Here is a 105,649-nt window from a genome sequence, read left to right on the forward strand (position 1 = left end):
TATTAGTAGCCGTTCTAGAAGGCACATTATATAACAACACAGGCAAAGGTGTTTGATCATTAATTGCCTTATAATGCTGATAAATCCCCTCTTGGCTAGGTCTGTTATACATGGGGACAACTGAAAGAACTGCATCAAAATCTGATGTGTTTACTTCGTTAAGTTCTGAAATAACTGCTGACGTATTATTTCCGCCGACTCCTATCACCAATGGGAGTCTTTTATTATTAGTTTTGACAATATGAGCGATTAAACTCTTTTTTTCATCCTTGGTCAGAGTCACTGACTCTGCCGTTGTTCCTAAAACGACAAGATATTCTACACCTCCTTTTATACAAAAATCAACCAATGATGTTACCCCTTGATAATCGATTGAACCGTCACTATTAAATGGAGTAGCCAATGCTACACCTGTTCCCCTGAGAAAATTACTCATATTATATAATCTGTAAAATTTTTAAGTATTTTTTTAATTCTGATATAAAAAGATTAGTGTCATTAGTAGATGCGCCGATAATTAAATCATTAATTCTATTATCCACTTCTGCAAAACCTACTTTTAATTTTGCTTTTGATGCAGCTGCCACATAATCAAGGCCTAATTTACTTTCTGAATAAAAATTGATTAAAATATCAAAATCAGTATCAATAAAATTGTTTAAAGAGCTACTCTTTACTTTACCATTGACACCAAAGCTTTTAAAATTATAATAGGCAGCATCTTTATCATCAGAAATTTCTTTTTGATCATCTTTATACCCCATTACAATAAGGCGATCAGATTTTACACCCAATTCATTAGCCAACTTAATAACGGATAGTATATTAATGGATTTTGTAGCATCAATAAGAACCGCCAAACTACTAATGCTAGAAACTTCTTTAGCCTTAGATTTTCTTGCTTTTATGTGATATTCAATGCTTTTTTTTACACTATTTCTTTTTAGGCCTTTTGCAATCATTCATAAAAAAGATTAAGTCACAAATGTAACTATTTTACTTTTTAAAAGCATACCGTACGTACGAAGAAAAATAAAACGAAGAGAATTCATGCATAAAATTATTTCCTAAACACCCCAAGAATACATTAAGTATCTCATGACAAATTAAAACACACTAAAACCATATATAAAAATGACATCAATTAGAAAATATTTCTAAAAATTATAAAAAAAATACCTAACATATTTTCTGCATACAATTTCTAAATCTCATGAAAGTCTCTTCAACTTTGTTTCTATAAAAAAGCCAGCAAAAAGATAATAGCCCAGAGCGTCACTAACATTAATAAGCACGATGAATAATTTATCATAGTAGTATAATTCATTAATAATAAAAACTGCATTCGCAAATAGTACGCAATAGGCTACAATAAATAAATACACTGTTTTTTCATATCTATCAGCTGCATAAATAAAGAAAGAAATAACAACAAACAGAAAAAGACTTACCAAAACTAAAACAAACAAACCTATTGAAAATACCATTTTGGGCAACACAACATCTACAATAAAAAAAATGAGATACCCTATCAAAACAATACTAATTATTACAGGAGGGGATTTAGACACACCAGATTTTATATCTTTTATCGTTATAAAATCTTTTAATAAAAATATATTAATTATATAAAATAAGATCAAGCCTATCGAAACAGGCATATAGTACTTCACAAAATTAATATATGCTAGAACATCAGTAACCAGCATAATACACATACTAATAGGAATCCAAAAATTGACATCTCTTGAATAGTTACAATAAATAGCAATAATAGACAAAGGAATAATGGGCTTTACAAAAGCTAACACTGATGAATCACAAAAAAAAGCAACGCAAATAACTACAAAACAGCATAAATAGAAAAGAATATATGTAAAACTTGTTTTAAGCACAAAAACGTATCTCAGACTAACCCTAATTAATAAAAATCGATCACCTTTATAATTACATATTTATGTGATCTGTCAATATTTCATATTTATATACTATTCAACTGGTAAAAACAACTCCTGAATAGTTAATTAAAATCAATTATTCTAGAATTCTTTTAACTTCAAAACAGTCGAGCTAGATATTTTAAACTGAACCAAAAAGAAAATAGCCAAAAACTGATAAAGTGAATTCATTACTCTAAACTCTACAGAAGAAATATAGAACGCGTCTAGTGCATAACATGAATCACTGATGAAAAAATTCAATATCGCAATTAAAAACCATAAAGACTTTGTAGACCTTACATTTACATAATGAAGAACAGCACCAATAAGTAAAAAATACAATACCAAGGTATAAATTGCACCATAGATTAAAAGATCTCCCAAACCATATCGTACTTCATCATAAAATGTATACACTATAAATGTCCATCCTACAAAAAAGATAATCAGATATATGATATCGGTATTACTAAAATCTATGGGTCTAAAAATTTTAAACAAAAAATAAAACAATATCGAATAACAAACAGAATTACAAATCAATACGTATAGAAAACTATCTTCAATACCTGTCAACAAGAATATATCTACTAAAAAACTAAGAAATAAAACTACTAAAAAAGGAATATCAACACGTTTTGTACTAAACCAATACAGCATAAAGAATAAGGGCATTGTAGCAGGTTTTGCATAGAACTCTAACTCTGGCAACTGAATTGCTTTACTTGCAACACAAAGTCCGCCTGTGATTAATAACAATATCTTTATGAGTACTTTTATTTTCATATAAACGTATCTAAAAATTCATCTTCTCCAACAATTTGAATATCTAATTTATTTGCCTTATCCAATTTACTAGGCCCCATATTTTTTCCAGCAATAATATACGAGGTTTTTGAAGAAATAGAACTAGATATTTTACCCCCATTGTCTTCGATTGTTTTTTTCAATTCGGTACGAGAAACTCTTTCAAAAACTCCCGAAACCACAAATGTCTGTCCTTTTAGAGCATCTGTCTGATTTGCTAACTTTTCTGCAGAAATTTCTAATTGTACCCCGTATTGTTTCAATCTTCTCACTAGAATTTTATTTTCTTCGGCTGAGAAAAACTCTGAAACACTTTGCGCAATCTTAATTCCTATTTCATCTACACTAACCAGCTCCTCTTCTGATGCCGAAATAATAGCATCAATATACTTATAGTGCTTAGCTAATTTTTTTGCTACAGTTTCACCTACGTACCGAATTCCTAATCCAAACAATACCCGTTCAAAAGGTATTTCTTTTGATTTCTCTATTCCCATGATCAAGTTATCTGCACTTTTTTCTGCCATCCTCTCTAAGGGAATCACCTGATCTTTTGTTAACTCATACAAATCTGCATAGTTAGTAATGAGTCCTTCTGTAACCAATAAGGCAACAGTCTCTCCTCCCAAACCTTCTATATCCATAGCTTTACGCGAGATATAATGTTGAATCCTGCCAATAATCTGAGGAGAGCACCCAGCATAATTTGGGCAATAATGTTGCGCTTCTCCTTCTTTTCGAATAAGCTCTGTACCACATTCTGGGCATTTATCTATATACTTAGTAGGTGTTGAATCGGCACTCCTTTTCTTAAAATCTACAGCTATAATCTTAGGGATGATTTCGCCTCCTTTTTCGACAAATACAGTATCTCCCTCCCGGACATCTAATTTCATAATTTGATCTGCATTATGTAATGATGCTCTTTTTACGGTAGTACCTGCAAGTGATACAGGCTCAAGATTTGCTACTGGAGTTATCGCTCCCGTTCGACCCACCTGATATGTAATCTCATTCAGTACAGTTGATACTTGTTCTGCTTTAAACTTGTAAGCCATAGCCCATCGTGGTGCCTTGGCAGTAAAACCTAGCTCTTCTTGTTGGTTAAGATCATTAACTTTTATAACGATACCATCAGTTTCATAAGGTAAATCATGACGGCGCTCATCCCATAAAGCAACAAAATCTAAAACTTCATCAATAGAATTGACCAGCTTAGATTCTTCTGGCACCTTAAAGCCCCATTCCCTTGCTTTTTCTAAACTTTCGAACTGTGAGGAAATTCCTAACTTATCTCCTGTGATATTATAAAGCAGACAATCAAGAGGTCTTTTGGCCGTTTCGCTACTATCCTGTAATTTTAAACTACCCGATGCTGTATTTCTTGGGTTTGCATAAGGCTCCTCCCCTGCTGCTATACGTTCTTGATTCATTTTAGCAAAACCCTCATACGGTAATATAATCTCTCCTCGAATATCAAATTTTTCAGGAAAGTCTCCCTTAAGACTCAATGGCACAGACTTAATAGTTCTAACATTGGCTGTAACATTATCACCTTGCACCCCGTCCCCTCTTGTTATAGCCCTTACCAAGGAACCATCCTCATATGTTAGACTTATTGAAGCTCCATCATATTTCAATTCGCAAGTATAACTAACCTGCCCATCAACTAACTTTTTTATTCTTTTTTCCCAATCAAGTAAATCTTCTTTAGAATAAGAATTATCCAAGGAATACATACGATATTGATGAACAACAGTTTCAAAATTCTTTGTTATTTCTCCTCCAACACGTAATGTTGGTGAATTAGGATCATAGAATTCAGGATACTTTTCCTCTAACTCCTGTAACTCTTTGATTTTCATATCAAACTCATAATCAGATATAACACCTGCATCGAGTACGTAATAATTATAATTATGTTTTTTTAACTCTTCTCGAAGTTTATTTATTTGATGTTCTGCATTCATATATAAAATACCTACTATTTTACTAATATAGATTTATGTTCTTTTTTTCAAACCCCTGACATTCAAACTTTACCGAAAGAAAAAGAAGTTTCAAAATGTATTATTATTAAAGCATTACCCTTGATCAATTATTGAGTATCAAATCAAGGCTTCTCTTTGTCAAGCTACAAACTCGTATGTAATTCCTAAAAATTAACTAGTAACAAACTTAATTAAATTCTTAGCTTTTTAATCAAGTCTTGTCTAAGTTCAACCATTTTGGTTTTGGTATTGGTCGAAACTCTTTCATCTTTCTTATCAAGCCATCTATCGTATCATCTACTAAAAGTAACTTGTAATTTTCTATCGTCAAAAAACCTTTCTGTACCATATTGTCTAACAAACCTAATAAATCATCATAAAACCCTCCTACATTTAACAACCCAATTGGTTTTTGATGCAGTCCTAATTGCGACCATGTTAATATTTCAAATAGCTCTTCTAATGTCCCAAATCCTCCTGGCAATGTAATGAATCCATCACTATATTCTTGCATTTTCATCTTTCTTTGATGCATACTATCTGTCACTACCAATTCACTGAGACCATCATGAACAACTTCTTTCAACTTTAAAAATTCAGGAATTACACCAATTACTTTACCCTTATTAGAAAGTACACTTCCTGCAACTTTACCCATTACTCCAATTTTGGCTCCACCATAAACCAAGGTTATTTCTTCTTCTGCCAATAATTTACCTAATTTCTCAGCTTCAGAGATTATAGTACCATCATTGCCATCACTACTTCCACAAAATACACAAATTGACTTTAGAGCATTCATATCTTTTTTTTTACAATTCTGCACGTATCATACGATCATTACCAAATAGATCTTGACGTAATTCTACCAATGAAAACCCTATATCTTCTATCATTTTCTGTGTCTCTAAACCCAAATATTGATTAATCTCGAAATATAACACCCCTTTTTTGTTTAAATACTTGTGAGCCAAATTAGCAATACATTTATAAAATATTAGTGGATTATCATCCGCTACAAATAATGCTTGTGATGGTTCATTATTTAAAACATTTGGCTTTATTTCTTGCTTTTCTAATTCTCTCACATACGGAGGATTAGAAACAATAACATCAAACTTTTGAAATAACGCTTTTGTTTCTAAAATATCTGCATGCAGAAAGGCTACTGTTGCATCATTTCTTTTAGCATTTCCCTTTGCTGTGTTAATTGCCTCTTCAGAAATATCTAAAGCATAGACCTCAGAATCTGCTATATTTTTTGCCAAAGAAATTGCAATACAACCACTTCCTGAACCAATATCTAATATAGAAATAGTATCTCTCCCTCCCTTTTGATCTTTGAGTATCCAATCCACCAACTCTTCTGTTTCTGGCCTAGGTATTAATACACTAGAATCAACATTAAATTGCAGTCCAAAAAAATTAGTTTCACCTACAATATACTGAATTGGTTGCTGTTGTGCTAATTTTATTTTGGCATTATCAAAATCAACCAACTGTTGATCAGTAAGTTTCATATCTAAATTCAAAGAAATCATTGCTCTAGAAAAACCCAAAAATTTTTCAGATAAAATAACAAAGAAAGCACGAACTTCTTCAACACTATATATAGCTTTTAAATCATTGATAAAACCCGCTCTTAAACTCTTTATATCCATCGAAAAAAATTAAAATATGTACAGCAAAATTTTTATTAAACAAAGACTATAATGTTTTTATCATCCAAGCCTGACAACTGTAATGCCCTGTATTGCCCATCGAGGTTTCTAATGAAGTAAAACCAACTTTATTATACAATTTCCTTGCATCTTGCATATAAGGCATTGTTTCTAGATAACATTGTTTATAATTTTGTTCTTTGGCATAATCAAGGCATTTATTTATCATCTTATATCCTATTCCTAATCCTCTTATTTCTGATAAAAAATACATTTTTTGTAATTCGCAGATATCAGAGGAATTCTGTCCCTCTAGAAGTGCTATACCTGCACCTCCAAAAATCTTAGTATCCTTCTCAACAACATAATACTGAGTCCTAGGTTTGTTATAGGATTCATACATTGTATCCAATGACGCATCCTCATAGGCGGTGCCAATTTTCGGAACCCCCATTTCTATCAATACGCGTCGAATTACTTCGGCAATTGCAATATTATCACCTGCTTTTATTGGACGAATTTTTACAGCACTCATTATTTAAAAATATTTTGTATTCTATTATAGCTTCAAAAACACGTATTTTTGAAAATAGACACGTTTTAACCGGTTAAGAACAGTTATAGTTTCCCAATACACAGTTTCCCTTAATTCTGCAATTATTTATAGCAAAAACAAGATTAATAAAAATTTAAATCAAAAAACACCCTAATGTCAAAAAATATTTATTTCATCCTATTTTTTTTAATGTATTCAATACTTCATGCGCAGAAGTCAACTTCCTATCAAAATACAGAAATTTATGAAGTTGAAACTATTAAAAAAGGGCCTTTTACATATTATCAACTCGAAGTACAAACTGAAGCAGGCATTTTGGGAGAACTTTTTCTTAACAGGAAGAAACTATTCAAGTTCGATGGATCTATTAGTCAATTATCTAGTAATGAAGCTCAAAAATCAATTAAAAAAGGAACCAACAAAATTACACTTAAAATCAAATCCGTTGATCAAGATGTAAAAAAAGGATATTTCACAGGGTGCACAACACGTATAACGTTACATGGAACGAATGAACGCATTTTTGCTTCTAAAGAAACCGAAATAATAAGAATAGAATGGAATCCGGAGCCAAGTAAAAAAGAACAAATCATTACGTACGTCTTTGACCTAGATAAATAAACCATAAACTAACCGCAGAATCTCTTATAAATCATATAAAATATATAGTTTTGCAACTTTTACTACATTCAAGTGAAACAAAACGAAATCTACATTAAACGCTGCATAGAATTAGCCAAGAATGGATTAGGGAGCACCTATCCCAATCCTCTAGTAGGAAGTGTCATCGTTTTAAATAATCGTATCATAGGAGAAGGATGGCACTATCAAGCTGGAAAGCCACATGCCGAAGTTAATGCTATTGAATCAGTGAAAGATTCATCTACCCTTAAAGACGCAACCATCTATGTAAGTCTAGAACCTTGCAGCCATTTCGGAAAAACCCCTCCTTGCAGTGATTTAATAATTCAAAAAGGGATCAAAAAAGTAGTTATCGGAACTATCGATCCATTTGCCAAAGTATCAGGAAACGGTATAAAAAAATTGATTAATGCCGGCTGTGATGTAACAGTGGGAGTTTTAGAAAAGGAATGCAAAGAACTTAATACCCGATTTTTCACTTTCCACACCCAAAAGCGACCATATATTATTTTAAAGTGGGCAGAAACAAAAGACGGGTATATTGCTCCAGTTTCTAAAGATAAGCGAGAACCCTTTTGGATTACAAATCCATACTCAAAACAAATAGTTCATAAATGGAGGTCCGAGGAGCAAGCTATTCTGGTTGGCAACAAAACAGTGGTATTAGATAACCCACAACTTACTGTTAGGAATTGGCACGGAAACCACCCTATCAGAGTAGTAATAGATAGATCGGGTATAATCCCAGATAATTCTGCAGTATTTGATCAGACTACAAAAACTATCATTATTACTTCTAAAGAATCAACAAAAAAGAATACGAATACAATTATTTACGAGACAATAAATACTAAAGATAACCTCGCTGCCGAAGTATGTGAAATTCTTTATAAACACAACATTCAATCCATAATTATCGAAGGAGGTACGCGCACCATCCTATCTTTTCTAAATGCGAATTTATGGGATGAATCAAGAGTTTTTGTGGGAAACTCTATATTTGGCGCTGGTACAAAAGCACCTGATATAAGTGGAAAACTAATATCAACTTCACAAATTATTAACGACACCTTATCGATATACCACAATGATTAATACTATAATTTTTGATTTTGGAGATGTCTTCATAAATTTAGACAAAAGTGCTACAGAAAAAAGACTAACCCAGCTAGGGCTTAACAACCAACTTGCAAATCATCAAAAAAAAATTGATCAACAATATGAAGTTGGTAATATGACGACAACAGAATTCATAAAAAACTATCAAAAATTACTGCCAAATACTTCTGAAAAAGAAATTAAGAATGCATGGAATGCCATTTTATCAGATTTCCCTTTGCATCGTTTAGAATTCATAGAAAAACTTGCGGATGAAAAAAAATACAAATTAATTTTATTAAGCAACACAAATGAATTGCATATCGATTGGATAAAACAACATGTAGCATTTTATTCAAAATTCAAATCATGTTTTGATAGCTTTTATCTCTCTCATGAAATTAATTTAAGAAAACCTGATAGTAATATCTTCGAATTTGTTTTAAAACAACATCAATTAATACCTTCTGAAACTTTATTCATTGATGACACAAAAGAAAATACCGATACTGCATCTAGTCTAGGAATACACACTTGGAATAACGATCCAAAAACCGACGATATCACAGAGTTATTCATTACCAAATCTGATTTATTTTGATTTACTTATGTCTTAGCATTCTCTCCTCGAGCTTAATATTTGTTATTTTCAAATTATTCTCAAAATATAATATTGATACACTTCAAGCCATAACTATCAACTACGTGGTAGCCTGTATTTCAGGAATCATAGCACACAACCATCCTGTTAACCTAAGTTTAATAATTAAAAAAGAGTGGTTTTTTGGTACTCTAATAATGGGTATGATTTTTATTTCCATATTTAACTTAATGGCCATTACAACCCAAAAAAATGGACTTTCGGTTGCCGCAGTAGCCACCAAAATGAGTCTGATTATCCCAATTATATTCGGAATCATTATATACAATGAAAGTATCGGAATTATAAAAGCTACTGGAATTATCATTGCCCTAATCGCTGTATACCTTACTTCTGTAAAAGAAACAGGAAAAAGCACGCTTACTAAGAAAAATTTCATTTTCCCAGTACTAGTATTTGTAGGAAGTGGTATCATAGATACCTCTCTCAAGTTTCTTGAAACAAGGTATGTTAGTAAAGATGATGTTTCTATATTTTCTTCAACCATTTTTGGATTCGCGGGGATGACCGGAATTTGTTTACTCCTATATAAATCCATTCGAGGAACCCTCTCAATATCTGTAAAAAATATTATTGCGGGTATCATTCTGGGAGTCCCCAATTATTTTTCGATTTACTTTTTGATAAAAGCATTACGATATGAAGAAATGGATAGCTCTACACTATTCACAATCAACAACGTAACAATCCTTCTAGTATCAACTCTAACAGGAATTATATTTTTCAAAGAAAGATTAACCCACAAAAACTGGATAGGTATCGTTTTAGCTATAATTAGTATTACCTTAGTTGCATTTTCTATACAAATCTAAATTAGTTGGACTCAAACGACTTATACTACACAATTGAAAAACCAGGAGAAGAAATTCTTTATAAAGATAAAAACAGTAAGTTTTTTGGATACACGTTTCCTATCACCAAAGAAGAAGATGCAAAAACAATTATTGAACATCTAAAAAAACAACATCATAGCGCAAGACATTGGTGCTATGCTTGGCAATTAGGAATAGAAAACATAAAGTATAGGGCAAATGATGATGGAGAACCCTCTAATTCGGCAGGACAACCTATTTATGGTCAAATCCAATCTTTTGATGTGACAAATATACTTGTTGTTGTAGTCCGTTACTTTGGTGGTGTAAAGCTGGGCGTAGGAGGATTAATTAGTGCATACAAAAACGCGGCACAATTAGCTTTAAACGAATCTATAATTGTTCAAAAAACAATTAATATCGATTTTCTTATCATTTTTGAATATAAGAATATGAACAAAGTAATGCGTATTATCAAAGAAAATAAACTCAACATTACCAAACAAGAATTAGAATTAAGTTGCAAAATTTACATTTCTGTAAGAAAAAAGATTGCGGATAAAATAAAAGAAGTTTTCTATACGTTGTATGAAGTAGAAGTAAAAGAAGTAAGGGGTTAATCACTTTGAATTTTATCAAGTAAGTAAGAAGGGCATTTTATAGGTTTTCTGGTTTTTCCATCGACAAACACCAATGTTGCCGATGCGATTGTCAACAACTCTTTATCAGAATTAAAAATTTCGAAGTCAAAAATTATTTTGACAGAAGGAATTTTTCTCAAGGAAGTTTTAACAATCAATTGGTCGTCAAAGAAGGCAGATTTATTAAATTTGAAATCTAAGGCATAAACTGGAAGAATTATACCATTCTCTTCCATCGATTTATATGAGATTCCTAATTGAGCCAACCACTCAATTCGAGCCACCTCTAAGTATTGTGCGTAGTTTCCGTGATGAACTACACCCATTTGATCGGTTTCAGAGTATCGAACTTTGATTACTGTTTCTGATGTTAAAATCATAAAAAAATTAAATTAACTAATATTTATTTTTAAAAAGTTTGGACAACTTGGTAAAGGATGCGAAAAAAAAAGTTAATATTCAACCCCCTTAGCGTTTTTTTTTTACATTTTTTGTTCACATATTTGTCAAACAAAATAGTAAGGAATTTTTCAATAAAATATTTTTTCTAACGAAAAAACAATTCAACCACTAGAATGAACGTAAATGCGCAATCTGTTTGGGACAATTGTCTATCTTTCATAGAAGACAACATTACTCCTCAAGCTTATAAAACATGGTTTGAACCAATCAAAGCCGTAAAGCTTACCGATGGCGCGTTAAGCATTCAGGTACCTAGTAAATTCTTTTATGAATGGCTAGAAGAGCACTATGTAAATCTTCTTAAAGTTTCGCTTGTACGCGAACTAGGAGAAAGTGCAAAATTGGTATATGTTATCAAAATGGAAAACACCTATGGTAACAAAAAACCATTTACAGAAAAAATACCAAGTGCTAATCGCTCTGTAGTCAACTCACAAGAGGTTGATGTTCCTATCAAAAGTAAAAACCCTGAACTAAAGAATCCTTTTGTAATCCCTGGTATCAGAAACGTAAAAATTGAATCTCAACTTAACCCAAGTTATAATTTCGAGAATTTTCTAGAAGGTGATTCAAATAGGCTTGCACGTTCCGCAGGAATGGCGGTAGCCAATAAACCAGGTGGAACATCTTTTAATCCACTTCTTATTTTTGGAGGAGTAGGCTTAGGAAAAACACATTTGGCGCACGCAATAGGTGTTAACATCAAGGATAATTATCCAGAAAAAACAGTTCTTTATATTTCTGCGGAAAAATTTACCCAACAATATATAGAATCGGTAAAAAAGAATAACAGAAATGATTTTATTCATTTCTATCAAATCATAGATGTACTTATTGTCGATGACATACAGTTACTATCAGGAAAAGCAGGAACTCAAGACGTATTCTTTCATATTTTCAACCACCTTCACCAAAATGGTAAGCAAGTAATACTTACTAGTGATAAAGCCCCAGTAGATATGCAAGACATAGAACAAAGGTTGCTATCTAGATTTAAATGGGGATTGTCTGCTGAGTTACACCAACCAGATTTCGAAACTCGAATTTCTATAATTAAAAATAAGCTATATCGTGATGGTGTAGAAATGCCAGAAGATATCGTAGAGTTTCTTGCAAACAATATCAAAACAAATATCAGAGAATTAGAAGGTGCCATTATATCATTAATTGCTCACTCCTCATTCAACAAGAAAGACATTACTATAGATCTTGCCAAAACAATAGTAGATAATTACGTAAAGAATACTAAACGTGAGGTATCTATAGATTATATCCAAAAAGTGGTAAGTGATTATTTCCAGATGGATGTAGAAACACTGCAATCAAAAACAAGAAAACGTCACATTGTACAAGCAAGACAATTAGCCATGTTCTTTGCTAAAAAATTAACCAAAGCTTCTTTAGCAAGTATCGGTACTCAAATAGGAAAAAGAGATCATGCAACAGTTTTGCACGCATGTAAAACTGTAGACAACTTATCATCTACAGACAAACAATTCAGAAAGTACGTAGAAGATCTTGGCAAAAAACTCACACTGTAAAAGGCAGGTTTTTTACACCCCGTAACAGTCCAAAGTTAACATCACTAGAAACACAACATTGATGTAAAATGTCATTATTGTCGATTTTGAGACTCTTATACAACTCAAAAAAGATACTTATATGAAAACGAAAATCTTAATGGTATGCCTTGGAAATATTTGTAGATCTCCATTAGCAGAAGGCATTCTAAAATCAAAACTATCCGCCAAAGAATATACCGTAGAGTCATGCGGAACCGGTGGTTATCATATTGGCAGCAAACCCGACAGTCGATCAATTGCAATTGCAAAAAAACACGCTATTGACATTACTGATCAAAGAGCTGCCCAATTCGACACTAGCAACTTTAAATTATATGACTACATATACGTTATGGACCACAGCAACTATGAAAACATAATAAAGCTTGCCACAAATAACCAAGAAGAAAGCAAGGTACATTATATTCTTAACGAACTTTACCCCAATAGCAATGCCGAAGTTCCTGACCCATATTACGGCGGAGACCAAGGTTTTGAAAATGTATACCAAATGCTAGACAAAGCTTGCGATAAAATTGCAGAAAAACTAAATACTCAAAATAAAAAAACATCATAAAACCAATATCGTAGAACTAAAAAATCGTTATGAGCAATAACCAGACTTTTACCGAAAATAATAATACCTCAAAAAGAACAATAAAAAAAATAGTGTTATTTTAGTAGACACCAAGATCCAATAATCAAAATATTACACGTAAAGAAGGTCTTGTTTTTAAGCAATCAAAAACAATAGACAAATACCATAAATAACCAAACTAAAAAAACCAGCTATATAGCCAATGGATACTAAACCCCTAGAAACCAAAGGAAGATTATACTTAATACCTACACGATTAGGTGATGATGTACCCTTAGAAGTACTACCTATATCCATAAAAAAAGTACTAGAGCAGGTTAATCATTATATTGTAGAAAACGAAAAACAAGCTAGACGATTCATTAAAAAAGTAAGCCCTAGCAAATCACAGCGATCCCTAGTCATATATACCGTCAATAAATACACAGATATTGCCGAAATCCCTAGTTTCCTTACCCCCTGTCTTAACGGAGAGTCCATTGGCCTGTTATCAGATGCCGGATGCCCAGGAATTGCAGATCCAGGTGCAGAAGTTGTAAAAATTGCACACGAAAAAGATATACTAGTAACCCCGCTCGTTGGACCTTCATCTATACTACTAGCAATGATGAGTAGCGGAATGAATGGTCAAAGTTTTACTTTCAACGGATACTTACCTATTGACAAGGCAGAAAGAAAATCAACTATAAAACAACTTGAAAGAGTTTCTTTTGAGAAAAAACAGGCGCAGATTTTTATAGAAACCCCATATAGAAATGACAAAATGCTTAGCGACCTTAAAGCTATATTACACCCTAACACACGTTTATGTGTTGCATGTGACATAACACTAACCACAGAATACATTAAAACCAAAACTATCACAGAATGGAAAAACGAAGATGTAAGTCTACATAAGAGACCAGCCATTTACATTATTCAAAAAGATTAAAAATCGCAAAAATATATGTAAAATGTAATACTATACTACACCTAAAAAAAAAAAAAAAAACATTTATTAAAGATATTTTTTATTCACCTTAGCTTTTCTGTTAGGAACAACAAAAGAAGTATCATATCCACCGAAGCGCTTCATGTAGTATCGAATTGTTGTTCCGAATGCATCAGCAAACCCATCAACACCTCCGCTACGTAAGTATCTTTTTACTGCTCCAGGACCGGATAAATGTGCAGCAGCCAAAATACCTGACTCTGTAACCTCTACACCATTCATTGTTTTTCCAACGAACCACTCAATATCTCGACGTAAAACCCATTTGTTTCTAGACAAGTAAGCATAAAAAGCCTCTTCTTGCAATTCTGGATTATCAAGAAACTCATTTCTTTTTACACCCTCAACACCGATTAAATCCAAAGTACCTCTACCAAACTGATACTTACCCATGTAACCAAACTGGTTTACAACGCCGTAATCACCACGAGATTCTTTAAAAGCTAATGCCTCTTTAAAACCAACATAAGACTTACCAAGAGACACAGAAAAAAAGTTTCTTTCTACTGTTTCATCTTCAATCTCATTAAAATTAGGAGCTATATAATGCAAATCTAACCCTTCTGTACTATAAGAATCAAAATTTACTTTTTCTTTTGTTACAAAACTTAACAAAAATACTCCTCCTGTTGTAAGCATTGCGGATAATCCAATTCCCCTTCTTATCATATAAAAATTTTCTAAGTAATCATCAAAATGATGTCCCGAATTACTTAAATTTTTGCCGGGCAAAGGTACTTCTTTTTTTTAAAATAAAAAATAAAAACATGAAAACAATTATCATCCTGATAAACAGATAATTACACTTAAAAATCCTTGTAAAAATAGTCTAAAACTGCTTTTTTTAAGCAAAAACAAACACTTAAACGTCAAACAAATGCCTTTTGTCGATAAAAAATAAAGATGAAAAATCACTAGAAGTTCACAAAAAAAACATCAATTTGTTAATAAGTCCTATCAAATCATGGTATCAAAAGAAGAAAAACTTTAGAAATCAAACAATAATACGAAAAGAAAAACACTATAGAATTATCTATTAATCCCTTGTTTATTAATCCAATTTATATACTGCTTTTTATTGCGATTATGCTGCCCAATTGTTTTAGCAAATTTGTGATACCCAAAATTCTCTACATTGGCTACAAAAAAGTAATACTCATGCCTTTCATAATTAAGTACCGCATCAATTGACGAAATATCAGGCATCGATATAGGCCCCGGAGGAAGTTCCTTATACTTATATGTATTATATGGACTATCAATCTCTAAATCCTTATACAAAACTCTTTTGATTACCGTATCCCAGTCATTACGATGTTTTTTTAGGGCAAAAATTACTGTAGGGTCTGCATCCAATTTCCATCCGTTAAGATACCTATTCATATAAACTCCTGCCACTCTAGGACGCTCATCAACTTTAGCAGTTTCTTTTTGAACAATAGATGCTATGGTCGCAACTTGTTCTCTGGTTAACCCTATTTCTTTTAATTTTGACAAGCGATTTGTATTCCAAAAACGATTGTATTCTTTTAACATTCTCTCCCGAAATTGTGTTGCCGACGTATTCCAAAAAAATTCATATTTATTGGGTATATACATTGCAAGTGCATTTTCTGAAACGAACCCTTTTTCATTCAAAAATGCCGTATCCTTAAAAGCAGTTACTAAAGACACACTGTCAGCTTCTATCTGTGTAGCTATTCTGCCTGCTAAATTCTCTAATCGCTCCTGATTATTAAAGCTAACATGAATCGGAGCATTGTTACTTCGCAAAGTATTTATGATTTCGTTATTATTCGAACCCTTCTTTATAATATAGCGCCCAGCTTTAATACTATTAACATACCCCTTTCTTCTGGCAATCCTATCAAAACTGTAAATATCATTTACAACTGGAGTGATCACCTCAATCAGCTCTGTATATGTAGCATCAGTAGGAAGATAAATTGTGGTACTTTTACTTTCAAAATTCGTATTAGGAGAAAATACTGCCTGATATACGTAATACGCAAAAATGCCTCCTGCGACTAAACCTAACAAAGCTATAACTAAAAGTATTTTTTTAATGTACATAAATAAATTGATATAAAAATTCGTCCTTATAAGTACCCTGTACTTGATTCCAATCTTTTTTTACTCCAACAATTTTAAACCCTTGTTTTTCAAACAATGCAATACTTGTTAAATTATCTTCTGAGATATTAGCATACAACTGATGCAAATGAAGATGAGTACTACCATAATTAACAATAAGTGACAAAGCTTCTTTGCCGTAGCCTTTTCCCCTATTTTCCTCTTCAAATATGAGAACACCTACTCCTGCCCTATTATGAGTAGGATTAAAATCGAACAAATCAATTAGTCCTAAACATGCCGAATCATAAGAACAAATAGCTAGTCGCAATTGTTTTGCTTCATAGATATCTTGATGTGCATTTTCTAAATATTGTTTAATCAAAAATCTAGAATATGGTGTTTGAGTTGAACTCATTTCCCAAATTTGCTCATCATTTTCGATAGTGTAAATCAGATCGAGATCCTCAGGTTCAAGAGCTCTCAAAAACAGGTTTTCTCCTTTTAAAGTTACCATGAGAACTCTCCCTTAAAAACTTGTTCTGCAGGACCTATCAAAAAGATATTTTCATAGCCTTCTTCTGTCACATCAAAGGTTACTCTCAACTCTCCGCCTAATGTATTAACAATAACTTCTTTTTGATCTGTTATATCGGTAGCATGCATAGAAAGAGCAACAGCAGTTACACCTGTGCCACATGACAAGGTTTCATCCTCTACACCTCTTTCGTATGTTCTAACAGAAAAAGTACTTCCATTTTTCTTTTCTACAAAATTAACATTAGTACCTTCTTCAAAATATGGAGCTCCATGTCTTACGCTCCTTCCTATAGTAGTTACATCAAAATTAGATAATTCTTCGACCATCATAACATGATGAGGAGACCCCGTATCTAAAAACAAATGGGTATCATGTTTTTCTATTGTAGATACGTCTTTCATTTGTAAGTACACGAGACCATCTTTTATTTCTGCATGATGTTTTCCGTCAATAGCAGAAAAAATTGCTGTGTCATTTACAACGTTAAGAAATGCAGCAAATGCAACCAAGCACCTCCCTCCATTACCACACATAGAACTTTCATTACCATCAGCATTAAAATATACCATGGTAAAATCATCTTCACTATTATTTGGGCGTTCTAGCAGCATTAGTCCGTCTGCTCCTATGCCAAATTTTCTGTCACATAAAAGAGAAAATAATTTGGTATTATTTTTGGTGAGAATAGATTCACGGTTATCAATGATCACAAAATCATTGCCTGTACCTTGATATTTGTAAAAAGTAAATGTCATTTATTAATTCATTATAATAAGCAAAGGTACAAAGAATGTTAACACAAAAGTGTTGTTAATTGTGAGTTAAATGTCAAAAAAAAGAACACTTTAATTGTAATTTTAATAAGAATTGATAGTCCATAATATATAGAAATAAATAAAGTTCAATAAAAAAGAAAAGAGAATGAAAAGATTTTTGAGTTTATTAGTTGTAGCTATTCTTGCAGGGATATTTACGTTGGGAGCTTACAAAATGTTTTTAGAACCCAAAACACTACTTACACAAGAAAATAAAAAAACAACAGCCGCCATAGTTCCAACGAGCTATAATGTAACTAATACAAATTTACCCGCATCCGCTGCAAGTATTGATTTTACATTTGCTGCAGAAAAAACCGTAAATGCTGTGGTGCATGTAAAACAATATGGTATCACGCGTTCTCCCAGAAATTTGATGGAGTTTTTTAGAAACGGCGGTGAACAAGAAAGAAGAATCCAGGGAGTTGGATCAGGAGTAATTATTACCAAAGATGGGTACATTGTCACTAACAATCACGTAATCGACGGTGCTTCTGACTTAGAGATTACCTTAAATAATAATAAAACTTATAAAGCTGAGGTGGTAGGAACTGCTCCTCAATCAGATATCGCCCTTATTAAGATTGATGCAGACGAAGAACTCTCTTATATTCCTTTCGGAGATTCTAATTCAGCAAAAATCGGTGAATGGGTATTAGCAGTAGGAAACCCTTTTAACCTTACCTCTACTGTTACTGCAGGAATTATCAGTGCAAAATCAAGAGATCTTGATGAAACCGATGACAAAATCCAATCGTTCATTCAAACTGATGCGGCTATTAACCCAGGAAATAGTGGCGGTGCATTAGTAAACACAAGGGGTGAATTAATCGGAATAAACACAGCCATCACCTCTCAAACAGGAAGTTATGTTGGATATGCCTTTGCTGTACCATCAAATAATGCTAAAAAAATCATAGACGATATTATAGAGTTCGGTGGTGTACAAAGAGGTATTATTGGTATAACCGGAGGGACAATAAGCGACTTGGCCAAAGAAAAATATGATATTTCTACATCTCAAGGAGTCGTCGTTGCATCTGTAGCAGAAAATAGCGGAGCAAAAAAAGCAGGATTATTAGAAGGAGATGTAATCAAAGAAATTGATGGACTGCAAATTCGAAAATTTTCTGACTTAACTGGTTACGTAAATAGTAAAAGACCCAAAGATGTTATTAACGTAACTATATTAAGGAAGAATAAAAAAATTATATTACCTGTAACTCTTACCAAGTATGAAATCCAGAGATACAATATAGAAGATGTTGGTGTTGAGGTAGCCAACCCACCTAAAGATTATCTAAAAAAATTCGATTTGGATCACGGTGTTGTCATTAGTAAAGCACTAAGTTCTAGAATGAAGAAATATAGCTTAGAGGGACTTATTATAAGTGAGATAGACGGAAAAAAAGTACGAAATGTAATAGAAGTTAAGGAAATTATCGAAAGTAAATACGAAAACGAAGACATTACAATTAGCTTGGTAGATCGAGAAGGCCAAAAAAGAGAATTTGTATTTCAATAACAAAATACAATAGAGAGGAAAACCCTCATAATATTACTTTCCCATTGCTTAAAAAAGCAATGGGATTTTTTATTAAAAAATAGTGTACTCAAACGTTTGAAAATACATACTTTTATACAAAATTTCTAGACCTAAAAACATAATAACCTATGAGCTCTAACGAAGTTTACGAAAAAGAACTTTCTTTTCAGGCGAATCGACGTCGCGCAACCGTAGCATTTATAAAAACTGTAAGTGATCTTTGGTATGATAATGCAATCGAACTTGTTCTTTTTCGCAATCAATTAATTGATAAGAATGTAAGTGAGATTATTAACTTGCACAAATATGCAGGTGAGTTTGTGGAAAAACCCATCTCAATTTTTGATACTGCCGAAATTGCAGAAGCTATCAAATTAATGAATCTTCCGCCATCAAAATTGGACATTGGTAAACTTACCTACGAATATCAATTGGCAGGTGACGAATATGGTTCTATCAATCGTTTTGTTCAAAATAAATTAAAAGATGCCAAAAACACTAAACCCATATCTCCAAAAAATGTAATTCTGTATGGATTTGGGAGAATTGGTCGTTTAGTAGCTCGAGAATTAATGACTATAACGGGTAAAGGAAGTCAATTAAGACTGAGAGCTATAGTAACTAGAGGTGAAATAACCGAAGAAGTGTTAGAGAAAAGAGCTTCATTACTAAGAAGCGATTCTGTACATGGCGATTTTGCAGGAACCGTCGAAACAGATCTAAAAAACAGTGCGTTAATAATAAATGGTACCACAGTAAAAATTATTAGCGCTAATAAACCAGAAGATATAGACTATGTTTCTTTTGGTATAAAAGACGCTTTATTAATTGATAACACTGGGGCTTTCAGGGACAAGGAAGCTCTTAGTAGACATTTGTCTGCCAAAGGAGTGCACAAAGTTTTATTAACAGCACCTGGTAAAGGAATACCAAACATCGTACACGGTGTTAATAACAAAGAACATAATCCAGACAAGGTACATATTTTCTCTGCTGCATCTTGTACCACTAATGCGATCACACCTATCCTCAAAGCGATAGATGATAGCTTAGGAGTTGTCAATGGTCATTTAGAAACAATACATGCGTATACAAATGATCAAAACCTAGTTGACAATATGCACAATAAATACCGAAGAGGTAGAGCTGCAGCACTTAATATGGTAATAACAGAAACTGGAGCCGGAAAGGCAGTTTCTAAAGCCCTACCTGGGTTTGAAGGTAAATTAACTTCTAATGCCATTAGAGTTCCGGTACCCAATGGATCTCTTGCAATCCTTAATCTTAATTTAGAAAAGAAAACTTCTAAAAATAGTATTAATAGTATACTCAAAAAATATGCATTAGAAGGAAGTTTGGTTGAACAAATAAAATACTCAATAGATAACGAATTGGTTTCTAGTGACATTATCGGATCTTCAGCTCCTTCTATTTTAGATAGCAATGCAACTATTGTAGACTCAAAAGGCAAGAACGTTATTTTGTATGTCTGGTATGATAATGAATATGGATATAGCCACCAAGTAATACGCTTATCAAAGTATATTGCCAAAGTAAGACGATTTACATATTATTAATCATACAGTTAAGAAGATAAGAAAAACCGTTACAACTAACGGTTTTTCTATTTAATCACCTAATTAGCAAATAAGTGTAGGTTATCAAAAAACATGTAATTATACTGAATGACCTAAAAACTGAATCATATATTTTTATGTCTAAATTCTACACCAAAAATGTTTATAATTACGTACAATATTGTACATTTATTTTCGTTACAGAAGAAATTAATAACCTATAAAAACAAAGGATCTATACAATTCATAAAAAATAGTGCAAATAGCTTTTATATCTACCATCCAGCCATTCACTACATGCATTTATTGACACTTTATGGATCTGCTAAAAATTAAGACCAAAAACATGAAATTACCACAGTACCTATTAGTTTTTATATTCTTATCGTTTACACAAGTTTATACCCATGCACAAGAAGAAAATGGAACCATTACCGAAGCTTTAAACACGGGAAATATAGAGACGCAATTTAATACATTGATAGAAAAGTCAGGAAGGTTTCAGGACTATAAAGTGGTAAAAAGAGTTTCTCTCGATAAACTAAAATCCAATACAATAGATACCCTCAAAACTCTTGCTTCAAAATTAAACAAAACCAATCTTCAAATAGCTGAACAAAAAACTACAATAACAGGTCTAGAAGAAACATTAGTAAAAACAAATGAAAGTCTCACCTTGGTTACTCAAGATAAGGACAGCATGAGCTTTTTAGGTATGGCTGTTACCAAATCAAGTTATAACACCATATTATTTAGTATCATCGGAGTTCTTTTAATATTACTGGGTATATTCATCTTTAAATTTAAAAACAGTAATGCAGTAACGGTACAAGCAAAAAAAGCCCTATCAGAAACCGAGGAAGAATTTGAAGATCATAGAAGAAGATCCCTAGAGCGTGAGCAAAAAGTAATGCGTAAATTACAGGATGAGATCAACAAACAACGTAAAGCTGGTACGAAGTAACTCTCAATCGCTAGATTCTTAACATATTCTTTCGCATCTTTGCATTTAGTAAAATGTATAAAATATAACCCTGACGATGCGCATAGATATTATTACCGTAGTACCTGACATCTTAAAAAGTCCGTTCGAAGCTTCTATAATGAAAAGATCTATAGAAAAAGGACTTGTAGATGTACAGCTACACAACTTAAGGGATTACACCAATGATAATTATAGACAAGTAGATGATTACCAATTTGGTGGTGGCGCAGGAATGGTAATGATGATCGAACCAATAGACAAATGTATCTCTAAACTAAAGAGTGAAAGAACATATGATGAGGTAATTTATATGACACCTGATGGAGAAACTCTAAATCAGAGTATATCTAACCAATTATCGCTAAAAGGAAATCTTATTATTCTTTGCGGACATTATAAAGGGGTGGATCAAAGAGTTCGAGATCAATTCATTACAAAAGAAATCTCTGTGGGAGATTATGTGTTATCTGGCGGTGAATTAGGAGCCCTAATTTTATGCGATGCTATCATTCGACTTATCCCAGGAGTTCTTGGCAATGAAACATCCGCATTAACAGATTCTTTTCAAGATAACTTATTAGCTCCTCCAATATATACCAGACCTGCTGACTATAAAGGCTGGAAAGTCCCAGAAATACTTACCTCTGGTAATTTTCCGAAAATAGAAAACTGGCGAGAGGAACAAGCATATCAAAGAACAAAAGAACGAAGACCTGACCTTCTGGATCAGTAAAGTACAACTAAATTCTTACTAACATTCCCTGTAAACAGGGTGCTGTATTATTATAATTTACCTAATCTTTACATTAGTACACTAATTAACACTACATTAATGCAAAGAAAAATCTTAGTTGTCTTATTTCTATTTATAACCTTTTTGATAAAGGCCGAACCCTTTTTTAGTATATACCCTAATCAATTAAATTTTGAAAATTACCCAATCATTACAACCACATGTATAATTCGTAATGACGGAAGTTTTAAAATGACCAAAAGCAATATTAATAAGTTTAACTTCTCAATACTAGAAAATGGTCTTTACATACAAGCAGTCACATATAATCTAATAGAAATTATAGATAAAGATCATGCTGTTGTAAAATTGTCATTTGCAAGTTTATCCCCTCTATACATGAACAGGGACATTAACTTTTATCTTAATGCAGAAGATCACTTTACCTTTGATGGAGAAAATTATATCTTTTATAACAACGGTAATATTGTCAATCACGAAATGAAACCTTATTCTCCTGATGAACATCTGACACCACAAGAATCTAATCAAAATACGATACAACCAGACCCTTCTTTATTGTCGGATAAATCTCTCTTCGAATGTTCTCATGAAGAATTACTTTTTATGCGAAATACCTATTATGCACAAAAGGGATATATTTTCAAAAACAATCAATTAAAGAAGGCATTCAGGACTCAACAATGGTATACTCCAACACTATCAAATTTAAAAAACATAAGTTTTACAGAAGAAGAAAAAGCAGAAATCGCATATATTCAATTTCATGAAGCTTTAAAATCTGAAGAAAATGGCCTGACAATCGATGTTCTCAAATATGATGATGATGACATGGTTAAGGAAATATTGTATAAAGCTCAAAAATCCTATAACTTTTGGGCAGAAAAAGAAAAACAACATGTATTTCATAACATTTCCTATGTATCCATTGATAAAGAAAAAAGACAACCAAAAAAAATAGGATATTTTAATCTATATCATAAACAAGAACAGTTTAGAGAATACTATCCCAATGGTATCGTTAAAGAAGAAGTATTCATTCGTAAAAATGGTTCAAATCTGTACACTGCATTTGTAGATCAATATCATAATACCGGAAAAAAGAGAAAGGAATCCGAATTCCTAGAAAATCTAAGTAATTATGACATCGAATCCTTTAAAAATAGTAGTGCTTGGTATATGGTATGGGAGTATTACTTAACTAAAAGCGACAATAGTGAACAACCAAATCCCTCAAAAGATATTTATGAGATCGCGACGGTATATGATTTCTACACCCCACAAACTCCTTCTGAAAAAGAAATGAATCAAATCGTCAAAAAAAAATTGACAAGCAACTCTGATAATGAATATGTATTTGAGGAACTAAAGTCAATTTACGAACTAAAATACCCCAAAAACAATTGGCTCCAGTTAAGTACTAACAATTATATCAAAAAAAATAACTTGAAATATAACCATTCGCTCGATTTATACAACAACGAAAAATCACAACTATTATGCGATCAACACGAGATAAGTTATATATACGTATCAACTGCCAATGAGCGATATGAACAGAAACTTTATAATAAAAACTCAGTTCTTCTTAAAGCCCAAAACAGAATATTGTATGATGATAGTGATGTGAGAGAAATTGATGGTACATACAAAGTTCAGAACTGGAACGAAGAAGAAAAACAACTAGATTTTGTAGATATTTTTCATCCGGATATGCAATATGGCACCTATATTATCTATATGAAAGTTACTTTTCCTGACCACAAAAAAACCTTTTACTCAGAAAAATATAAGTTAGAATATGTACCTATAGCCGATACCTTGAACCCCTCTACAAAAAAAGAACCAAATTAAGCAGCTATACAAATTGTATCTCAAAGTCTTTTCTAAAACACAAGACACTAATAAACAAGACAAAATACTTGGAAATCATTAAATAATATTTATTTTTGCAGCCTGAATTAGAACAACCTCTGGCGAAAATCGTGAATGTTGCTTTAAGAAAACCAAAGAAACTATATCCACAATGGAAGATTTAGTAAAATTTGTTCAAGACGAATTCGTAGCAAAAAAAGAAATGCCTGAATTCGCAGCTGGTGATACAATCACTGTGTATTATGAAATTAAAGAAGGATCAAAGACTCGTACTCAGTTTTTTAGAGGAGTTGTAATCCAGAGAAGAGGTTCAGGAAGTACAGAAACATTTACGATTAGAAAAATGTCTGGTACTATAGGTGTAGAGCGTATTTTTCCTCTAAACTTGCCTGCTCTTCAAAAAATTGAAGTGAACAAAAGAGGTAAAGTTCGTAGAGCTCGTATATTCTACTTTAGAGAACTTACCGGTAAAAAGGCACGTATCAAAGAAAAAAGAGGTTAATATTACTTTTTTTTACACAAAATCAAAGGTCGCTAATATAGCGGCCTTTTTTTATGAACAAAAGTTAACAACCAAAGTTCATAACTAGTTAAAAACTAATTAGATATAACAAACTCTAATCCGTTTTTTTTTCTTAAATTTACTATAGCTACCAATAGTAAGAGATGACACAAGGATTGTCTAACTTTGTAGCCGTTATACATACGTTCTTTGAACACTTAAAAATCTATTTAATTAAAATAAATATAAGACGAAAGTTATTTTTTTGAATACATCCTTAAAATCACTTTAAAGGAATTACTTTAAAATAATTTTAAAATGAAATTCGAAAGAAAAAATTAAGTCTTGACACTTTTTTAATATAAATAGTATCAGACTTTATCGAATAAAAACGCTTCCATTGCTATTGTAACGGATAAACACAAGTATTCGATATAAAGTCAATTGAGAAGAAATAATATATAAAACTATGGTTTAATAATTTTATTTCGACTCAAAATTAGAAATAATGACACTATATAGTATAAAAGTGAAAATACTTTTATTTAATAGCGGGTAAACAGCTACTATAAATAATTATTTCTAATGAAGCCATATCAAAATACCTGTATTCTTGATATGGCTTTTTTTTTTAAGTAACCCCAAAAACAGACTCAAATTTTATGAGGTATATTTTTTTTTGGCCTAATTTTCAATAAAACATAATTCCCCCGATATAATATAAAACTATCTAGCTACTAGTTGCATATACTTTACTAGATTTGTATCTTCGCGCTCGAAAAATCCTAAGACTTATATTATTCTAGATTTAGAAAGATCTATGATTATTTTTGTCTTAGAAAAACTAAACGACTAATTATTTCTTTTTAGATAGTTATAAAGTCTAATAAAATTAGGGAACTTTTGATCTTTTAAACTTAAAAAGAAAATCCCTAAACCAAAAAAATAAAAAATATGGGAGTTGAAAACTCAAAAATTGTTTACACCAGGACCGATGAAGCGCCTGCACTAGCTACCTATTCTTTTTTGCCTATTGTCAAAAAATTTACGAAGGCAGCAAATATAGATATCGAAACAAAAGATATATCTCTTGCCGCGAGAATTATTTCTATTTTTCCTGAAAAACTTGATGCTAAGCAGAAAGAAGATGATGCACTTGCACAATTAGGAGAACTCGCTAAAAAACCTGAAGCAAATATTATTAAACTCCCAAATATCAGCGCATCAGTTCCTCAATTAAAAGCAGCAATCGCTGAGTTACAGTTACAAGGATTTGATATTCCTAATTATCCAGAAGAGCCAGCCAATGCAGATGAAGAAAATATCAAATCTAGATATGACAAAATAAAAGGAAGTGCTGTAAACCCTGTACTAAGAGAAGGGAATTCTGACAGAAGAGCTCCTAAACCTGTAAAACAATATGCTAAAAAGAACCCGCATTCTATGGGAGTGTGGAGCAAGGATTCTAAGAGTCATGTAGCTACTATGGCTTCGGGTGATTTTAGATCTAACGAAAAATCCGTTACTGTTTCTAAAGCTGGTGATGTAAAAATCGAATTCGTTGACCAAGCTGGTAACAGTACAGTACTCAAAGAAAAAACGGCTCTACTAGAAGGAGAAGTTATTGATGCTACAGTATTAAGTAAGAAAGCGCTTATTACATTTCTTGAAGAGCAAATCGCAGACGCAAAAGATAAGGATGTGTTATTCTCTCTTCATATGAAAGCTACAATGATGAAAGTTTCTGACCCTATTATATTTGGTCATGCAGTAGAAGTATTTTTTAAAGATGTTTTCGAAAAACATGCTGCTATTCTTGAAGAAATTGGTGTAGAGGTTAATAATGGTTTTGGAGACTTAATCAATAAGCTTAAAAAAGCACCAGAGGCCAAACAAGCAGAAATAAAAGCAGACATCGCAGCTTGTTATCAAAATGGGCCAAAGTTAGCAATGGTAAATTCTGACGAAGGAATTACAAACCTACATGTACCAAGTGATGTGATTATCGATGCATCAATGCCAGCAATGATACGTAACTCTGGACAAATGTGGGATGCAGCAGGAAATACTCAAGATACGAAAGCGGTAATCCCAGATAGTAGTTATGCAGGAATATATCAAGAAACCATTGATTTTTGTAAAGAACATGGTGCTTTTGATCCTACAACCATGGGAACTGTTCCCAATGTTGGATTAATGGCGCAGAAAGCTGAAGAATATGGATCACATGATAAGACCTTCGAAATAAAAGGAAATGGTACTGTAAAAGTTATTGATTCATCAGGGAACACATTAATAGAACATGCCGTAGAACAAGGAGATATCTGGAGAATGTGTCAAACAAAAGATGCTCCTGTTAAGGACTGGGTAAAACTTGCCGTAAAAAGAGCAAAAGCTACAAAGGTTCCTACCATATTCTGGTTAGATAAAAACAGAGCTCATGATGCAGAGTTGATTAAAAAAGTAAACACATATTTACCAGAACATGATATCGCAGGACTAGATATTCAAATTATGTCTCCTGTAGAAGCTACTCGTTTCTCATTACAACGTATCAAAGAAGGAAAAGATACTATTTCTGTTACCGGAAACGTACTAAGAGATTACAATACAGATTTATTCCCAATTTTAGAGTTAGGAACAAGTGCAAAAATGCTATCTATAGTACCATTAATGAATGGTGGTGGTTTATTCGAAACCGGAGCAGGAGGTTCTGCACCTAAACATGTACAGCAGTTTAATAAAGAAGGACACCTTAGATGGGATTCTCTAGGAGAGTTTTTAGCACTTGCTGTATCTCTAGAACACTTAGGAGATACTACTAATAACCCAAAAGCTTTAATTATTGCCGAAGCATTAGACCAGGCTACCATTAAATTTTTGGATACTAAAAAATCTCCTTCAAGAAAAGTAAATGAGCTAGATAATAGAGGAAGTCACTTTTATCTTGCATTGTATTGGGCTCAGGAACTTGCAGCGCAAACCAAAGATACTGATTTGCAAAATGAGTTTACTAAAATTGCAAATGAACTATCCCAAAATGAAGAGGTTATCACCAAAGAATTAATTGATGCTCAAGGAGATAGTGTAGATATGGGTGGTTATTACTGGCCTGATATTAAGAAGGTATCAGAAGCTATGCGTCCTAGTAAAACACTTAATGCTATTATAGAAGCGTAAAATATAACCGAATAATCAAAAGCACGAAGCCTGTATAGAAATTTCTATACAGGCTTTTTTTATGAAGACCTTTTTCGTATTCAAAAAAAAAATCAATTTCATGCAACCCTTTGGTTTTTGAGTTGTCAATAAGAATAACTAGAAAAGAACAAGTACATTTAGAAGCAATTACAATCAAGTAAAACTAATTGGAAACCAACATCATTTATACACATAAAAAACTTGTTGAAAACAGCAAGGCTGGTGATAGAAACTCGCAATATCAATTGTATGAACTCTATGTAAATGCAATGTTCAATGTAAGCATTAGAATGGTTGGCTCAAAAGAAGATGCAGAAGATGTTATTCAGGAAAGTTTTATAGAAGCTTTTAGAAAACTAAATTCTTTTAGATACGAAAGTACCTTTGGCTCTTGGTTAAAAAGAATAGTAATTAATAAAAGTATTAATCATTTAAAATTAAAGAAAATACCGATCACACCTCTAGATCATTATGAATATCAAATTAGTGAGGTAACCAATCAGGAAGCACCTGTACTTGATATCAACAAAATTAAAAAAGGAATAAAGTTACTACCCGACGGATATTCTCAAATTATTACACTATACCTTATCGAAGGATATGATCATATAGAAATCTCAGAAATACTTGGTATTACCATTTCGACATCCAAATCGCAATACCATAGAGCAAAGAAAAAACTTATTGCAATTGTAAATACACTATAATACAATGGACAATTTCGAAAAATACATACAAAAAAACAAAGATCAGTTCGATGAACATAAAGTCGATCATTTAAAAATCTGGAACCAAATAGAAACTGAATTAGAAACCCCAAAAACCATTTCTCTATTCAGAAAGTTTTCTATTGTTAAGGTTGCTGCAACACTACTTATTCTTATCGGAGCTTTCTCTATAGTTCGATTTTATAAGATTTCAGAAATCAATTTTAATTCCGAAAAAATGATAGTGAATCAAGAGCTTAGAGATATCGATGTTTATTATAAGAATTTAGTATCCTTTCAAGTACAATTGGTGCAAAAAAACACGAAACTTCTACCCGAGGAAAAGAAAGAGTTTCTGTCTTTTATGGATGAATTAGATGAAGAATATAATACGCTGAAAAAGGAGATGACACAAAACCTGAATAACGAATATATTCTCGAAGCCATTATAAACAATTACAAAAAAAGGATAGAATTGATTGAAAATCTTTTAAAACAAATCAATACTCCGCAAAATTCAAATGATAATGAAGGCTATATTTTATAAATATCTTTTACCAGTACTATTTGTATTTTTCTCGCTTACTCTAATACAGGGACAAGAAAAAGTGTCCAAAAGTATTGAAAAGACCTATCCACTTACAAATGCGGGAGAATTGCATTTAGAAAACAAATACGGTACTATAATAATTAATGGTTGGGAGAAAAAAACAGCTCAGATCACCATGGATATTAAGGTTACCAAAAAGAAAAAAGAGGATGCCATAGAGCTATTAGGGCGAATTAATTCTATCATAAATAATACAGAAGATTTTATTACGATCTCTTCTGTTATCGAAGAAAAGAACCCTAGCATAATTTCTAAATTCTTTAGCAAAGCAAATCCTTTTGATTTTGATAAAAGTAATGTTCAGATTGATTATACGATCTATATACCCCAGAATGCGGCTTTGCAAATAACAAATAAATTTGGTGATGTTATTGTAAGTGGTTGGAGCGGTAAACTTAAGGCAGATGTTCAACACGGTAATATGTGGATAAATAAAGATCTATATAGTGCTAACATTGACATGAAATTCGGAAAACTAAAAACAAAGTCTATCACCTACGGAAATATCCGTTGTAAAAATGGGGAGATCGATATAGAAAAGTCCAAAGATCTCAAAATAAGCAGTAGCGGAACCACTATAGAAATTGGCAATACAGAATCTCTAGAGATACACTCTAGTAAAGATAAAATAACTATTGAAAACATAGATAATATTACTGGCGAAGTCATGTTTAGCACCCTAAATATCAACAATATATCAAACAATATACATCTTCGAATGGAAATTGCTGATTTTTGGGTTTCAAAAATCAAAAACAAAAATCCAAGTATCGCCATTATTCAAGAATCATCAGAAATAAATATAAACATTTCTGGTCTTACCATAAATTTTAACGCCTCTCTAGAACAGGGATTATTGCGGATACCTAAATCATTTACTGACGTAACAACCCAAGTTATCGACAAAAGAAAAAGATTACGAAACATTACAGCCCAATATGGTAACAATACAACAAAAGGAAATCTAAATATTACAGGAAAAAAAGGAGTCATTATTTTAACAGAATAACATCAATACAACACATATATCAATCAAAATAGATCAGACAGCATGAAGCAATTAAAAAATATAATCCTTTTTCTTTTCATAGTACATTATTACCAACTACAAGCACAAGAATCCAATGATGCTAACTACATAGAATTTAATGATCGTAAAAATATTGTTCATGGTGTATATCTAGGATTTAATATGAATTATGGAGAAATCGATGGTAAAGAAACCATAGGCTCAACCATCAAACTTGCATACGTCGCAAATAGAAAGGTAGAATTTGGATTTGCTATTGGTGGGTTTTATTCTAAACAAAACATCACTCATATTTCTACATTGAATAAAGAAGATCTAGGAGGAGTTTATGCAGGAATTCATATAGAACCTATTTTTTTCAGTAAGTCAAAAATTAACCTATCCCTCCCTTTATTCGTAGGAGTGGGAGTTGCAGCCTATACAAATACAGACGCCAATGGCAACAATGAAATAAATGAAGATGATGATAATCTTGTTGGATTTTCTATAGTAAAACCCGGCATAAGTATTCTTTACAACATCTCTAGGTATGTACAGTTAGAAACAGGAATAAAATATAGATTCTCTTCTAAGTTTGACCTTCACCCAACTGGTCCTACAAGAATCGACGGGGTTTCTTTAGGGCTCGGTTTAAAAGTTGGTGTTTTTAATCTTGGTAGAAACAGGTACAAAAAAAACATTCAAAATGACAAGTAATTCAAAAACAAAAATTCACAAAAAGATAGATACTATCTATGTGTATTCAAAAAACAATCAGGTATATCTAAAGAACAGCGAAAATCATTTTACTTCTTTGAATAAAATGATTTTAAATAAAGAAGAATGGCTTCTCATAAAATTTAGATGGGACATATAACACAATACCAATCAAATTTACAATCAAAAATGACATCATCAATCAAAAAGTATAAGGTACTCTCATTGCTTCTCTTTATCGCACTCTGTGGTAATGCGCAAACCCTAACTCAAACCGTGAAGGGAAAAGTAATTGATGCTACAACAGGCATCCCTCTTACTGGGGCAACAATTACACTTCTTAATATCGAGCCCAGTAAAGCAACAATTACAGATGATCAGGGATTTTTTCTATTAGAAAATGTACCCGTAGGACGTCAATCATTTATTTGTAATTTTTTGGGATATGAAGATGCTCTAGTATCAGAAATATTAGTAGGGTCTGCAAAAGAAATTGATCTAACCATACAGTTGATCGAATTATTAGAACAACTTAATGAAGTGGTGCTAAGAGCTCCAAAAGATAATAGTAGAGCTAACAACAATCTGGCAACTGTAAGTGCTCGCTCTTTTAGTGTTGAAGAAACCAAAAGATTTCCTGCAAGTATTAGTGACCCTGGCAGAATGGCACTTTCTTTTGCCGGAGTATCAAACTCTGATGATACAACAAATGAGATTATTATTCGGGGTAATGCCCCAAATCAATTACTCTGGAAAATCGAAGGTGTAGAAGTTCCTGAACCGAATCATTTTTCTGAAGAAGGATACGCTCCCGGGGCTGTTAGTCTACTAAGCACAAACATGTTAGGGAAATCAGATTTCTTTACAGGAGCATTTCCTGCAGAATATGGGAATGCATTATCAGGAGTATTTGATATTAATTTACGAAACGGAAATACGAACAAAGGAGAATATGCATTTCAATTTGGTGTTTTGGGCACGGACTTATCACTAGAAGGTCCATTTAGTAAAAACTATAAAGGATCATACCTTATAAACTATCGCTACTCAACATTAACACTTCTCAATCAAATTGTTGAAGTTTCAGATAACAGTGTACCGACATTTCAAGATCTGTCCTTTAAAGTGAATCTTCCCTTAGGAAAAAAAACAAACCTATCTTTTTGGGGAATTGGAGGTATTAGTAAAGACAATCAAGATAATGCAGAACAAATTAATATTAACATAACCGAAAATGAACAGTTCGATTCTAAAACCTATATGAGCGGAATCAATTTAACACATTTTTTAAATACAAAAAACACCTTAGACTTAGCACTATCATACTCAGGTAATGAAAGTACATATGAGCGAAGATTAGAAGCCATAAATACAAATGATTTCTATACAGAAAGAGATTTATTAAGTAATAGTGCCCTACGGTTCTCTGCAAATTTAACTAACAAATTTAACTCTAGAGCTACCCTAAAAAGTGGTTTAATTCTGAGCCAATTATTCTATAATGTACGCACTGATGAAACATTGAATACGACATCTGATATTACTGTTAATGAAGACGGTAATGCAGTTATGGGTCAATTTTTTACACAATCAAAATATCGATTTACAAAAAAACTCACCACTACTGTGGGGCTACATGCAACCTACTTTTCGGTAAATAAAAATTTTGTTTTAGAACCAAGAGTAGGTTTAGAATATAAAATACATCCAAAACATACGATAAGTGCAGGAATCGGAACACATTCTAGAAGAATGCCTCTTAATCAATATTTCATTCAAATAGAAGATCAGAATGGTGGTTTTTCAACTCCTAATACGGATCTAGATCTGATGCAAGCTACTCATTATATATTAGGTTATGACTGGAGAATTATCAAAAACGGACATTTCAAAATAGAAGCTTATTATCAAGATATAGATAATGTTGGTGTCGTTGCTGACCCTAATTTTACAACCTCAATTGTTAATGGTCAATTCATAAATAGAGAATTAGCTGATATTGGAAAAGCTAGAAATTACGGACTAGAATTTACCTTCGAAAAATTCTTTTCTAGACAATATTATTTCTTGACTACAACCTCTTTATATAACTCAAAATATAAGGCAGCTAATGGCCAATGGTATGATAGCTCGTACAATTTCAAATATACATTCAATGTTGTAGCTGGTAAAGAGTTTTCTATCGGAAAAACAAACAATAATATTTTTGGGATTAATGCTAAAGCACTTCTTAATGGTGGCAAACGGGGAACTCCCATTGATCTCGACGAATTCGATCAGACAGGAATTGTAAGTGATCTCGAAGAACAACGAAACACCATTCAATTCGAAGATTATTTTCGTTTAGATACAAGCATGTATTTTCGTATTAATCGCCCTAAAGTAGCCCATGTTATTTCATTAGACATACAAAACTTGACTAATAGAGAAAACATAGACACCAAAGTTTTTAATCCCAATACAGGAACATTTGACTCAGAAACACAACTAAATTTATTACCTCTTTTAAACTATAGGATAGAGTTTTAATGCATATTATTTATACAACAATTAACAATAAAATAATTGCACAAGTCAATGCATCTTTTTTCCTTTACGCTTTATATTATTATGTATAATTATAAAAACATTTTCTTTTGAAAAAATATATTTCCACAAGTAAAATCCTCATATTTATTTTTCTATTCGGGCATTCGGTCTTACTAAGCCAAGAAAAGTTTACACTGAATGGAACAGTATCCGAAATTTCTAGTAACGAGACTCTGATTGGGGTGAGTATTATTTTTCCTGAACTGGGAGAAGGAGTTGTAACAAATGAGTATGGATTTTACTCTATTACTTTACCAAAAGGTACTCACAAATTACAAGTAAGCTATTTAGGATATACCGATATTGTTCAAGAAGTTGATTTCAGTCAAGATCAGAAAATTAATTTTCAACTTAAGGAAGCTTCAGAAATGTTAGACGAAGTGATAATTACAGAAAACGTTGAAAAGCTAAATATCAGAAATCCCCAGATGAGCGTCAATAAGCTTTCCTCTGCAACTATCAAACAAATTCCGGTAGTATTAGGAGAATCAGATGTTATTAAATCAATTATTCTTTTACCTGGTGTAACAAGTGGCGGTGAAGGTGCATCTGGGTTTAATGTTCGAGGAGGTGCATCTGATCAAAATTTGATCTTATTAGATGAAGCTATTATTTTTAATTCTTCACATTTATTCGGATTCTTCTCTGTTTTTAATCCCGATGCTATCAAAGACATCAAATTATATAAAGGAGGTATTCCTGCTAGGTACGGAGGAAGAGTGTCTTCGGTATTAGACATTTACCAGAAAGAAGGAAACAGTAAAGAGTTTAAAATGAGCGGTGGATTAGGTGTTGTTGCCAGTCGACTTTTGGCAGAAGGACCTATTAAAAAAGATAAAGGAGCTTTTCTTGTTGGTGGTAGAGCATCTTATGCACATTTATTCTTACCCCTTTTTGATAATGATAACATAGCATATTTCTATGACCTTAATACCAAATTAAATTACAAGATTAACGAAAACAATAATGTATATCTTTCTGGGTACTTCGGTCGTGATGTATTTAGTATTAGTGAAACATTTCAGAATACATATGGCAATACAGTACTCAATTTGAGATGGAATCATCTGTTCTCTGACAAATTATTCTCTAATTTATCACTTATATATTCTGACTATTTTTATGGATTAGAACTTGATTTTGTAGGTTTCGAATGGAATTCGGGTATTAGAAACTTTAATTTAAAATATGATCTAAAACATTATATCAGTAACAATTTTCAGCTTAATTATGGTGTCAACAATATCTATTACAAATTTAATCCTGGTGAAATAAAACCAAACAGCGCTGATTCTGGAATTATTGAAGAAAAGTTGACTGACAAATATGCTAATGAATTTGGCGCTTACATTGATGCCGAACATAAAATATCGAATAACTTAACATTACAATATGGGTTACGTTTAAGTTATTTTACAAGACTTGGGCAAGATGAACTTAATATATATGAAAACGATAATCCTTTGATATATAATGACGAGCTTCAAATATATCAGGCTGCAGAAGCGATAGGAACCGAAAGCTATAGTAGAAGTGATCAAATCAAAAGTTTTCCTAACCTAGAGCCAAGAGTAGCACTATCATATGCATTCAATGATAATACTTCTATCAAAGCAAGTTATAATCGTATGGCTCAATACCTGCATCTGTTATCAAATACAAGCTCCCCTACTCCTCTAGATGTATGGGCTCCTAGTGGTAAGTATATAGAGCCACAATTACTAAATCAATTTGCTTTAGGATATTTCAGAAGTATTGATGATAATAAATACGCCGTAGAAACAGAAGTTTTTTATAAAGACATTCAGAATCGAATTGATTATATTGATGGAGCGGACCTCATTGCCAATAATGCTATAGAACAAGATATTCTTAATGGCGAAGCCCGTGCCTATGGACTTGAATTATTACTTAGAAAAAATGAAGGTAAATTCAAAGGATGGTTAGCCTATACATTATCAAAATCAGAACAAAGAACTCAAGGTAGAACCTCTATAGAACCCGGTATTAATAATAACGAATGGTATAACACTCCTTATGACAAAACCCACGATATCTCATTTAACGGAAGCTACGAATTAAATGAAAAGTGGAAGTTTGGAGCCAATTTCGTATTTCAGACAGGACAACCTACTAATTTCCCGACAGGGCAATTCGAATATCAAGGATTGATTACTCCTATTTATGATGGACCAAGAAATAGTGATCGATTACCTGCATATCATCGAATTGACCTATCTGCTACATTAACTCCGAGGAAAAACAAAACTAGAAAGTGGCAAGGAGAATGGGTCTTTAGTGTATATAACTTATACAACCGTAAAAACGCAGCTTCAATAACATTTTCCCAAAATCAAGACACCTTTGTAAATGAAGCCATAAAAACTTCAATTTTCGGAATTATTCCTGCGGTAACATACAATTTTAAATTTTAGAAAAATGAAAAACATACTTTATATATTTATTTCAATTTTTATTCTTGCCGGTTGTGAAGAAGTAATCGATGTAGATCTTACTGATGGAGACCCAAGACTAGTTGTCGATGCTTCATTTCAGGTATTTATGAATGAAAGCGTAACTCCCATCATTGAGGGTGGTGTCCAACTAAAACAATCAACGCCATTTTTTGATGAAGAAAACATTCCGGTTAACAATGCAGAAGTATTTATTACTAACCTTTCTAACAACTCAAGAATTAATTTTATTGAATCCTCAGAACCGGGATTCTATATACCGGATACAGAAGAATTTATCCCTGATTTTGATATTTCTTATCAACTTACCGTTATAGTTAATAATGAAACCTATGTCGCCACTGCAGAACTCATTCCTACTGTACCAATTGATGCTATTGAACAAGGAGACGGAACCTTATTTGATGGTAATGAGACTGAAGTCATTGTTTTTTTTACGGATGACGGTGACAGAGATGATTATTACCTTTTTGACTTCGATTTTAACTTGTTTTTGGGGAGTGAAGATCGTTTTTATCAGGGAGAGTCTTTTAACTTTTCATATTTCTATGAGGATGGTTTAGACAATCGTAATGTTACTATTAAAATTCTGGGTATTGACGAAAATTATTATAACTATATTAATTTGGTTATTGAACAGAGTGAACAAGATGGAGGGAATCCCTTTCAGACACCACCTGCTACATTAAAAGGAAATATTATCAATACTACAAATAAGGATAACTATGCTCTTGGTTATTTTAATCTATCCGAAGCTAATAGATCAGACATTACAATAGTTGAATAATTTTTTTGTTTTAAAAACGGTTATAAAGGGTCCCTAAAATCAAAAAATAGTATTTTTGATTTATGGGATTTACAAAAACAACAGAACAAGCATCTCATTATAATCATTTAGAAAAAATGAGTATTAATGAGTTGCTTACCAACATAAACACAGAAGATAAAACAGTTCCTGAAGCTGTAGAAAACGCTATCCCCCAAATAGAAACCCTTATTACCCAAGTGGTAACAAAACTAAATAAAGGTGGTAGACTTTTTTATATGGGAGCAGGAACAAGCGGACGCTTAGGAATTGTAGATGCCAGTGAGTGCCCCCCTACATTTGGAGTCTCCCATGATTTGGTTATAGGGCTTATTGCAGGAGGCGATACTGCAATAAGAAAAGCCGTTGAATTTGCAGAAGACAGTACCGATCAGGGCTGGAAAGATTTACTAAGCCATAATATTACGAACAAAGATGTTGTTATAGGTATTGCTGCATCTGGTACTACTCCATATGTTATTAATGCATTAGAACAATGTAATAAAAAGGATATTATCACTGGCTGTATTACCTGTAACGAAGGGAGCCCGCTATCAAAAACAGCTCGTTTCCCTATTGTTGTTACTGTAGGGCCCGAATTTGTTACCGGTAGTTCTCGAATGAAAGCAGGAACTGCCCAAAAACTAGTATTGAACATGATATCAACAGCAACCATGATCAAACTAGGAAAAGTTAAAGGAAATAAAATGGTAGACATGCAACTCAGCAACAATAAGTTAGTAGATAGAGGGGTAAGAATGATAATGGATGAACTATCTATAAATAATGAAACCGCAGCCAAACTTTTACAACAATTCGGGAGCGTACGAAATGCAATAAATAATTATGGAGCCAAGAAAAACTAATAAAGAACTTTTGGGTAAAGGAGTACAAAGGATGGCTATTGCGCTTATTCTAATGTTTATCAGTCCAATTATTATTCATTCAGCATTTAAGAATCAGGATCACCATCTGTACATACCTATATTAATTCTAGGGATATTAGGTGCTGCACTAGCTATATTTATGGCATTTAAGGGCATAAAAACGATTATGGATTCTTTTTTTGGAAAAAAATAAGGACCAATTCTCCTCACATTATTCTGTATAATATCAGATTCCCTCTCTTTTATTTACTGGTGTTGTAGGATTATAACCAAACCCAGATATTTTTATTTCTATATTGAGACGATCAAGTATATATCCTATGGTAGCATAATGATGAACAGCATGACTATTTGCATGCGCAAGAATGCTTTCTAGTGTATAGTTAACAGTTACCTTTCCTTGCCCCATATCATCTACTACATGAATTAAATAATCTGTGCTTACATCAACATAAGACACCAATGTTTCCTGCAATTGATATATAAAATGTATTGCGGCGTCCTTATTTGTTGATAAGATTTCGTCCCGTTTGCGAGCAGTTAGGTCAATAAGGTTCGAATCTAATCCATTAACAATACAATCAAAAAAATCCAAAGTGTGCCGCATATGAGAACCAATACTTGAATAGTATGGTCCAACAGAAGTATCCGTATAGATACTCTCATCTAAAGTCTGCAAGAGAGAAATAGCATTATTAAGATTGCTATTAATAGAAGAAATAATTAATTGTTTCATAATATTGAAAGTCTAAAATACACAATTAACTTAACTAAATTAGATATTGATGATAAAATCATATTTTTACAAACCGTTAAAATATTCTAATTAGATTAACGTTTACTATAAGAATAGGATAACCAAAGTCTTAACCACAGTTAGATAGTAGGACATTTTTCACTAATTATAAGGTTTTTCCGTAAAAAAAACAGATTAAGTGCGTTTTTCATCGATTAATGACGTTTTTTTTTGGATGTTATATAAAAATTATTGTATTATTGCCTTGTGATTTAAAATCCCCCAATAATGAAGAACATAGCCCTTATTTTATTTTCATTGTATTTAATTCCAAATACCTTTGCTCAGGATAACTTACATGATGATGCACTTACTGCAGCAAGTTATGCTTATTCACATAGTAAAAAAGCACACGGTGCCAATAATGTATTTCATACACAAGAGTATGCAGATAAAGCTGTAGAGGCCTTATTAAAGGTAGAAGATTTAGCTGATCAATGTGGATGTGAAAAAGCAAATGAAATTGCATATCAAGCAAGAGTTGATATGGAAAGTTCACTTAATCAAGATACCTATGAGCGTAGTAGATATTTTGCAAAGCGTGCAAAAGATTTGGGACCTCAACTTCTTGATGAGTTGACGCATTGTCAAGCTAGTAAAGGTGCGTATGATGTTGCTGAGGATACAGGCGAAGAAGAAGAAGAAATGCTTGCATCTGCATCACAAGATGTTTCTGATAAACAAAAAGAATTAGAAGAAAAACGTCTTCTACTAGAAATAGAACAAAGAAAACTAGAGCAACAAATTGCTGAGCAAAACAGAAGAAAAGCTGAATTTGAAGCAATGCGTGCTGCAGAATTAAAAGAGCAATCATTAATAAAGTCTAAAGCAGAATTAGCTTTACAAAAATTAGAAACTGCATTACAAGAGCTAAGCGTTGTATTAAACGATGATGAAGCAAAATTTGAAGCTCAAGACTATGTAAGAAGTGAAAACGAATTAATTAATGAGTCTCTAGGTGATACAAAGAATTTTTATGTAAACAGAGCAAAAGAACTTACCAAAACAGCAATGCAACAATTTGCTAGCTATAACGCACAATAAAAATAAAATGAAGTAATTACTTAATTTTATTTTGTAGCCCCAAAATAAAATTTTTACAAACGACATCTGTAATTAGATGTCGTTTTTTTTGTTATTACATCCCCCATAATACTTACAACCCCGTGTACATTTAACCAAAAAACTTTCTTTTGTTTAACCTAATAATTTATAATAAGCTTTTTTGTGAAAGCGTAAAAAACTAATTTTAATAAATCAATAAAACTGTTTTAAAAATTACAAGCTATAATTCTAAAAGTTTCTAAAGAATATTTCATTATTATAAATAAGACAATCCTTTATTTGAAAATTCTACTATTTATGAGTACCTTTAATAATAAGGAGGAAGAAAAGTAAGTGGCAATTAGCAAATGACTATGTCAAAAAAAATGTTTTATAGAATCATATTAATACCAATATTAATAGGATTACATTCTTGCTCAAAATCACAACCACTTACTCAATCTGAGAAGGATTGGTTAGTAACCAACGATAGCATTACCATTGCATTATTCTCCTATTATGCACCCTATCAATTCATTAATGAAAATGATGAAATGGATGGGATTCTAATTGATTATCTAGCCCACATAGAAAATAAGATTGACTACAAATTTCGTAGAAAAATATACACAGATTGGTTTCAATTAATAAAAGACACAGAGGAAGATAAAGTCGATGTCGTTTTAGAAATTCAACAAACAGCTAAGCGAAGCACATATCTTAATTTTTATTCTAAACTTTTTGAATCTAGCCAAGTAATTGTAACGCGAAAAGATAGAAACTATGGTGATGAGCTAAGGGATTATAAAAATAAAACCATTACTACCCCTATTGAATATTCTATCACTGAAATTCTCAGTAAGCATGAGAAAAATTTAAAACTTATTCCTAAAACAAATGATATAACGTGCCTTACCTTAGTAAGTCAAGGTAATTATGATGCATATATTGGTCCCAAGGCTGTAGCCAACCATCTGATAAAGAGAGAAAACCTTGAGAACCTTAAAATCGTTGCAGAAATAGATCGAAAATACACCTATTCTCCTAGTCTCGCAGTACAGAAAAACAACAAAACTCTAAATAGAATCTTCGCAAAAGTAACTAAAGGAATTACTGATGAAGATATGAAAATAATATATGATAACTGGCTCTATAACCCTATTATACCCTTTTATAAAAAACCACATTTCTGGATGTTTATTACGGTTATTATATTATCTATATTATCCATAATCCTATTTCTTAATCACTACTTAAAGCATCTTATTAAACAAAAGACTAAAGAATTAAAAATTGCCAAAGAAAGAGCAGAAGAGAGTAACAAATTAAAGACCTCATTTATTCATAATATATCTCATGAAGTGAGGACCCCTATGAATGGTATTATAGGTTTCTCAGAATTACTGAACGATCCAGAAATTACTCCGAGTGAGCAAAAAGAATACTCAAAAATAGTTAGGAATAGTAGTAAGCAACTTATTAATATAATTGATAGTATTATTGAAATTTCGAAATTAGAAACTAATCAAGTAGAGGTACATTTAGAAGAGGTGAATATCAATGATACTTTAAAAGAATTGTTTTCTGATTTTAATAATAAAGCCAAACTCAAAAAAATTAAACTTAACCTTAACAATTATATACGAGAGGATCAATCTATCATTCTGATGGATAAGATGAAAGTTGATAAAATTCTATTCAATTTAATGGATAATGCACTTAAGTTTACCAAAAAAGGTGGTATAGAAATTTTTTCTCAAATACATGATAACAAATCACTTATAATAAGTATTAAAGATACAGGAATAGGTATAGATCCTAAAGATCAAGAATTAATATTTAGAAACTTTTCGCAATCAGAAAAAGAGGTTACAAAAAGTTATGATGGATTGGGATTAGGATTATCTATTGCTTTAAAAAGCGCAAAATTAATTAACGGTACTATTACCTTTGAGTCTACTCAAAACAAAGGTTCTTGCTTTACGCTAACCATACCATATCATCCCATTTTTAATCCTAACTCAATCAATTCCTCAGAAAATGATTCTAAAATTACAAATACCCCTATAAAACAAGTTATTCTTATTGTTGAAGACGGTAACGTGAATTTTTTATTTCTAAAAACTCTTTTATTAAAAATGAAAGAATATAAATTTGTAATACATAGAGCAGAAAATGGAAAAGAAGCGGTAGATATTTGTGAGAACAATGAACATATTGATTTAATACTAATGGATATTAGGATGCCAATAATGGATGGGTATACCGCTACCAGAAAAATAAAAAAAATCAGACCAGGTATTCCTATCGTAGCCCAAACTGCATATTCTACAAAAGAAGATATACAAAAAGCACTCAATGCAGGCTGTGACGACTTCGTTTCTAAACCTGTAGATCAAAAACTCCTAAAACCGATAATTAATAAATATTTTTCTTTTCTCTCTAAATAGATCTTTGCGGTATCATGACAATTCTTCAAGAATACTTGGGTTTTCTTAACAGCAAACCCTTATTTGACAACTCATCTTTTTTTGAGTTTCCTCAATTCAATATAGAAAGCATTAAAAAAAAACCTTTTCCTAAGAATTTAGATATTACTATCCAAGAAAATCAAGTATTAGGTAAAAGAATAGAACATTTTTTTGAGTACGCTGTTAACGCTTCTGAACAATATAAAATCATCGATAAAAACATACAAGTATTTAACGGTAAAACTACGATTGGAGAAATCGATTTTTTAGTACAGGATGTAAATACAAAAGAAGCAATACATATAGAGTTGGTATACAAATTCTACGTATATGATCCAACCATCGATAGTGAACTTGAGAGATGGATAGGTCCCAATAAAAAAGATTCTTTATTACAAAAAGTAGCCAAGCTAAAAACTAAACAACTTCCGTTACTTTATAAAAATGAAACTAAAAATTTGTTAGAAACTATGGGGCTAAATGTTCAGGAAATCAGTCAACAAGTTTGTTATATTGGTAACCTTTTTATTCCTTTTTCTTACAACACCAAAAAAATCCCTGAAATTAATAATCAATGTATTGTAGGGTTTTGGATTGCTTTTAACATGTTTACAGTCGACAATTACGGGCACTATGAATTCTATATCCCTCCTAAAAGAAGCTGGATGATTAATCCACAAAATAATACAACTTGGTATTCTTATACCGATATTCTAGTTCAAATTAAAGAATCTATACTTCTTAAGAAATCACCCTTGGTGTGGATAAAAGAAACTACCAATAATTCATTTAATCGATTCTTTATTACTTGGTGGTAAATAAAAATCCTAAGTTACCAATGATACTACACCATACCACAATAATCCCTATAAAACGCTATCCTAGATCATTGTGATATGATATAAACCTAGTAAGTAACCAAAAAAATCTATAAAAACGACGATCAAGAGGGTTACCTTCTATTTTTTTATTAAAGGTCTCTAATATAACTCCCATAAAGATCCTTAAATTGAAAACCTTCTGAAAGCCTATACTTACTTAACTTTTTATACTCTACCAATCCCCATAGCAAAAATTCCTTCATAAAATAGCTGTCCTCACTATTAATATCAGATTGATATTCTTTTATCAGGTCATTTAATGGTGCGATAGAATCTAATTTTTCCTTATATAATGTATCTGGTATATCGTCCAATAATTCAAAACCACTCTGATCAAAAAACCAATTTATCAATTCTTGAAAAGGACTCTCATAGTCCTCTTTTTCTAATTTTTCTATTTTAGGAAAATAATCAGAGAACATTGTCTTAACTGCATCAGAAATTAAAGAAAGTGCAACTGTTGCGGCTCCTTCCTGTTCTCCTTCATATACTAATTCTACTTTACCAGTAATTGCAGGAACAATCCCCATAAAATCACTTAATCGTAATGTTGTTCCTTCTTGCCCCGACTGCAACGCTCTATGTTCGGCAGCACTCAATAAGTTTTGATAAGCAGTAATACTCATTCTTGCACTCACACCACTTTTATGATCTATAAACTCACTATCACGTGCTTCGAAACCTATTTGTTCTAACAAGTATTTTGCCAACTCTGGTACATGCACAAGGTTTGATTGCCTAGAATCAAGTTTTGCTTCTTGTTGTGTAATCGTTTTAGCTACTTCTATTGTTTCTGGATAATGTGTAATTATCTGAGATCCGATTCTATCTTTTAACGGTGTTACAATACTTCCTCTATTTGTATAGTCTTCTGGGTTGGCTGTAAATACAAATTGAATATCTAATGGTAACCTAAGCTTAAAACCTCTAATTTGAATATCGCCTTCTTGCAAAATATTAAATAGTGCCACTTGTATTCTTGCTTGTAAATCTGGTAACTCATTGATTACAAAAATACTTCTATTTGCACGAGGTATCATACCAAAATGTATTACTCTATCATCAGCATAACTTAGTTTTAGATTTGCAGCTTTAATAGGATCCACATCACCTATAATATCAGCGACAGTAACATCAGGAGTTGCTAACTTTTCTGCGAATCGATCTGATCTATGTAACCAACCAATAGGGGTATCATCTCCCATCTCCTTTATTAAGTCTGTGGCATATCTAGATATAGGAGCAAGAGGGTCATCGTTAATTTCTGAACCTTCAATAACAGGAATCCACTCATCTAAGAGGTTAATCATTTGTCTTGCCAAACGTGTTTTTGCCTGACCACGAAGTCCTAATAAATTTATATTATGTCTAGAAAGAATTGCTCTTTCTAATTCTGGTATCACAGTATTTTCGTATCCATGAATCCCTGTAAAAGTTTGTTCTTTGTTTGCTAGTTTATCCCTTAAGTTATTCCTAAGTTCATCCTTAATTGAAATACTTGTATAGCCAGCCTCTTTTAGCTGACCCAATGTTTTTATGTTTTCAAATTTCATATAATTATCTTTTAGAAGGAAATCAAAATATTGTATTAAGTGTTATTACAAAGAGTAATACATATAAGACCAATGGGATCGTATAGTATAGCACTTAATTTTTCTCCTTCTTTTGGGTATCATTGATTTATAATTATCCTTTAATTCTTTTTTTTCTATTTGACTCATAATCCTCAAAAATCATTTCACCTAATCCTTTTAAACCGGTATAGAACGCCTTACCTTGATTAGCTTGTGTAAACTCTCTTACAAACTTCATTAAATAAGGGTCTTGCGCAATCATAAAAGTAGTTATAGGGATATGAAGTTTTCTAGCCTGCTGGGCCATCATATAACACTTGTTGACGATATGCATATCCAGTCCATTACTATTTTTATAGTATTGACCATCAGGCATTCGCAGACAACTTGGTTTTCCATCTGTTATCATAAAAATTTGTTTATTCGTATTACGCTTTCTGCGCAGCATATCCATGGCAAGTTGCAACCCTGCCACAGTATTTGTATGATATGGTCCTACTTGTAAATAAGGTAAATCTTTGATTGCAATTGGCCAAGCATCATTTCCGAATACCAATATATCTAGGGTGTCTTTTGGATATCTTGTTGTAATAAGTTCTGCTAAAGCCATAGCAACTTTTTTTGCCGGAGTAATACGGTCTTCGCCATACAAAATCATACTATGACTGATATCTATCATCAATACTGTACTCATTTGTGCTTTGAACTGAGTCTCTTCTACAACAAGATCATCTTCGGTAAGGTTTAAGTCTCCAATACCATGGTTTATTTGTGCATTTTTAAGACTTTCTGTTATAGATATACGTTCTAGAGAATCTCCGTATTGATATCCTCTAAATTCACCAGAATGCTCATCTCCTCTTCCTATATAACTTGTCCTATGATTTCCTGATCCACTGCGTCTTAGTTTTCCGAAGATTTGATCCAACGCCCTTTTACGAATTGCCTGCTCTGTTTTAGCAGTAATAGAAATACCTGACTTTCCGTCGGGTTTTATCTCTTCTCGAATATATCCCTTCTTCTTTAGATCTTCTACAAAATCATCGAGTGTGTAATCTTCGCTTGTTAGCTTATACTCGCGATCTAACTCTTTCATCCAATCTAATGCTTCATCAAGATCACCAGAAGTATGCGTTATAACTTCTTGAAAAATATCAAAAAGCTTATCAAATATGGATTCTTCTGGAGATTCATAGATTTTAAAAGAAAAGCCTTTTTTAATTTTTTTTTTCTCTCTCATAAGTTAAAGTTAGTACATTTTTCAAAAAAAAAGGAATATGTACGCATATATGAACTTATAATTAACATTTGTTTGAGGAAATAAAAAAGAACTATAGTAGCTGAAAGATTATAATTCTATTGAAGTATTAAAATTAGTAACCTTCATATACTAGAATATCTCTACTGATCATGAGATGCATAGCAGTAAGAAATTTCAAAAACAAGATTTTTCCTTGAGTAAAGGAACTATTATTATGTATCTACATAGTTCCTTCAATGAGGTGCAAAATTGTTCTTTTTATTTAAACAGATATCATAATAAGAATTAAAATTTAATAAATATTACATTTATTTTAACAAAACAATATTATATCAAAGAGCGATAAAGCATTAATTTTATAAATACCCCTTTTTTAAGATATTGCAATTATCCAAAGTACTAAGACAAACTTTATGAATATATATAAACCCTATGTAATTACGTAGAATATAAAATTGATACAACTATGTAATTTACAAAATCGAAAGATTATGAAAAATTACGTACTTATCATCTTATTCATGTTTTCAGGTATAATATCGTATCCAAAGACACCAATAGGTGATCAAATATATTCTAAGCATACTCCTACCCTATTTCAGACTCCAAAAGATCGTGAATTATCTACTCAAGAGGTTAAACAAAGAGGTATTGACCTTATGGTCAATCGAATTATCGAAAACCAGAATGAAATTGATTTAAAAAAAATGGCACGGTCTTCTATTTTTGAAACATCTTATGGTTTTCGATGGAAAATGGTAAATCTTCATACTGGAAAAATTATTATTGTTAAAGTAAATAAAGACTTCGAATTAATCTCTATCCGAAAAAGTGACGCTTCTAAAGCAATGATACCCTAACCCATTTGATATTCATGTAATCAAAAGTAAAGCCTATTGCATTAAAACTTACATTACTCTAAAAGTATGATCGTTAAGAGAAGTGGGCTTTAATTAAAATTATTTTGGTTTACCTAAGTGAATATATATACCTTTACTAATAATCCTAATTCTGATATAAAATAACTATAGAAGAATTAGCTTTATAATGTACTATAAGTATATATCCATATGATCGTTCTTAAATGCAAATGACCTTCAATATCAAAAAAACAGGACTTGTATTGGGTCCTTTACTTTTTTTTCTAACATTATTTTTTTTTCATCCTGATGGGTTATCCATAGAGGCAAATGCTATTTTGGCTAGTACCTTATGGGTTGCAATTTGGTGGATTACTGAAGCCATTCCTATTGCTGCTACTTCTTTGTTACCGATTGTTTTGTTTCCTTTATCTGGTGGATTAGATATTAAAAGCACGACAGCTGCCTTTGGTAACCACACAATTTTTCTGTATGCCGGTGGGTTTATTTTGGCTATTGGGATAGAACGTTGGGGCTTGCATAAAAGAATTGCCTTAAATATCATCAATGCCATAGGAACCAATATAAAGACTATGATCTTGGGTTTTATGATTGCAACGGCCTTTTTGTCAATGTGGATATCAAATACAGCCACTTCTGTGATGATGTTACCCATTGGTATAGCTATAATCAATGCACTTACTGATAACCCTGAGACGATAGAAAATGAAAATAAAATCTTCGGAAAAGCATTGATGCTTAGCATTGCATATAGTGCATCTATAGGCGGTATTGCTTCTCTAATAGGTACACCAACTAACCTTATCCTAGCAAATATTGTAAAAGAAGCTTATAATTATGAAATTACATTTGTTAATTGGATCATCATAGGATTACCTATTTCTGTCCTCTTACTTATCATTTGTTGGTATTATTTGGTTGAAGTTGCATTCTCTTTTAAGCAAAAACAATTTCCTGGTGGCAAAGATGAAGTAAAAAGTCAGTTACAAAAATTAGGAAAACTCTCTTATGAAGAAAAATGGGTATTAGTTATCTTCGTTTGTACGGCCTTAGCATGGATCTCTAGGTCCTTTCTTCTTCAACCTATATTTCCTGCTATAGACGATACCATTATTGCTATAACTGCGGCGATCTTACTGTTTTTAATTCCGAGTAAGAAAAAAGGAATACCGCTAATGGATTGGAAATCTGCCGTACAGCTTCCATGGGGTATCTTATTACTTTTCGGAGGTGGACTTTCACTAGCCATTGGTTTCAAAACATCTGGACTTGCTCTTTGGATTGGAACTCAAATGATCCTCTTACAAGGAACATACCTCATTCTTTTGCTTATCATTATTATTGCCATGGTCAATTTTTTAACAGAAATCACATCGAATGTTGCAACCACTTCTATGTTACTTCCCGTATTGGCTTCTATGGCATTATCTCTAGATATTCACCCTTTTATACTAATGATTGGTGCAACAATATCTGCATCATGTGCTTTTATGCTGCCTGTGGCCACACCACCGAATGCAATCGTATTTGGAGCAGGATACTTAACCATTCCTGATATGATAAAAAAAGGATTCTGGTTGAATATTTTATCTATTGTTATTATTACAATTCTTGTGTATTATGCCGTTCCTTATTTTTGGGAATTTGATGCTTTTTCGTTTCCCGAAACATTTAGAAACGAATAAAAAAGGAAAAATAACTATAATATCAATAATCACATTTTCGTATTTATTGTATCCCAGTCAGGATTGCCTTCACTGTTTCATAATCCTCCTCATACTCCCAATATACAATTCTATTAAAGGCATATGAAATTAAAATAAATTTTTCACTGACCGAAAAAATCCTGTCTACAGCAACCAACTTTTTTGATGCTGTATCAACTTGCACTTCCTCTGTAATTTCCTGGTTTTCTGAATCATAACCATGTACAACTGTATGGTTTTTAAGAGTAAGTTCTATATATTTCATTACTTTTTATATTACTTAATAATAGTATTTAGAATTTAAATAAGAGTTGGTATAAATGTAATTGATTTCATCTTAACAACTATTTAAGATCTCTTTATTTTGATTATAAGTATTTTAATATCTCAATTTTAACTAAAAAAATGTTTCGTTTCGCTTTTCAACTACTGACTATTATTTTCTGTATTTCTGCTTTTGCACAGAAAAAAAACACCATTATTTATACAGGTAATATGGGAGTCTTGATTTATAATGATCGATTTTCTGTATTAATTGATGGGCTTCATGAAGAATATGGTGTTGATTATGTATTTCCTTCTCAGGAGCTAGTAAAAAAAATTAATACCAAGTTTAAACCCGACGTAATTTTATTTACACATCATCACGGTGATCATTTTAGTAATCGATTAGCCACAGAATATTTACAAAATAATTCTGAAGCACTACTTTTTGGTCCTAAACAGGTTACCAAAAACCTCTCTGAATTCGGAAAAAGAATTACTACTATTAATACAAAAAATTATGATAAACAAACCCAGAAATTAAAGAATACAACAATAACAGGTATGAAACTTAATCATGTCGGAAAAAGGCACGAAGCAGTCCAAAATGTTGGGTATATCATAGAACAAAATAAAATAAGGATACTTCATGTAGGAGACACCGACTGGTTTGAAGAAATCAATTTATTCGAACAACTAAGTTTATCAAGCGAGAATATTGATATTCTTATTCTTCCGTACTGGATGCTATTGCAAAATAGTGCCCCCGAATTGATCAAAAAATATATACACCCTAAACACTTAATTGCAACTCATATACCTCCTAAAATAGAAAACAATGAGCTTTTAGAATTACGAAAAAAATATAAAAACATCCATCTTCTTACCAATATCGAACAAGAAATACACTTCTAAACTTTTATAAAAATTACAAAGAAAAAATTGCTTTTTACCATTCTCATACTATGGCAGTCATAAGACAAGATTGCCTGTTTTAACTCTTTTTGGGTACAAATACTTTGTCATAAAACAAAACTACATTATCTTACAGTATTCAAAAAAGTTACTCAAATCATAAAATTATGAAAACACTAAAAACAACAATCCTTATTGGTGTTATAGGATTAGCAACCATAGTAAGTTGTAAAAAAGAAAAAAAAGAAGTAGAAGTAATTAAAAAAGAAGATATCATAGAATCTGTAAAAGCGGCTGCAGAGGAAAAAATTGAAAAAGCCAAAAAAAAGTTATCAATAACTCTAGAACCCAAAAATGACAGCAATATAACAGGATCAATAACCTTTACAGAAACAGAGGGGATTGTAAATATGGTAGCAGAGGTAAAAGGTCTTGCTGAAGGAGAACATGCTATTCATATCCATGAAAAAGCAGATTGCTCTTCTGCTGATGGTAAATCTACGGGCGGACATTGGAATCCTGGTTTAACTCCACATGGTAAATGGGGTGCAAAAGAAGGGTACCATAAAGGTGATATTGGAAATTTTAAAACTGATGCCTCTGGAATAGGAAATATTACTTTTGCGACAAACGAATGGTGCCTAGGCTGTGATGACGAAAAAAAGAATATTATTGGTAAGGCAATTATTGTACATCAAGGAACCGATGACTTTACTTCTCAACCCTCTGGTGCAGCAGGTAGTAGAGTAAGTTGCGGAGCTATAATACAATAGCCAAACAGTATTCAAACACCAAGCAAAACCAGTAGCAACAACATCCCTTTCTGAATAAAAAACTCATTAATAATGTTCATTTAGAAAGCTACTGAAAAGGATGAAATGCATTCTTTATTTACAAAAAATCATATATGAGTCTGCTCCCAGAGTAGACTCTTTTTATGTAAACTAATAAAAGTACTGTTACTAATTCTAGATATTTATTTTTGGATAAATCTTACTAGAACTAAAAAACCCAACCTAGTGAGTTTCTATTTTAATTGGTGCCTTATCTAAGGTATAATCACTCAGTAATATATCTGCCTCTTCTCTTGTAAGTTCTTTCAACTCAAAACTTTTTTTGGTTTCTCTTTCTGATAAAATTGATCTCATCAAAATTAACCTAAAGGCTTCTTTTCGTTTCTCTAGATACTCATCTGTATCGTTTTTTAAAGAAAATTTGGTATATGAATCTGCCATTGCAGACCACACGGTTATTCTTTGGTCAGGATTAGCATTTTTTTTGATAGTCACTATAAATTCATCTAGCGATTCTGGATATACTTCGCTAAATATTTTATGTAGTCGATGAATTTTATCCAACTGCCCCTTAGTTAATGACGTATCGACCATCTCTTCTTTAAAATTTTCTTTTACTATTTTTTGATAATCTGTCGGCCCTTGTTTCTTGTGCTGACAAGCAAAAAGGGTAATGCATATAACCATCCAAAATACGGAACGAATTTTCATAATACTGATTTGTTTATGGTATTATTTATTATAGTAAAATGATTAAAACAAAAATAAGCTAAAATTGAATACTGGATATAACATAAATAATAAGTAACCAGATTGTAGAATACAGTACTACTACAAAACAAGGGAATCCTTTTGATTGATATACTAAATACATCTCATAATAAAATCCAAAAATATCTATAAACAACTTATAACTAGAGACAATGCTTAAAAGTATATTGTATCAATAAAAAAACCTATGAAGCGAGCTTCATAGGTTCTAGACATAACGAGCAAACCTAATGTCAAAATCATTCAAAGTTTTAAGTAGAGCTTCTATAAAGCAATTTTTTCTTGTTTTTTGATGTATAATACATGGCTAAAATATGCCGAAATACCACAAACTATTAAAAAGATTGCGCCAATCATAGCTGCCTTTTTAGGATCTGCTCCACCATATGTACCTTGTTCAATTGAGGGTGTAACAATCCAAAAAAGAACACTTAACCCTATTAAAGCAAAAGCCATCTTTTGTGTTAACTCTTTTTTCATAAATGCAAAAACTACTATTACTAATGCTAGTAAGCCCAAAATATAGCTCAAAATTGTAGATATACTAGCCATTGAGGTAGATGGAAATTCTTCCATTTTTTCTTGGGTCTCTTTTACCAAAGCCTCTATTTCTGGATTCATATTGGCAGTATCCTCATACGTTTTCAATGTTTTTTCTATATTTATTTTTGCCTCTTCGACCTTTTCCATTTCGTCATTAAGTTTAAATGATGTTGCTACAGTCAATGGTGCACCTATTAAAAAAGTTAATACCATAGTAATAAGGGTTAAAATTCTCATAATTGTTTTTTAAATTATTAATTTCTATAAGCACAAAATAATGAGTTCACGGTATCAAAAATTGGTCAATCTACCTCACAAATCGGTCAATTTTATATAATTGAATTCTCATATAGACAAAACATTAAGACTACTACCTCATATCGTAATTATGAAAAAGATATTAATATCTAGATAAACCATTTTGCCCCCATCTACTTTCCTTAATTCATATTGCTAATTAAAATTTTGTTATGAGATATAGAAATAGCATAAATATGAAGGTTTTATAGTCTTAAGCAATACTATTAGCAGCGGTTTATTACTGTAATGATTTTTCTAGTACATCATAAAAGTGTTTTTTCTTTTATTTTATAACCTCCCATCTCATATGAGGTTAATTACTTTCTAGAGGAACCGAATTGATAACTATTTATAACAATTACAGAACAGAGTTTCGCCAAAAAAAGTAACTTTGTAGCAAACCTTAACCAATGAATCCTTCAACTTCTGGTTGGATAGAAAAACTTTTAAAGAATTTGGACGATGATTCTAAATTCTCTCAATGGTCAATGGATCAATCATATCTTGATCTTAGGCGAGTTGGCTTTATATATGGAAATTCTATAGATATCATTGTTTCTAATGTTTCTGATATTTTATATTCAGAAGAAGAAAAGACCAAAATTAATTTGGTTGCTGCTCTAATTGTTACTTATTACGAAACTATCGAAAACTCGGATAAAGAAGACTGCATTGATGCCCTTTTACAATTTTATAGTTTTTTGGATACTAAAAAGTCGTTCTTTTCTCTTTCAAATGTTCTAGGTGGCAACAAATCAGAAAAACTAGAAAAAGTTATTCATACTCGTATTCAAACCAATGAATCTATTTTTCAGAAAAACTTTAGTCACCTATTAACCAATGCATTATTATATATTGATGTCTTGGCCTTTGATTATTTTCTGATTCACCATACCGATCCCTTTGAATATGCCGCAAAATTAGAAGAAACCCTTGTGAACACTGTTTTTTTGGCACTAAACTCTAAAAATGAGAAAGATACCTATGATGAGCTTTTAGTAAAGCTATTTTCTTCTTCTGTTCGATATACAAATATCTCTACAGAAGACCAGGCAAGTTTTGATTATATAGAATTGGATCCTTATACAGACGAAATAGAGAAAAAATACATTATGGATCTTACTAGTTTAGCTGTTTGGAATGATCAAAAAATGGATAAAGGAGAACAAAGTTTTATGTCGGCTCTTGGTACAGAATTGCAATTATCAGATTTTGTAATAAAAGAATCAATTGATTTGGTTCGTATTTTTATAAAAGAACATAGAGATGATATTTCCTTTTTTAATTATTCTCACCCGGCATTGCATTTTTATCAACAAACGCACAGAACAGTTAACATTCTTATTTTAAGAAATAAAAAAAGATTAATCAAAGAAATAACTGAAAGTAAAGATCTCATGATTTTGTTGGGACAATCGGCGGTTAGAGATTTGTCTAAAGAAGAAAAGCAACAGGTCAAAAAACAACTATTAGATATATGCAAAACAATACCTTCTCTGGCCATATTTATTTTACCCGGAGGGAGTCTTTTATTACCATTATTAGTTAAGTTTATCCCGCAATTATTACCTTCTGCATTTAACGAAAATAGATAAAATTTTAGTTTAGTTAATTGAAACTATTACTATCTAATGCTGCTCAAAGGATTATATTCAACTATACATCTAATTTTTCTAATTCGGCATAGTTCTTCTTTAATCGACTTGTAAGAATACCGTAAATTACTCTATAGAAAAGCGCTATTAATCCCACAAATATTAAAGTAACCAAAAGTGTTATAGTAATGATTAGCCATATCGGTGGTTGACTCTCTAATGGGTTTTCATTTAATCCTTCGGTAAACAATAATACATAAGCCATTGTTGTAATCATGACCATTGCAAAAAGGCTAATATTTACAAATATATATTGCTTTACCGTTTTTCGTGTTTTAATAATATTTCTCATTAATACCTTGGCAGAATCGGTAGATGCGATTTTTTTATAATTTAAGTAAAACCTAACTATGAAGTATATCAAAATACTATATGAAATGATAGATATGATCAAAGAAAAATTATCTAAAACGGTCCCCTTTTCTATATGATCAAAATGCGTATGAACATTATTCATTTTAAAGACGATATCTAACGAAGCCCATAAAACAAATTCTAGTATGCTAATAATAAATATCCAACGAACAATCGATGAAGATTTTTTTAATATCATTGAGTAAATATCTTCATAGGATAGTTTAGGTAGCTCATGCTCCCTACTCTTCCAGTCCTTTTTTAATAATTCTAATTCATCCATGATGGGGTTACGGATTTAATATTTTTTTTAATTTCGTTTTAACTCTGTTCATCTTTACCCGAGCATTTACTTCACTAATACCCATTGTATCAGCTATTTCTTTATACGATCTATCTTCTAAGTAAAGAAAGACCAACGCCTTTTCTATATCATTTAACTGTTTTACTGCAGCGTACATTAACTTTAACTGTTCTTCTACTTCACTATCATATTCTTCTGCCTTAATTCTAAAATTCATAGTATCAAGATCTGTTGTCTTAATACTTCTTTTAGATTTTCTGTATAAAGTAATTGCAGTATTTAATGCTACTCGATACATCCAGGTACTGAACTTAGAATCCCCTCTAAACTTAGGGTATGCTTTCCAAAGTTGAATAGTAATTTCCTGAAACAAATCGTTGTGCGAGTCCGGATCATTTGTATAAATGCGACATACCTTGTGCACAATATTTTGATTTTGCTCAAGATGGGTTACAAAATTATGTTCTAGTTCTTTATTCACTGTGGCTAATTACATTATATAAGTAGACAAAAAATTAATTTTGTTACAAAAAATAAAAATAAAATTTGATGTGATCTATTAATACTAATCTATCTTATTGAACTTTAGCACACTTAAACTTTAATTCAAAATAAAATAGTGTGTTGTTTTATCTTTTTTTATTAATTTTAAAACATAGAAGCAATTTAGACTTCTTAACTTAAAATAGCTATTGATCCGCAAATGCCCCATTTTTAAATAAAATCATACATCAATAGTACTACCTCCTTTTTTAGTTCATAAGAAAACACATCGTTATAACCTGTAGTAAGGATACTGACATTTCTGGTGTCTAATAATGATTCTTGATATCATCAAAATGTTAGAGTACAATAACTAACATAAACTCAAAAAAAAATGAAGTGTTTTCTTGTAGGCGGACATAAAGATTTACTTGATAGTGTAGAAACGTACTTACAAACTAATTTCTTTTACATTTCGATCTGCGCAAAATCAGCATACGATGCTAACACTCAAAAAATGATTGATTTATCAGAACCTAATCTTATTATTTTTGATGTTGATATCAATACTGAAATTCCTCTAGAAATATACAGAAAAGTTAAAAGTGCTTCTATAGATATGCTAGCCATGATACCAAAAGATCAAAACATCATGGACTATCTTAATAAAAAGGATATCGCCTATATTACAAAACCCATTGATCATTCGGCTTTACGATTTTATATTAACACCGTATATTCTAAAAGGTCTAAAGAGGAAGAATTGCAACAAATTCTCACACGAATACGCAATACAAATCCAAAAAAAAGAATTGCTATCCCTCAAGAAAAAGAAATACAAATGATCTCTACCAATGATATTTTGTATATCGAAGCTGATATAAATTATTGTCTGGTATACTTAAGAGAAAAAAAAACTATTTGTGTTTCTAAAACATTAAAAAGCTTTGAACAGCAATTATGTAACAATCATGAATTTTATCGTATACATCAATCATATCTTATTAACCTTAATCATATCAATAAAGTAACAAAAACAAAACTCCCACAAGTATCTATGATCAATGGAGATATTTTAACGATTTCACGTTCAAAAAAAACCGCTTTCCTAAAATTAATTCTTAACTAAACCAGATATTCTTGATACTGTAACTAACCATATTAATAGTTGTATCATCTCTCATAATTCGGTTAAGTTAACAGGCTAATATTTTGAAGATAACTGGATAAAAATAAAATCATCGTCTAAATAGTAGATCTTAGACGATGATTTTTCAACCTAACTTAATTTAACAAGAATTTCTGTATTCCAAAACAGGAATTAGCCCATAAGCCTATATTGTTATATAAAGTATCTCAAAAATTATGAGATTTACCTATACTACCTTATCATAGTATTAACTCTTCTTCTTCATTCTAAACAATTCTATTTTTATTACTACAAAAAAACTGGCTATCAATAAATTAAAAAACTTATTTTTTAGTTTTCATATAGTGACCAAGCATATCACTGCTAGAGAAATAGAAATGAGAAATATCATATATATATCTATTTTTTTCATGACTTTTTTATTAAAAATTATAGTTAAAGAAGCCCCCTACCTCATTCATCAAAAAAGAAAATCTTATTTACTTTTATTTGTTTTTAAGCAATGATCCATCCAAATTTTTACAGAGCATATCCTTTGGCTCTGTTATATCTGTACTACTAGATTTTGATATATCTTGGGCAAATAAGTTATTTGCAGTAATTAAAAATATTATAATAATAAAAGTAAAAATAACATAGCTCTTTTTCATAACGTACGAATTTAGGTTAAACAGTGTTTGTATATTTGGGTATACTTATCTTTAATAATACCTTTTACGTTTCAAAAGAAAGACAAGATTCTCTTAGGGGTAGCGAAACAAAAAATTAGATTAACAATTTGTTAACACTAAATTGAGTATTTATATCTGTTAAGCAAAAATTCAATTATTATTTAGTTGATATTAATAGGTATTTAAGCCAATCGAGTTATTATCTGGTAGTAATTAAGACTATAAAAAATTCATAAAACTCAACAAACAACATTTTAAACATAATTATATTACGGTTAAACCATATTTATAGTAATGAAAAAAAATAAAAGCATAACTTTTTTACAATAAAACGAACTCAATACCACATAAATAAAGTATGGTTTTAGAGTCAAATCGCATCCTTTTTTGTTAAAAAGAAAAGGTTTTGATAAAAAGTAACATTCACTAAGTATATTAATATTTAACAGGTTATTTTTGTAAAATAATACATGCAATATGAATATTCCCTTTACTAATTTACCAAGATTAGTTATTATTGGTGGTGGCTTTGCTGGGGTAGCTCTGGCAAGAAAAATGATTAAAGAAGATGTACAATTGGTAGTATTAGACCGCCATAATTACCATACTTTTCAACCTCTTCTTTATCAAGTATCTACTTCATCACTAGAGCCTGATTCTATTGCATATCCATTGCGTAAAATTGTAAAAAGAGGTAAGAATACCTTTTTTAGAATGGCAGAAGTACTTTCTATAGATCCAGATACTCAAAAAGTATCTACCAATATAGGAGATATATCTTATGACTATTTGGTTATTGCCACAGGAGCGAGAACTAATTTCTTTGGTAATAAGACTATAGAGCATAATGCAATGAGAATGAAAAACCTTCCTCAAGCTCTTAATTTAAGGAGTTTAATGCTTGAAAATCTTGAGCAAGCGGTAATTACAGAGGATCATGAAAAAAGAAAAGAACTATTGCGTTTCGCTCTTGCAGGTGCAGGTCCAACGGGTGTAGAGCTAGCAGGAGGAATTGCAGAATTAAAACTAAATGTACTTCCTAGAGATTATCCTGATATGAATTTTGATGATATGGAAATACATCTTATTGAAGGAGCTTCGCGAATACTGCCCCCCATGAGCGAACATGCTTCAGAGAAAGCTACTAAATTTCTCGAAAAATTAGGAGTTCATATTCACCTAAATACGCAAGTAACACAATATGAAGATAATCTGGTATCAACTAATACCGATCTGTCTTTTAAAACAGCTACCTTTATTTGGTCTGCAGGTGTAACCGGAGCTCCTGTTTCTGGAATAAAAGCTGAATCTTTGATACCTAGAGCCAATCGTTATAAAGTAAATCAATTTAATCAAATTGATGGATACGATACTATTTTTGCTATCGGAGATATTTCTGTAATGGAAACCAAAGAGTATCCCAAAGGACATCCTATGGTAGCACAACCAGCAATACAGCAAGGGAAACATCTTGCCAAAAACTTAAAACAACATTTACGCGGTAAACCCATGACACCTTTCCAATATTTTGACAAAGGGTCAATGGCCACCATTGGACGCAATAAGGCTGTTGTAGATATCGGAAAATTTAAATTTGGTGGTTTTTTTGCTTGGTTTATCTGGATGTTCATTCATTTATGGTTCTTAATAGGATTTAGAAATCGATTTATTACTTTATTTAATTGGAGCTATAATTATATAAACTATGATAAAGCTGCTAGGCTTATTGTGCGTTCTTATAAGAATCGTACCGATACCACAGAAAGAGTCTGAACAAATTAATTTATAAAATACTTGATAAGAACAATTAATACCAATGACCAAAATACAGTTCAGTCATTGCTTTTTACAATTGAGTAACATTCAATTCTGATTACCCTATAGATATTAGATTTTTGAAGCATCATTCAAAAAAACAATGTCTATATGAAACGAATACTCGTTTATCTTTTTATTTGTGTCACTATAAATACGATGGCACAGACAACAATTACAGGAAAAGTAACAGATCCATCATCAAACCCTATCCCTGGTGCTAATGTATATCTTGACGGAACCTATGATGGTGGAACTACTGATGAAAATGGATCCTTTTCTTTTACTACAACAGAAACAGGCGAACATACTTTGCTAATCTCATTTCTTTCTTTTGAAACATTTATGATGCTTAAGGATGTCTCAGAAATGAATAATTTACAAATCAAACTTCGTGAGGATGTCAATTCTCTAGGAAGTGTTGTTTTGAATGCTGGGACTTTCTCTGCGGGTGATAACAGTAAAGTCTCTGTCCTCACTCCTCTAGATATTGTAACTACTGCAGGAGCCGCAGGAGATTATATCGGTGCTTTACAAACACTACCTGGCACCTCGAATGTATCAGAAGATGGCAGACTCTTTGTAAGAGGTGGTGATGCAAGTGAAGCTAATATATATATAGACGGACAACGTGTCTTTCAACCTTTTTTATCTACCACAAATAATGTGCCTACAAGAGGTCGATTTTCTTCATTTTTATTTAAAGGAACTAATTTTTCTACAGGAGGATACTCTGCAGAATATGGAGATGCCTTATCAAGCGTTTTATTGCTAAATACAATTGACGAACCAGAACAAGAAAAAACAGAACTGCAATTTCTTAATGTAGGATTAGGAGCTGGGAATACTCAAAAATGGAAAAACAATTCGATCAGTGTAAATGCACTTTATATCAACCTAAAACCATATCAAAATATCATAACTGAACGCATAAACTGGATCAAACCCTATGAATCCTTATCAGGTGAGACTGTATATCGACATCACTTCGAAAAAGGTCTTTTAAAAATATATGGTGGTATTACATATTCTGATTTCGAACTGATTCAGGAAGATATTAATATAACTGAAGGCTTACAATTAGGAATAAAAAATAGAAATCTTTATCTGAATACTTCTTATACAGGAACACTTGGTAATGATTGGACTCTCAGTACAGGACTCAGTTTTGCAAATGATCACGAAGACATAACGATTACAAATACTGTAGTAGATGATCAGCAAAATAGCTTTCATGCTAAGGTTAAGCTCAAAAAAAGATTCAATAATCGTTTCAAACTAAGTTTTGGACTAGAACAATTTGTAAATGCATTTACAGAAAAAGTAAAAGATCCAAGCTTTGATTCTTTCGACACTACATTTAATAATAATAGCACAGCTGCTTTTAGTGAAGCTAATATCTTTTTCAATAAAAAATTGGCGATGCAAATAGGTATTAGAGGAGTCCATAATGCCCTACTTAATACCACTAAAATTTCACCTCGCACTTCTCTGGCATATAAAATCGCTCCAAAATCACAACTTTCATTAGCATATGGAGAGTTTTATCAATCTCCTGAGACAGATGTATTAAAATATGATCAAACTCTAGAACAACAACAAGCCTCTCATTACATCCTTAATTACTTATACCAAAACGATGGACGAACATTACGTGCAGAAGGGTATTATAAATCGTATAACAATTTGATCAAATACAATACCGAAAACCCCGAATTTGATAGTGTATATAGTAACCTTGGTGAAGGATATGCTTCTGGTATTGATTTATTCTGGAGGGACAATACATCGATAAAAAACCTTGATTACTGGGCTAGCTACTCTTATTTAGATACCAAACGAGACTATAAAAATTATCCAAATAAAGCAACTCCTAATTTTGCCGCAAAACACAACCTCTCTTTGGTAACAAAATATATGATAAATGATTGGAAATCCTTGGTAAGCGCAACCTATAACTTTGCATCAGGGAGGCCTTACAACAATCCCAATGAAACAGTTTTCTTAAACAGTAAAACAAAAAACTTTAATGCTCTTAATCTAAGTTGGGCATATCTTATTAGTAAACAAAAGATTTTATATCTATCAGTATCCAATGTATTGGGAACAGAAAATATTTTTGACTATCAATATACCGATACTCCGAATATCAATGGTGAATTTTCAAGAAGAGCTATTACACCCAGCGCAGATAGGTTTTTTATACTAGGATTCTTCTGGACAATCAGTGATGATAAAAATGACAATCAATTAGATAATTTATAAACACAAAACTCCTAAAAAACAACTCAATCCATTAAATCGACACTTCGGTAATAAATATTACTATAAAAACTAGAATCAAAGGATCTTTATATCATCAACAAAACAACATATCTATGAAAACTATTATAATACTCTTTTCGATCTTTACATTAACAATTGGTAATGCACAAACACCATATGAAAAAGGAATGTCAAAAGCCTTTGAACTATGGAAAAGCACAAAACAAGATGAAGCGATAAACCTCTTTGAACGTATCGCAAAAGCTGAAAAAGAAAATTGGTTGCCTTATTACTATGCAGCTCAAGTTCATATCACTACTACATTTGGCAATAAAAATAAAGAAGAAATAGAATCGAGATTAACAAAAGCCAGAGAATATCTTAATGAGGCCAAAACATGGTCAAAAGACAATGCCGAAATTTTAATTATGGAAGCATTACTAAATACCGCATATGTAGTTTATGATGGAGCAAATTACGGTATGACACTTTCACCAAAAATTGAAGAGTTATATAGAAATGCAAAACAAATAGAACCAGAAAACCCAAGAGCAATATTACAGCATGCCGAATGGAAAATGGGAGGTGCAAAATTCTTCGGAAAGGATCCGAATGTTTTTTGCCCTGAAATAGAAAAAGCTATATTGTACTTCGAAAAAGAATCTTCTGAAATTCCTTTTTACCCTGCATGGGGAAAAGACAGAGCTCAAAAAAGCTTAGAAAACTGTAGAAAATAAATGAACAATCTATTAAAATTAGTCAAAACAAGTATAATTATTACATTCTGTATTCAATTCGTTGATATGCTTTTTTCTATAGGGAAACCAATGACTTGGCAGGGAGAATTGAGAGATATACTAATTCATTTTATGTTTGCTTTTCCTCTTACCTTAGTTAATGGATATTATCATGATTTTCTGACTTTAAGGTATACTTGGGAGAAACAACCCAAAAAACGATTATGGTTTGGGGCAATTGGGTCTATAATTATCACAATGATTACCTTAGTTATTATACGATTGGTATTATTGGTAGGTATATATAATAAACCTTTTGACAAATTTATTGAAGACGAAAAACTAGAGTACTATTTGATTGGTTTTTTTATAACTCTAATCGTATCATTGTTTTTACACGCTTTCCATTTCTATAAAGAGTTACAAAACAGAAAAATTACCGAACAAAAGATTATTGCAGGAACGGCTTCTGCTAAGTTTACGGCTTTAAAAAACCAATTAGATCCGCATTTTTTGTTCAATAGCCTAAATGTATTGACTTCTTTAATAGAAGAAAATCCCAGAATGGCTCAAAAATTTACGACATCATTATCTAAGGTTTATCGCTATGTTTTAGAACAAAAAGATAAAGAACTTGTTACTGTAAATGAAGAATTAAAATTTGCAAAAACCTACATGACACTGATAAAGCTTCGTTTTGAAGATAGTATCATATTCGATATGCCAGAAAGTGCCGAAAACCCAGAAGCCAAAGTGGTTCCTTTATCATTGCAAATTTTGTTAGAGAACACTATCAAACACAATATAGTAACACCAAAAAGACCTTTACACATTAAAATCTATGAAAAAGATGATTTCCTTCTTGTAGAAAATAATTTACAACCCAAAGAAGTAATCAAACAAAGTAGCGGTGTGGGCTTAGGAAATGTACAACAACGATATGGATTATTAACAAAAAGAAAATTCTCGGTATATAAAACCGAAAACAAATTTATAGCAGAACTTCCTATATTAACTAAACAGGTAAAATCATCAAAAATGGAAAGTATACAGTATATAGAAGAAGCCAAAAATCTTAAATACAGTAGAGCCAAAGATCAAGTAAAAAAAATAAAAGAATTTTACATAAACCTTATTTGGTACTGCATCGTTATTCCTTTTTTAATCTTTATTAATTATAAAACCAATCAATTTGGTTTTGCCTGGGTATTTTTCCCAATGATTGGTTGGGGCATAGGAATTGCCTTTCATGCCATGGACGCTTTTAACTATCACCCTATTCTGGGAAGGGATTGGGAAAAGAAAAAAATTAAAAAATATATGGACGAATCCCAAAAATAAGATAATATGAATCTTCCGAACAATGAAAACAAAGCATACGAAAAAGCTCGTAAAAGACTTAAAGACGAAAAAGGATTTTATTCACATTTAACAGCATACATAATAATTAACATCGCTATTCTAATACTAAGAAGTAACATTGTTTCTTTTTTCAAAATAAATACAACACAGCATAACGGTTTTGATGATTGGTTAGATTGGCATGTCATATTTACACCATTACTATGGGGAATTGGTCTGGCTCTACACGGGTTATGGGTATTCAGAAAAAATTCAATTTTAGAGAAATTTTTCAAAAAATCAATTTTTAGCAAAGAATGGGAAGAGCGAAAAATACAAGAATTTATTGATGATGATGATTTTTAATAAAACTAAAAAATCAATCAAAATTACACTTAAAAACATATAGAAAATGAAAACTTTTGATGAACAAAAACGATATGAGCGCGCGAAAGAACGTGTGATAGAACTCAAAAAATTTTACAATAACCTAACCTCTTATATCATAGTAATTGGCTTTTTAGCTGGTCTGAATTATTATCAGAACGAACTTAATTATGCATGGTTCTTATGGCCAGCATTTGGTTGGGGTATTGGTCTTACATTTCATGCGATTAAGGCTTACCGAGTAAACCATATGTTTGACAAAGAATGGGAAGATCGTAAGATCAAAAAATACATGGAAGAAGAACAAAAGAGTCAATCACAAATGTGGGAATAAGGACCTATTTATTTTATATGTTAAAATAGTAAATCTCTTCTAATAAGAATTGCTCTAACTCGATTTTCAATAAAATCCTTCAAATATTAATTAAAAGAATAATACACTTTTTCTAAATTAGATAAAAGCACATATCATTATGAAAGTACTAATCATCGAAGATGAAAAACCAGCAGCAAGACGTCTAAGTAGAATGTTAGGTGAACTAAACATAGAAGTACACACAATGCTACATTCAGTAGAAGAATCTATTGCTTGGTTTAACAATAATGAACACCCCGATGTAATTTTTTTGGATATTCAATTAAGTGACGGATTGTCTTTCGAAATATTTGATGCAGTTACAACTATAAAAAGTTCTATTATATTCACTACGGCTTATGACGAATATGCTCTTAAAGCATTCAAACTTAACAGTGTTGATTATCTCTTAAAACCTATTGACGATGAAGATTTAGAAACGGCTATTAATAAGTATAAAGATCAACATACTAATAAGCAACAAATTAAACTGGACTTTGATGATATAAAGAAATTATTGATAAACCCAATGGATCGAGTTTATAAAAAAAGATTTACCACCAAAGTTGGGCAACACCTTAAAATATTTTCTGTAGAAGACATAGAATGTTTCTATTCAGAAAATAAAGGAACATATTTACATACAAATGAAAATAGAAATTATCTCATAGATACAACATTAGAGCTACTTGAAGAAGAATTGAACCCTGAAACTTTTTTTAGAGTGAGCAGAAAATTCTTTATCAATATCAATGCTATCAAAGATATAATTTCATATACCAACTCACGTCTACAAATAAAATTAAATCATTTTGATGAGTATGATATTATTGTCTCACGAGAACGTGTAAAAGAATTCAAGACCTGGCTAGAATAGTCAAGTTTTTAATTCAGATATAAAGTGAGTAAACGAAGTAAAGGCTTAAGAAAGCCTTCATTATAGATTTATATTAATACTCCCATTCTCGCTTTTTATTTAACGCTTCTTCAGCTTCAATTTCTTCTTGAGGAATTACTTTAAGAAAAGAAGGATGTTGTTCTATTGCGAACTCTAGCTTGCTTACAATTTCGTCTGTAGTATCATTTTCATAATCAATATCTAATGGCTTTTTTATTACCATCGATTGAAGGATACCACGTTTTTTTATTCTCACACCTTTTTTATCAAAAGATCTTCTAAATCCGTCAATAACAATAGGTATTACAATGGGTTTATGTTGCTTAATAATGTGAGCAGTACCTTTTCTAATTGGTTTAAAAGGTTTAGTCGTCCCTTGAGGAAAAGTAATTACCCAACCATCTTCTAAAGCGGTATATATATTGGTAATATCGCTCATTTTTACTTGTCTATTAATGTCTTTTCCCTTCTCTCTCCAGGTTCTCTCTACAGTTATCGCTCCTACATATGCTAAGACCCTTGCTAATAAACCAGCACGCATTGTTTCTTTTGCAGCAACATAATACAAGTTCATTTTAGGTTGCCATAGATATCCCACATTTTTTATAGAGTCTGTGCGACCACTGAGACTTGCATTAAACACATGAAACATAGATACAACATCTGCAAAATAGGTTTGATGATTTGAAACAAATAAAACTCCGGTATCAGGAAGTGTTTTTATAATCTCACTTCCTTCTATCAATAGCTCATTAAATCCTCTAAATCGCCTATGTGTAAGCGCTCCTAAGATTCGAATAAGCCATTTTTTTACAAATAATATATGACCAAATGGATTTGTTTTAAATAATCCCATATGTACTAAAAAAATTGTATTAAGAACGTCAAATATACAAAATCATTACCCTTTTAACATCTTTAAAAACATTTTAAGCTCATTGAGCATCATGGCCGTAGCCCCCCAAACGACATAACCATTTAACTGAAAGCAAGGTACCTCAATATTTTTCGCATAGGATGTTGATAATTTCTGTGTACTTACATTACTATCCTTTAAGAAATCTTTGACCGGGACTTCGATAACTTTTTCTACTTCTTCCTTTTGCAAAACAAAATCAGGACAATGATCTGTAAAACCCAAAAATGGATGTACCCAAAAATTAGACGGAGGCACATACACCTTAGTAAGCGACTCAACAACAGTTATATTAGATTTACTAACTCCTATTTCTTCATGAGTTTCTCGCAAAGCGGTTTCTGTATAATTCTGATCAAATGGTTCTGCTTTACCACCCGGTAGCGCTATTTGTCCAGAATGTACGCCTTCATAAGTAGGACGTAAGATTAATGCGATGTATGCTTGTCCATCTTTTGGGTATAGAAGCATCATTACTGCAGCATGACGGGGGTTTCTTTCTTCTATATTATAACTCTCTAATTCCTTTTTACGAATCTCGGGTGCCATAATAAAATGAGAAGATTCTCCCGGTACTGACATTTTCTTTATTTTTGGAAGTAAACTTTTAAATGTTTCAAATGTCATTGACAAAATCAATTTTATGCTTTTTTATAAGCATTATCATATTCTCGAATTGTGAAGATACACAATCTAAAAAAAATAAATCGAAAGTACCACAAAATACAGATACTACTTCTGTTCATACTCCAAAAGAACAAAATAGTAAGGTTATCTCTAATGGTATTAAGAACACAACGGATCAAGACACTGACAAAGCCCCATTCAAACTCAGTAATAAAAATTTAAGAGAATTTATGGCTTCTTACGGGAAAGATAACCCCGAAAACCTAGTCAAAATAACTACTCTATATGGTGATATTCATATACAATTGCATACCGAAACCCCATTACACCGTGCTAATTTTATCTATTTGGTTAAAGAAAAATATTTTGATGAAACATTTTTCTATCGTGTAGCCAAAGGGTTTGTTATTCAAGGAGGAAATAGCGATCGACAAGAAATGGCCAATGCACGTTTTAGAATTGGAGAATACACAATCCCACAAGAACCAGTAAAGGGTTTAAAACATACCAGAGGTGCTGTCGCTTTATCAAAACAATGGGTAGACAACCCTTCTAACCGCTCAACGCCCTTTGAGTTTTTTATTGTAATTGCTAAAAATGGGGCACCACACCTTGATGGACAACATACCATATTCGGAAAAGTAGTGAAAGGAATGGACGTTGCAGATAAAATATCTAATGTACCAGTAGATGGTAGCGAATGGCCAAAAGAAAATATTTTTATAAAAGCCGAAGTAATAAAATGATAAATTACAAAAAAACAATAATACCAATAAAGAACAAGAGTGTACTATAGTTACGTTGTTATTACTTACAACCTGTATTTAGCGCAAAATATAGTATTTATAAATTATAATAAACAATCCAATGGGAAGTTAAAATAATTGTGTATAACACCAAAAACTGCCCTAGATCGGGCAGTTTTTGGTGTTAATTATATAGTACTCTGTACAGCTTTCTTAAAATTCTAAAGCTTAATTTCTTGTGTAAAAAACCTATCACTGTTAGTTAAGGTAACATCTACAGTATACTTTCCAATAGGTAATTTAGAAATATTAAAGTTTCTTCTAATTACTTCATGATCTTCTTTTACATCTTCTTCGAACACTAGAGAACCATTGTAATCGTATACATAAATAATTAAAGGACTCTTTTCTGATTGTGATTGATTATATGTCAGTGTAAGGTAATCACCTTCAACAACAACCTTGGGCTTAGAAATAGTTTCTACAGCCCGGTCAACTATCGATATACCTTTAATACTTTTGATAACGGGAGTTATTCTTATATCAGATTTTGTTTCTGTTTCTACATAATATACCCCATCAGTAAAAGTTTCAAAATCAAAAACTTTACTAAAAAGAGTAGACTTACGATCCACTTTAACATTATACACTACTTTTCCGTAATAATCTGTGATTGTTAATCGCTGTCCCTTGAATACATTAGATAATGTAACATTGATTGTAGAAGAATTCTCTACTTTTACAGATATATCATCCGAGGCTGCTGTAATATTGCTTAGTAACATGGCAAATACAACTAAACTAAGTTTCATTACTCTTTTCATAACTTTTAACTTTTAATTTTTAGGTTTTAAGTTTGGAGCTGCAAATGTATAAGACAAAAAGACCTAGAAAGACAACTATATTTACATATACATGTACTATATTAACCCTTACTTTTACTGCAAAACCGTAAAAAAGTTAATACAACACATTTGATCAATTTAATTCTACAATAAATTAACAATAAGTATAGAAGATTATCAATAAAAGAACCTTGATCATATCATATTCTATGAAAATGACGAAACAATATTTTAGGAAAAACTATGCTTAAATTTCGTAGTAAAATCAATTACTTAGGATTTTCGAAAAAAATTAAAATAAAACATTCGTTTACAACACGTATTAGCTTCCTTAAGAAAGAAGAAAAACAAAAAAAAAGAAAACAGCACCTTACTTACTACAGAAACTGGCACAACAAGAAGCTTTTCGAATTAAAACTTCTGAGTAAAATAATTATAGTCTTTAAGAATCGTATCCAAAAACTGTCTATCATATAAATCAGATGTAACCTCGAGTACATCTTCCACTTTTTTGCGCAATGCAGTCAGTGTCTGAAAATCATTAGATTTCTTGGCAATGTGATATGTTTCCTTAATAAGTCTAACGTCTTTGTCAGATAATTTGGTAACATTTAGAAATTTAGGTTGATAATCTTCTTCTACATCCTCTAATATAGTATGAGAGATTTTCACTTTTCTTTTGTTACTAATGACTACAGTTCCTGCTGCTGCATCACCTAATCGTTGATTTTTATTTGACAAAATAATTGTCAACACTCCTATTGCAGAAGCAAAAATCCAGATATCTACAAGCCTTAACATCCAACGGATCATATAATTACTCCATTGAGCTGGTAATCCGTCTACCCGAACCACACGAATTTTCATGACCATTTTCCCTACAGTTCTTCCATTAAAAATGATATTCATAAATAGAGAATAAAATGCCACCGGAAGAAACAATAACGATTGCAAGCCAAAAACGGTCCAATTATCACTAAAAGCGGTCCCCAAAAGAGACGTTACTAAATCTATGATGTACAAGTACAGCCAAAATATTGCGGCATCAATCAAAAATGCTAATATTCGTTCTCCTATTCCAACTGTTTTATAAGCCAGATTAACATTTTGTGTAGTATTGATCGCTAAATTTGCCATTTACAAGTAAGTGATTATCTTTATCAAAAATTAGTTTACTAGATGCGGGAAGCAGCTTTTGTCAAGCAAAATAAAGAAAAATGGATCGCTTTTGAAAAGGCAATCACAGAAAATTCTGAGATTAGTCCTGATCATCTGGCTGATTACTACATACATTTGACCAATGATTTATCATATGCGCAAACCTATTATCAAGATAGTAAAACGCTGCTATACCTTAATTCATTAGCATCTCAAGCTCATCAAAAAATATACATTAACAAAAAGGAAAGTAAAAATAGAATTGTAGAATTCTGGAAAAAAGAATTTCCTTTATTTTTTTTCCAACACCAAAAAACACTGGGATATACCTTTATATTATTTTTGGTTGCTTGTTGTATTGGTATCCTATCTGCACTAAATGATGCTTCTTTTTTGCGATTAATTCTAGGAGATGCTTATGTAAATGAAACACTTAATAATATTGAAAAAGGAGATCCGACAGGTATTTATAAAAGCGGAAGCATGATCGGTTCCTTTTTAGGAATAACTATCAATAATATTCGCGTTGCATTTCTTGCCTATGCATTTGGCGTGATTACTTCTATAGGAACAGGATATATCTTATTTACTAATGGAGTAATGCTAGGAGCTTTTATGACTTTTTTTTATAATCAGGGGCTATTGTTTGAAGCATCAAAATCTGTATGGTTACACGGTACCATAGAGATTTCTGTTATTGTAATTGCAGGCTGTGCCGGTTTGGTTATGGGTAATAGCATTCTTTTTCCCAAAACTTTTTCGCGACGCATTTCTTTTATGAAAGGTGCTAAAGATGGCCTTAAAATCGTAGTAAGTACAATTCCATTTTTTATTATTGCTGGTTTTATAGAAGGATTTATAACACGATACTCTAATATGCCTGTTTGGTTAGCAATGGTTATTATCTTTGGTTCCTTGGCACTCATTATATTTTACTACATTATATATCCCATTATTTTAAACAAAACGTATGGAGAACAAATACATAGAACTAAAACGGCGTAGAGACTTGGGAGATATGATCTCTACGTATTTTGATTTTTTTAAGCAAAACCTAAAAAGTTTTACAAATATATTCATCAATTACAATGGTATACTTATATTATTACTATTGGGTGCGAGTTATCTTATGGTAACAGGATTTATGGGTATGTTGGGTACTAGATCTGGTTTTGGTAATCCATCGGATTTAGAATCCAATTTCTATATTGGACTTGGTGCTATTATTTTTTTCTTTGTTCTCGTAATGGTTGCAGCTCTAAATTATAGTTTAGCTTCTGCCTATATGATCACCTATGATAAGGACGAAAAAATTGTAGATGATAAAACAAAAGTGTGGGACTATGTAAAAAATAATTTAGGTAGAATAATCGTTTTCATTTTATTATTATTTGCCATATATATAGCATATACCATTGTGGCATTTATTTTTATTATAATCCCTATTATTGGAGCACTCGCGCAATATGTTCTAAACTTTGCTCTTTTATCCTGGTTAGGAATTTCTTTTATGGTGATGCTCAATGAAGATAAAAGTCCAACAGATGCTCTTGGAGAAGGTTGGGATCTGGTAAAGAGTAATTTCTGGAAATGTGTTGGAGTTAATTTTATTTTAGGATTGCTAATTGGTCTATTATTAATTTTACTATTGGTAATACCGGGAACTTTGGTAGGTTTCTATTCTTTTCATGCCGTTGATACAGGTGTAAATATGGCAGATTCGCCAGTAGCTAAGATTATATATACTTTTTCATTATGTCTTGTTTTAATAGTTATGGCCTATTCTCAATCCTTATCTCAGTTTATAAATGGGATTCTCTATTTTTCACTACACGAAGAAAAATACAACATCAATACACGTAGTAAAATTGATCAAATAGGAGCAGGTGAATAAAAATTGGTTCTATATCATATTATATTCGTTGCTATCACTAGCCTCTCTTCCTATCTTGGCCCAACAAGATTCGTTAACCGTTGCTATTGATAGTAGTAAGATAACTACCCATAACTTTTCTGAGAATCTTACTGATAAATATAGTGATAGTGAATTTGATTATGATACGGTCGAAGGAGAAACACAAAATTTTCTTGCCAGATTCATTAATTGGATTTTTAAAGGCATGCAAAACATGCTAGGTGTAGATATCTCTCCCGAACTCATTAGTTTAATAGAAAATTTAATTTATATCCTTCTTATTATTGGTGCCGTTTATGTAGTAATAAGAATTCTAGCTGGTAAAGATGCGGTTTCATTATTCAGAAAAAAGAATACGTTGGTAGCTCCTATTTCTATAACCGAAGAACATATCGAAAATATCGATCTTAATGAATTAATTTCGAAAGCTCTAGCTAATAACGATTATCGCTTGGCCGTTAGATATATGTATCTTAAAGCATTACAAGAGCTATCAAAAGCAAATGTGATTGCATATCATTTTGAAAAAACAAATTCGGACTACTTAAGAGAAATTAATGATACCTCGATAAAACAAAATTTTAACAGGGTATCATACCTATATGATTATATCTGGTATGGCGAATTTGAGTTAGACAAAAATGGATATCAGAGTGCGAAAACATCGTTTGATCAACTAAACGCAAAAATTAATACTATTGGATAAAAAGTCAAGAAATATTCTTATCATTTTTGGAGTCGCACTACTAGGTATTATTATTACCGAACTTGTAAGACCTAAACCTATAAATTGGAATTCTAGCTATACATCAACCGATAAGATTCCTTTTGGCAGCTATATTCTTTATGAAGAGTTGAAAGATTGGAATGACAATAAGAAGGTCCAATTAGTTTCTAAAAATCCATATGAATTTTTGAAAGATTCATCTTATGCTACTAATTCGGCCTATCTACTTATTAATTCAGAAATTGACTTAGATAAACAATCATATACTCAGCTCATTCAGTTTGTTAGAGAAGGAAACGATGTTTTTCTTGCAGGTACCTATTTTGGGAATATCATAAAAGACTCCCTAAAAATAGAAACCGAAATGAGTTATAAATTAACCGAAGAAGAAATCACACCCGCTTTTTTTAGCTCATCATCCTATCGTGATTCAATACCTAAATACAAAAAAGGGATTTATAAAACTATTTTTAGAAGTTTTGACACCACCAAAACCAAGGCACTGGGTTATTACAAAAATGAAGAAGAAAAAATAAGTCAGGTTAATTTTATTAAAGTAAAAGAAGGTGAAGGACATATTTATTTTAACACCTTGCCAGAAGCCTTTTCTAATTATTATATGCTCAAAAATCAAGGTACATACACCGCAAATGTACTTTCATATATTAATGATCGTACCACATTATACTGGGACGATTATCTAAAAGATGGCCGTAGGGTTGTCAATTCACCAATGCGCTTTGTTCTTAATCAACCAGCATTACAATGGGCCTACTATATATGCCTGTTAAGTTTATTGGTGTTTGTTATTTTTAGAGGGAAAAGAGAACAACGCATTATTCCTGTTATAAAACCCTTAGAAAACACATCGATAGAATTTACCAAAACTATCAGTAATCTATATTTTCAGCATAAAGACTATGGTAATATTATCAACAAAAAGATTACCTATTTCTTAGAAAAAGTAAGGAGACAATATTACATTAATACAAATGAATTGAATGCTAAGTTTATAGATACATTAGCAATAAAAAGTGGTCACTCTTTAGAAGAGACCAAAAAACTAATTGAGTTTATCGTTATATTGAAAGGAAGGACCATGCATAACGAAAAAGATTTGATAGAATTAAATAAAAAAATAGAAGCATTTACACTTTAGATTATGGAAGAAACTAACGAAAATCCAATAGATTTTACCAGTAGAATAGACCTTAAAAATCTACAAAGCGCTGTCCAACAAATCAAAGATGAATTAGGTAAAGTAATCATTGGGCAACATGATATGATAGAATTACTCATTATCTCTATATTGGCAAATGGCCACTCCTTAATAGAAGGAGTTCCTGGAGTAGCAAAAACTGTAACTGCCAAATTGCTTGCCAAAACAATGAATGTAGAATTTAGTCGAATCCAATTCACACCTGATTTAATGCCCAGTGATATTTTGGGGACTTCTATTTTTAATGTAAAAACTTCTGAATTTGAATTTAAAAAAGGACCTATCTTTTCTAATATTATATTGATTGATGAAATCAATCGCGCGCCTGCAAAGACTCAGGCAGCAATGTTTGAAGTAATGGCAGAACGACAAATTACCATAGACGGAATTGAAAATAAAATGCAAGCTCCTTTTTTAGTTTTTGCCACACAAAATCCAATAGAACAAGAAGGGACTTATGCACTACCTGAGGCGCAATTAGACCGTTTTCTTTTTAAAATAAATGTAGGATATCCATCTGTAGATGAAGAAATAAAAATTCTCGAAGGACATCATCAAAGAAAAAGCACACTTTCTACGGATATGATTACGCCTATTCTAAACGCCCAACAAATATCAGAATATCAAGACATTATCAAAAGTATACTTATCGAGGATAATTTATTAAAGTATATAGCGTCTATTGTAAACAATACAAGAACCAACGGAAACTTATATTTGGGAGCTTCCCCTAGAGCATCTATTGCAATAATGAATTCTTCAAAAGCATTAGCTGCTATCAACGGACGTGATTTTGTAACTCCTGATGACATCAAAAAAATTGCTCCATCTGTACTAAGACATAGAATTATATTAACCCCAGAACGAGAAATGGAAGGGTTTACTACAGAAAAAGCAGTGACTCAAATAATAGAAACAATAGAAATCCCGAGGTAGTGGCCAAATTTATAAAAAGTATATATCTAAGAAAACCCTTCTTTACAGCATTATTTGCAATCGTTGTACTCTTTATTGTTTCTTACTTTTTTGGAGATATATACGGAATAATAAAACTGTTTTTCTACATACTTATCACTGTACTGGTATTCGACATTCTTTTGCTGTACAGAAATACTTTGGGAACACAGGCAACAAGAACATTACCAGAAAAATTATCTAATAGTGACGAAAACACCATTCGTATTAGTGCTATTAATAGATATCAATTTAAAAGTAAAATAAAAATTATAGATGAGTTGCCAATACAATTTCAGCATAGGAATTTCTCTATAGAATCTACACTTGCTCCTTCTCAGGAAAAAGTTTTTACTTATACCGTACGCCCAACAGAAAGAGGAGAATACTTTTTTGGAAACCTTAATATATTCACCTCCTCTCCTATCGGTTTTGTTACCAGAAAACAACAATTTTCTGCGGAAGCAATGGTCCCTAATTACCCTTCTTTTCTGCAATTAAAAAAATATGAATTTGTTGCATTTACCAATAGACTAAAACTCTATGGACTCAAAAAAGTACGTAGAATAGGACATACATTAGAGTTTGAACAAATAAAAGAATATGTTTCTGGAGACGATATAAGAAACATAAACTGGAAAGCTACCGCAAAGAGAAATCACTTAATGGTTAATCAGTATCAGGATGAAAAATCGCAACCCATCTATTCTGTTATCGATACAGGTCGTGTTATGAAAATGCCATTTAATGAATTGAGTCTATTAGACTATGCCATTAATGCTACACTTGTGATTTCTAATATTGCAATTAAAAAACAAGATAAGGCAGGCATGTTTACCTTTTCAAAAAAAGTGGAGAATACTGTAGTTGCACAAAGAAGAAAAGGTCAAATGAATGTAGTACTTGAGACACTATATAATATCAATACTGATTTTGAAGAATCTGACTTTGCTAGGCTATATATTGATATCAAGCGCACTATTAAACAACGAAGCTTACTACTATTATATACTAATTTTGAAACATTGGATGCCTTGCATAGGCAGCTCCCCTATTTACAAGCAATAGCAAAAACACATCTATTAGTTATTATCTTCTTCGAAAACACAGAACTCAAATCACTACTGGATACTCCCGCAATCACCACTCAGCAAATTTTTGAAAAAACAATTGCCGAAAAATTCATGTATGAGAAGAAAATGATTGCTAATGAATTAGGAAAACATGGTATACATTCTATTCTAACTGCTCCAGAAAACCTTACCGTGAATACTATTAATAAGTATCTCGAAATAAAATCAAGAGGACTTATATAGCATTTCTGACTTTTATGTGTTGTACTAATTTTACTAAAAACACAATTCAGTATACAAAAACGACAGTTCAGTTGTTTCCTTTCGTTTTAGAATAAAGATTTATAGACTTTTGACTTGTCATCAAAAAAATAAACTAATATAAAACTTTACTCTTATGAAAACACTAGCATTATTCATCGCTTTATACATTTCAAACTTTTGCCTACAGGCCCAGGAGACACAAGATAACATTACGATAACGGTCACTGTACCAAATGTCACGAGTTCTGAAGGAGCAGTATTATTTGCACTTTATAATGAAGAAACATTCTTAAAAAGAACTCCTTTACAAGAAAAAAAGAGTACAATTACAGATGGTGTAGCAACAATTACATTTACGAAGGTGTCTAAGGGTACACTAGCCATTACCTGTTTTCATGATGTCAATGGGAATGAGCAAATGGATTTTGAACCAAACGGCATGCCCAAAGAAAATTATGGAGTATCTAATAATAATATGACATATGGCCCTCCGGTTTGGAGTGATGCAAAATTCGAAGTAAATTCAGAAGATATTGATGTAGAAATCCGCATGTAATATTACGCTCATATATTCTATTTAAAACTCTATTCATGGCCTAGTATAAAAGGAGTCCCTATACTAGGTCATTTGTTTTACTACACATAACGAAAACATGTTATAGATAAAATAAATTTTTACATGTTTTTTAATAAGTTTTATCAATCACTTTTATATTTTTGTCCTACAAACAAAAATCAACAAATGACGATAACACAATTACGCTATGTATTGGCTGTTGCTGAACATAAAAATTTTACCAAAGCAGCTGAAAAAACTTTTGTTACCCAGCCAACATTGAGTATGCAAATTCAAAAATTAGAAGAAGAATTAGATATATTAATTTTTGACAGAGGCAAAAAACCCATAGAACTTACCGAAATAGGAAATAAGTTGGTGAATCAAGCACGTAATATCGTAAATGAAAGTGAGCGCATACAGGATATTGTAGATCAACAAAAAGGATTTATTGGTGGGGAATTCAAGCTTGGTGTTATCCCAACAGTAATGCCTACGTTATTGCCAATGTTTTTGAATAACTTTATAAAAAAGTTCCCAAAAGTTAAACTTAAAATTGAGGAGTTAAATACAGATTCTATTGTTGAACAACTTCTCGACGGGCACCTAGATGCAGCCATTGCAGCAACACCATTAGAAAATGAAAACCTCAAAGAAAGAGTTTTATATTATGAACCTTTTGTAGGGTACATCCCCCCTAATCATAGATTAAGTAAAAAGAAAAAAATAGATGTTGCCGATTTAGACATTGATGATATGCTTCTTCTAGAAGATGGTCATTGTTTTAGAGATGGTATCATTAATCTTTGTAAAACTAATAAGAGCTATGAGGATGATCATTTTCAACTAGAAAGCGGAAGTTTCGAAACGCTCATAAAACTGTCAAATGAAGGGTTAGGAATGACTCTATTGCCTTATCTCCACACATTAGATATAAAGAATAATGAAAAAGAAAACCTTCATCATTTTAATGAACCATCTCCCGCAAGAGAAGTAAGTCTAGTTTTTCATAAAAGTGAGTTAAAAATGCACATTATTGATGTACTGCACTCTACCATTGCCGGAGTAATAAAGGGAGCTATCACATTTCAGAATGTAGAAATCATTAGTCCTATCTCAAAAATAAAAAGCGACTAAGAAGTCGCTTTTTAAGTTATGATTTTAAATAAATTAAACAAGATTGTAATTCTGGTTGTTTTACTGCTAATGATTGAATCCATATTTTCAATTCATCAATCTCATGTGGAAGTAATCTGTTTAGTGCTTTTAGAACTTCCTTGGTAAAAAGATTAACATCAAAACTAACTTTCTTAAGTACAGTCTTGGTATAATCAAACATAGCTCTAGCCATAAATTAATAAGGTTTAGAAGTTAGGTTTATATAAATAATTACACTACAAGAGTATAATCATTCCTAAAGTTGTCACGTCTAATGTAGGTAAATAAAACTAAAAAAACATTTATTTAGTTGTAATTTAACACTATTAAAAACTATTATCTCCATCTAACAAATCACCCAAACCCCCGAGAATACTGCCTTCGCCTTTACCCTTGCCGGATCTAGCTAATGAAAGTACTCTATTAGCAAGTCTACTAAAAGGCAATGATTGAATATACACAACTCCAGGCCCTGTTAATGTTGCAAAAAATAAGCCTTCTCCTCCAAAAACTTTATTTTTAATACCTGGTACCATTTCTATATTGTAGTGTACACCTTGAGAAAAACCTATGATACATCCGGTATCCACCTTTAATTTCTCTCCAGGTTGCAATTCTTTTCTTGCAGTTGTTCCACCTGCATGAACAAAGCCCATACCATCTCCTTCTAATTTTTGCATTATAAAACCTTCTCCTCCAAATAATCCTCTCCCCAATTTCTTAGAAAACTCTATACCTACAGATACTCCTTTGGCTGCACATAAGAATGCATCCTTTTGACAAATAAATTTCCCTCCATAATTGGTGAGATCAATAGGAATAATTTTTCCTGGATATGGTGATGCAAAACTTACTTTCTTTTTTCCTCCTACTTGGTTATAAAAAGCAGTCATAAACAGACTCTCTCCTGTTAGTAATCTTTTACCAGCTCCAAAAATTTTACCCATAACACCTTGATCCTTGCCAGAACCATCTCCAAAAATTGTATCCATTTGAATACCATCATCCATCATCATAAAACTTCCTGCTTCTGCAATTACCCCTTCCTGAGGGTCAAGTTCTATTTCTACATATTGCATTTCTTCACCAATAATTTCATAATCGATTTCGTGTGCCGTCATAATTAAAATATTTTTTTGATTTAATGAACCTTTTCTTTATCAGTAAACAATTTTTAAAAAGTGTTACAAGTAATAAGAGAACTTTATCGTAATTGACTATTTTTTCACTTTAACAGTCCATTCAAAATTAAAAGTGGATACCACGATGCCCTCTTGATTAGTTCCTACAGATTTCATCCATAAGGTCTGCCCCTCACCTGTTTCAATTGTTTTTTTGATTGCGTCATCTATCAAATGCCCATCATTACATACGAACGTAATTCTCCCGGTAGCTTTTTTGGTAAAACTTGCATTATTGTTTGCGACTAACATTGAAATTTTTTTACCACTATTAGCAATACTTCCCATCACCATTGCTCCTGTAGCTAACTCTGCTGCCATTCCCTGTACTGCCCAAAACATAGACTTAAAAGGATTTTGATTCATCCACCTATGTTTTACACTAACTGTGCAACTACCAGCATCAATAGCTAGTACCCGCACTCCGCAGAGCCAGGCAGAAGGCAATTTAAAAAATAAGAAGCTGTTGAGTTTTCTAGGCGTAATTTTCATGATTTTCATTTTTTAGAAATCACAAGATAGTCAAAAGAGCGCCCACAAAAAAGTAGACTAAATCTTAATTTTATGTTAAATTATGGTACTATGTTTTGCATAATACCTTTTTTTAGACATATATTTGCATAAGCAACTATTATATACTTTTTAAAATGTCAATCAATAATCACAAAAACATTTCGACCTTTATCCATTTAGGAACCTTTTCTAAATATTTTATTCCTTTTGGTAATTATATTGTCCCCATAGTATTGTGGACTACGAATAAGGATAAATCAAGCTTTATAAATAAGCATGGAAAAGAAGCTATCAATTTTCAGTTAAGCATCCTGCTATACACCGTAATCTTAGGAATATTTTCTTTTCCTTTTTTCATTTTTAGTGTATTTGGTGATGCCACAATTAATGATTTATTTCATTTAGATGATTTTTCTTTTAGCTTTTCGAATCCAGGAGGGTTTAGAACACTTATCGGTGCGTCTTTTATAGGAATCATTGCTTTGATTGGATTTTTTCTTGAAATAATTTTTGTCATTATAGCCGCGCTTAAGGCAAATAAAGGAGAAGAATATAAATATCCCTTATCTATACGATTTATAAAATAAACTATTAAAAAATCAGAGATGATAATCGATACATAACCTAATCAATTATAGATCGAATACATAGAATACTAGTCACAATCATACTCTGAATATTATTTTTATATAACCATCAAACATCAATCAAAAAATGAACAGTTTAACATTTAAAAATTAGTTTTATGAAGATCGAAAACACGAAAGCGCAAATGCGCAAAGGTGTTCTGGAATATTGCATACTTTCTATCCTTAAGGACGATGATGCTTATGTTGCTGAAATTTTAGAAACGCTTAAAGATGCAAAGATGCTTGTAGTAGAAGGCACAATATATCCATTACTTACACGACTAAAAAATGCAGGATTATTGAGTTATCGTTGGGAAGAATCTACATCGGGACCTCCGAGAAAATATTATGGACTTACCGAAACAGGAAAACTGTTTCTAAATGAATTAAATACCACCTGGGATGAATTACGAAATGCCGTAAATCTGGTAACCAAACAAAAAAAGAAGTAAAATGAATAAGACAGTTAATATAAATTTAGCAGGCATATTTTTTCATATAGACGAAGACGCTTACCTAAAGCTGCAACGTTATATCGGGGCTATCAGAAAATCATTTACAGATTCTCAAGGGAGCGATGAAATAATTGCGGATATCGAAGCGCGTATTGCAGAGCTGTTTAGCGAAAAAATAAAAGATGAACGACAAGTAATCGGGAACAAAGAAATAGATGAAGTAATTGCGGTAATGGGACAGCCGGAAGATTATCAAGTAGATGAAGAAATATTTGAAGATGAGTCCAACAACACTCGACAAACGTACCAAACACAAAAAAACACAAAACAACTATTTAGAGATACAACGAATTCGTATGTAGGTGGCGTTAGTTCTGGATTAGGGCATTACTTTGGTATAGACCCTATTTGGATTCGACTAGCATGGATTCTCTTTACTGTATTTTCTAGCGGAGCTTTTGTACTTATTTATATTGCCTTTTGGATTTTTGTGCCAGAAGCACAGAGTACGGCAGATTTTTTAGCAATGAAAGGAGAAGCTGTAAATATCAGTAACATAGAAAAAAAAATTAAAGAGGGCTTTGATGGAGTTGCAGATACCGTAAAAAATGTAGATTACAAAAAATATAGCAACAAAGTAAAAAGTAGTTCGACTACGTTCTTTGATGCCTTGGGAGATGTACTATTATTTTTATTAAAGATTTTCGTGAAATTTATAGGAGCTCTTCTTATTGTTATTTCAGGAATCACATTAATTAGTTTATTTATTGGATTATTTACTCTGGGTACAGTTGGTTTTATGGATACGCCTTTGTTAGAATATTTTGAGGTCGGAAACCATCCAGATGCACCAATATGGGTAATCGCTCTTTTATCACTATTTGCAGTAGGAATTCCGTTTTTCTTTCTATTTATTCTAGGGTTAAAAATTCTAATTAAAAACATAAAATCTATAGGTACACCTGCAAAACTGGGATTATTAGGTGTTTGGATTTTGGCTATCATAGGATTTGTTGTTCTTGGAGTTAGACAGGCGACGCTCGAGGCATATGATGCCCAGGTAATTATCGAAAAACAAGAACTTCCTATAACAAGCAGAGATACATTAACCATAGAAATTAATGGTAGCAATCGATACGCTAAACATCCAAAACACAAAAAAGATTTTTATGTAAAAAGAGATCAAAGTGGTAATAAAGTAATCGTTACTCAAGATATAGAATTGTACCTAAAAGCATCAAAAAGAGATACCTTAGTAAGTATTGAAATAGAAAAACAAGCTCAAGGTAAATCATATGATGATGCCACAGAAAGGGCAGAAGAACTAAAATATGCATATCAATTAGATGGTAATACACTGTTAATAGATGGGTATGCAATTACTAATTACATTCACAAATTTAGAGATCAAGAAGTAAAAGTTACCCTAACATTACCTGAAGGAATCACACTCTATATGGACAAAAATACATCTAGATACAATAATTCCTGGAAATATGATGATTACATAACTGTTGATGATAAAGAAGAACAGTATTTACAATTAATCAACGGTAAATTAGAATGTAATGATTGTCCCGAAATCACAAGCAAGGATTCAGAATACTTCGAATCTGAAGAAGAGGATGATAGTGTACGAATCAACATCAATTCAGACGACGAAGATTTTAAACTAAAAATTGATGAAAAAGGAGTAGAACTTAACAATGAACCGGTAAAAGTAAAAATAGACGAACACGGAATAGAAATTAAAACTGAAAAATAAATTCAATTCACAATACACTTTCTACTTCCTAATTTTAACAATACCTAAATAATCAAAAGTATAATCAGTAAAACAACTCTGGTCATATAAGCTTGTAAAAGATTAGGATTAGAGAATAAACATCAATCAAAAAACGAATAGTTCAATTTTTTAAAACAAAATAGTTATGACAACATTAGCCAAAATATTAATATCATTGTGTTTATCATTAGCATGTTGCTCTTGCAACATGGTATTTAATGGAGTTTCTGGAGAAGGAGAAGTTATTACCAAAGAAAGAAGTATTGACGAAAATTTTGATACGGTAAAAGTGAGTAAAGGAATCGATGTTATTTTAAACAAGAGTACAGATAAAAAAGTAATTGTCGAGGCTAATAAAAATTTACATGATCATATTGAAATCTATGTAAAAGCAAATACTCTCTACATCACATCTGATGAGAATATTTTCAAGGCAGATGAAAAAAAAGTAGTTATTTCATATGATAAATTAAATAAAGTAACTGTGAGTAGTGGTGCCAGCATATCTTCTGAAGAAACTGTTGTACAAAAGGATCTTGCTTTAAGTGCTTCTAGTGGTGCAGATATGAGACTAGAAGTAAGAGCAGAAACCTTGGCAAGCTCAGTTAGCAGTGGAGCCATGATAGATCTTTCAGGAAAAGTTAATAATCACACTGCCAAAGCCAGTAGCGGAGCCGACATTCGTGCAAAAAACTTGATGAGTTTAAGTTCTCAAGCCAATGCCAGTAGTGGCTCATCAATAAGAATTCATGCCAAAAATGAATTCTCAGGAAAAGCTACAAGCGGAGCCGATGTCATTTATTATGGAGAACCCGAGATTGTATCAGAAACAGATAACTCAGGAGGAAACGTAAGACGCCATTAATAAGCATATATACGAAATATTATCAATTTCGACCAATCAAAAAAGTAAGGCCTATTTTCGAATTCGTTAAGTAGGCCTTACTATATTTAAACAACTTCGGGTATATTCTATCACCAGAAAAGCAATCCTTAATATTATTGGTCATGCAACATATATTTCTAATTTCAGTTTTTATATTTGTATCTAAACTTATAGACCGTTACTTAATACTACCCAAAAAATATTAAAAACAGCTATAAATTGCACACAATTATGAGGACATCACTGATAGTACTACTTTCTTTTTTTGCATTTGGAAATATATATAGTCAAAAGGAAAAAGTAAAAGGAAATAAAATTATTAGCACCGAAGATTTTGATACTGAAGGGTTTCATACAATAGAATTACAAGAAGGGTTTGACGTTACGTTTGACCAAAGCAATCTTAATCAAGTTACTATTGAGGCCGATAGTAATATATTACGAGAAATTGATGTTATCGTACAAGATAGTATCTTAACAATTACATCTGAAAAAGATTTAAAACGGGCAAAAGAACTGAATATCCAAATTCTATACGCCTCAGAATTAAAAAAAATTATACTTTCAAATAAGGTAAATGCAAAATCTCTTACTCCTATACATACAAATGAGTTTACCCTAGAAATGTATGATAATACAGAGACCTTTCTCACGGTCGAAGCTACAAAAATACAATATATCGGCAATGATAAAGCCTCATGCGACTTACACGTCAAAGCAAAAGAAATTACCTACCAAATCAACGATAACTCAGAATTAAAAGGAATAATAGCAGCCGATAGTTTAACAGTAGATTTATATCAAAAAGCATCTGCAAAACTAGAAGGGCAATCTACTTCAATGTTAGTTAGAGCAGATAATGATACCGACTTTTTTGGTGAAAAACTATCTACAAAACAAGCAAAACTTGTCGCAGAAGGTACTAGTGATTGCTATTTATTGATCTCCGAACAAATAAAAATAGAAGCAAGAGACAAAGCAGAAATATTTCTATTAGGGCAGCCCAAAATTAGCATCGATTCATTTGAAAATGAGGCGACTTTATACAAGAAAAAAGACAATTACAGTCCAGGGTTTTTCTAAGAAGAAAAATATTCTACATTATTAACTCAACTCTTAAATTTTGAGTTTTAATGTAAAGAGACTGTCTAAAAAAGTCAATAGATTTTTTAATCTGTCTATCTGAGCTTATCGAAAGCGTTTTGAAAATCAGAACATTAATTTTCATCAGACTCAGTTTGACATCCTAAAATAACTTTTCAGAAAGTCTCTTTACTCTCCCCTTTTTAGTATTAGTATTACCTAATAATACAATACCGTAAAAACTATCACTTTACATATCCAACAACACCCTCATATGTATAACCTGCATTAATTCCTTCAGAATAACTTTTGGTAAATAGGTGGTCTGAGTTTTGATTACCATAAAAACGATATAGTTTACTTAATCCACTACCCGCTCCTTTTGCAATAAGAACATAGTTTCTAGTTACATTACTCCATCCGCTTCGTCGTAAATTCCAAAATTCGGTGGCACTTGTTGTCATAACAAAATCCTGATAATTGGGATGGATTAAAAAATACAAAACATTATATTTACTAGTATCATACCCTGTCGAAGAAAAAGACACTGGCGTTGTAAAAGCCACTCCTTCATAACTTCCGTAAGCAATACCAGAACCAGATTGAGTTCTGTATGTATGCACGGTGGCGCTTCCTCCTTGATAATATCTATATACTTTAACATCCGAAATGGACTTAGAACTTGAAGTGGTTTTATCAAGGTTTGCCTCGATTTCATCAAAAATTTCGGCTTGACCTAATTCTTCAGGAGTTTCTTCAGAAAGAGCTTCACTCTTTTCGCACGAAGTAAAAACGGCCAATACAGTTAAAAAAAATACGGAAACTAAAAAATTACTTTTTTTCATAATTTGTGTGTTAAAAAATTTATAATTACTCTTAATACTAAACAGATACTCCTACCATTTAAGAATCAGAAATATCTTTTGATTGTAATAAATTCACTTTATGAAATAGAAAACCTATTGCATAAAAGGAATTAAATAAGGCTATTGATAGTTTTAGATTTTTTATGATTTTCTAAAAAAATATAGATGAATTTGAATTGTTTTGCTGTTTCGAATCTACTACCAGAATAACGTATAACACAAGTTGTATTTCTGTATATTTATAAATCTAAGCCATAAATTTATAAATATCACCAAGTGCAAAAATTAGACATAAGAAACTTAAAATAAATAATTTACAAGACAAAAACACACTCACTTAACTCAGTGTATCATTAAAATTTGATGTAAATTGAAAAGTAAATATTAGAAATACAAACACCCATGTCATATAAAAACATTGGTGTATTAGAAGCTATCTTTCTTGATTCTGATTTTTTATTTTAACCTTCTTAGGTTAAAATGATTTTTCTGTTAAGTATTATTTGAAAAATCTTAATTTTAACCAAATTAACATGTTTGTAACTATTCATAGAATTAATATGCACTAACTCAACTTAAAAAATTAGAATGAATAAAATTTTATGCAATACAATGCTGTTATTGTTAGGTTGTTTATTTGGTTTTGCTCAAGTGAACAACACCGAATTAAATAACGATTATCTAAGTAATATTACTTTTCAGGAACTAAAAAATAAGTTTTACGAAAACGAGAATAATAGTAATACTGCTTCTATCTATGCCAAAATGTATCTAAAAAAAGCTAAGAAGAATATGGATACCATAAAAATTGCGGATGGATACTATTTTTTGGGAGCTGTTGAGGAGTATAACATTGCCTATCAATATGCGGATAGCATAATACACCTTACCCAAAACCTTATAAACAAAGAATACCCTGGATTTGGTTATAAGCTCAAAGGAAATTTATTATTTATGGAAGGTGATTATAAAAAAGCTTTTCATGAATATGTCATTGCTTCAGAATTTGCAAAAAAAAGAAATAATGAATTAGAATATGTAATCTTAAAATTTAATATAGGATTACTAAAAAACCAGTTAGGAGAAAGAAAAGAGGCGCTAGGGTTCTTTAAACAGTACGTAGACTATATTTCAGAAAAAGAACTGAAAAAAGAAAGACCTGATTTATACATAAAAGGGTTATATGCGCTTTCTGAATCGTACAGCTATAATTCTAAACTAGATTCTGCTGAACTTTTTATTAAAGAAGGTGTTATTGAAACTATCGAATCAAAGGATACTTTAATGTATAATCTATTTGTGCTGCAATCGGGGATCAACTATTACTTTCAAAACAAATACAAAATAGCAGTTGACAGTCTTACAAAAGCCGAAAAACAAATAAATTCATTTTCAGAAAAAGATAAAATGGGTATCGCAATTTGTAATTATTATATTGGCAAATCTCTACTCAATCAAGGTAATACAAAAAAAGGAATCTATCATTTTAAGAAAGTTGACACCTTACTACATGAGCTTAACAATATTACCCCAGAGTTAATCGACACCTATACCGTTTTGATAAAACATTATAAAAATAAAAATGATGACAAAAGTCAAATAAAGTACATTACCTCCCTCATAAAGTTTGACAGTATTTTAGAATCTAATTACAAATTTTTATCAAAAAAAATTATACGAAATTATGAATCTAAAGAGCTATTAGATGAAAAAAATCAATTGATTGAAAAATTAAATAATACTGCCATTCTATCAAAAAAAAATTCTCTGATTCTCGGAATAATCATTATAGCTTTAATAACTATTGTTTTAATAATCCTGAAAAAAAACAGGGTATACAAAAAAAGGTTCGAGTCAATAATGAATAAAAACGCCTCTTCCCATACGCGACAAAAAGACACAAAAAAAACAGCAATTTTAACACAAGGACTCAATCTTCCCGAAGAACTTGTTAAAGAAGTTTTAGAAAAATTAGAAGTTTTTGAGGCCTCAAAAAGATTTCTGAACAAAAAATATACGTTAAACAGTTTGGCAAAAGAACTAAATACCAATAGTAGTTATTTATCAAAAATCATAAATGAAACAAAACAAATCAATTTTGCGAATTATTTGAATGATCTTAAGATAGAAGAAGCTATTAAAAGGTTAAAAAATGAGAAACAACTTAGAGCGTATACTATAGAATCTATTGCTACAGAAATGGGATTTAACACCGCACAATCTTTTTCGCAAGCTTTTTATAAAAAAACAGGATTACACCCATCTTATTTCATAAAAAGCATTAATAATCAGAAAGTTAAAAATTAAATATTTATTTTTTTATAGCTTAAATTTATAAATACGTAGAATATAGGCGTAAAAAAAACACCTTTTTGGCATATCTTAATCAAATAATTAATAATCTAGTATTCATAAAAACTAAAAGAGAATTAAAAAAACTTAGATACATTAAGGCTAAAAAATTAGAGAATAACTAATCTTGCCAAACTGAATACAATATGGGTGGACTTTGTCGAGAAAATTGCTCTCGCAGAAAAGGTTACCCTAAATCAGATCTAAGATAAAATCAATAGCCCTACGCTAAGATGCAAGGTCTGTTTCTCAAAATACTTTTTAGTTTTGAAGCAAATCCTTGAAGAATTAAATTGTCTTTTAATGATAAAAACATTTCATTATTAATCTCAATCACTGTCAAATGAAAAAAACACAAAACAAAAAGCAAGCTTCTAACAAATTAACGTTAAAGAAATGGCAAATAACGAAGATCACAAAGCTTACCGCTATTAAAGGAGGAGGTAATGGCTCTGGTGGGGTTGGTTGTCCGACTAAACCGTTATCTTAAGTTTTATTTAAAGAAATTATTCATTAATCACAATCACTGTTAAATGAAAAAAAACAAAACAAAAAAGCCCACTGGTAAACTTGGATTAGAAAAATGGAAAGTAGTAAAAATCAGTAATACCAGAGCAATAAAAGGAGGAGGATTATCTAGTGTTCGAGGATGTGTTACGCAACCTTAATAGCATCAATCCTAAAAAAAAGTCAACTTTCAAAAAAAAACAAGTAGCTCAAAATTGAGCTACTTGTTTTTATATATCTGTATTTGTTGTAAAATTTAGATATGCAATACCTAAAAAAAGTAAAGTTTTAAGCAGAAACTTCTGCTTTAGTTTCTATCGTTGCTAAATAACGTTCTGCATCCAAGGCGGCCATACATCCTGTTCCTGCAGCAGTTACTGCCTGTCTGTATTCTTTATCCTGTACATCACCAGATGCAAATACCCCAGGGATATTTGTTTTTGTTGATTTACCTTCTGTAATTAGATACCCAGTATCATCCATATCAACTTGTCCCTTAAAAATATCGGTATTTGGCTTGTGCCCTATTGCTATAAACAATCCGGTAATCGCTATTTCGGATTTTTCTCCTGTTTTATTATTTACCATTCTCAAACCTTCTACAACTTGATCACCTAATACTTCATCAACCTCTGTATTATATAACACCTTAAGATTCTCAGTATTGTTAACACGATGTTGCATTGCTTTTGATGCTCTCATGTGATCCTTACGTACCAACATGGTAACTGATGAACAAATATTAGCAAGATATGTTGCTTCTTCAGCAGCCGTATCCCCTGCTCCTACTATAGCAACATCTTGTTGTTTATAGAAAAACCCGTCACATACTGCACACGCAGAAACACCACCACCTCTTAGTTTCTGTTCACTTGGTAATCCAAGATACTTAGCAGTAGCACCAGTAGAAATAATAATACTTTCAGCTTCAATAGTAGTTGTGCTATCCACGACAACTTTATGAATACCTCCTTGCTCTTTACTAAAATCAACTTCGGTAACCATTCCGATTCGCACTTCAGTACCAAAACGTTCTGCTTGTTGTTGTAATTGAACCATCATCGTTGGTCCATCAATACCCTCAGGATATCCCGGAAAATTATCTACTTCTGTAGTCGTAGTTAATTGTCCTCCAGGCTCCATCCCTGTATACATAACTGGCTTGAGATCCGCTCTTGCCGCATAAATGGCTGCAGTATATCCTGCAGGTCCTGACCCTATAATTAGGCATTTTATTCTTTCTATTGTATCAGACATTTTCATTTCATTTTATGTAGTGTAAAAGTAGTAATTTGAAGATAAAACTTTCACGAAAGTTATTAAGATTTGTTATCAACATATAGACATACTAAATAAGACACCTATATTGGTATAATACGCTAAATAATATGGCCAAATATGTTTATTAGACAATTTCTTACTATTTTTTTCTAAACAATTATAGCATTCATAATTAGGTGTCAAACTCTCAAAATAAATTCTCTAATTTCATAAAAACGGCCAAAAACTAAAAGTCTTGATGAATAACAACCAAAATAAAACCACAACATCGTATAAAAGCACCACAACATTACATATACAAAATACATTTTTATCAATTATTTAATGTTCTTTTCACCTACTCAATAAAAAAATTAAATCATCAATATTTTAGCATTAAACCTTTTATTATCTTATAAAAATCGTTATTTTTTTGATGTATCATCATTTTGTATGTTTTTTGTTGTGGTATATTATTAGAATTTAAGGTTTTTATATCCCTACATTTATAGTCTTGTAAGTTGAAAACTAAAAAAAGATTTGTTTTGAGAATACTCGATTTAATTTTCAGCTTCAAAAAACAGATTCATTTTATATTGTCAAAAACTTATTAAAATGAGCTCACATTTCTTTACAATATCTAAGATTGATGTGAGTTATATAAAAATAAGGGAAATGTTAAAGTAATTAGAAATACCAAACAAAGAAGAACCTCATAGTGCAGAATAATTAAAAATATTCATGATATAATAACTAATCACTATTAAATCATAGACGATGTGGTCCAAATTTTCTATTACTTCGGCGATAAGCATTTTAAATGAATCACTCAAATACTAAAAAAACTCTCTTTAAAACGAGAACACATTATAATCATTAAATAAACGCATCACACTTAAAATTAACGTTACACAATCACTATGAAAAAAAATAGACTTAGCAGATTAAGTGCAATTTTATTGTTTTGTATCTTATACAGTTCAATTGCAACCGCCCAAATAGGAAATGTTCTTTGGGAAGACAATTTTGATACATTTAATACTGATATATGGAACCCTATTGAAGGGGATGGCTGCGAAATTGGCCTCTGCGGTTGGGGAAATGCTGAATTAGAATATTACAGCCCTAATAATATTTCTATAGAATCAATCCCTGGTGAATCAGGAAATAACGCCTTAGTATTAGAAGCTCGACAAGAAACTATAGGTTCTAGAGCCTTCTCTTCAGGAAAAGTAGATAGCGAGAACAATCTATCTATCCAATATGGATTAATAGAGATAAGAATGCAGGCACCTACCGTAGAAACAGGACTATGGCCCGCTGCTTGGTTGTTAGGAACAGCAAATCTTACCTGGCCTTCTAAAGGTGAAATCGACATGATGGAAATGGGGCATGCTGCCGCAGAAAGAGAACGTCTGGGATTCCCTAATTCTGATGTAAACAGTTATGTAGGTGCAAATGCAATTTTTGCGAATGAAGATGGTAGTGTTGGTAGTATTGCCTATGATGTAAATTATAACCAACCTTATCTTGCAGATACACCAATAACAAATCGTTTTGTAACCTATCGTCTTTACTGGGAACCAACCCAAATGCGATATACCATTGTAGATAATGGAGTAGAATATGATTTATACGCAGCTCCGCTCCCAATAGACCCTGACGGAGTAACCGGAGTCTTTTCTCGTCCATTTTACTTATTACTAAACCTTGCTGTTGGAGGTAATTTTACTGATGCTGCAACAAATGATCAAGTAACAGCAGCTTTACCTGCAAAATTATACATTGATTATGTTCGTGTATCACAATGGAATGGTTACGGTACCGTAGAAACAAATTATGGTGGATTAACTGCAGAAACGGGTACTTTTGGTGTATATACAGAAAATACGCCTACTGCCAATGATCTTGCTTTTGGCTCGGACGCAGAAATATATGTTTGGGGAGGTACAATGCAGGAAGGAACAACTGAACCTTATGAAGGGAATGAAGTATTGGCATATGAAACCCTAACCGCTAACAGTTGGTTTGGAGGTGGTATTTCTGCTTTATTCGGAAAAGACATGTCTAATTATGTAGAAGAAGGCACACTCAAATTTAAAATTAAGATTCCGGCTGATGTATCTTTTAGGATTGGAATTACAGATAATTACACAAACGAAAGCTGGATCACCTTTAATGCAGGTGAAACACAATATGGACTAACCAGAAATGGCGAATGGGGTGAGGTAGAAATTCCATTAGTAGATTTTGCAGGTCTAATAGCTTTCCAAAATATCAATTATATGTTTGCCATTGCAAGTCTTGATGGTGCTTTTCCGGCATCTACTTTTCAATTGGGAATTGATGATATTGTTTGGGAAGATGGTAATACAGCCACAATCCCTGTTACTGGAGTAAGTGTATCACCAACCGAAGTTTCGCTTACAGAAGGAGACACACAACAACTTACAGCGACTATTAGCCCTTCTGACGCTAGTAATCAAAATATTAGTTGGACAAGTGATAATACAGCAGTAGCAATTGTGAGTACAGATGGACTAGTAACATCATTAACCCCTGGTACAGCTACAATAACAGCAACCACAGCAGACGGAGAGTTCACAGCAACAAGTATATTTACTATTTCCTCTGAAACAATTAATGTTACAGCTATTAGTAGTTCCCCTACAAATACAACACTTGATGTTGGAGAGACACAACAAATCAGTGCGACAATTAGTCCTGCGAATGCCACAAATCAAAATATCAGCTGGACTAGTAGTAATACATCAATTGCTTCTGTAAATACATCAGGATTAGTTACTGCTCTAGCGGCAGGATCAACGACCATAACGGCAACCACAGAAGATGGTGATTTTACAGCTACATCAACCATAAATGTAAACGGAACCTCTGTAACCTTTGTACCAGACCCTAATAAAACATATTATATTGATAGCCCAATTCATAATCTTAGGATAGCTGCTTCTGGGGAAAGTGAATACCCTTACACAGCTTCTACAACTACTACAGGTGATGATGTAGAGTGGAAATTTGTAGACAAAGGAAACGGATACTGGCATATTGATCGTGCAGCAGGAGGAACTAAACCAAGATTACGATCTAACAGAACAGCCAATGCTGATATGCAACAAACAAGTTCTGCTGGAGGATGGACCTTTTATGATTTTGCGGCCGGAGTTTCTGATGGGACTTACTTTTTAACCCTTCCCAACGGTCCTTCGAGTTACAAAAGATTACAAGTAAATAATAATGGTGAGGTAAAAATGGTTTCTACGGCAAGTGCAGGAACATGGGAATCATTTACAATTACCGAAGTAACAGCTCCCGAAGAAGTTTCAATTCATATAGAAGCAGAAGATTATAGCAACATGAGTGGAATACAAACAGAAAACACTACCGATATTGGTGGTGGGTTAAATGTTGGTTGGATTGATGCAGGAGACTGGATGGAATATGTTGTTGATATCCCAGCAGCAGGAACCTATGCAGTAAACTTTAGAGTAGCAAGTATTCCTGGTAGTGCAGCCGTTCAGTTTCAAGTAAACGGAGACGTCCTTGCAACAGCCAATATTGCTCCTACAGGAGGATGGCAAAACTGGATAACACTCACTCAGAATGTTACCCTAGAAGCAGGAATACAAACAGTACGCTTATATTCTCCTGCCGATAACTGGAATCTTAACTGGTTCGAAATCGAAAGCACAACAGAAGCAGTGGCATCAGCCCGATCCATTGTTGATACTCCTGAGAAAACAGCACCTGTAAAAGTATTTCCCGTACCTGCAAAAGATGTATTAAACTTATCTATTCCTGATTATACAGCGTATGAAAGAATAGAAATAATTAATCTTAATGGTCAGGTAATTCTTAAGAATTCTGATATACTTAGTGATATAATTTCTTTTGATGTACAAGAACTGCCAAGCAGTATGTATATAATCAAAATGTACAAAAACAATGCTCCTGTAGAAACTGCGAGTTTTGTAAAGTAAAAGCATAAGAAAAGAATAGTGATATTGGGGTACAAATTAATTCTCTGTACCCTAGTATCGCTTTTAATAACACTACTATTAAATTATTATAGAAAAAGAAATGTATCTGTTTAGGCACTTCGATTATTGAAGTACCGCAAATACCTTAAAACCCTATTTTATACGCACTTTATTTATCAGTATTCGAGCTATAAAAGTTAAACCAACACTCATGTATCATGATTACACAAAAAAATAACACCACTAGCATACAGTCAAAAAGTTTTCTAAAAACTCGAAGTAAGAATTAATTTACTTATATACTTGAAACACTCAAAACGCAAACTACTCACATTCGAAAGGTAGTTTTATTGATCCTTATTTTAAAAATATTACAACTCGCATTCTTTTACAGAAAACACGAATCCTACTTTAGTACATACTAATAATGATTTTTCTTCTAATGTGTTACGCGATCACTGTATTTTTAAAAACACACATTAAAATGCTTTAGGTTTTTTTGATCTTATCAAAAAAATTAAAAACACTTTTTCACATACAAACACTATAAAAACACATTATAATGCTTAAAAAAAACACTATAAACAGAATAATCATTCGTGCTTTTTTACTAATAAATCTCGTTAGTATTGCAACTGTTTCAGGACAATCTGTTATTTCCGTTGGTTCTGGCTCCTATGCCTCCTACCCTCCTGATCATGAGTATGTAGGCGGAAACGCATCCTATGGTACTTTTTTAGACTTTGCTACAAATAGCGCTAATATAGATGTTACACCATCAAAAATAAACGATCCTATCCCAACAAATGATTGGTGGACGAGTATTTTAACTCAAGAAGATGGTGATGGTAATAGACACGGTGGTAATTTATGGGCATACCCCCTATTAACAAGAGCTACAACAAGTGGTGTAGAAATAGGCCATCGTACTGCAAAAGACTGGACTACTGATATATTAGGAAGTCGTTCGATGAGTGTAGATTATCTTATTAGTATCACAGGGTCTTCATTTACACCAACCAAAACAATTGCCATGAATTGGTCTGACTGGCATGTAGATTTACGAACTCAAGTTGGTGACAATAGCACTAACAGTATAGATTTTACATTAGTCCAAGGCATGCCATATACTTGGGTCAAAACCGTTGGATTTGATCCTATTATCAATGCACTTCATGCAGGTGTTAGAACGTATTATGATGCCAACGGTGCAGTGCTTAGTTTCCCTGCTACGGTAGATAGGTTATCTATAGCGTATGACGGCAATTTATACGGGATACATTTCTCAGAAACAGTAACACTTGAGCAAACAACACAAGGTTTTAGTATTTCTAATTATGCAGATAAATGGATCGTTTTTTCTGCAATAAATAGCTTAGATGATTTAGACACATTACACCAACATGCTTTTGTAAAACCGACTGACACTAGTCTAGATTACAGCTATGATCCATCTCAAGGAGCTGTCACAGCCACCTATAATATTACCACCGAGGTTATTTCAGGAAATGAAACAGATGCTTTGCAGGGGTTCATACCACACCATTATAGAGGAAATGCCAACACTTTTCCCTTCTTGTCTGACCTCGAATATATAGGTACTCCTAGAGGAACAATAAAAATGGCTACAGGATCTAGCTTTACTTTTAATTATGAATTTAATGCAGACCTGTTACCACATTTTAATGTTCCGCAGACAATAGAGTCAGAAGCTATTCCTTATGATCCCGAGAAAATGAATGAAATGATCGATAATTTTGCTAATGACGTTGCATTATATGGTATTAATGGAGGAACTTATTGGGGTGGAAAAAATTTAGTACGTGTCCTCAAGTATGCCCTAATGGCAAAAGAAGCAGGGAATTCTAATTATACTGCACTACTAAATACCGCAAAAGAAAAAGTATATAACTGGCTTACGTATACTCCAGGTGAAACCGAGTTTTATTATAGTTATTATCCTTCATGGAAAGGGTTAATAGGTTTTAACGAAGAGTATTATTCTGCCTATTTTACAGACAATCATTTTCACTACGGATATTTGGCTCATGCAGGAGCTTTACTAGAAATTGCCGAACCTGGAGCAATGGATGGATATTGGTCTATGTTAACTCAAATTATTAAAACTTATGCCAATTGGGATAGGACAGATACTAATTATCCTTATCTGAGAACATTCAGCCCCTGGATGGGACACTCATTTGCTAGCGGTTTAGGTAATTCAATCGGTAATAATCAAGAATCTTCATCAGAAGCAATGCAATCTTGGGCAGGAATGTTTATGGTAGCCGAAATGACTGGTGACACCTCAATGAGAGATGCTGCTGCTTTCGGATACCTCACAGAAGGTAGAGCTATTGCTGATTATTGGTATAATGAAAGTGGTACTTTTGATGAGATTGGTTACGAAAAACCTGTAACCGGAATTTTAGAAATGAATCGCTATGTTTATGGTACCTTTTTTGGCGCTCAAGAAACATATATACATGGCATACAGTGGTTACCAATATCACCTGCTTATGGTTTTTGGAATGATTTTTTAACTCAATCAGAAGCAAACGCCATTGTAGACCCAATTATCAATAACATGAGTACAGATTTAGGTGGATCAATCAGTGCCGACTGGATGAATGTATCATTAGGATTTAAACTTTTCTTTGATCCAGAAAGTGTTGTTTCCATTTTTGACGGATATTGGAATAGTTCAAACGGAACAGACGAATACTCTGTAGCTCATAATCCTGGTGAAAATGCACTTACTTATTACTACGCTCACGCATCTCAAAATATAGGAATTCGACAATCTGACTATAGATTAAGTCTTCCGCTAAGTAGTGCTTTTGAAAAAAACGGAGTTATGACTTATGTGGTTTATAATCCATCTGACGCAACACAAACCTGTACTGTTTACCAAAATAACACGATCGTAACTTCTTTTGAGGTACCAGCCAATAGCTTGATAACTACTACTGGTGATGATATTATTAATCCTCCGAGTGAATTCGTACCAGATCCTAACAAAACCTATTATATTGATTCTCCTATCCATAACCTTAGGTTAGCTGCAACAGGAGAAAGTGAATATCCATATACAACAAGTACAACTATAACAGGAGAAGATGTAGAATGGAAATTTGTTGACAAAGGAAACGGATATTGGCATATCGATCGTGCTGCAGGAGGAACCAAACCAAGATTACGATCTAATAGAACCGCCAATGCAGATATGCAACAAACAAGTTCTGCAGGAGGATGGACTTTCTATGATTTTGCACCAGGGGTTTTTGATAACACATACTTCTTAACACTCCCTAATGGTCCCTCTAGTTATAATAGATTGCAAGTAAATAATAGCGGTGAGGTAAAAATGGTGTCTACGGCGAGTGCCGGAACATGGGAATCTTTTACCATTACAGAAGCATCGGTAACAGAAGACGTTTCGATTCATATAGAGGCAGAAGATTATACTGCCATGAGTGGTGTACAAACAGAAAACACTACTGATACTGGTGGTGGTTTGAATGTTGGCTGGATTGATGCTGGAGATTGGATGGAATATGTGGTTGATATCCCTGTAGAAGGAACATATACTATAAACTTTAGAGTCGCTAGTATTCCCGGAGATGCAACTTTTCAATTTCAGATAGATGGAAACACTCTTGTAACAACCAATGTAGATGCAACAGGAGGATGGCAAAACTGGATTACAATTTCAGAAACTGTAGCATTGTCGGCAGGAACTCAAACAATAAGAATAAATTCGACAAATCAAAACTGGAATCTTAATTGGTTACAAATAGAGAGTGGTGTTTCTGCAAGATCTCTCAATACAGGCATTGTAGACACTCCATCGATTAAAGCATATCCAATTCCGGCCAAAGATGTGTTAAATATTTCAATACCTACGCCAGAAAATTATCAAAAATTAGAAATCATTGATCTAAAAGGGAGTGTTCTTTTTCAGGATACTAACATCACTAAAGAAATTAATACTATAAATATTGATCGACTTCCTAATGGGCTATTTCTGGTAAAAATCTATAAACTACACGAATCCCCACAAGTTATTCGTTTTGTAAAATAATAATTAAATTTAAAAAGGAGTTAAAAAAACAAATCTGATTACCTTCAAAAAAAGACACAGATGATCTCACCATCATCTGTATCTTTTTTTCATTTTTATAAGTTTATTATTTATTTCATACAGAAAATTATATACAAACTACTATTCACCAAAATGTAATCTTATTTTGAAATGATTTTAATTTAAGAAGCACTTTTTCATGCGTAGTTAAATATATAGGCACATAAAATATATCGAATTCTAACCCAAGTAATACGGATTCTATTTTAAAATCCTACAATAGAAAAAGTAATCCAAACCTTCTCCTTACTTATAGTATTTTTGAAACATACCAACATGTAAACCTTATCCATAAACATAAGAAAATCAACAGCACTAACCACTATGAAAATAACCAATTCACGATCATCACGACATATAATGTTATTGACATTTTTTTTAACATTAATTCAATTTTCGATTCACGCACAAGCACTTCCTTTACCATACCAACTTGTAAACTCATCAGAATACTCAGATGATGAAATCTTTATTGCAATGGTTGGTAAAATTAATGATGGCGAAGATGTCTGGATGGATTGTACTACTAGCACTATAAAACCTATGCAGTTGTCAGACAATACTGTACAAGGTCCTATATACAATGGAAATGGAGGTCCCGGACTAGACGGTAAATATGCGGATTGTTTTAGTCGTCTTAGTGATATTCCGAATAAAACATTACATATTCCACATATTTATGCTGTTCGTATTTTTATTGCTTTCGAAGAGCAATTATACCTTTATTTCTTTGGTGGTAATGGTGGATACTCTGCTCCCGCTATATCAAACAATGCTGATCCTAATCAAAACATTCGTTATGAATTAATAGAATTAACCTATGGTGATAATGGGTTATGGACCAATACCACAAGAGTTGATGCATACCAGTATCCTATGGGTCTTGAGGTATGGGGAAGTGATGGTTTTTATAAAAAAGTTGGAGAACTTTTATCACATGAAGATATTTTAGAAGAGTGGTTCAATCGTACCCCAGAAGCTTTTCATGGTTGTTATAATGAAGAGTTAGGTATAATTGAAGCCCCTTCCAAAACTTCCGAATTTCAAGAAGGTGGTTCACAAAGTGACTATTTTAGTAGTTATGTAGATGCCGTTTGGGATCGATATACAGACGAAGATCTCACGCTTAGTATCGGAGAGGCGGGGCTTTGGAAAGGACGTGTTACCAATAACCAGTTTATATTCACTAATCAAGACAACGGTATACAGGGAATGATAAGTGCACGACCTAATACTCAAGAAATATTAGAAGCCAAAGGAGTTTTGGCCGAAGATGTTGCTTCTACTCCCGATATTCATGCAGACCAAAATATACAAAAACATTTTAGTGCTGCTTTTAATAGAGGAGCTATTGATATCGATGCTCCTTCAGGAGAAACTATCGAATGGTCAGATGAAAATGAATTTTTCACGCACACTCCTTTTAATGAATATGTGAAATTTTGGCATTCAAAAGATATTAGTTTCGAAGGTGAGACTTATGCTTTTGCATATGATGATGTTTTTGATTTTTCATCAACAATACAGTCTACTGTACCCACGAATGTAAAAGTTACTATCGGAGGTTTCGAAGGAACCTCTACTTGTAACGCTACCGATATTACTCCATACATAAATATTAATAATGAAGGTTGGCAAGCAATAAGTACAGCAACTCTTGAGCCAGGAGAGACTATACAATTCGGTCCTCACCCAACAAACGAAGGCTCTTGGGTATGGACAGGACCCGATAATTTTTCAGCAGCAACTAGAGAAATTAGTATTACAGACATACAAGTAAATCAAGCTGGTACCTACATCAGTACCTATACAAACTCTTGTGGTACTCAAAGTACACAGGAATTCGAAATTTCGGTAACAGAAATCTCTGAAACTTTCACTCCTGATCCTAATAAAACGTATTATATTGACAGTCCTATACACAATCTCAGGATAGCATCAACAGGAGAAAGCGAAACTCCGTACACTACCTCTACTTCAACAACAGGAGAAGATGTAGAATGGAAATTTGTAGACAAAGGAAACGGATATTGGCATATTGATAGAGCTGCGGGAGGCACAAAACCTAGATTACGATCAAACAACACTGCAAATGCAGATATGCAAAGAACTTCTTCTTCAGGAAGATGGACTTACTATGATATCGCAGAAGGATTTACTGAAGGAACATATTTTCTAACCCTTCTCGATGGACCCTCAGAATATAATAGATTACAGGTGAATAATTCGGGGGAAGTAAAAATGGTTTCTACGACTAGTGCAAGGACTTGGGAATCATTTATAATAACCGAAGCTTCTTCTGCTATTTCAATTCATATAGAAGCAGAAGATTATAATGATATGAGTGGTGTGCAAACTGAAGAAACCACCGATGTAAACGGAGGACTAAATGTAGGCTTTATAGATGCTGGCGATTGGATGGAATATATTGTTGACATCCCAAAAGCAAGTACGTACACTATAAACTTTCGTGTAGCTAGTGTTCCTGGTAGTGCAACTTTTCAATTAATTATTGATGATAACTTACAAACAACTGTAGATATCTCTTCTACAGGAGGATGGCAAGAATGGACAACATTATCACAAACGGTTGAGTTATCTGCGGGTACTCATACAATCCAACTATATTCAACAGGCCAAAGTTGGAATATTAATTGGTTAGAAATTGTAGATGGCGTAACTTCAAGAACAACAGACCTCGCAATTACAAAAGAACTAACACGTATTGAGGCCTACCCTATACCAACAAGAAACGTATTGAATTTACTAATCCCAAATCATCAAGACTATTCGAGATTAGAAATTATTGATATGACAGGAAAAGTAATTCAAACAAATTCTAATATCACAAGTGAAACGATAACATTAAATGTTGAACGTCTATCTAGTGGACTTTATATTGCTCGAGTTTATAAACATCGTGGCCCTGCAGAAATAATACAATTTTTTAAATAAATAAGTTGTTTTTATTTCTATAAGATAAGTAAGACAAAAAATTAATTAATAACTAACTACCTAAGCACTCGCAGATCAACAAGACTGATCAGTGAGTGCTTTTTTATGCTTACTTAATCATAGATACTACAGTATACGAATACAACTATCCAAAAATGAGGTTCGAATAACTTCATTAATGTTAAAACTAAAATGATCTCTAAACGGCAAAAAACAATTAAAAAGAAGCATTCACTGAAAAAAACAACTATTTAAAAGAAAACTTATCTTTCATATTGTTATTTTTTAATGTTTTTATTATATTTACTTTAAACTTAAAACCTTACCTATTTAACATATATCACCCAATTAATTCAAGTAATAAGGTTCATAGTTTTCATTAATAAAAACCTAAAAATCATGAAAACATCCGACTCATTCTTCAAACCACTAATCCTCAAAAACTTTTTTCTATTATGGCTATTTTCTCTTACTGTCAACGCTACTGATTTATACGTTTCCAAAAGTGGAAGTGATACCAATACAGGAACTATTACCTCTCCTTACTTAACGATTCAAACAGCTATTAATGTTGCCACTGCAGGTGATATAATTTATGTAAGGTCGGGATCCTATGCCGAAAAAATATGGTGGGCAAATTCTGGATCAGAAGGCAGTCCTATAACATTGACTAATTATTTAAATGAAGAGGTTACTATTTCTGGGATTACTCCTACAAACTCAACACAAGGTGCACAAATCCTGATTAGTAGTAAGAGTTATATTAGAATCAACGGAATAACTTTTAGCGATAATATTATGAATTATGCAGATGGTATCAATGTTCAAGGTTCGGGTACAGATATACAAATTACAAACTGCGAATTTGATAACATTGGTTGGACCAGCGATAAAACAACCTTCCCTACTCCTAGTGATAGTGCTCATGCCATTATATTTTTAGGGTCTACAAGTACTTCTCTAAACAACATAACCATAAGTAACAATTATGTGCATGATTGTATTACTGGTTATAGTGAAAGTATAACCATCGTAGGGAATGTAGAAGATTTCCTTATCGAAAATAATACTCTTGATAGCAATACCAACATCGGTATTGATGCTGCTGGACACTTTACTTGGACAGGTGCACCTACAGAGGTAAATTATTCTCGTAATGGAATCATAAGAAATAACACGGTCAGTAATTATGCAGGACCAGAAGATCTTGATGCTGCCGGAGGTATCTATACTGACGGAGGTAGTTATATCACTATAGAAAACAATACAGTATATAATTACAAGGTAGGATTTTCTGTAGGTTGCGAGGTGGCAGGAAACACTAATACAGGAAATATCGTTCGTAACAACATAGCGTATAACTGTAGTTTATCAGGGTTATTTCTTGGATCTAATACTACCAGTGTGGTACAAAATACAGAAGTGTACGGAAATACATTTTATAAATGTGGTACAGGAACCTTTGATAATGGACAAATTGCCTTACAAAATAATGATGGCAGTAGTATAAAAAATAATATCATGTATCCTACAGAAGGGAGAACAGCCATGGTTCAAATGGGAGGAACAACTTCTACAAATAATACACTAGCTTATAATTTATATTGGAGAGATAGCGGAGATACTAGTAATTTATTTTATGACATTACCAACAACACTAATTCTGTGATGGCTGATCCTTTATTTGAGAATGCCTCATCATACGATTTTCACATCTCTTCTTCTTCTCCAGCAATTGATGCAGGAGACCCAAGCTTAAGCGTGACTAATGATGTTGTAGATATCGATGGAGAAGCTAGAATACAAAATGGTAGAATGGATATTGGTGTAGATGAGAATGGCGCAAGCGCTACAATACCAGTTACGGGCATATCGCTTTCTCCAGAAAACAGTTCTCTTGATATAGGAGATACATTACAAATTAATGCAAGTATAAGTCCGACAAATGCAAGTAATCAAAACGTAAGTTGGACCTCTAGTAATTCAGCTATTGCCTCAGTAAACAATAGTGGTATCATTACGGCTAATAGTGAAGGTACGGTTACAATTACTGCTACTACAGAGGATGGAAATTATACCGACACCACTATCATTACTGTGAATCAAGATACTAATATCACATTTATACCAGACCCAAATAAGACCTATTATATTGATAGTCCAATACACGGTCTTAGATTAGCAGCCACAGGAGAAAGTGAAGATGCTTACACCACAAACACAAATGTTACTGGTGAAGATGTAGAATGGAAATTCGTAGACAAAGGAAACGGATATTGGCATATTGATAGAGCTGCCGGAGGAACAAAACCCAGACTTCGAAGTGATAACACTTCTAATGCTGATATGCAACCGACAACATCTTCTGGTGGATGGACATACTATACTATCTCAGAAGGAGCTTCTGATAACACCTATTTTTTAACATTACCAAATGGTCCTTCTAGCTATAAAAGGCTTCAGGTACAAAATTCTGGAGAGGTAAAAATGGTACCTAATACCTATACAGGAACATGGGTTTCATTTACCATAACAGAAGTTTCTAACACCACCGAAACTATTCATATCGAAGCCGAGGATTATAGCTCAATGAGCGGTATACAAACAGAAAACACTACCGATACAGGAGGTGGTTTAAATGTTGGTTGGATTGATGCAGGAGACTGGATGGAATATAGTGTAGATATACCAATAACAGGGTCCTATACAATTGATTTTAGAGTAGCTACTATTCGCGAAAATGGAAACTTTCTATTTCAAGTTGATAGCAATACGCTCACATCAGCTGATGTCAATAATACAGGAGATTGGCAAAATTGGACAACCATAAGTAGTGAAACTATCGAGTTATCGCAAGGAACAAGAACAATACGAATTTATTCTACAAATGAAAACTGGAATCTTAATTGGTTTGAAATCAAAAATACCACCGATACAAAATCATTGGCACCTTTTGTAGATAATACAGATGTTATCAAAGCATATCCAGTACCTGTAAAAGATGTTTTAACCATTAGTATCTCAAACTATCAAAAATATTCTAATCTTGATATTGTAGATATTACAGGTAAAACATTACTTAATAACATAAACATTACTAGTGAGACAGTTTCAGTGGATCTAAATAATTTTCCGAAAGGAGCGTATTTTATAAAATTAAATACAATAGATGCCTCCTCAAAAATCATCCGATTTATAAAATAATATAAGGGTACTCTGAAACTAACATTTATTTGAAGTGGTTTAATACTAAATGTTGAAAATGTACATCCATTACACTATTTGTAATGGATGTACTCTGTTTATAGGCAATATAAAAAAAGGTTTTTTAACCTAAAACTGCACTAAGAATATAACCCTTCGGCAAACTGTATCTTGACAACATCATTTTAGGTTGTAGTTTTATAGTATGTAAAAAGAAGTAACTAAAAGAAAGCAAGAGATGTATTCTATTGTGAAAACCCAGAGAAAAAGTTCTTTGCGTCTAAAAGAATAAGAGCATAAACATGGTAACCAATTACGGTATTATGAAATTGATAACAACTTGGTAGAAAATGCTATCAGAGCTTTGGCATTAGGCAGAAAGGATTATTTGTTTTCAGGATCTCATTGAGCTGGTCAAAAAGCCACAATGCTATCTTCTTTGTTTGCCAGTTGTAAAATTGACAATATAGATCCCTACAGTTGGCTTAAAGATGTAGTAGAGAATATACAAGAATTTAAGACAAATCGATTATATGAATTATTACTAGATCATTAGAAGATATCTGAAATCAACGGTAGTAATTAACTGTTCATGTAGTCTTGCCAGGTTACTAAGAGATATTTTTCTTTTTGGTTTTCTTTTAAATCCAGAAATCCATATTCATAACAGAAGAGATATACCTGTCCTTTTTTATTTTTCCAATAATGAGTAAAATAAGTAGGATCAAACCCTTCTGAAATCAGCTTTTCTTTGCGTATGGTAGACATTCCTGATTTATTATAGGCTTTTAGAAGTTTTCGATTGGTTTTCAATTTTTTATCGATAGTATAATATAAAGCTTCTTCTGATTTACGTTTTTGATACTGATGAGCAGACTTACAATGGATAGAGCAATATTTCTTGTCAGATCTACCTATAATTTCAGCTTTACATTGTGGACATATATTCATCACCTCTAATTAATCGAATACTATTCGAATGTTATTCGACTAAAATACTACTATCATTTGTAAATAACACATATTTGTATCATGAAACTCAATAAACATATCACACTAAAACATTTATTGATCAGTAATCAAAAGATGATCGGAATACAATTTTACCCTGACAAGGTGATCCAGGCATTAATTAAAGAACTTCCGAACCCTAAATGGAGTAAGGAGTTTTCGATGGTATATATTATCAACACTAAAGAAAATCTCGCCAAAGTATTTGAAAAATTTAGAGGAGTAGCGTGGATAAACGGAAATTCTTTTTTTAAAGAAAAACCAATACGTAACAATCAACCTGTGGATATTAACTGGTATCGTAGCAGACCTAAAACAACTTCTTATAAATATGTGCCAGAAGCATATTTGATAAAATTAGAACTCAAACGATATGCCTTAAATACCTGTAAAACCTATATAATACAATTTGAAAAATTCATTAATCACTATTGTGATAAGGATATTGTGGCCTTGTCAGAGGAAGAAATCCGAAGCTATTTGCAGCATCTCATTAGTAAAAACAAATCCAATAGCTATCTCAATCAAGCCATCAATAGTATTAAATTCTATTATGAAGTGGTGATGGGGATGCCTAACCGATTTTATAGTATTGAAAGACCCAGAAAACAGCAACAACTCCCTAAAGTAGTATCAAAAGAAGAAATTATCACTATGCTGAAACATACTAATAATATAAAACATCGTTGCATTATAGGTTTATTGTATTCTGCGGGTTTACGTCGAAGTGAACTATTAAACCTACAGTTAACTGATATTGACAGTAAACGAATGTTGATTTTTATCAAAAATGCAAAGAATAATAAAGATCGATATTCGTTGCTATCTCAAACTATACTTAAAGACTTAAGAATCTATTATAAACAATGGAAACCTAAAGAGTATCTATTTGAAGGAGCCTTAGGTGGTAGATATTCGGCAGAAAGTGTGGCAAAAATTGTTAGAAGAGCTAGTACCAAGTCTGGTATCTTACGAAAAATAACCCCACAAATGTTAAGGCATTCTTTTGCAACTCACCTTTTAGAAGACGGAACAGATATTAGATATATTCAAACCTTATTAGGGCATAATAGTACAAAAACAACCGAAATTTACACACAAGTTGCCTTAAATAATTTTAAATCAATTAGAAATCCGCTAGATTTGGAAAAAATATAATGGAAATATGTGTACCGGTACACATATTCAATTGTTGTAGCATATTAAAAAATGACTGAAAACGAATTCATAAATTATTGGAATAAGGAATATCCAGAATCATTTCCAATCAACCACGAATTGAAATGGACATATGCGGATAGGTGGTTTAGAATTCATAGTCTACCTCATTCAAAAAGGTATGCAGATACTGATGACGATTACAAAATCATATTTGACCGACAAAACCAATTAATTGACGATCTAATCGGAGAAGAATCGGAAGTTGCAATCTCTTTCGGACTTTATAAGGATGATATAGCTAATGAAAATTATAAAGAGCTGACTAATTTCGGAGAATTCCAAAAAGTCTTGACAATTGACTTACAAAAAGAACGACCCGAAGAATATGAAAATGGGATGCTCCTTGACATATTCGTAAAGATCGGAAATTGGAAAAATGGTAATAGAAACAAAATTCTTAAAGCAATAGCTGACGATGAAATAAGAGCCATGTTTTTTAGTCATTCAAAGAAATGTGTTATTGCACCATATGATGGCGGAGTTGATGTGATTGTTGAATCGACCAAAGAAAGAGATAGACTTAAAGCTAAATACAAGGATTGGCTTTCTGACAGAGAAGACGGAATGTAAAAACAAAACATGCTACAACACTATATATGTGCCATAGCAGCAAAGTGATCAATCGAATGGTTGTTGTATTTCTGGTAAGGCGCAATGCTTGCAGAAAGGAAAAGTTAGCAATCAATGCGCAGAAATATCGAAAATAAAGGTAACATTTTGCCCTGCTACGACACA

Annotated in this window: 97 protein-coding genes (1 of these 97 only partly in view); 65 read left to right on the top strand and 32 right to left on the bottom strand. The window is 32.1% G+C overall.

What is annotated here, in order from left to right:
• The 8 genes from dapA to DZ60_RS0101860 form a co-directional block, all read right to left on the bottom strand.
• Positions 1 to 436, bottom strand: the beginning of a protein-coding gene (gene dapA / locus DZ60_RS0101825; protein ID WP_025739987.1) for a 4-hydroxy-tetrahydrodipicolinate synthase. 440 nt of this gene lie to the left of the window's left edge; 436 of the gene's 876 nt are visible here — the first part of the coding sequence; its start codon is at positions 434 to 436; its stop codon lies beyond the left edge, outside the window.
• A gap of 1 nt (position 437) precedes the next feature.
• Complete coding sequence (locus DZ60_RS0101830) at positions 438 to 962, bottom strand: DUF6913 domain-containing protein (protein ID WP_241448700.1); 525 nt, start codon at positions 960 to 962, stop codon at positions 438 to 440.
• A gap of 249 nt (positions 963 to 1,211) precedes the next feature.
• Positions 1,212 to 1,811, bottom strand: a complete 600-nt coding sequence (locus DZ60_RS0101835) for a hypothetical protein (protein WP_161634358.1) — start codon at positions 1,809 to 1,811, stop codon at positions 1,212 to 1,214.
• A 228-nt stretch (positions 1,812 to 2,039) separates the two neighbouring features.
• Positions 2,040 to 2,726: a lysoplasmalogenase family protein gene (locus DZ60_RS0101840; protein ID WP_025739994.1), complete on the bottom strand. Its 687-nt coding sequence runs from the start codon at positions 2,724 to 2,726 to the stop codon at positions 2,040 to 2,042.
• The gene (gene ligA, locus DZ60_RS0101845) at positions 2,723 to 4,717 is read right to left on the bottom strand and encodes an NAD-dependent DNA ligase LigA (RefSeq protein ID WP_025739996.1); all 1,995 of its coding nucleotides are present in this window, start codon (positions 4,715 to 4,717) and stop codon (positions 2,723 to 2,725) included. The genes DZ60_RS0101840 and ligA overlap by 4 nt, the downstream gene beginning before the upstream one ends.
• A 232-nt stretch (positions 4,718 to 4,949) precedes the next feature.
• On the bottom strand, positions 4,950 to 5,540 hold the full coding sequence (locus DZ60_RS0101850; RefSeq protein ID WP_025739998.1) for an LOG family protein: 591 nt from the start codon (positions 5,538 to 5,540) through the stop codon (positions 4,950 to 4,952).
• A gap of 10 nt (positions 5,541 to 5,550) precedes the next feature.
• Positions 5,551 to 6,399: a peptide chain release factor N(5)-glutamine methyltransferase gene (prmC, locus tag DZ60_RS0101855; RefSeq protein WP_025739999.1), complete on the bottom strand. Its 849-nt coding sequence runs from the start codon at positions 6,397 to 6,399 to the stop codon at positions 5,551 to 5,553.
• A 46-nt stretch (positions 6,400 to 6,445) separates the two neighbouring features.
• Complete coding sequence (locus tag DZ60_RS0101860; RefSeq protein ID WP_025740001.1) at positions 6,446 to 6,934, bottom strand: GNAT family N-acetyltransferase; 489 nt, start codon at positions 6,932 to 6,934, stop codon at positions 6,446 to 6,448.
• Between the two features lie 174 nt (positions 6,935 to 7,108).
• On the opposite strand from DZ60_RS0101860, the gene DZ60_RS0101865 reads away from it, so the two are divergent.
• The 5 genes from DZ60_RS0101865 to DZ60_RS0101885 all read left to right on the top strand — a co-directional run bounded on the left by DZ60_RS0101865 (position 7,109) and on the right by DZ60_RS0101885 (position 10,788).
• Positions 7,109 to 7,576, top strand: a complete 468-nt coding sequence (locus DZ60_RS0101865) for a hypothetical protein (protein ID WP_152537340.1) — start codon at positions 7,109 to 7,111, stop codon at positions 7,574 to 7,576.
• A gap of 72 nt (positions 7,577 to 7,648) precedes the next feature.
• Positions 7,649 to 8,692 carry a bifunctional diaminohydroxyphosphoribosylaminopyrimidine deaminase/5-amino-6-(5-phosphoribosylamino)uracil reductase RibD gene (gene ribD / locus DZ60_RS0101870; RefSeq protein WP_025740004.1) on the top strand — a complete coding sequence of 348 codons (1,044 nt, stop codon included), beginning with the start codon at positions 7,649 to 7,651 and terminating at the stop codon, positions 8,690 to 8,692.
• Complete coding sequence (locus DZ60_RS0101875; RefSeq protein ID WP_025740005.1) at positions 8,685 to 9,296, top strand: HAD family hydrolase; 612 nt, start codon at positions 8,685 to 8,687, stop codon at positions 9,294 to 9,296. Before ribD ends, DZ60_RS0101875 begins: the two co-directional genes overlap by 8 nt.
• Positions 9,293 to 10,168 carry a GRP family sugar transporter gene (locus tag DZ60_RS0101880; protein ID WP_025740007.1) on the top strand — a complete coding sequence of 292 codons (876 nt, stop codon included), beginning with the start codon at positions 9,293 to 9,295 and terminating at the stop codon, positions 10,166 to 10,168. Before DZ60_RS0101875 ends, DZ60_RS0101880 begins: the two co-directional genes overlap by 4 nt.
• A gap of 5 nt (positions 10,169 to 10,173) precedes the next feature.
• A complete protein-coding gene (locus DZ60_RS0101885; RefSeq protein WP_025740013.1) occupies positions 10,174 to 10,788 on the top strand; it encodes an IMPACT family protein in 615 nt (204 codons plus the stop codon).
• Here the strand turns inward: DZ60_RS0101885 and DZ60_RS0101890 are convergent.
• Positions 10,785 to 11,189 carry an acyl-CoA thioesterase gene (locus DZ60_RS0101890; protein ID WP_034228336.1) on the bottom strand — a complete coding sequence of 135 codons (405 nt, stop codon included), beginning with the start codon at positions 11,187 to 11,189 and terminating at the stop codon, positions 10,785 to 10,787. The two genes, DZ60_RS0101885 and DZ60_RS0101890, sit on opposite strands and share 4 nt — an antisense overlap.
• Positions 11,190 to 11,384: 195 nt before the next feature.
• Between DZ60_RS0101890 and dnaA the strand changes: the two genes are divergently transcribed.
• From dnaA to DZ60_RS0101905, 3 genes are all read left to right on the top strand, one after another.
• Positions 11,385 to 12,812 (top strand): chromosomal replication initiator protein DnaA, encoded by a 1,428-nt coding sequence (gene dnaA / locus DZ60_RS0101895; RefSeq protein ID WP_025740017.1) that lies wholly within the window; start codon positions 11,385 to 11,387, stop codon positions 12,810 to 12,812.
• A gap of 121 nt (positions 12,813 to 12,933) precedes the next feature.
• A complete protein-coding gene (locus DZ60_RS0101900) occupies positions 12,934 to 13,410 on the top strand; it encodes a low molecular weight protein-tyrosine-phosphatase (RefSeq protein WP_025740018.1) in 477 nt (158 codons plus the stop codon).
• A gap of 223 nt (positions 13,411 to 13,633) precedes the next feature.
• Positions 13,634 to 14,362 carry an SAM-dependent methyltransferase gene (locus tag DZ60_RS0101905; RefSeq protein ID WP_025740019.1) on the top strand — a complete coding sequence of 243 codons (729 nt, stop codon included), beginning with the start codon at positions 13,634 to 13,636 and terminating at the stop codon, positions 14,360 to 14,362.
• Between the two features lie 66 nt (positions 14,363 to 14,428).
• Here DZ60_RS0101905 and DZ60_RS0101910 read toward each other — a convergent pair whose 3' ends face one another.
• The 4 genes from DZ60_RS0101910 to dapF form a co-directional block, all read right to left on the bottom strand.
• The gene (locus DZ60_RS0101910) at positions 14,429 to 15,091 is read right to left on the bottom strand and encodes a hypothetical protein (protein WP_025740021.1); all 663 of its coding nucleotides are present in this window, start codon (positions 15,089 to 15,091) and stop codon (positions 14,429 to 14,431) included.
• A gap of 360 nt (positions 15,092 to 15,451) precedes the next feature.
• Entirely contained in the window at positions 15,452 to 16,495 is a 1,044-nt protein-coding gene (gene mltG / locus DZ60_RS0101915; RefSeq protein ID WP_025740022.1) for an endolytic transglycosylase MltG, read from the bottom strand.
• The gene (locus tag DZ60_RS0101920; RefSeq protein ID WP_025740023.1) at positions 16,485 to 17,012 is read right to left on the bottom strand and encodes a GNAT family N-acetyltransferase; all 528 of its coding nucleotides are present in this window, start codon (positions 17,010 to 17,012) and stop codon (positions 16,485 to 16,487) included. The genes mltG and DZ60_RS0101920 overlap by 11 nt, the downstream gene beginning before the upstream one ends.
• A complete protein-coding gene (gene dapF / locus DZ60_RS0101925; protein WP_025740024.1) occupies positions 17,006 to 17,791 on the bottom strand; it encodes a diaminopimelate epimerase in 786 nt (261 codons plus the stop codon). The genes DZ60_RS0101920 and dapF overlap by 7 nt, the downstream gene beginning before the upstream one ends.
• 166 nt (positions 17,792 to 17,957) lie before the next feature.
• On the opposite strand from dapF, the gene DZ60_RS0101930 reads away from it, so the two are divergent.
• The 16 genes from DZ60_RS0101930 (at position 17,958) to DZ60_RS0102010 (ending at position 38,282) form a co-directional block, all read left to right on the top strand.
• Positions 17,958 to 19,376 (top strand): trypsin-like peptidase domain-containing protein, encoded by a 1,419-nt coding sequence (locus tag DZ60_RS0101930; RefSeq protein WP_025740026.1) that lies wholly within the window; start codon positions 17,958 to 17,960, stop codon positions 19,374 to 19,376.
• 149 nt (positions 19,377 to 19,525) lie between these two features.
• Positions 19,526 to 20,974 (top strand): glyceraldehyde-3-phosphate dehydrogenase, encoded by a 1,449-nt coding sequence (locus tag DZ60_RS0101935; RefSeq protein WP_025740029.1) that lies wholly within the window; start codon positions 19,526 to 19,528, stop codon positions 20,972 to 20,974.
• A 346-nt stretch (positions 20,975 to 21,320) separates the two neighbouring features.
• A complete protein-coding gene (locus DZ60_RS0101940) occupies positions 21,321 to 21,938 on the top strand; it encodes a hypothetical protein (RefSeq protein ID WP_025740030.1) in 618 nt (205 codons plus the stop codon).
• Positions 21,939 to 22,014: 76 nt separating this feature from the next.
• Complete coding sequence (trmD, locus tag DZ60_RS0101945; protein ID WP_025740031.1) at positions 22,015 to 22,692, top strand: tRNA (guanosine(37)-N1)-methyltransferase TrmD; 678 nt, start codon at positions 22,015 to 22,017, stop codon at positions 22,690 to 22,692.
• Between the two features lie 99 nt (positions 22,693 to 22,791).
• Positions 22,792 to 24,567 (top strand): YARHG domain-containing protein, encoded by a 1,776-nt coding sequence (locus tag DZ60_RS0101950; protein WP_025740032.1) that lies wholly within the window; start codon positions 22,792 to 22,794, stop codon positions 24,565 to 24,567.
• Positions 24,568 to 24,739: 172 nt separating this feature from the next.
• Positions 24,740 to 25,090, top strand: a complete 351-nt coding sequence (rplS, locus tag DZ60_RS0101955; RefSeq protein ID WP_025740033.1) for a 50S ribosomal protein L19 — start codon at positions 24,740 to 24,742, stop codon at positions 25,088 to 25,090.
• Positions 25,091 to 26,044: 954 nt separating this feature from the next.
• On the top strand, positions 26,045 to 28,270 hold the full coding sequence (locus DZ60_RS0101960; protein ID WP_025740034.1) for an NADP-dependent isocitrate dehydrogenase: 2,226 nt from the start codon (positions 26,045 to 26,047) through the stop codon (positions 28,268 to 28,270).
• 188 nt (positions 28,271 to 28,458) lie between these two features.
• Positions 28,459 to 28,998, top strand: a complete 540-nt coding sequence (locus DZ60_RS0101965; protein ID WP_025740035.1) for an RNA polymerase sigma factor — start codon at positions 28,459 to 28,461, stop codon at positions 28,996 to 28,998.
• A 4-nt stretch (positions 28,999 to 29,002) separates the two neighbouring features.
• A complete protein-coding gene (locus DZ60_RS0101970) occupies positions 29,003 to 29,545 on the top strand; it encodes a hypothetical protein (protein WP_025740038.1) in 543 nt (180 codons plus the stop codon).
• Positions 29,526 to 30,617, top strand: coding sequence for a hypothetical protein (locus tag DZ60_RS0101975; RefSeq protein ID WP_025740042.1), 1,092 nt, complete (start codon positions 29,526 to 29,528; stop codon positions 30,615 to 30,617). Before DZ60_RS0101970 ends, DZ60_RS0101975 begins: the two co-directional genes overlap by 20 nt.
• A gap of 42 nt (positions 30,618 to 30,659) precedes the next feature.
• Positions 30,660 to 31,334 carry a hypothetical protein gene (locus tag DZ60_RS0101980; RefSeq protein WP_025740044.1) on the top strand — a complete coding sequence of 225 codons (675 nt, stop codon included), beginning with the start codon at positions 30,660 to 30,662 and terminating at the stop codon, positions 31,332 to 31,334.
• 189 nt (positions 31,335 to 31,523) lie between these two features.
• Positions 31,524 to 33,863 (top strand): TonB-dependent receptor, encoded by a 2,340-nt coding sequence (locus DZ60_RS0101990; RefSeq protein ID WP_034228399.1) that lies wholly within the window; start codon positions 31,524 to 31,526, stop codon positions 33,861 to 33,863.
• 107 nt (positions 33,864 to 33,970) lie between these two features.
• A complete protein-coding gene (locus tag DZ60_RS0101995) occupies positions 33,971 to 36,358 on the top strand; it encodes a TonB-dependent receptor (RefSeq protein WP_394332001.1) in 2,388 nt (795 codons plus the stop codon).
• Positions 36,359 to 36,362: 4 nt separating this feature from the next.
• Positions 36,363 to 37,184, top strand: a complete 822-nt coding sequence (locus DZ60_RS0102000; RefSeq protein WP_025740051.1) for a DUF4249 family protein — start codon at positions 36,363 to 36,365, stop codon at positions 37,182 to 37,184.
• A 62-nt stretch (positions 37,185 to 37,246) separates the two neighbouring features.
• Positions 37,247 to 38,068, top strand: a complete 822-nt coding sequence (gene murQ / locus DZ60_RS0102005) for an N-acetylmuramic acid 6-phosphate etherase (protein ID WP_025740053.1) — start codon at positions 37,247 to 37,249, stop codon at positions 38,066 to 38,068.
• Positions 38,049 to 38,282 carry a DUF6095 family protein gene (locus DZ60_RS0102010; RefSeq protein ID WP_025740055.1) on the top strand — a complete coding sequence of 78 codons (234 nt, stop codon included), beginning with the start codon at positions 38,049 to 38,051 and terminating at the stop codon, positions 38,280 to 38,282. Before murQ ends, DZ60_RS0102010 begins: the two co-directional genes overlap by 20 nt.
• A gap of 33 nt (positions 38,283 to 38,315) precedes the next feature.
• Here DZ60_RS0102010 and DZ60_RS0102015 read toward each other — a convergent pair whose 3' ends face one another.
• Positions 38,316 to 38,825: a hypothetical protein gene (locus DZ60_RS0102015; protein ID WP_025740056.1), complete on the bottom strand. Its 510-nt coding sequence runs from the start codon at positions 38,823 to 38,825 to the stop codon at positions 38,316 to 38,318.
• A 288-nt stretch (positions 38,826 to 39,113) separates the two neighbouring features.
• Between DZ60_RS0102015 and DZ60_RS0102020 the strand changes: the two genes are divergently transcribed.
• The 3 genes from DZ60_RS0102020 (at position 39,114) to DZ60_RS22260 (ending at position 43,218) form a co-directional block, all read left to right on the top strand.
• Positions 39,114 to 39,929: a hypothetical protein gene (locus tag DZ60_RS0102020; RefSeq protein ID WP_025740057.1), complete on the top strand. Its 816-nt coding sequence runs from the start codon at positions 39,114 to 39,116 to the stop codon at positions 39,927 to 39,929.
• A 386-nt stretch (positions 39,930 to 40,315) separates the two neighbouring features.
• Positions 40,316 to 42,379 carry a hybrid sensor histidine kinase/response regulator gene (locus tag DZ60_RS0102025; protein WP_025740059.1) on the top strand — a complete coding sequence of 688 codons (2,064 nt, stop codon included), beginning with the start codon at positions 40,316 to 40,318 and terminating at the stop codon, positions 42,377 to 42,379.
• 14 nt (positions 42,380 to 42,393) lie between these two features.
• Entirely contained in the window at positions 42,394 to 43,218 is an 825-nt protein-coding gene (locus tag DZ60_RS22260) for a DUF1853 family protein (RefSeq protein ID WP_025740060.1), read from the top strand.
• A 152-nt stretch (positions 43,219 to 43,370) separates the two neighbouring features.
• On the opposite strand, the gene DZ60_RS0102035 is transcribed toward DZ60_RS22260, so the two are convergent.
• Positions 43,371 to 44,834: a MoxR family ATPase gene (locus DZ60_RS0102035; protein WP_025740061.1), complete on the bottom strand. Its 1,464-nt coding sequence runs from the start codon at positions 44,832 to 44,834 to the stop codon at positions 43,371 to 43,373.
• 133 nt (positions 44,835 to 44,967) lie between these two features.
• The gene (locus DZ60_RS0102040) at positions 44,968 to 46,095 is read right to left on the bottom strand and encodes a vWA domain-containing protein (RefSeq protein ID WP_025740063.1); all 1,128 of its coding nucleotides are present in this window, start codon (positions 46,093 to 46,095) and stop codon (positions 44,968 to 44,970) included.
• A gap of 512 nt (positions 46,096 to 46,607) precedes the next feature.
• Here DZ60_RS0102040 and DZ60_RS0102045 point away from each other — a divergent pair.
• Positions 46,608 to 46,976 carry a hypothetical protein gene (locus tag DZ60_RS0102045; RefSeq protein ID WP_034228341.1) on the top strand — a complete coding sequence of 123 codons (369 nt, stop codon included), beginning with the start codon at positions 46,608 to 46,610 and terminating at the stop codon, positions 46,974 to 46,976.
• A gap of 230 nt (positions 46,977 to 47,206) precedes the next feature.
• Positions 47,207 to 48,682 (top strand): SLC13 family permease, encoded by a 1,476-nt coding sequence (locus tag DZ60_RS0102050; protein ID WP_025740066.1) that lies wholly within the window; start codon positions 47,207 to 47,209, stop codon positions 48,680 to 48,682.
• 43 nt (positions 48,683 to 48,725) lie between these two features.
• Here the strand turns inward: DZ60_RS0102050 and DZ60_RS0102055 are convergent, their stop codons facing one another.
• Entirely contained in the window at positions 48,726 to 48,968 is a 243-nt protein-coding gene (locus tag DZ60_RS0102055; protein ID WP_025740067.1) for a hypothetical protein, read from the bottom strand.
• A 140-nt stretch (positions 48,969 to 49,108) separates the two neighbouring features.
• On the opposite strand from DZ60_RS0102055, the gene DZ60_RS0102060 reads away from it, so the two are divergent.
• Both DZ60_RS0102060 and DZ60_RS0102065 read left to right on the top strand, forming a co-directional pair.
• A complete protein-coding gene (locus DZ60_RS0102060; protein WP_025740069.1) occupies positions 49,109 to 49,882 on the top strand; it encodes an MBL fold metallo-hydrolase in 774 nt (257 codons plus the stop codon).
• 167 nt (positions 49,883 to 50,049) lie between these two features.
• Positions 50,050 to 50,655, top strand: coding sequence for a superoxide dismutase family protein (locus DZ60_RS0102065; RefSeq protein ID WP_025740071.1), 606 nt, complete (start codon positions 50,050 to 50,052; stop codon positions 50,653 to 50,655).
• Between the two features lie 243 nt (positions 50,656 to 50,898).
• Here DZ60_RS0102065 and DZ60_RS0102070 read toward each other — a convergent pair whose 3' ends face one another.
• Together DZ60_RS0102070 and DZ60_RS0102075 are read right to left on the bottom strand one after the other, a co-directional pair.
• Entirely contained in the window at positions 50,899 to 51,387 is a 489-nt protein-coding gene (locus DZ60_RS0102070) for a hypothetical protein (RefSeq protein ID WP_025740073.1), read from the bottom strand.
• 324 nt (positions 51,388 to 51,711) lie between these two features.
• Entirely contained in the window at positions 51,712 to 52,227 is a 516-nt protein-coding gene (locus DZ60_RS0102075; protein WP_025740076.1) for a hypothetical protein, read from the bottom strand.
• A gap of 473 nt (positions 52,228 to 52,700) precedes the next feature.
• Between DZ60_RS0102075 and DZ60_RS0102080 the strand changes: the two genes are divergently transcribed.
• Positions 52,701 to 53,885, top strand: a complete 1,185-nt coding sequence (locus tag DZ60_RS0102080) for an LETM1-related biofilm-associated protein (protein ID WP_025740077.1) — start codon at positions 52,701 to 52,703, stop codon at positions 53,883 to 53,885.
• A gap of 61 nt (positions 53,886 to 53,946) precedes the next feature.
• Here DZ60_RS0102080 and DZ60_RS0102085 read toward each other — a convergent pair whose 3' ends face one another.
• Positions 53,947 to 54,582 (bottom strand): hypothetical protein, encoded by a 636-nt coding sequence (locus DZ60_RS0102085; protein WP_025740079.1) that lies wholly within the window; start codon positions 54,580 to 54,582, stop codon positions 53,947 to 53,949.
• Positions 54,583 to 54,589: 7 nt separating this feature from the next.
• Positions 54,590 to 55,084, bottom strand: coding sequence for an RNA polymerase sigma factor (locus DZ60_RS0102090; RefSeq protein WP_025740081.1), 495 nt, complete (start codon positions 55,082 to 55,084; stop codon positions 54,590 to 54,592).
• A 396-nt stretch (positions 55,085 to 55,480) separates the two neighbouring features.
• Between DZ60_RS0102090 and DZ60_RS0102095 the strand changes: the two genes are divergently transcribed.
• Positions 55,481 to 56,215 (top strand): LytTR family DNA-binding domain-containing protein, encoded by a 735-nt coding sequence (locus DZ60_RS0102095; protein WP_025740084.1) that lies wholly within the window; start codon positions 55,481 to 55,483, stop codon positions 56,213 to 56,215.
• A gap of 506 nt (positions 56,216 to 56,721) precedes the next feature.
• Here DZ60_RS0102095 and DZ60_RS25045 read toward each other — a convergent pair.
• Positions 56,722 to 56,886: a hypothetical protein gene (locus DZ60_RS25045; RefSeq protein WP_161634359.1), complete on the bottom strand. Its 165-nt coding sequence runs from the start codon at positions 56,884 to 56,886 to the stop codon at positions 56,722 to 56,724.
• 498 nt (positions 56,887 to 57,384) lie between these two features.
• Between DZ60_RS25045 and DZ60_RS0102110 the strand changes: the two genes are divergently transcribed.
• The 7 genes from DZ60_RS0102110 to DZ60_RS0102140 all read left to right on the top strand — a co-directional run bounded on the left by DZ60_RS0102110 (position 57,385) and on the right by DZ60_RS0102140 (position 64,684).
• Positions 57,385 to 58,680 carry an NAD(P)/FAD-dependent oxidoreductase gene (locus DZ60_RS0102110; protein WP_025740086.1) on the top strand — a complete coding sequence of 432 codons (1,296 nt, stop codon included), beginning with the start codon at positions 57,385 to 57,387 and terminating at the stop codon, positions 58,678 to 58,680.
• 153 nt (positions 58,681 to 58,833) lie between these two features.
• Complete coding sequence (locus tag DZ60_RS0102115; protein ID WP_025740087.1) at positions 58,834 to 60,987, top strand: TonB-dependent receptor; 2,154 nt, start codon at positions 58,834 to 58,836, stop codon at positions 60,985 to 60,987.
• A gap of 113 nt (positions 60,988 to 61,100) precedes the next feature.
• Positions 61,101 to 61,724 (top strand): tetratricopeptide repeat protein, encoded by a 624-nt coding sequence (locus DZ60_RS0102120; RefSeq protein WP_025740089.1) that lies wholly within the window; start codon positions 61,101 to 61,103, stop codon positions 61,722 to 61,724.
• On the top strand, positions 61,725 to 63,065 hold the full coding sequence (locus DZ60_RS0102125) for a 2TM domain-containing protein (RefSeq protein WP_025740091.1): 1,341 nt from the start codon (positions 61,725 to 61,727) through the stop codon (positions 63,063 to 63,065).
• 6 nt (positions 63,066 to 63,071) lie between these two features.
• A complete protein-coding gene (locus DZ60_RS0102130) occupies positions 63,072 to 63,431 on the top strand; it encodes a 2TM domain-containing protein (RefSeq protein WP_025740093.1) in 360 nt (119 codons plus the stop codon).
• 46 nt (positions 63,432 to 63,477) lie between these two features.
• Complete coding sequence (locus DZ60_RS0102135; protein WP_025740094.1) at positions 63,478 to 63,786, top strand: 2TM domain-containing protein; 309 nt, start codon at positions 63,478 to 63,480, stop codon at positions 63,784 to 63,786.
• A gap of 139 nt (positions 63,787 to 63,925) precedes the next feature.
• Positions 63,926 to 64,684, top strand: a complete 759-nt coding sequence (locus DZ60_RS0102140) for a LytR/AlgR family response regulator transcription factor (RefSeq protein ID WP_025740095.1) — start codon at positions 63,926 to 63,928, stop codon at positions 64,682 to 64,684.
• A gap of 73 nt (positions 64,685 to 64,757) precedes the next feature.
• Here the strand turns inward: DZ60_RS0102140 and DZ60_RS0102145 are convergent, their stop codons facing one another.
• On the bottom strand, positions 64,758 to 65,561 hold the full coding sequence (locus DZ60_RS0102145) for a lysophospholipid acyltransferase family protein (RefSeq protein ID WP_025740097.1): 804 nt from the start codon (positions 65,559 to 65,561) through the stop codon (positions 64,758 to 64,760).
• 45 nt (positions 65,562 to 65,606) lie between these two features.
• A complete protein-coding gene (locus DZ60_RS0102150; protein WP_241448702.1) occupies positions 65,607 to 66,203 on the bottom strand; it encodes an NUDIX hydrolase in 597 nt (198 codons plus the stop codon).
• A 38-nt stretch (positions 66,204 to 66,241) separates the two neighbouring features.
• On the opposite strand from DZ60_RS0102150, the gene DZ60_RS0102155 reads away from it, so the two are divergent.
• The gene (locus DZ60_RS0102155; protein WP_034228410.1) at positions 66,242 to 66,994 is read left to right on the top strand and encodes a peptidylprolyl isomerase; all 753 of its coding nucleotides are present in this window, start codon (positions 66,242 to 66,244) and stop codon (positions 66,992 to 66,994) included.
• Between the two features lie 221 nt (positions 66,995 to 67,215).
• Here DZ60_RS0102155 and DZ60_RS0102160 read toward each other — a convergent pair whose 3' ends face one another.
• Together DZ60_RS0102160 and DZ60_RS0102165 are read right to left on the bottom strand one after the other, a co-directional pair.
• On the bottom strand, positions 67,216 to 67,818 hold the full coding sequence (locus DZ60_RS0102160) for a hypothetical protein (protein ID WP_025740101.1): 603 nt from the start codon (positions 67,816 to 67,818) through the stop codon (positions 67,216 to 67,218).
• A 432-nt stretch (positions 67,819 to 68,250) separates the two neighbouring features.
• A complete protein-coding gene (locus DZ60_RS0102165; RefSeq protein ID WP_025740102.1) occupies positions 68,251 to 68,976 on the bottom strand; it encodes an RDD family protein in 726 nt (241 codons plus the stop codon).
• Positions 68,977 to 69,018: 42 nt separating this feature from the next.
• On the opposite strand from DZ60_RS0102165, the gene DZ60_RS0102170 reads away from it, so the two are divergent.
• From DZ60_RS0102170 to DZ60_RS0102205, 8 genes are all read left to right on the top strand, one after another.
• Positions 69,019 to 70,002 carry a stage II sporulation protein M gene (locus tag DZ60_RS0102170; RefSeq protein WP_025740104.1) on the top strand — a complete coding sequence of 328 codons (984 nt, stop codon included), beginning with the start codon at positions 69,019 to 69,021 and terminating at the stop codon, positions 70,000 to 70,002.
• Entirely contained in the window at positions 69,968 to 70,891 is a 924-nt protein-coding gene (locus DZ60_RS0102175) for a hypothetical protein (RefSeq protein WP_152537341.1), read from the top strand. Before DZ60_RS0102170 ends, DZ60_RS0102175 begins: the two co-directional genes overlap by 35 nt.
• The gene (locus DZ60_RS0102180; RefSeq protein ID WP_034228346.1) at positions 70,884 to 71,618 is read left to right on the top strand and encodes a DUF4129 domain-containing protein; all 735 of its coding nucleotides are present in this window, start codon (positions 70,884 to 70,886) and stop codon (positions 71,616 to 71,618) included. The genes DZ60_RS0102175 and DZ60_RS0102180 overlap by 8 nt, the downstream gene beginning before the upstream one ends.
• Positions 71,611 to 72,798 carry a DUF4350 domain-containing protein gene (locus tag DZ60_RS0102185; RefSeq protein ID WP_025740110.1) on the top strand — a complete coding sequence of 396 codons (1,188 nt, stop codon included), beginning with the start codon at positions 71,611 to 71,613 and terminating at the stop codon, positions 72,796 to 72,798. Before DZ60_RS0102180 ends, DZ60_RS0102185 begins: the two co-directional genes overlap by 8 nt.
• A gap of 3 nt (positions 72,799 to 72,801) precedes the next feature.
• Complete coding sequence (locus DZ60_RS0102190) at positions 72,802 to 73,794, top strand: AAA family ATPase (protein ID WP_025740111.1); 993 nt, start codon at positions 72,802 to 72,804, stop codon at positions 73,792 to 73,794.
• Complete coding sequence (locus DZ60_RS0102195) at positions 73,794 to 75,128, top strand: DUF58 domain-containing protein (RefSeq protein WP_025740113.1); 1,335 nt, start codon at positions 73,794 to 73,796, stop codon at positions 75,126 to 75,128. The genes DZ60_RS0102190 and DZ60_RS0102195 overlap by 1 nt, the downstream gene beginning before the upstream one ends.
• A 154-nt stretch (positions 75,129 to 75,282) precedes the next feature.
• Positions 75,283 to 75,705, top strand: coding sequence for a DUF2141 domain-containing protein (locus DZ60_RS0102200; protein WP_025740115.1), 423 nt, complete (start codon positions 75,283 to 75,285; stop codon positions 75,703 to 75,705).
• Between the two features lie 186 nt (positions 75,706 to 75,891).
• Positions 75,892 to 76,842 carry a LysR substrate-binding domain-containing protein gene (locus tag DZ60_RS0102205; RefSeq protein ID WP_025740116.1) on the top strand — a complete coding sequence of 317 codons (951 nt, stop codon included), beginning with the start codon at positions 75,892 to 75,894 and terminating at the stop codon, positions 76,840 to 76,842.
• A gap of 16 nt (positions 76,843 to 76,858) precedes the next feature.
• Here DZ60_RS0102205 and DZ60_RS0102210 read toward each other — a convergent pair whose 3' ends face one another.
• The 3 genes from DZ60_RS0102210 to DZ60_RS0102220 form a co-directional block, all read right to left on the bottom strand.
• Positions 76,859 to 77,056 carry a hypothetical protein gene (locus DZ60_RS0102210; RefSeq protein WP_025740118.1) on the bottom strand — a complete coding sequence of 66 codons (198 nt, stop codon included), beginning with the start codon at positions 77,054 to 77,056 and terminating at the stop codon, positions 76,859 to 76,861.
• A gap of 133 nt (positions 77,057 to 77,189) precedes the next feature.
• A complete protein-coding gene (locus DZ60_RS0102215; RefSeq protein WP_025740119.1) occupies positions 77,190 to 77,984 on the bottom strand; it encodes a TIGR00266 family protein in 795 nt (264 codons plus the stop codon).
• A gap of 96 nt (positions 77,985 to 78,080) precedes the next feature.
• Positions 78,081 to 78,536, bottom strand: coding sequence for a DUF4442 domain-containing protein (locus DZ60_RS0102220; RefSeq protein ID WP_025740121.1), 456 nt, complete (start codon positions 78,534 to 78,536; stop codon positions 78,081 to 78,083).
• A 155-nt stretch (positions 78,537 to 78,691) separates the two neighbouring features.
• On the opposite strand from DZ60_RS0102220, the gene DZ60_RS0102225 reads away from it, so the two are divergent.
• The 5 genes from DZ60_RS0102225 (at position 78,692) to DZ60_RS0102245 (ending at position 83,396) form a co-directional block, all read left to right on the top strand.
• Positions 78,692 to 79,144, top strand: coding sequence for a DUF4870 domain-containing protein (locus DZ60_RS0102225; RefSeq protein ID WP_025740122.1), 453 nt, complete (start codon positions 78,692 to 78,694; stop codon positions 79,142 to 79,144).
• Between the two features lie 158 nt (positions 79,145 to 79,302).
• The gene (locus DZ60_RS0102230) at positions 79,303 to 79,638 is read left to right on the top strand and encodes a PadR family transcriptional regulator (RefSeq protein ID WP_024770274.1); all 336 of its coding nucleotides are present in this window, start codon (positions 79,303 to 79,305) and stop codon (positions 79,636 to 79,638) included.
• A gap of 1 nt (position 79,639) precedes the next feature.
• The gene (locus DZ60_RS0102235; protein WP_025740126.1) at positions 79,640 to 81,406 is read left to right on the top strand and encodes a PspC domain-containing protein; all 1,767 of its coding nucleotides are present in this window, start codon (positions 79,640 to 79,642) and stop codon (positions 81,404 to 81,406) included.
• A gap of 166 nt (positions 81,407 to 81,572) precedes the next feature.
• Positions 81,573 to 82,292, top strand: coding sequence for a head GIN domain-containing protein (locus tag DZ60_RS0102240; protein ID WP_025740128.1), 720 nt, complete (start codon positions 81,573 to 81,575; stop codon positions 82,290 to 82,292).
• A gap of 252 nt (positions 82,293 to 82,544) precedes the next feature.
• Positions 82,545 to 83,396 (top strand): GIN domain-containing protein, encoded by an 852-nt coding sequence (locus tag DZ60_RS0102245; RefSeq protein WP_025740129.1) that lies wholly within the window; start codon positions 82,545 to 82,547, stop codon positions 83,394 to 83,396.
• Between the two features lie 245 nt (positions 83,397 to 83,641).
• On the opposite strand, the gene DZ60_RS0102250 is transcribed toward DZ60_RS0102245, so the two are convergent.
• On the bottom strand, positions 83,642 to 84,241 hold the full coding sequence (locus DZ60_RS0102250; protein ID WP_025740131.1) for a hypothetical protein: 600 nt from the start codon (positions 84,239 to 84,241) through the stop codon (positions 83,642 to 83,644).
• A gap of 609 nt (positions 84,242 to 84,850) precedes the next feature.
• Between DZ60_RS0102250 and DZ60_RS0102255 the strand changes: the two genes are divergently transcribed.
• The 3 genes from DZ60_RS0102255 to DZ60_RS25640 all read left to right on the top strand — a co-directional run bounded on the left by DZ60_RS0102255 (position 84,851) and on the right by DZ60_RS25640 (position 87,282).
• Positions 84,851 to 86,569: a helix-turn-helix domain-containing protein gene (locus tag DZ60_RS0102255; RefSeq protein ID WP_025740133.1), complete on the top strand. Its 1,719-nt coding sequence runs from the start codon at positions 84,851 to 84,853 to the stop codon at positions 86,567 to 86,569.
• Between the two features lie 388 nt (positions 86,570 to 86,957).
• Positions 86,958 to 87,104, top strand: a complete 147-nt coding sequence (locus DZ60_RS25050; protein ID WP_161634360.1) for a hypothetical protein — start codon at positions 86,958 to 86,960, stop codon at positions 87,102 to 87,104.
• A 43-nt stretch (positions 87,105 to 87,147) separates the two neighbouring features.
• Positions 87,148 to 87,282 (top strand): hypothetical protein, encoded by a 135-nt coding sequence (locus DZ60_RS25640; protein ID WP_262482364.1) that lies wholly within the window; start codon positions 87,148 to 87,150, stop codon positions 87,280 to 87,282.
• A gap of 127 nt (positions 87,283 to 87,409) precedes the next feature.
• Here the strand turns inward: DZ60_RS25640 and trxB are convergent, their stop codons facing one another.
• Positions 87,410 to 88,378: a thioredoxin-disulfide reductase gene (gene trxB / locus DZ60_RS0102270; RefSeq protein WP_025740134.1), complete on the bottom strand. Its 969-nt coding sequence runs from the start codon at positions 88,376 to 88,378 to the stop codon at positions 87,410 to 87,412.
• Between the two features lie 923 nt (positions 88,379 to 89,301).
• Here trxB and DZ60_RS23935 point away from each other — a divergent pair.
• The 6 genes from DZ60_RS23935 to DZ60_RS25650 all read left to right on the top strand — a co-directional run bounded on the left by DZ60_RS23935 (position 89,302) and on the right by DZ60_RS25650 (position 103,238).
• Positions 89,302 to 92,379 carry an Ig-like domain-containing protein gene (locus DZ60_RS23935; RefSeq protein ID WP_051477532.1) on the top strand — a complete coding sequence of 1,026 codons (3,078 nt, stop codon included), beginning with the start codon at positions 89,302 to 89,304 and terminating at the stop codon, positions 92,377 to 92,379.
• Positions 92,380 to 92,941: 562 nt separating this feature from the next.
• Complete coding sequence (locus tag DZ60_RS0102285) at positions 92,942 to 96,463, top strand: glycosyl hydrolase (RefSeq protein WP_025740135.1); 3,522 nt, start codon at positions 92,942 to 92,944, stop codon at positions 96,461 to 96,463.
• Positions 96,464 to 96,847: 384 nt separating this feature from the next.
• Positions 96,848 to 99,478, top strand: coding sequence for a beta-1,3-glucanase family protein (locus tag DZ60_RS23940; RefSeq protein ID WP_081740356.1), 2,631 nt, complete (start codon positions 96,848 to 96,850; stop codon positions 99,476 to 99,478).
• Between the two features lie 399 nt (positions 99,479 to 99,877).
• Entirely contained in the window at positions 99,878 to 102,682 is a 2,805-nt protein-coding gene (locus DZ60_RS23945) for a carbohydrate-binding protein (protein ID WP_051477533.1), read from the top strand.
• A gap of 328 nt (positions 102,683 to 103,010) precedes the next feature.
• On the top strand, positions 103,011 to 103,091 hold the full coding sequence (locus DZ60_RS25645) for an IS66 family transposase (protein WP_081740359.1): 81 nt from the start codon (positions 103,011 to 103,013) through the stop codon (positions 103,089 to 103,091).
• 18 nt (positions 103,092 to 103,109) lie between these two features.
• On the top strand, positions 103,110 to 103,238 hold the full coding sequence (locus DZ60_RS25650) for a transposase domain-containing protein (RefSeq protein ID WP_081740357.1): 129 nt from the start codon (positions 103,110 to 103,112) through the stop codon (positions 103,236 to 103,238).
• 26 nt (positions 103,239 to 103,264) lie between these two features.
• Here DZ60_RS25650 and DZ60_RS0102310 read toward each other — a convergent pair whose 3' ends face one another.
• Positions 103,265 to 103,633 carry a hypothetical protein gene (locus DZ60_RS0102310; protein WP_025740138.1) on the bottom strand — a complete coding sequence of 123 codons (369 nt, stop codon included), beginning with the start codon at positions 103,631 to 103,633 and terminating at the stop codon, positions 103,265 to 103,267.
• Positions 103,634 to 103,714: 81 nt separating this feature from the next.
• On the opposite strand from DZ60_RS0102310, the gene DZ60_RS0102315 reads away from it, so the two are divergent.
• Together DZ60_RS0102315 and DZ60_RS0102320 are read left to right on the top strand one after the other, a co-directional pair.
• The gene (locus tag DZ60_RS0102315) at positions 103,715 to 104,851 is read left to right on the top strand and encodes a tyrosine-type recombinase/integrase (RefSeq protein ID WP_025740140.1); all 1,137 of its coding nucleotides are present in this window, start codon (positions 103,715 to 103,717) and stop codon (positions 104,849 to 104,851) included.
• Positions 104,852 to 104,902: 51 nt separating this feature from the next.
• Positions 104,903 to 105,484 (top strand): DUF3885 domain-containing protein, encoded by a 582-nt coding sequence (locus DZ60_RS0102320; protein WP_025740142.1) that lies wholly within the window; start codon positions 104,903 to 104,905, stop codon positions 105,482 to 105,484.
• Positions 105,485 to 105,649 lie beyond the last annotated feature (165 nt).

Source organism: Aquimarina pacifica (assembly GCF_000520955.1).
GTDB lineage: Bacteria > Bacteroidota > Bacteroidia > Flavobacteriales > Flavobacteriaceae > Aquimarina > Aquimarina pacifica.

What these genes read in the sequence shown, in the direction of transcription:
- DZ60_RS0101830 (WP_241448700.1), bottom strand. Translation starts at nt 962, where the DNA reads ATGATTGCAAAAGGCCTAAAAAGAAATAGTGTAAAAAAAAGCATTGAA.
- DZ60_RS0101840 (WP_025739994.1), bottom strand. Translation starts at nt 2,726, where the DNA reads ATGAAAATAAAAGTACTCATAAAGATATTGTTATTAATCACAGGCGGA.
- ligA (WP_025739996.1), bottom strand. Translation starts at nt 4,717, where the DNA reads ATGAATGCAGAACATCAAATAAATAAACTTCGAGAAGAGTTAAAAAAA.
- DZ60_RS0101850 (WP_025739998.1), bottom strand. Translation starts at nt 5,540, where the DNA reads ATGAATGCTCTAAAGTCAATTTGTGTATTTTGTGGAAGTAGTGATGGC.
- prmC (WP_025739999.1), bottom strand. Translation starts at nt 6,399, where the DNA reads ATGGATATAAAGAGTTTAAGAGCGGGTTTTATCAATGATTTAAAAGCT.
- DZ60_RS0101860 (WP_025740001.1), bottom strand. Translation starts at nt 6,934, where the DNA reads ATGAGTGCTGTAAAAATTCGTCCAATAAAAGCAGGTGATAATATTGCA.
- DZ60_RS0101865 (WP_152537340.1), top strand. Translation starts at nt 7,109, where the DNA reads ATGTCAAAAAATATTTATTTCATCCTATTTTTTTTAATGTATTCAATA.
- DZ60_RS0101875 (WP_025740005.1), top strand. Translation starts at nt 8,685, where the DNA reads ATGATTAATACTATAATTTTTGATTTTGGAGATGTCTTCATAAATTTA.
- DZ60_RS0101890 (WP_034228336.1), bottom strand. Translation starts at nt 11,189, where the DNA reads ATGATTTTAACATCAGAAACAGTAATCAAAGTTCGATACTCTGAAACC.
- dnaA (WP_025740017.1), top strand. Translation starts at nt 11,385, where the DNA reads ATGAACGTAAATGCGCAATCTGTTTGGGACAATTGTCTATCTTTCATA.
- DZ60_RS0101900 (WP_025740018.1), top strand. Translation starts at nt 12,934, where the DNA reads ATGAAAACGAAAATCTTAATGGTATGCCTTGGAAATATTTGTAGATCT.
- DZ60_RS0101905 (WP_025740019.1), top strand. Translation starts at nt 13,634, where the DNA reads ATGGATACTAAACCCCTAGAAACCAAAGGAAGATTATACTTAATACCT.
- DZ60_RS0101910 (WP_025740021.1), bottom strand. Translation starts at nt 15,091, where the DNA reads ATGATAAGAAGGGGAATTGGATTATCCGCAATGCTTACAACAGGAGGA.
- mltG (WP_025740022.1), bottom strand. Translation starts at nt 16,495, where the DNA reads ATGTACATTAAAAAAATACTTTTAGTTATAGCTTTGTTAGGTTTAGTC.
- DZ60_RS0101920 (WP_025740023.1), bottom strand. Translation starts at nt 17,012, where the DNA reads ATGGTAACTTTAAAAGGAGAAAACCTGTTTTTGAGAGCTCTTGAACCT.
- dapF (WP_025740024.1), bottom strand. Translation starts at nt 17,791, where the DNA reads ATGACATTTACTTTTTACAAATATCAAGGTACAGGCAATGATTTTGTG.
- DZ60_RS0101930 (WP_025740026.1), top strand. Translation starts at nt 17,958, where the DNA reads ATGAAAAGATTTTTGAGTTTATTAGTTGTAGCTATTCTTGCAGGGATA.
- DZ60_RS0101935 (WP_025740029.1), top strand. Translation starts at nt 19,526, where the DNA reads ATGAGCTCTAACGAAGTTTACGAAAAAGAACTTTCTTTTCAGGCGAAT.
- DZ60_RS0101940 (WP_025740030.1), top strand. Translation starts at nt 21,321, where the DNA reads ATGAAATTACCACAGTACCTATTAGTTTTTATATTCTTATCGTTTACA.
- trmD (WP_025740031.1), top strand. Translation starts at nt 22,015, where the DNA reads ATGCGCATAGATATTATTACCGTAGTACCTGACATCTTAAAAAGTCCG.
- DZ60_RS0101950 (WP_025740032.1), top strand. Translation starts at nt 22,792, where the DNA reads ATGCAAAGAAAAATCTTAGTTGTCTTATTTCTATTTATAACCTTTTTG.
- rplS (WP_025740033.1), top strand. Translation starts at nt 24,740, where the DNA reads ATGGAAGATTTAGTAAAATTTGTTCAAGACGAATTCGTAGCAAAAAAA.
- DZ60_RS0101960 (WP_025740034.1), top strand. Translation starts at nt 26,045, where the DNA reads ATGGGAGTTGAAAACTCAAAAATTGTTTACACCAGGACCGATGAAGCG.
- DZ60_RS0101970 (WP_025740038.1), top strand. Translation starts at nt 29,003, where the DNA reads ATGGACAATTTCGAAAAATACATACAAAAAAACAAAGATCAGTTCGAT.
- DZ60_RS0101975 (WP_025740042.1), top strand. Translation starts at nt 29,526, where the DNA reads ATGAAGGCTATATTTTATAAATATCTTTTACCAGTACTATTTGTATTT.
- DZ60_RS0101980 (WP_025740044.1), top strand. Translation starts at nt 30,660, where the DNA reads ATGAAGCAATTAAAAAATATAATCCTTTTTCTTTTCATAGTACATTAT.
- DZ60_RS0101990 (WP_034228399.1), top strand. Translation starts at nt 31,524, where the DNA reads ATGACATCATCAATCAAAAAGTATAAGGTACTCTCATTGCTTCTCTTT.
- DZ60_RS0102000 (WP_025740051.1), top strand. Translation starts at nt 36,363, where the DNA reads ATGAAAAACATACTTTATATATTTATTTCAATTTTTATTCTTGCCGGT.
- murQ (WP_025740053.1), top strand. Translation starts at nt 37,247, where the DNA reads ATGGGATTTACAAAAACAACAGAACAAGCATCTCATTATAATCATTTA.
- DZ60_RS0102010 (WP_025740055.1), top strand. Translation starts at nt 38,049, where the DNA reads ATGGAGCCAAGAAAAACTAATAAAGAACTTTTGGGTAAAGGAGTACAA.
- DZ60_RS0102015 (WP_025740056.1), bottom strand. Translation starts at nt 38,825, where the DNA reads ATGAAACAATTAATTATTTCTTCTATTAATAGCAATCTTAATAATGCT.
- DZ60_RS0102020 (WP_025740057.1), top strand. Translation starts at nt 39,114, where the DNA reads ATGAAGAACATAGCCCTTATTTTATTTTCATTGTATTTAATTCCAAAT.
- DZ60_RS0102025 (WP_025740059.1), top strand. Translation starts at nt 40,316, where the DNA reads ATGTTTTATAGAATCATATTAATACCAATATTAATAGGATTACATTCT.
- DZ60_RS22260 (WP_025740060.1), top strand. Translation starts at nt 42,394, where the DNA reads ATGACAATTCTTCAAGAATACTTGGGTTTTCTTAACAGCAAACCCTTA.
- DZ60_RS0102035 (WP_025740061.1), bottom strand. Translation starts at nt 44,834, where the DNA reads ATGAAATTTGAAAACATAAAAACATTGGGTCAGCTAAAAGAGGCTGGC.
- DZ60_RS0102040 (WP_025740063.1), bottom strand. Translation starts at nt 46,095, where the DNA reads ATGAGAGAGAAAAAAAAAATTAAAAAAGGCTTTTCTTTTAAAATCTAT.
- DZ60_RS0102045 (WP_034228341.1), top strand. Translation starts at nt 46,608, where the DNA reads ATGAAAAATTACGTACTTATCATCTTATTCATGTTTTCAGGTATAATA.
- DZ60_RS0102050 (WP_025740066.1), top strand. Translation starts at nt 47,207, where the DNA reads ATGACCTTCAATATCAAAAAAACAGGACTTGTATTGGGTCCTTTACTT.
- DZ60_RS0102055 (WP_025740067.1), bottom strand. Translation starts at nt 48,968, where the DNA reads ATGAAATATATAGAACTTACTCTTAAAAACCATACAGTTGTACATGGT.
- DZ60_RS0102060 (WP_025740069.1), top strand. Translation starts at nt 49,109, where the DNA reads ATGTTTCGTTTCGCTTTTCAACTACTGACTATTATTTTCTGTATTTCT.
- DZ60_RS0102065 (WP_025740071.1), top strand. Translation starts at nt 50,050, where the DNA reads ATGAAAACACTAAAAACAACAATCCTTATTGGTGTTATAGGATTAGCA.
- DZ60_RS0102070 (WP_025740073.1), bottom strand. Translation starts at nt 51,387, where the DNA reads ATGAAAATTCGTTCCGTATTTTGGATGGTTATATGCATTACCCTTTTT.
- DZ60_RS0102075 (WP_025740076.1), bottom strand. Translation starts at nt 52,227, where the DNA reads ATGAGAATTTTAACCCTTATTACTATGGTATTAACTTTTTTAATAGGT.
- DZ60_RS0102080 (WP_025740077.1), top strand. Translation starts at nt 52,701, where the DNA reads ATGAATCCTTCAACTTCTGGTTGGATAGAAAAACTTTTAAAGAATTTG.
- DZ60_RS0102085 (WP_025740079.1), bottom strand. Translation starts at nt 54,582, where the DNA reads ATGGATGAATTAGAATTATTAAAAAAGGACTGGAAGAGTAGGGAGCAT.
- DZ60_RS0102095 (WP_025740084.1), top strand. Translation starts at nt 55,481, where the DNA reads ATGAAGTGTTTTCTTGTAGGCGGACATAAAGATTTACTTGATAGTGTA.
- DZ60_RS25045 (WP_161634359.1), bottom strand. Translation starts at nt 56,886, where the DNA reads ATGAAAAAGAGCTATGTTATTTTTACTTTTATTATTATAATATTTTTA.
- DZ60_RS0102110 (WP_025740086.1), top strand. Translation starts at nt 57,385, where the DNA reads ATGAATATTCCCTTTACTAATTTACCAAGATTAGTTATTATTGGTGGT.
- DZ60_RS0102115 (WP_025740087.1), top strand. Translation starts at nt 58,834, where the DNA reads ATGAAACGAATACTCGTTTATCTTTTTATTTGTGTCACTATAAATACG.
- DZ60_RS0102120 (WP_025740089.1), top strand. Translation starts at nt 61,101, where the DNA reads ATGAAAACTATTATAATACTCTTTTCGATCTTTACATTAACAATTGGT.
- DZ60_RS0102125 (WP_025740091.1), top strand. Translation starts at nt 61,725, where the DNA reads ATGAACAATCTATTAAAATTAGTCAAAACAAGTATAATTATTACATTC.
- DZ60_RS0102130 (WP_025740093.1), top strand. Translation starts at nt 63,072, where the DNA reads ATGAATCTTCCGAACAATGAAAACAAAGCATACGAAAAAGCTCGTAAA.
- DZ60_RS0102135 (WP_025740094.1), top strand. Translation starts at nt 63,478, where the DNA reads ATGAAAACTTTTGATGAACAAAAACGATATGAGCGCGCGAAAGAACGT.
- DZ60_RS0102140 (WP_025740095.1), top strand. Translation starts at nt 63,926, where the DNA reads ATGAAAGTACTAATCATCGAAGATGAAAAACCAGCAGCAAGACGTCTA.
- DZ60_RS0102145 (WP_025740097.1), bottom strand. Translation starts at nt 65,561, where the DNA reads ATGGGATTATTTAAAACAAATCCATTTGGTCATATATTATTTGTAAAA.
- DZ60_RS0102150 (WP_241448702.1), bottom strand. Translation starts at nt 66,203, where the DNA reads ATGTCAGTACCGGGAGAATCTTCTCATTTTATTATGGCACCCGAGATT.
- DZ60_RS0102155 (WP_034228410.1), top strand. Translation starts at nt 66,242, where the DNA reads ATGTCATTGACAAAATCAATTTTATGCTTTTTTATAAGCATTATCATA.
- DZ60_RS0102160 (WP_025740101.1), bottom strand. Translation starts at nt 67,818, where the DNA reads ATGAAAAGAGTAATGAAACTTAGTTTAGTTGTATTTGCCATGTTACTA.
- DZ60_RS0102165 (WP_025740102.1), bottom strand. Translation starts at nt 68,976, where the DNA reads ATGGCAAATTTAGCGATCAATACTACACAAAATGTTAATCTGGCTTAT.
- DZ60_RS0102170 (WP_025740104.1), top strand. Translation starts at nt 69,019, where the DNA reads ATGCGGGAAGCAGCTTTTGTCAAGCAAAATAAAGAAAAATGGATCGCT.
- DZ60_RS0102175 (WP_152537341.1), top strand. Translation starts at nt 69,968, where the DNA reads ATGGAGAACAAATACATAGAACTAAAACGGCGTAGAGACTTGGGAGAT.
- DZ60_RS0102190 (WP_025740111.1), top strand. Translation starts at nt 72,802, where the DNA reads ATGGAAGAAACTAACGAAAATCCAATAGATTTTACCAGTAGAATAGAC.
- DZ60_RS0102200 (WP_025740115.1), top strand. Translation starts at nt 75,283, where the DNA reads ATGAAAACACTAGCATTATTCATCGCTTTATACATTTCAAACTTTTGC.
- DZ60_RS0102205 (WP_025740116.1), top strand. Translation starts at nt 75,892, where the DNA reads ATGACGATAACACAATTACGCTATGTATTGGCTGTTGCTGAACATAAA.
- DZ60_RS0102210 (WP_025740118.1), bottom strand. Translation starts at nt 77,056, where the DNA reads ATGGCTAGAGCTATGTTTGATTATACCAAGACTGTACTTAAGAAAGTT.
- DZ60_RS0102215 (WP_025740119.1), bottom strand. Translation starts at nt 77,984, where the DNA reads ATGACGGCACACGAAATCGATTATGAAATTATTGGTGAAGAAATGCAA.
- DZ60_RS0102220 (WP_025740121.1), bottom strand. Translation starts at nt 78,536, where the DNA reads ATGAAAATTACGCCTAGAAAACTCAACAGCTTCTTATTTTTTAAATTG.
- DZ60_RS0102225 (WP_025740122.1), top strand. Translation starts at nt 78,692, where the DNA reads ATGTCAATCAATAATCACAAAAACATTTCGACCTTTATCCATTTAGGA.
- DZ60_RS0102230 (WP_024770274.1), top strand. Translation starts at nt 79,303, where the DNA reads ATGAAGATCGAAAACACGAAAGCGCAAATGCGCAAAGGTGTTCTGGAA.
- DZ60_RS0102235 (WP_025740126.1), top strand. Translation starts at nt 79,640, where the DNA reads ATGAATAAGACAGTTAATATAAATTTAGCAGGCATATTTTTTCATATA.
- DZ60_RS0102240 (WP_025740128.1), top strand. Translation starts at nt 81,573, where the DNA reads ATGACAACATTAGCCAAAATATTAATATCATTGTGTTTATCATTAGCA.
- DZ60_RS0102245 (WP_025740129.1), top strand. Translation starts at nt 82,545, where the DNA reads ATGAGGACATCACTGATAGTACTACTTTCTTTTTTTGCATTTGGAAAT.
- DZ60_RS0102250 (WP_025740131.1), bottom strand. Translation starts at nt 84,241, where the DNA reads ATGAAAAAAAGTAATTTTTTAGTTTCCGTATTTTTTTTAACTGTATTG.
- DZ60_RS0102255 (WP_025740133.1), top strand. Translation starts at nt 84,851, where the DNA reads ATGAATAAAATTTTATGCAATACAATGCTGTTATTGTTAGGTTGTTTA.
- DZ60_RS25050 (WP_161634360.1), top strand. Translation starts at nt 86,958, where the DNA reads ATGAAAAAAACACAAAACAAAAAGCAAGCTTCTAACAAATTAACGTTA.
- DZ60_RS25640 (WP_262482364.1), top strand. Translation starts at nt 87,148, where the DNA reads ATGAAAAAAAACAAAACAAAAAAGCCCACTGGTAAACTTGGATTAGAA.
- trxB (WP_025740134.1), bottom strand. Translation starts at nt 88,378, where the DNA reads ATGTCTGATACAATAGAAAGAATAAAATGCCTAATTATAGGGTCAGGA.
- DZ60_RS23935 (WP_051477532.1), top strand. Translation starts at nt 89,302, where the DNA reads ATGAAAAAAAATAGACTTAGCAGATTAAGTGCAATTTTATTGTTTTGT.
- DZ60_RS0102285 (WP_025740135.1), top strand. Translation starts at nt 92,942, where the DNA reads ATGCTTAAAAAAAACACTATAAACAGAATAATCATTCGTGCTTTTTTA.
- DZ60_RS23940 (WP_081740356.1), top strand. Translation starts at nt 96,848, where the DNA reads ATGAAAATAACCAATTCACGATCATCACGACATATAATGTTATTGACA.
- DZ60_RS23945 (WP_051477533.1), top strand. Translation starts at nt 99,878, where the DNA reads ATGAAAACATCCGACTCATTCTTCAAACCACTAATCCTCAAAAACTTT.
- DZ60_RS25650 (WP_081740357.1), top strand. Translation starts at nt 103,110, where the DNA reads ATGCTATCTTCTTTGTTTGCCAGTTGTAAAATTGACAATATAGATCCC.
- DZ60_RS0102310 (WP_025740138.1), bottom strand. Translation starts at nt 103,633, where the DNA reads ATGAATATATGTCCACAATGTAAAGCTGAAATTATAGGTAGATCTGAC.
- DZ60_RS0102315 (WP_025740140.1), top strand. Translation starts at nt 103,715, where the DNA reads ATGAAACTCAATAAACATATCACACTAAAACATTTATTGATCAGTAAT.
- DZ60_RS0102320 (WP_025740142.1), top strand. Translation starts at nt 104,903, where the DNA reads ATGACTGAAAACGAATTCATAAATTATTGGAATAAGGAATATCCAGAA.